This is a genomic window from Verminephrobacter aporrectodeae subsp. tuberculatae (assembly GCF_026127385.1).
Classification (GTDB): domain Bacteria; phylum Pseudomonadota; class Gammaproteobacteria; order Burkholderiales; family Burkholderiaceae_C; genus Acidovorax; species Acidovorax aporrectodeae.
This window is the reverse complement of sequence record NZ_QZCX01000002.1, coordinates 1263231-1375136: the sequence shown is the minus strand read 5'-3', so window position 1 is coordinate 1375136 and position 111906 is coordinate 1263231. Positions and strand designations below refer to the sequence as shown.

Below are 111906 nucleotides of genomic sequence, written 5' to 3'. Positions count from 1 at the left end.
TCTATGGAATACCGCCATGTCCGTAAAGTCCCAATCACCCGTCTACCTGATCGCGCTCGGCTCATTCGCACTGGGCATGGCGTCCTATGTCATGGCCGGCCTGATCCCCATGATCGAGCATGCCTTTGCGGTGCCCGTCGCCATTGCGGCGCAACTGGTTACCGCGTTCACGCTGGCCTACGGAGTAGGTTCGCCCGTCGTCGTCGCGCTGCTGCCCGCCCATCGACAGCGTGGGGGCCTGTTGTTGGCGCTCGGACTCTTTGTGCTGGCCAACGCGGCCAGTGCGGTAACGACGAACTTCACGCTGCTGTTGGCCTTTCGGGCCATTGCTGGCGTTGGTGCCGGCGTGTATCTGGCCACGGGCATCGCGGCATCGACGGCCCTTTCGCGGCCAGAGCAACGCGGCAAATCCATCGCCGTCATCATGGGGGGGATGGCCAGCGGCACGGTTCTGGGTGTCCCATTGAGCCTGCTGCTGGCCGAGCGCCTGGGCTGGGCATCGGCACTCTGGCTGGTCGCCGCCTTGGGACTGATCGCCTGGCTCGGACTCGCGTTGCGGCTGCCCGCGCTAGCCGCAGCGCCATCCGTTCCTCTGAAGCGCAAACTGGCCCTGCTGACGGACGGGCATGTGATGGTCATCTTGCTGGTTTCGTTGCTTGCAGCGATTGCCAGCCTGGGGATGTACACCTTCATCGCCCCCTTGCTGGCGGCACCCGAATATGGCGACATTCATTCCGTGACGCCCTATCTGTGGGCGTGGGGCGTCGGTGGCGTCCTTGGAAGCTTCCTGATCGGCCCCTTGGTGGACCGAATCAAAGGACCGACACTGACGCTAAGCATCATGGTCATCCTGGCCGCCGCGCTGCTCCTTCTGCCTGCGGCGGCATCCAGCGGGGCCTGGCTCGTGATGCTTCCCATCGCCATTTGGGGCGCTGTCGGCTGGGCGCTGCAAGTTCCCCAGAACAACGAGTTGATCAAAGCGCGAGAGTCGCAAGGCGATGGCAACTTGGCGATTGCGCTGAATGAGTCCGCGCTCTATCTGGGCAGTGCCATCGGTGCCGCCGTGGGAGGCTTCCTGCTGATTCTGCACTGGCCGGTCTGGATCTTGGCGAGCGGCGCAGGTGCCGTGGCCGTCCTGGGGGCCTCGATACAAATGCTGAACATGCGCCTGACTTTCTCCAAGAGCCGCTGCGAAGCAAGTTCTCGCTGACCTGATTCATGATCGCGCAGGCGTCGCAGCAAATTGAACGCATCCGACTGCTTGGCCCGTCCGCGTTTGCCCTGCTCCTTGACACGCTGCGGGTTGAGCGCTTGCCCCTCATCCAACAGGGCACGGTAGCGTCTTATCCAACGCAGCAGTTGGCCTGACTGCACCGCAGTGATTCCCTGTGTGCGAGCCCGTTCGCAGCCTCGATGCGCTGCCAGCAGCATGGCCAAAGCGACAACTATCTTGACACGTGCCGGACAGGTGCTTCGTCGAGCAATCGGTCAACGATGGCGATGATTTGCTCTGCAGCGTCGGCAATGTGCTGCTCCAACGCTTTCTGGGCCTTGTCTGCCTGGCGCTGACGACACAGCACAATCAAGGCCAGGTGCTCGCCGTGTGCTTGTTCTCGGATGGGCGCGTTGACCACCTGGAATCGAAAATAACGCTCCGATTTTTCATGCAAGGTGCGTATCACGTTCATTGCGGCAGGTCGGCGCGCAGCGCTGTATAGCAGTTCGTGCAGTTCCCAGTTGAGCGTTCCCCATTCCTGCGCACCAGCAGTGTCCATCTGCTCAACCAGCCGCTCGCCCCGGTCAAGTTCCGCCATGGAGATGCGCATTGCAGATTCATGGAACAGCCAAGGCTCCAGACGCAGACGCAGGTCAAAGAACTCCCTGACTTCGTCCTTCGACAGCATCGAGACATATGCGCCCTTGTGAGGATACAGGTCGACCAGTCCCTCCGAACTCAGCAAACGGATCGCCTCCCGCAATGGAATGCGACTGACACCAAGCTCTTCGGCCAGCGCCTCCTGCCGCAGGGGAGAACCTGGTGCGATTTGCCCTGAGAGGATTTTCGACCGAAGCTCGCCGACCACCAGTTCCACAGCCGTTTTTCGCACAACGCGGTCAATATGGATACGGGCCGATCCGTCTTGCTCAAATGCGGATGGGGACGACGTCGGTTTGAGAACCTTGGTTTCAGTAGATTGCATCGGCATGTTGGCTCGTCTGGGCGCGGGTTCGTTTCAAGGATATAGCACATTTCAGCCATGGAATTCGAGAGCATGGACCGGGGTGGGTATTTCGGTGAGCGTGACTGCCCGTTTCGGTGACGTGATCGAGGGGCGATTGATCATCGTTTGAAGGCGGTCCCAGCCTTGTCACAAGGGGGCTGGTACGGGTGTTGCGCATGTACCCCCACCGGGCCGGAACCGCCCGCAGATCGCTGTAGCTGCTGGCAACGTCGTCGCGTCCTTCGAGGGCGGAGCCGCCGCAGAGCCAGGCCAAGCGCGACCGCAGCGACTGCCCGCTGGTGCAGCCACCATCCGCTTGCGTTGGCTCATCACCAAGCAGGCAGCTACGAAATGGAGTGCCATACCCACCGGGAAATCTCTCCAAGTTGTTGATTTTATTGGGATTGAATGGGGGAAGTGACAAACTTGGGTCAGATTTTGTCGCGCGCTTCAGGCTCAGGGAACATAGTGAAAACCCCAATGTAAATGGCGATTTTCCCGTGCTTCAATCGATAATATATTGTATCCAATCTGCAATTGGATCCCCTCCGCACCCTGCGGCAACCCGCTCCTGAAAGGACTAGCGCTGATGACCCCCATCGACTGGAAAGGCGTCTTCCCCGCCGTGACGACCAAGCTCAACGCCGACTTCACACTGGACGTCGATGCCATCAAGGCGGGCCTCGAACGCCTGATCGACGCCGGCGTCGGCGGCGTTGTGATGATGGGCATGGTGGGCGAGAACGCCCAACTCTCCCCCGAAGAAAAGCGGACCGTTCTGCGCACAGCCAAGGAAGCAGTCAGAGGTCGCGTGCCCATCGTCTCCGGGTTGGCCGAAACCAGCACCGAAAAAGCCGTCGCTTTCGCCAAGGAAGCTGAAAAGATGGGCGTGGACGGCCTAATGGTTTTCCCCGGCCTGACCTATAAGTCGGACACCTACGAAACCGTCGAGTTCTACAAAACGGTGGCGCGCGCCAGTGGGCTGGCCATTCTTCTCTACAACAACCCGCGCGGCTATGGCGTCGATCTCACTCGCGACGTGATTGCGCAACTGCTGGAGGAAAAGACCATCGTCGCGATCAAGGAGGAGTCCTATGAAACCCATCGCATCACCGACCTGATCTCGCGCTTCGGGGATCGACTGGCTGTCGTCTGCGGCGTTGACAACCTCATCGTTGAAAGCGCGGCGCTGGGCGTCACTTGCTGGGTTTCGGGTATGGCCAATGCCACGCCAAAGGCAGCAGTCGAGTTGTTGAAACTCCTTGTCGCAGGCGACTTTGGCAAGGCCCGCCGACTCTACGCGGCCCTGGATCCGCTGTTCCTCCTGGACACCGTTGTCAAACTCGTACAGCACATCAAGTTGGCCGAGAACATCGCCAGCGGGACAGCAGAAACCGTGAAGCCACCCCGGCTGAACTTGGTGGGTGAGGAACGCGATCACACGATTGCCATCACCAAAAAGACCCTGGCTGACCTCAAGTCGCTGGAATATTGAACGCAACGGGATGAAAAATCATGAAACTGAAATCACTCCAAGTGCGGGCCGCAGCCATTGCTGTGACGATCGCCGCGGGCGCCATGTCGTCAGGCGCGGCCTTGGCGCAATCTTCGTCCACGCTGGACAAGATCCTGGCTACCAAGACGCTGCGCTGCGGCGTCCAACTCGACTTTCCACCAGCCGGTTTCAGAACTGCGCAAAACGAGCCGGAAGGCTACGACGTCGCCTATTGCAAGGACATGGCGAAGTCGCTGGGCGTCACGGCCCAGATCGTCGAAACGCCGTCCGCAGAACGGATCCCGGCGCTCGTGTCAAACCGCATTGACGTTTTAGTTGCTTCCACTTCGGTGACTCCACAGCGCGCCATGACGGTGGCGTTCTCGCAGCCGTATGTCAGTTTCATTAATGTCGTGCTGACGACCAAGGATTCGGGCGTCCAAAAATTCGATGATCTGAAGGGCCGCTCGGTTGGTGGCGTCACCGGAACCACCACGGAGCAGGAATTGCGGGCCCGCTTCGATCAGTGGAAGAACCCGAAAGGCAAGTTCACCGGCTACGGCAGCGAGTCGGAAACCTACCTCGCGTTGACACAGAGGAAGATCGACGGCGTGATCGTGAGCGCGGGCACTGCGGGCGCGCTGATCAAGAGCGGCCAATTTCCCAGTCTGGTGACGAAGGGGCCTGCGCCGTCGCCAGCCGACTTGGCGGGCATCGCCGTGCGCAAGTCAGATACAGATCTGATGCGCTGGGTGAACGTGTTTGTCTGGAACCAGGTCCGCACGGGTCGCTACAAGGAACTTTACGCGACTTACTTCGGCGACGGCAAGGCCCCTGCGCTGAACGTTGAAGGCGTTGACTACTGACACTTCCTCACCGCTTGATTAAAACGGATCACCCCATGTTTTATTACACGTTCTACTGGTCCGTTGTCTGGAACAAACTGCCTGTCTTGCTGGAAGGCGCGGTGCTGACCATTGAGGCTACTGCGCTGTCCATGCTCATCGGGACTTGCCTTGCATTGCCGCTCGCGCTGATGCGCCGGCGCAGCGCCGGCCCAGCGCACTACTTCGCTACCGCGTGGGTAGAAGTGTCGCGCAATACGCCTGCGCTGTTCCAGATTTATATGGCTTATTTCGGACTGGGTGCGATCGGAATTGACATTCCAAGCTTCGCCGCGTTGCTGGTGGCCATCAGCTTTAACAACGCGGGCTACCTGGCAGAAATCTTCCGCGGTGGACTCGCCTCTGTTGCGCCTACGCAAATGGCTGCGGCCCGCTCGCTGGGCCTGTCCACGCCACGAACCTATCTGCACGTGATCTTTCCGCAGGTTTTTGTGTTGGTTTTTTTCCCGTTCATCAATCAGCTGAACTGGGCGCTGCTCAATACGTCGCTCGGTTCGATCATCGGGGTCCGTGAACTGACCGGGGCGACGCAGGCAGCGCAATCAGAATCGTTCCGTACCTTTGAGTTCTTCATCGTCGCGGCCGCCATCTATTACATGATCTCAAAGCTGATCACTTTGGGTGCGCGTCTGTCGGCTTGGCGCCTTCTGAGTCAGGGGTAGAAGCATGCAATTTCAGCTTGCATATTCCGAACTCCAGTGGTCTGACCTGCAGTTTGTGCTGCAGGGACTCTGGCGGACGATCCTGCTGACCGTTCTCGCGGGAGTCTTCGGCACGCTACTGGGTGGTGTCATCGGCTGGGCGCGCGAAAGCAGTGCTGCCGCTCGTCATCTTCTGGCACCGTACGTGGACGTGACCCGGAGCATTCCGCTCATTATCCAGTTCATCCTGATCAACAGTGCATTCGCGGCCTTCGGTTCAGCGCTCGAACCGTTGGAAATTGGCGTGCTCACCTTGAGCCTTTACATGGCGGTGCTGACGTCTGAACTGGTCCGATCGGGACTGCGCTCGGTGCGACCAGAGTTGAAGAAGGCGTCGCGTTCACTGGGTATGTCGTACTGGCAGGAACTTCGCCTCGTATCGATGCCGCTCGCAGTGCGCACGGTGTTTCCTGGCTGGATCGGCACTTTGATCGGTCTGGCGAAGGACACCGCACTGGTCAGCGTCGTGGGGTACATCGAATTACTGCGTGCCGCTCAAATCCTGATCACACGCACCAACGAAGCGCTGCTGTTGCTTACCGGCGTTGGTGTCGCTTACTTCCTCATTTGCTACCCGATTTCCCACTACAGCCTGGCCGTGGAACGGAGGATGGAAGCATGAGTTGGCCAGTGCCTTTTGCTCTTTTCATCTGTTTTTCAGCTCGGAGTATTCGTCATGATTGAAATCAAGGCTGTCCGCAAGTCCTTCGGGGCGATCGAGGTGATCAGAGGAATCGACCTCACCATTGAGCGCGGTGAAGTGCTCTGTTTGATCGGTGCGAGCGGTTCGGGTAAATCAACCCTCTTGCAATGCATTAATAGTCTTGAGCCGATTCAAGGGGGGCAGATCGTTGTTGACGGCATAGACGTACATGGCAAATCCACTGATCTGAACAAGCTTCGCCAGAAGCTTGGCATCGTATTCCAGCAGTACAACGCCTTTCCGCATCTGACGGCACTGGAGAACGTTGCGCTGGCCCCGCGTGTCGTGAAGAAGATGCCTCGTGCCCAGGCACTGGAGTTGGCGCGTGAACATCTAGTACAGACGCCTAGGAGTTATGAAACATAATGGCGTCCCAATTTTTCATCCGCATCCTGCCGCGTGAACTTCCACTCAATGGTTCGCCGCTGAGCGTTTCTAGCCTGCTGCCACGCATCGACTTCGTCTCGCAGAAATTCTCGACTGCCCATCCGTCGGTCCAAGCACTGACGACTCAGGACGCTGATTTCAACCTCGGCCATGTTCAGCCAACTGGCGTGTTTGGGGGTGTAGTGAAAGTCCACTCGGCGCAAGAGCTTGTCTGCCGCTGTCTTGCCCAGCACGTCCTCGAAGGACTTTCTGAAGTGTGTGTTCAGATTGTCCAAAACCAGATGAACCCGGCGCGCATTGGCGTAGTTGTTCGTCAGCAACTCTTGGACGAACGCTACGAAATCCACCTTGCACCGGCGTTCAGTCACCGTGACTACGCGCCTGCCTGCCTTGGGTTCGACAGCCACAAACAGATTGCTCGTGCCCTTACGCACATATTCGTAGTCCACCTTGGCAGGACTGCCCCGATCCATCGGCAGCGGTGCACGGCTGTGCTCGACGAGTTGAAGACTCTTCTCGTCGATGCAGATCACTGGCTCAGTTGCCCGCAGCGGCTTGGCGTACAGCCTAAGCACGTTGTACATGCGCCGCCGGTACTCTTGCGTCAGCAGGCCGATGCACCACATCACCCTGCGCCAGGGTTTCAAGTAGTTTTTTTTAGTATGCGTCGCACGGTATCCCGACCCATGCAACTGAGGCCAGGCTCTTGGCGTATAGCGTGTTCGAGCTCCATCAGCGTCCAGCGGTTGCGCCCCGAAGGAGGTGCCGAACAAGCCAGCGCCACCACCCGCGCTTCGTCGTCCGTGTCGTACTTGCAAGGCCCACCTGAGCGCTTCAAATCGAACAGCGCCAACGTTAGTCCACCTTCCAGATACGCCAAGCGTGTGCGCCACACAGTGGTCCTCCCTATCCCCAGCACGGCCATGATCTGGGACTCCGGAACGTTCTGATCTAAGCACCACAGCACATGCGCACGGTTGACCTCTCGCGAATGATGCAGTCCCTTGCTGCGCATCTTGCCCACCGTTTTGCGGTCTTTGTTGGTCAAGTGCAGTTCGGTCTGGCGCATAGCAACACCCCTGGTCATCAATTGGTGATCGCATGATTTTACTCATGTTCCATGAATCCTAGGCGTCGGTACTAGCCTACGTAGGCCTCGGAGCGCGCGCGGACCTGCGCCCCGCCAAACTCTCCGGCGGACAGCAGCAGCGTCTGGCCATTGCCCGCGCGCTGGCGATGAAGCCGGACTACATGCTTTTTGACGAAGTGACCTCTGCGCTTGATCCCGAACTCGTCGGCGAAGTGCTCGACACGATGCGCAACTTGAAGGCAACAGGCATGACCATGATCGTGGTCACGCACGACATCGCGTTCGCCCGAGAAAGCGGCGATCGCGTGGCGTTCTTCGATCGGGGAACCCTGTGCGAGGTCGGCCCTGCCAAGCAGGTGATCAATGAGCCGCGCGAAGAGCGTACGCGCCAGTTCCTGCAGCGCGTCCTGAACTGAACCCCTTCCATGAAAGGCCGAGTATGAACCACACCTTCTTCTGTATTGATGGCCACACCTGTGGCAATCCGGTACGTCTCGTCTCTGGAGGTGCGCCCGCACTCGTCGGCAATACCATGATCGAGCGGCGCGCACACTTCGAGCGCAACTTTGACTGGATCCGCACGGCACTGATGTTCGAACCGCGTGGCCACGAAGGGATGTCCGGAACCATCCTGTACCCGCCAACACGGCCGGATTGCGACGTTGCCATTTTGTTCATCGAGGTGAGCGGCTGCTTGGCGATGTGCGGCCATGGAACGATCGGAACCGTCACGTTCATCATCGAGCATGGCCTGGTGCAGCCGCGTGAGCCGGGTGTTCTGCGGCTGGATACGCCCGCTGGCTTGGTGCTTGCGCACTACACCCTCAATGGTGAACACGTCGATTCAGTTCGCTTGACCATCGTGCCCTCCTTCCTGCATTCCTGCGATTTGTCGGTAGAGATGGACGGCTTGGGACCCGTCCGATTCGATGTCGCCTACGGTGGCAATTTCTACGCGATTATCGAGAGCCAGCCGGCGTATGCCGACCTGGAAGCACTCACGCCCTCGGACATTCAACGCCTGAGCCCGGCGCTGCGCCGGAGAGCAAACGAAAAATACCGCTTTGTTCACCCGGAGACGCCGGAGATTCAAGGCCTGTCCCATGTGATGTGGACGGGCAAGCCGCGCATGGCGGGCGCTTGCGCGCGCAATGCGGTGTTCTATGGCGACAAGGCAATCGACCGCTCTCCTTGTGGAACGGGAACGTCGGCGCGGATGGCTCAGTTGGTGGCCAAGGGTCAATTGGGTATTGGCGACAAATTCGTCCACGAAAGCATCATCGGCACCACCTTTAACGGCGTGGCCCTGGAGCGCGTGAAGGTGGGCGACTACGAGGGCATCCGTCCGAGTGTCGAAGGTTGGGCGCGGGTGACCGGGCTCAACACGATCTTCGTCAATGATCGGGACCCGCTCCACAACGGTTTCCTGCTCAAGTGAACGCTCGGCCGAGCACTGTCTGCCATCGCAGCGCCGTCGTGACAACACACAAGTACACAGAAAGGTCGGCGCGCAATGGCTGAGTTGATCATCGTGGGCGCCGGCGTTGTCGGCCTGAGTTGTGCTTGGTCAGCGCAACGCCGGGGTTTTCAGGTGACCTTGGTCGATCGTGATTTCGAGGGCGACCGGGCCTCCCATGGCAACGCTGGCGCGATCGCCGTGAGTGAATGCGCGCCTCTGAACCTGTCCGGTCTGGGCCTCAGGCCGTTGCGCTGGCTGCTTGACCCACTGGGGCCATTGGCGGTGCGTGCCAGCCACGCGCCGAAGTTGCTGCCCTGGTTCTTGGCGCTGCGCAAAGTGGCGGAGCCTGCGAACTATCTGCGCATCGCGAATGCGCTTGCAGCGCTGAACAAGCGGTCGCTGCGGGACTTCGAAGCTGTGCTGGCAGACACGGGCATGGGCGGGGATCTGCACAAGCGGGGCGCACTGACAGTCTACGAGACGAGCCAGGCCTTTAGCGGCGATGCCGAGGAATGGCGGCTCAAACGCGCGCTCGGCGTACGCTGGCGATCCGTTGACGCGGCCGAGTTGCAAGCGCTTGAGCCCAACTTGGCACCCGTGTTCCAGCACAGCGTGATGCTGGAGGATTGGGCCCACATCGACGATCCGCAGCGAATCGTCATGGGCCTTCGTGAACGGGTTCGGGCCTTGGGCGCCCAGTTCGTCACGGGCAGTGCAACGAGCCTGAATCTCGGCAACGCTTCCAAGCCGGCCGTCGATCTCGAAGGAGGCCAAAGCGTTGTGGGTGACAAGGTCGTGGTGGCAGGCGGCGCCTGGTCCGCCCGCCTTGCGAAGACCATCGGCGACCGAGCCCTCCTGGAAAGCGAGCGCGGCTACAACACCACCCTTCCAGCAAGCGCAAGCCTTCTGAATCGCGAAGTGATCTTTGCGGAGCACAAGTTCGTGGCAACGCCCCTGGCCATTGGGCTTCGCATCGGTGGAGCAGCAGAATTCGCCGGTCTCGAAGCGGCGCCCAACTACCGGCGCAGCGACGCGTTGCTGTGGCTTGCCCGCAAATACCTGCTTGGTCTGGGCGAGAGCAATCCCACGCAGTGGATGGGACACCGTCCCGCGACACCGGATTCGCTCCCTGTCATCGGCGCTTCGCCGAAAAACGCAAGCGTGCTCTACGCCTTCGGACATGGGCATCTCGGTCTCACGCAGTCGGCGACGACGGGCGAGTTGATTGGAAACATCCTCGCAAACGAGAAGACGCCGATCGACATGTCGCCGTACGCGATCGAGCGCTTCTGACAGGTAGCCCGCACAGCTTTCCCCGCCCTTTCTTCGGCGCTTGCAGCGTCGCGGCGAAGGCATGCGAGGCATCCGTCGGCGCTCGCCCCTGTTCCAATCGCATGCCCGCGCTCGGGTGGGCGTTTCCTCGTTCCTCCAGACGGCGTCCGGCGTCCGGCGTCCGGCGCACGCAGCGCACAAGAAAATCCAGTCCCATGGTGAATTCGCACAAATCGACGATCTACGACCTCGCTGCCTTGGCGAGAACCTCTGCATCCACAGTCAGTGCCAGCCTCAATGGCACTTGGCAGCAACGCCGCATCAGCGAAGAAACTGCCAAGCGCGTGCAGCAACTCGCACAGGACAAGGGCTACGCGTTGAACCGGCAGGCGAGTGGTCTGCGACGCAATCGTTCAGGGCTCATCGGCATGATGATTCCGACCCACGAAGACCGCTTCTTCGGCGTGTTGTCGCAGGCTTTCGAGCGCATGGCGCGCGAGCGTGGCCTGCATCCCATGGTGGTGAGCACATTGCGTGACCCCGCGATCGAAGTCCGGACCGTTCAGACCCTGATCTCCTACCAGGTCGAACACTTGATCGTCACCGGTGCCACCCATCCCGATGGCGTGAGCGCGCTGTGCATGCGGCACCGGGTGCGGCACGTGAACGTGGACTTGCCTGGCAAGAAGGCGCCATCGATCACCAGCGACAACCGCTGGGGCGCGGCCGAACTCACGCGGCTGCTCATCGCGCGCTCAGCAGAGCCCGCTGATCGCGCACGCAACAGGCTGTACTTCCTGGGCGGCATCCGCGGTGAATTCGCCACCGAGCAACGGGTCCTCGGATTCTCGGAGGTCGCGCGTCGCCGCTTGGGTCCCGTTCAGGAGCAGCAACTCATCCGCTGCGGCTACGACGTGAACCAGGCCGAGGTCGCCATGGCCCGCCTGTATCAGGATCTGGGCGGCCTGCCGCGCGGGCTGTTGCTGGCGTCCGGCGTCTGTCTCGAAGGAGCGCTGCGTTTCCTCAGGACGCTGCCAATGGACGAGGTCCTGGCCTGCACTTTCGGCAGCTACGACTGGGACCCATTCGCGGCGGGCCTGCGCTTTCCCGTGCACATGGTGCGCCAAAACGTCGAGGGACTGATGTCCGAGGCCTACAAAGTCATCGACGGAGAAGGCATCCAGGCGGGTCACGTCGTCCAGGTCAGGCCCGTGCTGATCGTGAGCCCATGAACCTTGTTTTCCCGCCCGGATTTGTTCGGCGGTGTTGCATTCATTTCCATGCCGCCGTGATTTGGCCGATGACTGTCTGAATGAAGCGACAAGCATCTTGACATGCGCCAGATTGGTTAGACTGCGGGGCAACAAGGCCCCACCATGAACGTCATAGACTCCATCGTCACCCAGTCGGCCCGCATTGCCGCAGTGCGCCGCGACATCCACGCCCATCCCGAACTGTGCTTCGAAGAAGTGCGCACCGCCGACGTGGTCGCGCAAAAGCTCAGCGAATGGGGTCTGCCGATCCACCGGGGGCTGGGCAAGACCGGGGTCGTCGCCACCGTCCTGGGGCGCGACGGCGGCGCCAGCGGCCGGGCCATCGGCCTGCGCGCCGACATGGACGCCCTGCCGATGCAGGAGTTCAACACCTTTGCCCACGCCAGCCAGCACCAAGGCAAGATGCACGCCTGCGGCCACGACGGCCACACGGCGATGCTGCTCGCCGCGGCGCAGCACTTTTCCCGGCAGCGCGATTTCGACGGCACCGTGTACCTGATCTTCCAGCCCGCAGAAGAGGGCGGCGGCGGCGCCCGCGTGATGATCGAAGACGGCCTGTTCGAGCGCTTTCCCATGCAGGCCGTCTTCGGCATGCACAACTGGCCGGGAATGCCCATGGGCAGCTTTGCCGTGAGCCCCGGCCCGGTGATGGCATCGACCAGCGAATTCAGGATCACCATCCACGGCAAGGGCGGCCACGCCGCGCTGCCGCATACGGGGATCGACCCGGTGCTGATCGCCTGCCAGATGGTGCAGGCCTTCCAGACCATCATCAGCCGCAACAAAAAGCCCGTGGACGCGGGCGTGATCTCGGTGACCATGATGCACGCGGGCGAGGCCAGCAACGTGATTCCCGACCGGTGCGAGTTGCGGGGCACGGCGCGCAGCTTCACGACCGGGGTGCTGGACCTGATCGAAAAGCGCATGCAGCAGGTGGCAGAGCACTGCTGCGCCGCGCACGACGCGCGGTGCACATTCGAGTTCGTGCGCAAATATCCGCCCACAGTGAACTCGGCTGCGGAGGCCCACTTCGCGCGCAAGGTCATGGCGGGAATCGTCGGCGAAGAGCGGGTACTGGTGCAGGAGCCGACCATGGGCGCCGAAGACTTCGCCTACATGCTGCTGGCCAAGCCGGGCGCCTACTGCTTCATTGGCAATGGCGACGGCGCGCACCGCGAGATGGGCCACGGCGGCGGCCCCTGCACGCTGCACAACCCGAGCTATGACTTCAACGACGCGCTGATCCCGCTGGGCGCGACCTACTGGGTCAAACTGGCCGAGGAGTGGCTGGCCCAGCCGGTGGCTTGATCCACGGGATCGCGGGCTACCGCTTCAGGAACTTGGGTACGTCAGCGTCTTCACGCCCTGGGCCGTTCCCAGCAGGCACACCGACGCCTTGTGCTGCGCAAACACGCCCGCGGTGACCACCCCCGGCCACTGGTTGATTTCCGACTCGAACGCCAGCGGATCCGTGATCCACAGGCCCCGGACGTCCAGAATATGCTGGCCGTTGTCGGTGAGTAGCGGCTGGCCCCCGACGAGGCGCAGACTCGCCTGCCCGCCCTTTGCCGCAAAACGGCGGGCAATGTGTTTTTCCGCCATGGGAATCACCTCGACGGGCAGCGGAAACCGCCCCAGCGCCGGCACCCGTTTCGATGCATCGGCAATGCAGACGAAGCGGCTGGCCAGCGCCGCCACGATCTTCTCGCGCGTCAATGCGGCGCCACCGCCCTTGAGCATATGGCCGTTGCCGTCGATTTCGTCGGCACCGTCGATGTACACCGGCAAGGATTCCACCTCGTTCGCATCGAACACCGCAATGCCCAGGGCCTGCAAACGCCGGGTGCTCGCCACCGAACTGGAAACGGCGCCCACGATCTGGTCCTTGATTTCCGCCAGAGCGTCGATGAACCTGTCAACGGTGGAGCCGGTGCCCACCCCCACGATCCCGCCGGGCAGCACGTATTCGAGTGCGGCGCGGCCGACCAGGGTTTTGAGTTCGTCTTGGGACAGGGCGGTCGTGGTCGTCATGGGAGAATTCAGGGCCAATGCGCGGATTATCCCTCCCCTCCATGTCCCTGATTCCCTACGCCCTCGCCCGCTCCTTTCTTTTCGGCATGGACGCCGAAGCCGCCCACGAACTGACCCTGGACCTGCTCGCGCGCGGGCAGGGCACGCCGCTGCAATGGGCCTGGTGCCATGAGACGGTGGACGACCCCGTGGAGTTGGCCGGACTGGTCTTTCCCAACCGCGTCGGCCTGGCTGCCGGCCTGGACAAGAACGCCCGCTGCATCGATGCGCTGGCGTCCATGGGCTTCGGCTTCGTGGAAGTGGGCACCGTCACCCCCAAGGCGCAGCCGGGCAACCCCAGGCCGCGCATGTTTCGCCTGCCCGAAGCCCGGGCACTCATCAACCGCCTGGGGTTCAACAACGAGGGCCTGGATTCCTTCGTGCACAACGTGCGGCAGGCCGGCTCTCGCACGCAGCGCCGCAGGCATCCTGCGCTGCTGGGTTTGAACATCGGCAAGAACGCCACGACCCCCATCGAGGACGCGACCGGCGACTACCTGAGCGGCCTGGAAGGCGTGTATCCGCACGCGGACTACGTGGCGCTGAACATCAGTTCGCCGAATACGCAGAACCTGCGCGCCCTGCAGGGCGACGCCGCCCTGGACGCCTTGCTCGGTGCCATCGCCGCGCGCCGCGCGGCCCTGGCCCACCAGCAGGGACGGCGCGTTCCGGTGTTCGTGAAGATCGCGCCGGATCTGGAGGAGGCGCAGGTGTCGGTCATCGCGGCCACGCTGCAACGGCACGGCATGGACGGCGTGATCGCCACCAACACCACCCTCAATCGCACGGCGGTGCAGGGCATGCGCCATGGCGAGGAAATCGGCGGGCTCAGCGGCGCGCCCCTGCTGCACGCCGGCAACCAGGTGGTGCGCCAACTGCGCGCGGCCCTGGGGCCGCGCTTTCCCATCATTGGCGTAGGCGGAATCATGAGCGCCGAAGACGCAGTAAGCAAGATCCGCGCAGGCGCCGACGCGGTGCAGATCTACACCGGCTTGGTCTACGCAGGTCCGGCTCTGGTCGCGCAGGCGGCCAGGGCGATTCAGGCCATGGCCTGACCGGACCGGTCAGCGCCCAAGGCGCAGCAACAGGGGCAGCACAACCCCGACCCAGCGCATCAGCTTGTGCGGCCCGGCGGCGATTGCCACACCCGCCAGCGCAGCCAGCGCCAACGGGTGCTCGCGTGCGAAACCCACGGCGCGCAACGCGAGGGATTCGTCCATACCGCCCGCTACGCGCTCGTGCCCGCCGGCCATGGCCAGCAACTGAACACGGGCCGCCCGGCGCGCACGCAGGCGCTCGCGCTGCTGTTCGATGCGCTCGAGCACGCGCTGCTGCTCGGCCGTGGGCCGAAGTTCCGTCGGGGTGCTGAGAGGGCTCGTCACAGGCGCTCCTTGATGTCGCGCCAGTCCTGCGCCAGTTCCCGGCATGTCAGGGCGAAGCCATGGCCCGCGCACCGTACCGCGCAAACCAGGCCCACCAGGGTGGCAGTCCATGCCACGGACCATACGCCCGCGACCAGCCAGGCCACGAGCCTGCGCTCGGGGGTATCCCAGAAATGCACCAACACGGCGAGCGACAGCATGGTCAGGGCCACCATCGTGAGCCCGGCGATCATGATGGTCAGCACGAGCACTTGCTGAAGGCGCCGTTTCCAGTCCCGCCACTCGAGGCGGGCCAGTTCCATCCGGTCCTCGGCGGCGATGACGCCTTCGATCGCATGCGTACGCCAGCGGGCAACGAATCCCTCCAGCCCGAGAAGCGCGAGCCAGTTCATGCGCGGCCCCGTTGGCGTACCGTCATGCTCAACGGCGTGCGAGCAGGAAACCGACCAGAGCGCCCATGGCCAGCGCCGCGCCGGCCACGCGCCAGGGCTCGTCGTGCGCATAGCGGTCGGCGGCCTGAGCGGCCTCCTTCGCCTGGCGGGCGGCGTCCTGGGCGGCGCGCACGGCCAACTCGCGCACGTTGTGCATGCCATCGTCCAGGCGCTGGCGCAGGAGCTTGATTTCAGGGATCGTATCCAGGTTCTTGCTGGCCAAAAGTCCCCGCAAATCGGAGACCAGCTTTTCCAGTTCGCTCTGGGTGGTGGGGGGGGTGGTGTCGGAAGCAGTCATGTCAGCCTTTCGGTGAAGCAACGAAGATGTTTGTGAATCCCTCGCCGGAGAATGCAGATCATCTTAGTCATCTGCCTGGAATTCCTCACAGGACGGGACCGCAAAGGGTTATCGATTGTAAGTGGTCTGTCGCAAATTAAACAAGTGGCGACCGGAAAATGGTGGGTGATACATGGATCGAACATGTGACCCCTGCCGTGTGAAGGCAGTGCTCTACCGCTGAGCTAATCACCCGTGCCACGCTGTGGCGGCTGCGGATTATGGCACAGACCCAAGGCTGCGCCAGATCGTCTTGCCGCCGCTGGCCTTGTCGATCTGTGCCAGCACCTCGGCGTGCGCCACCTGTTCCTGCGCGCTCGCGTGCACGACGGGCAGCACGAGCGCACGCAAATCGATGGCCGTGACTTTCAGGCCGTGAGCGCTTTCCTGCGCGTCGTCGGCGATGAGCAATGCGTCCTGGCCCCGGGTCAGATGGATGTATACGTCGGCGAGCAGTTCGGCGTCCAGCAAGGCGCCGTGCAATATACGGCCCGAATTGTTCACCCCCAGCCGCTCGCACAGCGCGTCGAGCGAGTTGCGCTTGCCCGGGTACATCTCCCTGGCCATGGCGAGCGTGTCGGTGACGCTCGCTATGTGGGTGCGGAACGCGGGACGGCCCGTGAGCGCGAGTTCCTTGTCGAGAAAACCCAGGTCGAAGGCCGCGTTGTGGATGATGACCTCGGCACCCCGCAGGTACTCGATGACCCGCTCCACCACCTCGGCGAATCGGGGCTTGTCTTTCAGGAACTCGTTGCTGATGCCGTGCACCTTGAGCGCGTCTTCATGGCTGTCGCGGTCCGGGTTGAAGAACAGGTGCAGGTTGTTTCCCGTGAGCCTGCGGTTGAGCAATTCCACGCAGCCCAGTTCGATGATGCGATCGCCATTGTCGGCCGACAGGCCCGTGGTTTCCGTATCCAGAACGATTTGCCGCGACATCAGTGCTGTTCCTTGGCGTGGTTGATGGTGTATCGGGGAATCTCCAGCAGCAAATCCTGCTGCGCCAGGATGGCCTGGCAGGACAGGCGCGACTGGGGCTCCAGCCCCCAGGCCCGGTCCAGCAGGTCTTCCTCCTCTTCCTCGACCGCGCCGAGCGAATCGAGCCCCTGGCGCACGATCACGTGGCATGTGGTGCAGGCGCAGCTCATGTCGCAGGCGTGCTCGATGGGGATGTGGTTTTCGAGCAGGGCCTCGCAGATCGACGTGCCGGCCGGCGCGCTGATTTCTGCGCCTGCGGGGCAGTACTCGGGGTGGGGAAGGATCTTGATGACGGGCATGGGGCTGCTTGCGGTTCTGCTGGGCCGGGGCTCTTCAAAGGGTTTGCACGTTTCTGCCGGCCAGCGCACGCTGGATGCCACGGTTCATGCGCAGGGCGGCAAACGCTTCCGTTCCCCTGGTCAGGGCGTCGGTGGCGGCCTCGATGGCGGCGGCGTCGTCGCAGTCGCGCTGGCCGTGCAGCGCGCGCATCAGGGCTTCGATGTCCGCGCGCTCGCGGGGCGTGAGCATATCGCCGTCCGCGTCCAGCGCGCCCTGTGTGGCGCCGAGCATGCGCTGCGCGTCGACCCGCGCCTCGACCACGGAGCGGGCCTGCCGGTCCTGCGCCGCAGCGGCGAAGCCGTCTTGCAGCATGCGCGCGATCTGCTCGTCCGAGAGGCCATACGAGGGCTTCACGTCGATGCGCGCCTGCACGCCACTGACCTGCTCCTGCGCGCTCACGCTCAGGAGGCCGTCGGCATCAACGCCAAAGGTCACGCGGATGCGCGCAGCGCCGGCGACCATCGGGGGGATTCCGCGCAGTTCGAACCGGGCCAGGCTGCGGCAGTCCTGCACCAGTTCGCGCTCTCCCTGCACGACGTGGATTGCGAGTGCGGTCTGGCCATCCTGGCTGGTGGTGAAGTCCTGCGCTTTTGCCGTGGGAATGCTCTCGTTGCGCTCGACGATGCGCTCGACGAGTCCCCCCATGGTTTCGATTCCCAGAGACAGGGGAATCACGTCCAGCAGCAGCAACTCGCCCGCAGGGGTGTTGCCCGCCAGATGCTGCGCCTGTACGGCCGCGCCCAGGGCCACCACCTGGTCCGGATCGAGGTTGGTCAGGGGGGTTTTGCCAAAGAATTCGGCCACCGCGCGCTGCACCTGCGGCATGCGCGTGGAGCCCCCCACCAGCACCACGCCCTGCACCTCGTCGCACGCGAGCTGCGCGTCGCGCAGCGCACGGCGCACGGCCGCCATGGAACGGGCGGTCAAGTCGGCCGTGAGCGCGTCAAAGTCCGACCTGCGCACGTCGAAATGCACGCCGCCGTCCGATGTATCGGCACTGAATGCCGCCCGATCGCTGGCCGTCAATGCCTCCTTGCAGGTCCGCGCCGCCATGCGCACGGCGAATTTGTCCGCCGGCGTCGTGGCCTGCTGCCTGACCTGCTGCAAGACCCAGTCCGCCAGCGCGGCGTCATAGTCGTCCCCGCCCAGGGCGGAATCGCCGCCGGTCGCGATGACCTCGAACACACCCTGCGCAAGGCGCAGGATGGAGATATCGAAAGTGCCGCCGCCCAGGTCGTAGACGGCGTAGACGCCCTCGCTCGCGTTGTCCAGCCCGTAGGCGATGGCCGCGGCCGTGGGCTCGTTGATCAGGCGCAGCAGGTGGATGCCCGCAAGTCTCGCGGCGTCCTTGGTGGCTTGGCGCTGCGCGTCGTCGAAGTACGCGGGAACGGTGATCACCGCGCCGTACAAGGGGGCGCCCAGGCTGTCTTCGGCGCGCTCACGCAGGGCCGTCAGAATCTCGGCGCTGACCTCGACGGGCGACTTGTTTCCAGCCACCGTGGCGAGGCTGAGCATGCCCTGCGCTGAGCCGCCGCGCGCAGAAACGAAGTCGTAGGGCAGTTTCTCCGCGCCCACGAGGTCTTTCAGACTGCGCCCCATCCAGCGCTTCACCGAAGCAATGGTGTTGCGCGCGTCGCGGGCCTGCGCGGCCAACGCCTCGTGGCCGATTTGGCATCCGCCTTCTTCCAGGTAGCGCACGACCGAGGGCAGCAGCACCCTGCCCTGCGCGTCAGGCAGGCATTCGGACACGCTATTGCGCACGGTGGCCACCAGGGAATGGGTGGTCCCCAGGTCGATGCCGACGGCGACGCGCCGCTGGTGCGGGTCAGGGGATTGCCCGGGTTCGGAAATTTGCAAAAGCACCATGAAATTCTGGATCTCGACAGGGTGGAATCCGCCAGTGCAACGGCCGGATTCGCGAAGGGAAAAACACTCAAGCGCTATTGTCCCAGTTGCTCCCGGCGACGCCCGATGTCGTCGGCAAAGCGCGCAATGAACATGAGGGCTCTGACTTGGCGGACCGCCGCCGCATGGTCCTGCTGCTGGTCCAGCAAACGCTCGCATTCGGCGAGCGCCGCACTGCGCGCCTGCTGCACCGCGGCGTCCAGCGCGTCCAGCGCCTGCACGGCCGATGCCTCTTCGAGGGCCTCGCGCCATTGCAACTGCTGCATGAGGAAGGCTGCGGGCATGGCGGTGTTGTCCTCCGAACGGACCGCAGCGCCATGCAGTTCGCACAGGTAGGCAGCGCGCAGCAGCGGGTCCTTCAGGCGCCGATAAGCCTCGTTGATGCGCACCGACCATTGCATGGCCACGCGCCGTGCCGCTGCGCCCTGCGCGGCGAATTGGTCCGGATGGGCCTGGCGCTGCAATTCCTTCCAGCGCGCGTCGATGGCGCTGCGCTCCTGCTGGAAACGATGCGGCAGGCCAAACAGTTCAAAGTCGTCAGATTGCAGATTCATGCGCAGCAGGAGCGATCGAACGGGTCAAGAGGGGGGTCAGGGGTCAAGAAAAAAACCGCCAGCACACAGCGCGGTGGCGGTTTGGATGGCAAACGAGCGGGGGAACGGAGCCTCAAACGCGGAAGCTTTCTCCACAACCACAGCGGTCACGCTCCTTGGGGTTGTTGAACTTGAAGCCCTCGTTCAGACCTTCGCGAACGAAATCCAGTTCGGTCCCGTCGATGTAAGCCAGGCTCTTGGGGTCGATGAGCACCTTGACGCCATGGTTTTCAAACACGACGTCCTCGGGTCTGCTGTCGTCCACGTACTCCAGCTTGTAGGCCAGCCCCGAGCAACCGGTGGTCTTGATCCCCAAGCGCACGCCGAGCCCCTTGCCACGGCGCGCCAGGTAGCGGCTCACATGCCGGGCGGCGGCCTCTGTCAACGTAATGGCCATGACACACTCAGGCGGCAGTTGCGCTGAGCGCGGCGTGCTTGGCTTGGTAGTCGAGCACGGCGGCCTTGATCGCGTCTTCGGCCAGGATGGAGCAGTGGATCTTGACGGGCGGCAGCGCCAACTCCTGCGCGATCTCACTGTTCTTGAGCGCCGTCGCCTGCGCCAGCGTCTTGCCCTTGACCCATTCGGTCACCAGCGACGACGAGGCAATGGCCGAACCGCAACCATAGGTCTTGAAACGTGCGTCTTCGATCACGCCGGTTTCCGGATTCACCTTGATCTGCAATTTCATCACGTCGCCGCAGGCGGGCGCGCCGACCATGCCGGTGCCCACCGAATCGTCGCCCTTGTCGAACGAACCCACGTTGCGCGGATTTTCGTAATGGTCAACCACTTTTTCCGAGTAAGCCATGATGTGTATCCTCCTTAATGTTTCAGAAATCTTCGGGAAAATTCAGTGCGTTCAATGTGCAGCCCACTGAATGCTGCTGATGTCGATGCCTTCTTGGTGCATCTCCCACAATGGACTGAGCTCGCGCAGACGGGCCACGTTCTCGCGGATGGCGAGGATGGCGCAATCGATCTCCTCTTGCGTGGTGAAACGACCGATGGTCATGCGCAGGCTGCTGTGCGCCAACTCGTCGCTGCGGCCCAGGGCGCGCAGCACGTAGCTGGGCTCCAGGCTGGCCGAGGTGCAGGCAGAACCCGAGGAAACGGCCAACCCCTTGATCCCCATGATGAGCGACTCGCCTTCGACGAAGTTGAAGCTCATGTTCAGGTTCTGCGGCACACGGTGCTCCAGGCTGCCGTTGATGTAGACCTGCTCGATGTCCTTGAGACCATCGAGCAGGCGCTGCTGCAGCACCCGGGCCTTGGCGTTGCTCTCGGCCATTTCTGCCTTGGCAATGCGAAATGCCTCGCCCATGCCCACGATCTGGTGCGTGGGCAGGGTGCCCGAACGCAGGCCGCGCTCGTGCCCGCCGCCGTGCATCTGGGCTTCCAGGCGCACCCGGGGCTTGCGGCGCACGTACAGGGCACCGATTCCCTTGGGGCCATAGGTCTTGTGCGCGGTCATGCTCATCAGGTCGATGGGCAGCCGGCTCATGTCGATCTCGACGCGGCCCGTGGCCTGCGCCGCGTCGACGTGCAGCAGGACGCCTTTTTCGCGGCACAGGGCGCCGATGGCCGCGATGTCCTGGATCACGCCGATCTCGTTGTTCACGAACAGGATGCTGACCAGCACGGTGTCGGGACGAATCGCGGCGCGCAGGACGTCCAAGTCGAGCAGACCGTCTTCCTGCACATTCAGATAGCTGGCCTCGAAACCCTGGCGCTCAAGCTCGCGCATGGTATCCAGCACGGCCTTGTGCTCCGTCTTGAGCGTGATCAGGTGCCGGCCCTTGCTCTTGTAGAACTGCGCCGCGCCCTTGAGCGCCAGATTGGTGGACTCCGTGGCGCCGCTGGTCCAGACGATTTCGCGCGGGTCCGCGCCGATCAGGTCTGCCACCTGCGCGCGGGCCTTTTCCACGGCCTCTTCGGCCTCCCAACCCCAGGCATGGCTGCGCGATGCCGGGTTGCCGAAATGCTCGCGCAACCAGGGGACCATGGCGTCCACCACGCGGGGGTCTACCGGGGTCGTGGCGCCGTAGTCGAGATAGATGGGAAAGTGCGGTGTCATATTCATGGCTGGCTCAGTAGAGGTTTCTGGCTGGCAAACAAACCGGCAAAAAACGAAAAAAGATGCGTGCGGACACGCTCAGGGCAATTCCGGGGATCAGGATTTCACTAAGGCATTGTTCAGTGTGAACACCGAATGGGTCGTGCTCGCACAGGCGGACTGGTGCACGGGGAATGTCGAGATCGAACGCCGAGTCACTCGTCGATCTTCAATCTGAAAGCCCTTGGCGAGTTGATCGTCGACCAGCTTCTTCAAGCTCACGGAATTGAGGAAGTCCACCATGCGCTGGTTGAGCGCCGACCACAGTTCGTGCGTCATGCAACGGCCGGCCTCGCCCAGACAGTTCTCCTTGCCAGCGCACTGCGTGGCGTCGAGGGGTTCGTCCACCGACACGACGATGTCCACCACCGTGATGTCGGCCGCATCGCGGGCCAGTTTGTAGCCGCCGCCGGGTCCCCGGACGGACTGCACGATTTCATTGCGGCGCAACCTGCCAAAGAGTTGCTCCAGGTACGACAGAGAAATTTCCTGCCGTTGGCTGATTGCAACCAGAGTGACAGGACCATTGTCCTGGCGCAGTGCCAAGTCGATCATCGCGGTGACCGCAAAACGGCCTTTGGTTGTAAGACGCATCGCAAGCTCCTTGTCAAGGCTTGTTCGTTGTGGAAACCGCCTTCGCTGGCCTGATGGTCAGTGAGGCACCACCTCCCTACCACCCCCCCGCGCCCTTGGCCGCACACCGTTGCCCGAACAGGGGCTTGCAACAAGGCTGCTCTTTATGGGGCTTTTGTTTTTGAATGTTTCGTGCGAGTCTAGCACAAATCCCTAGTAAATTAGTCGGGTTAAGGCGCGTACGCCCGTCGATTTGCTCAGTGAATCCATATGCCCGCCCCGTCACAGGGCGAGCGCATCGCCGCCATGCGCGCCAAACGCCTGGTCCTTGAGCCGCGTGAGCTGGTCGCGCATCTGGGCCGCCTGCTCGAACTCCAGATTGCGCGCGTGCTCGAGCATGCGTTTTTCGAGCCGCTTGATCTCGCGCGCCAAATCTTTTTCGGACATGTCCTGCAGCTGCGCGCGCTGCATGGCTTCCTGTTCCAGCCGCTGCGCGTCCTTGCCCGCTTTCTCGCTGTGGACGCCGTCGATCAGGTCTCTGACCCGCTTGACGATGCCGCGCGGCGTGATGGCGTGCTCCACGTTGTGCGCGATCTGCTTCGTCCGGCGGCGTTCCGTCTCGCCCATGGCTTTTTGCATGGAGTCGGTGATCCGGTCCGCGTACAGGATGGCGCGTCCATTGAGATTGCGCGCCGCGCGGCCTATGGTCTGGATCAGGCTGCGCTCGGCGCGCAGAAAGCCCTCCTTGTCGGCGTCCAGGATCGCCACCAGCGACACCTCGGGGATGTCCAGCCCCTCGCGCAGCAGATTGATCCCCACCAGCACGTCGAACGCGCCCAGGCGCAGGTCACGAATGATCTCCACGCGCTCGACCGTGTCCACGTCGCTGTGCAGGTAGCGCACCTTCACGCCGTTGTCCGTCAGGTAGTCGGTCAGCTGCTCGGCCATGCGCTTGGTCAGCGTGGTGATGAGCACGCGCTCGCGCTTTTCCACGCAGATGCGTATTTCCTGCAGCACGTCGTCGACCTGGTGCGTCGCGGGGCGCACCTCGACCTGCGGGTCCACCAGGCCGGTGGGCCGCACCAGCTGGTCCACGATCTGACCGGAGTGGGTCCTCTCGTAGCCGGCGGGCGTGGCCGAGACAAAGACCACCTGCCGCATGCGCCGCTCGAACTCCTCGAACTTCAGCGGCCGGTTGTCCAGCGCCGACGGCAGGCGAAAGCCATACTCGACGAGCGTGGTCTTGCGCGAGCGGTCGCCGCTGTACATGGCGTTGAGCTGGCCGATCATCTGGTGGCTCTCGTCGAGGAACATCAGTGCGTTCCCGGGCAGGTAATCGGTCAGCGTGCTCGGCGGGTCGCCCGGCGCCGCCCCCGAGAGGTGGCGCGTGTAGTTCTCGATTCCCTTGCAATGCCCCACTTCGACGAGCATCTCCAGATCGAAGCGCGTGCGCTGCTCGAGCCGTTGGGCCTCCACCAGCTTGCCGTCGGCGAGCAGTTGCGCCAGGCGCTCGGTGAGTTCCAGCTTGATGGTCTCGATCGCCGCCAGCACCTTGTCGCGCGGCGTCACGTAATGGCTTCCGGGGTACACGGTAAAGCGCGGGATTTTTTGCCTGATGTGCCCGGTGAGCGGGTCGAAGAGTTGCAGGCTTTCCACCGCGTCGTCGAACAGTTCGATGCGCAGGGCCAGCTCGGAGTGCTCGGCCGGGAACACGTCGATGGTCTCGCCGCGCACGCGGAACTTGCCGCGCGAAAAATCGGCATCGTTGCGCTGGTACTGCATGCGGATGAGTTGCGCAATCGCCTCGCGCTGGCCCAGTCCGTCGCCCACGCGCAGCGTCATCACCATGCGGTGGTAGCTCTGCGGCTCGCCGATGCCGTAGATCGCCGACACGGAGGCCACGATCAGCACGTCGCGCCGCTCCAGCAGGCTCTTGGTGCAACTCAGGCGCATCTGCTCGATGTGCTCGTTGATCGCGCTGTCTTTTTCTATGAACAGATCGCGCTGCGGCACATAGGCCTCGGGCTGGTAGTAGTCGTAGTAGCTCACGAAGTACTCGACCGCGTTCTTCGGGAAGAACTCGCGGAACTCGCTGTACAGCTGCGCGGCCAGCGTCTTGTTGGGCGCGAACACGATCGCCGGGCGCCCCATGCGGGCAATGACGTTCGCCATGGTGAAGGTCTTTCCCGATCCCGTCACGCCCAGCAGGGTCTGGAATGCCTCGCCGTCGATCAGCCCCTGGACCAGTTTGGCGATGGCCTCGGGCTGATCGCCCGCCGGGGGGTAGGGCTGGAACAATTCAAAAGGGGAATCGGGAAAACGAACGAATTCGCCGTCCTGCTTATCCGTCAGGGCCTGTGTGATATCCGGCATGGTTGCGCTCAGCGGTGGGGATGGGCGGGCCTCTCCAGCGCACTAGAATTGACCCAACCCGGCACGGTAACACCACTTTGCTTTGCCATCGACCAAGCTCTGGAGAATTCTCATGTCCTTGTTCACCGCCGTCGAAATGGCCCCGCGCGACCCCATCCTGGGCCTGAGCGAGCAGTTCAACGCCGACACCAGGGCCGACAAGGTGAACCTGGGCGTCGGCGTTTATTTCGACGCGCACGGCAAGCTGCCCCTGCTGGAATGCGTGCAGGCTGCCGAGAAAAACCTGATGCGCGCCCCCAGCGCGCGCGGCTACCTGCCCATCGACGGCATCGCGGCCTACGACCAGGCCGTCAGGGGCCTGGTGTTCGGCGCCGACAGCGAGCCCGTCCAATCCGGCCGCGTGGCCACCGTGCAGGCCATCGGCGGCACCGGTGGCCTGAAGATCGGCGCCGACTTCCTGAAAAAGCTCAGCCCCGACGCCCGGGTGCTGATCTCCGACCCGAGCTGGGAAAACCACCGCGCCCTGTTCACCCAGGCGGGCTTTGCCGTCGGCAGCTACACCTACTATGACGCCGCAAAGCGCGGCCTGAACATCGAAGCCTTGCTCGCGGACCTGAACGCTGCCGCCCCCGGCAGCATCGTCGTGCTGCACGCCTGCTGCCACAACCCCACCGGCTGCGACCTCGACTCCGCGCAGTGGGACCAAGTCATCGCCGTACTCCAGGCTCGGGGCCTCACGCTCTTCCTCGACATGGCCTACCAGGGCTTTGGCCAGGGAATCGCCGAAGACGGCGCGGTAATCGGCAAATGTGTCGCTGCCGGCCTGAACTTCCTCGTGTCCACCTCGTTTTCCAAGAACCTCAGCCTGTACGGCGAGCGCGTGGGCAGCCTGTCGGTGCTCTGCGCCGACAAGCAGGAAGCCAGCCGGGTGCTGAGCCAGCTCAAAATCGTCATCCGCGCCAACTACTCCACGCCCCCGACCCACGGTGGCGCCGTGGTCGCCGCCGTGCTGAACGACCCCGGACTGCGCGCCCTGTGGGAGAAAGAGCTGACGCACATGCGCACGCGCATCCAGGCCGTGCGCCAGCAGTTGGTCGATGGACTGAAGGCCGCCGGCGTGCCGCAGGACATGGGATTCATCGCCCGGCAAATCGGCATGTTCAGCTACTCGGGCCTGAGCCGCGAACAAATGCTGCGCCTGCGCAATGAATTCGGCGTATACGGCACCGACACCGGCCGCATGTGCGTGGCCGCGCTCAACGACAGGAACATGGGCTACGTCTGCCGGGCCATTGCGCAAGTGCTCTGACGGCAGCGCAAGAGCACCGCCCCATGCCCCCTGCCCTGCCCCAACCGCTGCGCAACACCCGCATCCTGAGCCTGGCGCTGAATCTGCCCGGCCCTGCGGCGCTGATGCGCTGCGCGCGCATGGGCGCCGAATGCAGCAAGCTCGAATCCCCACCCGCCCCCGGCCAATGCAGTGTCGACCCCATGGCCAGCCATGACCCCGCGGTCCATGCCACGCTGCACGCGGGGGTGCGGCTGCTGTACGCGGACCTGAAAACGCCCGCAGGCCAGGCCAGCCTGCACGCGGAACTGGCGCGCAGCGACGCGCTGCTCACCTCCTTTCGGCCGTCTGCGCTGGCCCGGCTGGGGCTGGACCAGGACACCCTGCAGGCGCGCTACCCCCGCCTGTCGCTGATACGCATCGTGGGCACCGCGGGCGAACGCGCCGAAGAGCCGGGCCACGATCTGACCTACCTGGCCAAGGCCGGCCTGGTCACGGGAGACGAAATGCCGCCCACGCTCTACGCCGACATGGGCGGCGCCCTGATGGCCAGCGAGGCCGTTCTGCAAGCCCTGCTGGAGCGCGCCCACACCGGCGCCGGCGCGTGCATCGAGGTCGCGCTGGCGGACGCCGCAGCCTGGCTGGCCCTGCCACGCGACTGGGGCCTGACCACGCCCGAGGGCCCCGTGGGCGGCGGGCACGCGGGCTACCGCGTCTACCCCTGCGCCGACGGACGGGTCGCCGTGGCCGCGCTGGAGCCGCACTTTGCCGCACGCCTGTGCGCCGCCGCCGGCCTGCCCGCCACCGGGGACGCGCTGCGGCTCCACGCCCCGGCCACGCACCAGGCGATCGCCGGGTTCCTGCGCACGCAGACCCGCGCGCAGCTCGACGCGCTCGCGCAGGCGCAAGACATTCCGCTGCATACCCTGGCCTGATGGCCGATGGCCTCTGCGCCTCAGCGCTTTTGCAGCATGCAGATGATGCTCGAGAAGTCCAGCGCGCCGTTGCCCGCAAGGCTGTGCGCGGCGTACAGGCTGCGCGCCAGTCCGCCCAGGGGGGTGGCAGCCTGCACCGCGGTCGCGCTCTCCTGCGCCAGGCCCAGGTCCTTGAGCATCAGGTCGGTGCCAAAGCCACCGGTGTAGCCCTTGGCGGCAGGAGCCGTCTGCATCACGCCAGGCATGGGGTTGTACTTCTCCAGCGCCCAGTTGCCGCCCGAGCTGCGGCGCATGATTTCGCTCAATACCTTGGGGTCCAGGCCGTTGGCCACGCCCAGGACGATGGCCTCGCTGGTGCCTGCCATCAGGATTCCCAGCAGCATGTTGTTGCAGATCTTCGCCGTCTGGCCCGCGCCCACGCCGCCTGCGTGGAAGATGTTCGTGCCCATCTTCTCCAGCACCGGGCGCGCGCGTTCCAGCGCTGCGGCGTCGCCCCCCACCATAAAGGTCAGCGAACCTGCCACGGCGCCGCCCGTTCCGCCCGAGACGGGGGCGTCGATGAACAGAACGCCCCGGGCATGCGCCACGTCAGCCACCTTGCGCGCGGCCGCTGCGGCGATGGTCGAGCAGTCAATCACCAGCGTGCCCGCGGCGAGCAGCGGCAACAGGCCCGCCCGCGTGCCATCCCCCAGAAAGAGCGCTTCGACATGCCGGCTCGCGGGCAGCATGCTGATCACGATCTGCGCGCCCTGTACCGACGCGACGGCATCGGCGGCGATCGGAACGCCCGCAGCGGCGAGCCTGTCGCACGCGGGGCGTGAGAGATCAAACGCCTGTACCGAGTAGCCTGCCTGGTGCAGGTTCAGAGCCATGGGGCTGCCCATGTTGCCCAGGCCGATGAATGCGATTTTCATGCGCTTGTCTCCCGTTTTTCGGTAAAAAATGCCGCTTGCGCCGGCCGTCCAAGGGGCAAGGTCCAACGCTAACGGATGGTATCCGGGGCGTCGCCGTCGAGCATGCGCCGCGCAATGATCACGCGCATGATTTCATTGCTGCCTTCGAGGATCTGGTGCACGCGCACGTCGCGCAGCAGGCGCTCCAGAGGGTACTCGCGGATATAGCCGTAGCCGCCGTGCAGTTGCAACGCCTCGTTGCACACGGCAAAACCCGCGTCGGTGGCGAAACGCTTGGCCATGGCGCAATAGGTGCTGGCGTCGCGCGCACCCGCGTCGAGCTTGCTCGCCGCCAGGCGCACCATCTGGCGCGCGGCGACCAGTTCGGTGGCCATGTCGGCGAGCCTGAACTGCAGCGCCTGAAAGTGCGCGATCGGCTGGCCGAACTGGCAGCGCTCGTGCATGTGCTGCCGGGCGGCTTCGAGCGCGCCCTGCGCCGCGCCGACCGAGCAGGCAGCAATATTGATGCGCCCGCCGTCCAGCCCCTGCATGGCGATCTTGAAGCCTTCGCCCACGCGGCCGAGCAGGTGGTCGGCGGGGATGCGCACGCCGTCGAAGCGGATGCTGCGCGTGGGCTGGCTGTTCCAACCCATCTTGTGCTCCTTTTTCCCATAGCTGATTCCCGCGGCGTCGGCCGGAACCACGAACGCGCTGATTCCGCCCGCGCCCGAGTCTGCGCCGCCGGTGCGCGCCATGAGCAGCAGCACGTCGGTGCTGCCCGCGCCCGAGATGAAGGCCTTGCTGCCATCGATGTGGTATTCGTCGCGCACCCGTTCGGCCCGGGTCTTGAGCGCCGCGGCGTCCGATCCCGCACCGGGTTCGGTCAGGCAGTACGAGGCCAGCTTTTCGCCCGCGCTCAGCAGCGGACCCCAATGCTCGCGCACGGCGGGCGTGGCCCAGGTGCCGAGCATCCAGGTTGCCATGTTGTGGATGCTGATGAAGGCGCTGGTCGACGGATCGACGGCCGCCAGTTCCTCGAACACCAGCGTGGCGTCGAGCCGGGGCAGCGCCAGACCGCCCGCAGCCTCGGGAGCGTACAGGCCGCAGAAACCGAGCTTTCCGGCCTGGGCAATCGCCTCCCTGGGGAAAATGGCCTCGGCGTCCCAGCGTGCGGCGTGGGGCGCGAATTCAGCCCGGGCAAAGGCGCGCGCGCTCCGGGCAAAGGCGCTTTGTTCTTCTGTGAGGTCAAAGTTCATGCGAGAGTCTCGGGGTATGGCGCGCGCACCATCACTTCATGCGGACAGACCGAAGCCGCCGATCCACCCGGCGGTGCACGATGTGTTGCTCGACGAGCAGGGCCCTGCTCGTCGAGCCCGGCTACACACGCCGGACTCACGGCGCAGCAGGCGGCCCGCCTGCGTGCGGTGGCCACGCCGGCGGCACGAAGTCTTCGAGCGCCAGGCCCTTTTGCGCAAGCAATTCCTCCAGCACGGGCTGCAGGCGACCCAGGCTTTCGTGCACCGCCTCGCGCACGGTATCCACCAGCACCTGCGTGCTGCGTTCGATCTCAATGTTCAACCGGTCGCCGGCGCGCTTGTGCTCGAACACCGTGGCGCGGCGCGTCTCGGGAATCAGCCACACCTCGAACCAGCCTTCGGCGCGGTTCACCTCGGACAGCGTGAGGCTCGCACCATGGACGGCGATGTAGCCCCGGGCAAAAAGGTATTTGCAAAACGCGGGCGGCACGGCCACGCGCCACACCAGATTGCCCTCGGCCGCGCGCACCCCGGCGAGCGTGGCCGCAAAGTCGATGTGCCCCGACAGCGGGTGCCCGCCGATCTCCGCGCCGTCCCTGGCAGCGCGCTCCACGTTCACGCGCTCGCCCGGCGCGTAATCGCCCAGCGTGGTCAGGTTCAGGCTCTGCTGCATCACGTCGAACGCGGCCGCGGTCGGCGAGGGCCGCCCGGTGACCGTGAGGCACACGCCATCGACCGACACGCTCGCGCCGATGCCCAGGTCCTCGCAGAAGCCCGCGGGGAATTCCAGGAGCAGGCTGCGCAGCCCCGCGCGCGCGTGGACCGCGGCGATGGCGGCGGTGGCCTGGACGATGCCTGTGAACATGGCGGCATTCTGCCATCCGCCGCTCACCCGGCCGGCCCCGCGACGGCTGCGTCTACACTGCCGTGGCTGCAAGCAGCGCCATCCGTGCACGCGAGCGACTGCGCAGTGCCCTTGCATGCGCTCCCCGCATGAACGCCACCCATGACCCCATGCTTCTCGAAACCATTTCTCATCCTTCGATCGACATCGACCTGCTCTATGCCAGCGCCGACAACCTGACCCGGCGGCCCATCTACCAGCGCACGGTCGCCTTGCTGCATCCGCATGCATTGCAGGCCCTGCTGCGCGCCGCTGCGCTCGCCGCAGCGCAGAACCTGCGGCTGCGCGTGTTTGACGCCTACCGCCCGGTGGCGGCCCAATGGCTGTTGTGGAAGGTGCTACCCGACCCGAACTTCGTTGCCGACCCACGCCAGGGCCCGATGCACAGCCGGGGCGTGGCGGTTGACCTGACGTTGGCCAACAGCGCGGGCGAGCCGCTGGACATGGGCACCGACTTTGACGACATGACGGCGCAGTCCGGCCACGGCCGCATCGACGTGCCGATCGTGGCCCAGCGCAACCGCGCGCTATTGCTCGGCCTGATGGTGGCCAGCGGCTTTGCGCACAACCCGAAGGAGTGGTGGCACTACAACCTGCCGCACTGGCGCGACTACCCGCCGCTCAGCGACGAGGTAGAGGGGCTGCGGCTCATGAACTTTCAAGCCGCCGGTGCCGATTCCTTGCTTCCTTCCAGAGAGCGGTGAGCACCCGCACGGGTGTCCTGACCCGCAAATGGCAGCACGAAAGGAAACGCAAGCAGTTCGCGTCATGTTCCGACAAGGTAAGATGCGCGCCCATTCATTCCACGAGATCACTCCCCCGGCCGCTGAGGCTGGCCGTACGCACCGGTACGGGATGGCCCCCCGTCATGACCAAGAAAATCACCACCCGGATCCAGATGGACGCACCTGTGAACGACGTATGGGCCGTACTCGCGGATTTTGCAAATTACCCTTCCTGGAATCCGTTTATCGTCGAGATTTCCGGGCAGTGCACGCTGGGTGCGTCCTTGCGCATTGCGGTGATCTTGCAGCCCCCCAAACGCCAAACCTTTGAAGCGACACTGCTCACCCTGGTCCCCGCGCAATCGCTGGCATGGCGTGGGTCCTGGAAAGGCAGCACATGGCTTTTCTGTGGCCTGCACCAGTTCGACCTTCGGTCCTTGCCGAATGCAAGAACCGAACTGACGCATAGCGAGGCTTTCTCCGGTCTCTTGTCTGCACCCATATTCCACAGCATTCGGCATGACACCGAGCGTGGCTTTGGTGCCATGAATGCAGCGCTCGAGCGGCGTCTCTGTGCATCCTCCACGTAAAGCAGCAGAGGGGATGCGCGCCATGCTTGTTGCCGGGCCTGGCGCACGCGCCCCATTGGCAAGGAAAGAATGACTCCCATGATTCGGATCACGCTCCCCGATGGCGCGCAGCGCGAATTTCCGGGCCCCGTGACGGTGACCGAGGTGGCGGCATCCATCGGCCCGGGGCTGGCCAAGGCCGCCCTGGCCGGCAAGATTGGCGACAGGCTGGTGGACACCAGCCACCAGATCACGGCGGACAGCCCGCTGTCCATCATCACGGCCCGGGACGCCGAAGGGCTGGAACTGATCCGCCACTCCACGGCCCATCTGCTGGCCTACGCCGTCAAGGAGTTGTTCCCCGAAGCGCAGGTGACCGTCGGTCCGGTGATCGAAAACGGCTTCTTCTACGACTTTGCGTACCAGCGCCCCTTCACGCCCGAAGACTTGGCGGCGATCGAGAAGCGCATGCAGGAACTGGCCGCAAGGGACGAGCCCGTCGTGCGCCGCGTGCTGCCGCGCGACGAGGCCGTGGCCTACTTCAAGGGCCTGGGCGAGCACTACAAGGCCGAGATCATTGCCGCAATCCCCGGCGGCGAAGAACTGAGCCTGTACCGCGAAGGCCATTTCGAAGACCTGTGCCGCGGCCCGCATGTGCCCAGCACGGGCCGGCTGAAATTCTTCAAGCTCATGAAGGTGGCGGGCGCCTACTGGCGCGGCGACCACCGCAACGAGATGCTGCAGCGCATCTATGGCACGGCCTGGGCGAGCCGGGAGGAACTGCAGGAATACCTCCGCGTGCTCGAAGAGGCCGAGAAGCGCGACCACCGCAGGCTGGGCCGCGAGCTGGGCCTGTTCCACCTGGACGAGCACTCGCCGGGCACCGTGTTCTGGCACCCCAAGGGCTGGGCCCTGTGGCAGGAGGTGGAGCAGTACATGCGCCGCGTGTACCGCGACAACGGCTACCAGGAGGTCAAGGGCCCGCAGATCCTGGACCAGAGCCTGTGGGAGAAAACAGGCCACTGGGACAAGTACCGCGACAACATGTTCACGACCGAATCGGAAAAGCGCGCCTATGCGCTCAAGCCGATGAACTGCCCCGGCCACATCCTGATTTACAAGCAGGGGATCAAGAGCTACCGCGATCTGCCGCTGCGCTACGGCGAGTTCGGCGCCTGCCACCGCAACGAGCCCACGGGTGGCCTGCACGGCATCATGCGCGTGCGCGGTTTCACGCAGGACGATGGCCATATCTTCTGCACGCAGGAGCAGGTGCTCCAGGAGTGCGCCAACTACACGGCCTTGGTGCAAAAGGTCTACAAGGACTTCGGTTTTACCGACATCATCTACAAGCTGGCGACGCGGCCCGATGCGCGCATCGGCACGGACGAATCCTGGGACCTGGCCGAGAAGGCGCTGATGGACGGCCTGCGCCATTCGGGCTGCGCGTTCGAGATCGCTGCAGGCGAGGGCGCGTTCTACGGCCCGAAGATCGAATACACGCTCAAGGACGCGCTGGGCCGCCAATGGCAGTGCGGGACGCTACAGATCGACCCGAACCTGCCCGAGCGCCTGGACGCGCAGTACGTGGCCGAGGACGGCAGCCGCAAGCGCCCGCTGATGCTGCACCGCGCCACCGTGGGCAGCATGGAACGCTTCATCGGCATGCTCATCGAGCACTACGCGGGCGCCCTCCCCGTCTGGCTTGCGCCGGTGCAGTTGGCGCTGCTCAACATCACCGACGCGCAGGCCGACTACTGTCGCGAAATTGCCGCAAAGCTGCAAAAAATGCTGCCGGGTCAAGACCTCAGGGTTGCGCTCGATCTACGAAACGAGAAGATCACCTATAAAATACGCGAGCACTCGTTGCAAAAGCTGCCGTACATCCTCGTCGCAGGCGACAAGGAAAAGGCCGCAGGCGCTGTCGCAGTGCGTGGCCGGGGCAACCGTGACCTCGGCGTGATGTCCGTTGAAGCTTTCGCCGAACTGATCGCCCAGGACATCGCCACCAAAGTCTGATTCTGGTATGCATGAATTCTTTGGCGCCAGCCATGCACGCGTTTGTAGCTACATAATTTGTAGCATTTGAATTAAAGGAAGATAGTCATCGCTACTGAATTTCGTGATCGTCGCCACCGCGAAGAGCGCAAGCACCGCCTGAACCGGGAAATCCTGGCTCCGGAGGTCCGCCTCTCCGGGCCGGAAAACGAGCCTCTGGGCGTCGTGAGTCTGACGGAAGCCCTGCGCATGGCGGGTGAGTTGGACGTGGATCTGGTGGAAATCGCTGCCACGGCGAAACCCCCGGTATGCCGCCTGATGGACTATGGCAAGTTCAAGTACCAGGAACAAAAGCGGGCGGCCGAGGCCAAGGCCAAGCAAACGGTCATCGAAATCAAGGAAGTCAAATTCCGCCCCGGTACCGATGATGGCGACTACAACATCAAGATGCGCAACATCCGCCGCTTCCTGGCCGATGGCGACAAGTGCAAGATCACGCTGCGCTTCCGGGGACGTGAAATCACGCACCAGGAACTGGGCTTGGCCCTGCTGAATCGTATCCGCGACGATCTGGCTGACAGCATCATCATCGAGCAGTTTCCCAAGTTGGAAGGCCGCCAGATGATCATGATGATTGCCCCGGGCAAGAAAAAGCCGGCGGCTGCCAAACCGGCTTCGGAAGCCGCTTCCGCAACGGGCGCTACGGCCTGACGGCCGAATCCGGGAGTATTCGGGAATCTGAGAGAATGCGCGCGCCACGCCCGCAAGGCGCTGGTGTTCGCAGGCGCTGCCACGGCGGCGCCGAACGAAGGGCGAAAGCCACTTCGACAAAAGTGGCTCGGGGCCAACAAGTTTGCAGATCGGTTTGCAAACGCCTCACGAGCACAATGAACAGGAGCAGTCACATGCCCAAAATGAAAACCAAGAGCAGCGCGAAGAAGCGCTTCCGTGTTCGTCCCGGTGGTACCGTCAAGCGCGCCCAAGCCTTCAAACGCCACATCCTGACCAAGAAGAGCACCAAGAACAAGCGCCACCTGCGGGGTTCGGTTGCCGTGCATGGGGCCGACATGGGCTCCATTGCACAGATGCTGCCGGGCGCCGGCCTTTGACAACCGACGAACAAGGAGTACTCACATGCCTCGCGTCAAACGTGGTGTAACGGCCCGTGCCCGTCACAAGAAAGTTCTCGCCCTTGCCAAGGGTTTCCGTGGTCGCCGCGGCAATGTCTTCCGGATCGCCAAACAGGCGGTCATGAAGGCCGGGCAGTACGCCTACCGCGACCGCCGCACCAAGAAGCGCGTATTCCGCCAACTGTGGATTGCCCGCATCAACGCCGCCGCCCGGGAACTGGGCCTGACCTACAGCCAGTTCGCTGACGGCCTGAAGAAGGCCTCGATCGAGATCGACCGCAAGATGCTCGCCGACCTCGCGGTGCACGACAGGGCGGCCTTTGGCAGCATCGTGGAGCAGGTCAAGGCCAGGCTGGCGGCTTGAGTGTTCACGACCGGTGACCTGGTGTCCTGCCGCGCGAAGATCGGCACATGACGCGGGGCAGAACACTGGTTCGCTTGCCGCGCAGACAAACAACGAGGGTCAGGGCTTGTGAAAAGGCGCTGGCCCTCGTGCATTTTCAAGAGTTGCCATGAATGAGTTGGATTCCCTGGTCGAGAGCGCGGTGCAACGCTTTGCCCAAAGTGCCACCCCGGCCGATCTGGAAAACGCCAAGGCGCAGTTTCTGGGCCGTTCGGGCCGCGTGACCGAGTTCATGAAGGGCCTGGCGCAGCTTGGCGTGGAGGAAAAGAAAGCCCGCGGCGCAGCCATCAATGCGGCCAAGCAGGCCATCGAGGAGGCCCTGAACGCACGCCGCCAGGCCCTGGCCGACGCCGAACTGCAGGCGCAGCTCGAGGCCGAAGCGCTGGACGTGAGCCTGCCGGGCCGCCAGCGCGGACCGGGGGGGCTGCACCCGGTGTCGCTGACGCTCGAGCGCATCCAGGGCATCTTCGGCTCCATGGGTTTCGACGTCGCCGAAGGTCCCGAGATCGAGACCGACTGGTTCAACTTCAGCGCGCTGAACACGCCCGAGGACCATCCCGCGCGCTCCATGCACGACACCTTCTACGTCGAGGGCGGCAGCGCCGGCGCGCCCAACCTGCTGCGCACGCACACCAGCCCCATGCAGATCCGCCACGCGCTGCAGCATGTGAAGAAGCACCGGGCGGCGCTCGATGCGGGCCAGTCCATCCCCGAGATCCGGGTGATCGCCCCGGGCCGCACCTACCGCGTTGACAGCGACGCCACGCACTCGCCCATGTTCCACCAATGCGAAGGCCTGTGGATTGGCGAGAACGTGAGCTTCAAGGACCTGAAGGTCGTCTTCACCGACTTCTGCCGCACGTTCTTCGAGCACGAAGACCTGGTGCTGCGCTTTCGCCCCAGTTTCTTCCCGTTCACCGAGCCCAGCGCCGAGATCGACATCCGCTTCCAGACCGGGCCGCTCGCGGGCCGCTGGCTGGAGGTGGCCGGATCGGGCCAGGTGCATCCCAACGTGGTGCGCAACATGGGACTCGACCCCGAGAAGCACATCGGCTTTGCCTTTGGCATGGGACCAGACCGCCTGAGCATGCTGCGCTATGGCGTCAACGACCTGCGCCTGTTCTTTGACGGCGACATCCGCTTCCTGTCGCAGTTCCAGTAAAGCCGATACCGCAGATTCCTTCCGCGGGGCGCGCTCCCGGTGGCCGCGCCCCGCTACCCACCAGAGTCCGAGCATGCAATTTCCTGAATCCTGGTTGCGCACGTTCTGCAACCCGCCCCTGACGACGGCCGAATTGGCCGAAACGCTGACCATGGCCGGCCTCGAGGTGGAGGAACTGCGCCCCGTGGCGCCGCCTTTCAGCAAGGTCGTGGTGGGCGAGATCCGGCAGGCCGTGCGCCACCCCGACGCCGACCGCCTGCGCCTGTGCCAGGTTGACGTGGGGCAGGCGGCCTTGCTCGACGTCGTGTGCGGCGCGCCGAACGCCCGCGCGGGAATCAAGGTGCCTTGCGCCCTGGTGGGCGCCGAACTGCCGCCCGGTGAGGGCGGCAAGCCCATTCTGATTCGGGTAAGCGAACTGCGCGGCGTGCAAAGCCAGGGCATGCTGTGCTCGGCCCGCGAACTCGGGCTGTCGCAAGAGCACGGCGGTTTGCTCGAACTCGACGCCGGCGCCCCTCCGGGCCAGGACATCCGCGTGCACCTGGACCTGGACGACACCCTGTTCACCCTGAAGCTCACGCCCAATCTCGCGCATTGCCTGAGCGTCCATGGCGTTGCGCGCGAACTTTCGGCATTCACCGGCGCGCCGTTGCAGCAGCCCCCGTTTCCCGCAGTCGCAGCCGGTCTCGGCGACACGCTGCGCGTGAAGGTCAGCGCCAGCGACCTGTGCGGGCGCTTTTCCGGCCGCATCGTGCGCAACGTGAACGCCCGCGCCCGCACACCGCAGTGGATGCTCGAGCGCCTGGCGCGCTGCGGTCAGCGCGGCGTGGCGCCGCTGGTGGACATCTCCAACTACGTGATGTTCGAACTCGGACGCCCCTCGCATATTTTTGACCTCGACAAGATCCACGGCGGCCTGGACGTGCGCTGGGGCCGGCCCGGCGAGCAACTCGAATTGCTCGATGGCCGCCGCGTCACGCTGGACGACAAGGTGGGGGTGATCGCCGACGCGCAGCAGGTCGAATCGCTGGCCGGAATCATGGGCGGCGCCGCCACGGCGGTGTCGGAGGATACGCGCAACATCTACATCGAGGCCGCGTTCTGGTGGCCCAAGGCGCTGGCCGGGCGCTCGCGCCGCTTCCACTTCGCGACCGAAGCCGGCCACCGCTTCGAACGCGGCGTCGATCCGAGCCTGACCGTGGAGCATATCGAGCGCATCACGCAGTTGGTCATCGACATCTGCGCAACGCCGCAGACCGTCTGCGGACCCGTTGACGACCAGATCCTGAACCTGCCCGTGCCACAGCCCGTAACGCTGCGCGTGGCGCGCGCCGCGAAGGTCATCGGCATGCCGCTCACGCAGTCGCAATGCGCCGACGCGCTGCAGCGCCTGGGCCTGCCCGTGGTGCCGGGCGAGGGCTGCCTCACGGTCACGCCGCCCGCGTACCGCTTTGACATCGCGATCGAGGAAGACCTGATCGAGGAAGTGGCACGCACGCTCGGCTACGACAAGCTGCCCGACACGCCCCCCCTGGCACCGATCACGCCCCGGCCTGCGACCGAGACCCGGCGCAGCCCATTTGCCGTGCGCCGCGCGCTGGCGGGCCTGGGCTATCAGGAAACGATCAACTTCAGCTTCGTGCAGGAACGCTGGGAGCATGAACTCGCCGCGAATACCCAGCCCATCAAACTGCTCAACCCCATCGCCAGCCAGATGGGCGTGATGCGCTCGACCCTGCTCGGTTCGCTGCTGCAGGTACTCCAGTTCAACCTGGACCGCCGCAGCGAGCGCGTGCGCGTGTTCGAACTGGGCCGCGTGTTCCTGCGCGACGCCAGCGTGCGCGCCAGCGACAGCACCGTGGAAGGCATTCACCAGCCCATGCGCGTCGCCGCCCTGGCCTACGGCCCGAACGATGCGCTGCAATGGGGGCGCAAGGAGCAGGCCGTCGATTTCTTCGACGGGAAGGGCGACGTCGAGGCGCTGTTGGCCCCGCTGCAAGCCGATTTTGAGCCGGCCAGCCACCCCGCCATGCACCCCGGCCGCTGCGCGCGCGTGCTGCTGCACGGGGACACCATCGGTTTTCTCGGTGAACTGCATCCCCGGTGGCGCCAGTCGTGGGAACTGCCGCAGGCTCCGGTGCTGTTCGAACTGGCGCTCGACGCCGTGCAGCAGCGCGTGCTGCCCCGGTTCCAGCCCGTGCCCAGGCAGCAGGCGGTGGAGCGCGATCTGGCCGTGGTGGTCGCCGAGCGCGTGACGCACGCCGAGATCATGGCCGCGGCGCAGCAGGCCGTACCCGGCACCATGCTGCGCGCGGCCGTGCTGTTTGATCTGTACCGCCCGAAGGCCCGGCGTGCGGGCGAAGAAACGCCCGCAAGTGGCTTGGCAGCAGGTGAGAAAAGCCTGGCCCTGCGCCTGACCCTGGGGCACGACGAGGCCACGCTGACCGAGGCGCAAATCGACGCCGCAGTGCAGGCGGTGGTGGCCCGGCTGGCCCAGTGCACGGGCGCCAGGCTGCGTGTCTGATGGTGTTTTCAAAAGGAGTGAAGCCATGCTCGAATTGGCAGTCGAAAGCCTGGAGACCCCGGCGCTGACCAAGGCGCAACTGGCCGGCCTGCTGTTCGAGCAGATCGGCCTGAACAAGCGCGAATCCAAGGACATGATCGACGCGTTCTTCGCGCTGATCACGCACAGCTTGGCGCAGGGCCAGGACGTCAAACTGACGGGCTTTGGCAATTTTCAGACCCGCGCCAAGCTCCCCCGTCCGGGGCGTAATCTGCACACCGGCGAGGCGATTTCGATCTGCGCACGCCGGGTGGTGACGTTTCATGCCAGCAGCAAACTCAAGGAACAGATCCAGATCGCGACCGCCACGTGAATGCATTGCGTAGCCCCGTGCGTCTGCGGTACGCTTGCCGGTTTTTTCTGCTTGACTTGCTGAATCCAGCACCCCATGGACACACCCTTTCCCTCGATCCCGGCCAAGCGCTACTTCACGATTGGTGAGGTGGCGCAGCTGTGCGGCGTCAAGCCCCATGTCCTGCGTTACTGGGAGCAGGAGTTCACCCAACTGCGCCCCATGAAGCGCCGTGGCAACCGACGCTACTACCAGCACCATGAAGTGCTCATGATTCGCCGCATCCGGAACCTGCTGTACGAGCAGGGCTTCACCATCAACGGGGCGCGCAATCGCCTGCAAGAGCAGGAGCCCGAAGGGTTCGATGCCGCGGCGCCCGATGCGCAAGCACCCGGAACGCCGGAGGAGAGTCTGTGCGCGCCAGGCACCGATGCCCAGGGTGGCCTGCTGGACGCGGATGCAGTGCGCAAGGAGTTATTTGAAATTCGTGCACTGCTGGATCCGGACGGGGGATTTTTCTGCCTATAATCCACCCTCTTTCGGCGTGTAGCGCAGCCTGGTAGCGCACTTGCATGGGGTGCAAGGGGTCGCGAGTTCGAATCCCGCCACGCCGACCATTGATCTTCGATTCCCGCCGCAGCGCTCCGGCTCATGCACGGTAGCGCCTCCGGCTCAATCTCGGGAATCCCGGGGTTGGAAGCCGATTTCCAGCGCAGGGGGAACCCGCCCATCCACATCACGCGGTAGCGTCTCGGTCTTGTCGAGCGCGCGCAGCACGGCCTCGTCCCAGGCCTTGTTCCCGCTGGACTGAATCAGGCGCTTGCCCACGATGCTGCCCTCGGGGGCGGCCCGCACCTCAACCACCGCGCGCGGGTTTCCCGAGAGCGCGTCGGGGTACACGATGTTCGACTTGACCTTGGCGGCCACCTTATCGCCATAGCTGCCCGAAGGCCCCGCGTTGCGCTGGGCACTGCCGGTGGTGCCCGCCGCCATGCCCTGAATGCGGCGCAGGTTGGCTTCGCGCAGTTCGGCCAGCTGTCTGGCCTCCGCCTCGGCCTTGCGCCGGTCTTCGGCGAGTTTCTTTTGCTTGTCCTGCTCGGCCTTTTTTTGCTCGGCAAGCTGCTGCTCGCGCTGCGCTTTTTGCTGACGCTCTTCCTGCTCCAGGCGGTTGCGCCGCTCTTCCTCCTTGCGTTTGCGCTCCTGTTCCAGGCGCTTTTTCTCGCGTTCGATGGCCATGTCGGCCACGCGGGTGTCGGGCTCTTCCTCGGCACGCGGCGGCGGAGGGGGGGGCGTAACCGGTTGCGGCTGCGGCGGTGGCGTGACCGGCTGCGGTGCAGGTGCGGCGCCGTGTTCGGGCACGACGGCCCACAGCTGCGCCTCCACCGCAGGCGTGTCAGCGCTGTTCTTCCAATGCACCCCCCAGGTCAGTGCGCCGATCAACACCGCGTGGACCAGCACCGCGAGCACGATGGCGCGCAGGCGCGCAGGCGCGCGGGGCGGGGCAAATTGGTCGTGGTCGTCGTGCGCGTGCATGGGCGTCTGATTCACGCGGGGCGGGTTCGGTTCAGACACCTTGTCTGACGGACAGACCGACGCGCTGCACGCCCGCCTGGTGCAGCGCGTCCAGGGCCTGGACCACCGTTTCGTAGGGCACGCCCTTGTCGGCGCTGATGAGCACCGCGCCGTCCTGCCCCCGGCTTTTTTGCCAGCGGAGCGCTGCGTCACCGATTTCACGCCGGCTCAGGCTGACGCTGGCCTCGGGCGTCTTGAACTGGAGCGAGCCGTCCTTCTGGACAATGACCTGCGCCATCACCCGGGGCAGGTCTTGGCTCTTCTTGCGCACGCGGGGCAGGTCGATCGTTCCCGGCGTGAGCATGGGCGCCGTCACCATGAAGATGATGAGCAGCACCAGCATCACGTCGATGAACGGCACCATGTTGATTTCGTTGATCGTGCGGCGACTGCGCGACGCCGTGGTGGACATGGTCCGCATACGGGTTCCTTCAGAGTCAGTGGTGTGCGGGCTGCGCGCCCAGATTGCGCTGCAAGATGTTGGAGAACTCCTCGATGAAGGTCTCCTGGTGCGTGGCCACGCGGTCGATGTCACGCGCAAAGCGGTTGTACGCAATCACGGCCGGGATCGCGGAAAACAGGCCGAGGGCCGTGGCCACCAGCGCCTCGGCAATCCCGGGGGCCACGGTGGCCAGCGTCACCTGCTCCATTCCGGCCAGGCCCGTGAAGGCGTGCATGATGCCCCAAACCGTGCCAAACAGACCCACATACGGAGACACCGAGCCCACGGAGGCGAGGAACGACAGGCTGGATTCGACCATGTCCATCTCGCGCTGGAAGCTCGCGCGCATGGCGCGGCGCGTGCCGTCAAGCAGGGTTCCCGAGTCCATGATGCGGCGCTCGCGCAGCTTCTGGTACTCGCGCATTCCGCTGGCAAAGATGCGTTCCATGGGGCCGATCCGTGCGGCGTTTCGGGCGGCGCCGGCGTACAGCTCATTGAGGCTGGTGCCGGACCAGAATTCGCGCTCGAAATCTTCGTTCAGCGCCTTCACGCGCTTCAAGGAAAACAGCTTGCGGAAAATCGCCGCCCAGCTGGCGACGGATACGCCCAGCAGCAGCAGCATGACGAGTTGCACCACCCAGCTGGCGTGCAGCACCAGAGAGACGATGGACATGTTTGGGGAGTTCATGGAAGAGTCGTTGCGGAAGGGTCTTGGAATTTTTGCGCAGCGCAGCATTGTCAACGATGCCCGGCCCCTGTTCTGCAGGGCGGCGATAACCGCAGGTAGCACCGTCCAGGCCGGCCGGTGGCTGCGCTGACCGCACATCGGCTACGACAGGCCGGCCGCTGCTTGAGTTCCCGCAAGCGCTGTCAGCCCGAGTCCGAAGAACACAGACGCAAAGAATTTGCGACCAATCGGCGGCCCCCATTATCGGATGCCGTCGCAGCATCCGGCATGCAGGTCCGCGTGGCGGTATGCCCGATGCCCGCATGGGTCATGGTCGCATAGGATGAGGTGCCCGAGTCCGGCCGACGTTGTTCGGTCAGAACCCGATCTGAGCCCATCCGGGCCCCTGCCCTCCCGCGCAGCACGCCAATCGACTACCGGGCTACCGCGCGCCATTCTTGTTGGAATGAATCCCGATGACCGAAGCCGCCGTCCTGCTCGATTGCTCCGAGGGCATTGCCCAAATCACCCTGAACTGCCCCCGGACGCGCAACGCCCTGAGCCAGCAGATGCGCGAGGAACTGGCCGCAGCGATTGCCCGGGTGCGCGACGCCGACACCGTGCACGCCGTGCTGCTCAGCGGCGCGGGGAGCGCTTTCTGCTCCGGCGGCGACATTACCCAGATGCTCGACGCCACGCAGGGCGGCATGGCCTGGCGCGAGCGCATCCGGCAACTGCACCGCTGGCTCCCCGAACTGATGAATATGGAAAAACCCGTCATTGCCGCCGTTGACGGTCCGGCCTTTGGCGCCGGGTTCAGCCTGGCGCTGGCCGCTGATTTCATTCTGGCCACGCCACGCGCGCGCTTTTGCGCCGTGTTCGGTCGCATCGGGCTCGTCCCCGACCTCGGCGCCATGCAGTTGCTGCCGCGCATCGTGGGCCTGCAGCGCGCGAAGGAACTGGTGTTCACCGCGCGCACCATGGCGGCCGAGGAAGCGCGTGCGCTGGGCATCGTGTACGACATCGTCCCCGAGGCGCAGTTGCAAACCCGGGCGCGCGCGCTCGCTGCGCGCTTTGCCGACGCCTCCACGGCGGCCCTGGGAATGGCCAAGTCAATCATGAACCAGGCTTTCCAGCTTGACGCCCACGCCATGGCCGAGATGGAGGCCTACGCCCAGACGGTGGCCCACAGCACCGACTACCACCAGCAGGCCGTGGCCCGGTTCCAGGCCCGCGAACCCCTGCGCTTTGACTGGGATCGCCAGGGCTGAATGCCGCGCCCAAGCACCCGTGCGGCGGCCACCCGGTCACCCCGTCAGCGGCACAGTCCAAGCGCTCAGTGTGCGCGACGCGCCTGCACGGCGTGCGCCAGATCCGCCAGGGCCCGCAGTGAATCGTCCCAACCCAGGCAGGCGTCGGTAATGCTCTTGCCGTATTCGAGCGTGACCGGCAGATCCTTGCCCGGCGTGAATTTCTGGGCCCCCGCGTTCAGGTGGCTTTCGATCATCAGGCCGAAAACGCTGCGCGATCCCCCTGCGAGTTGCGCCGCGACGTCGCGCGCCACGTCGAGCTGCTTTTCATGCTGCTTGCTGCTGTTCGCATGGCTGCAATCGACCATCAACGTAGCGGGCAGCTTGGCGGCCTGCAGGTCCTTGCAGGCGGCGGCGACGCTCGCGGCATCGTAGTTCGGGACTTTGCCGCCGCGCAGGATGACGTGGCAGTCCTTGTTGCCCTTGGTGTTGACGATGGCCACCTGGCCATTCTTGTGCACCGACAGGAAGTGGTGCCCCCGGCCCGCCGACTGTATGGCGTCGGTGGCAATGCGGATGTTGCCGTCGGTGCCGTTCTTGAAGCCGATGGGCGCGGACAGGCCCGAGGCCAGCTCGCGGTGCACCTGGCTTTCGGTGGTGCGCGCGCCGATCGCGCCCCAGCTGATCAAATCACCGAGGTATTGCGGCGAGATCACGTCCAGAAACTCGCTGCCGGCCGGAACGCCCAGGCGGTTGATCTCGATGAGCAGTTGGCGCGCAATGCGCAGGCCCTCGTCGATGCGGTAGCTCTCGTCCAGGTAGGGGTCGTTGATGAGCCCCTTCCAGCCCACCGTGGTGCGCGGCTTTTCAAAGTACACGCGCATCACGATTTCCAGGGTGTCGGCGTACTGCGCACGCGCTGCCGCGAGGCGGCGTGCGTATTCGAGCGCGGCCGCCGGATCGTGGATCGAGCAGGGACCGATGACGATCAACAGCCTGTCGTCCTTGCCCGCCATGATGTGGTGGATACTTTTGCGGGTCTGGGTGATCAGCGTCTCGACCGGCGTTGCGCGGATCGGGAAAAAGCGGATCAGATGCTCTGGAGGGGGCAGCACGGTGATGTCCTTGATGCGTTCGTCGTCGGTCTGGCTGGTTTTCTCGACGCTGCGGTACCAGGCATCGCTGGAGGGGGTGGCTTGGGCCGTCATGGGGCTTCCTCGTGGAGACGTGATGAATGAGAGCGGAAGGGCTGAAAAACGAAAAAACCGCCGGGCCCGGGAGCGTCGGCGGTTGGTAGGGGGAGCTCGTGTCTGCTTGCGCGCGCGCCTCTCATCCGCCGGGGGGCGAGATAAAGGACCAGAAGTAAGACCTGCCGTGCGCTTGCATGGCGGGCAATGTAGCACAGCTGCGCGCCGGGCGGCACGAACCAGTGGAAACAGTTGGTGCCAAGGCCATGCAACGCCCGTCAGTCGTCCATAGCCGCCTGAGCACGCCATGAAAGTTCGTTCCGTGCATGGTGGTGACGCTGGAAATGTTGCCCCATGACGAGCATCACGCCGGAGGAACCGCCCCTTCCGACTCACCACGTTGGACAAGGCTCGCAGCGGCTCAGGATCTGGCTCGGGCTATAATTCCCCGGTTTTGCATGGTGCAAAACGCACGCCGGCGGCCGTTCCAACTGCTGGCGCAAGTCAAAACCGTGGTCTGTCGTCAGCGGCGGGCCGCTCCATTCCAAGGAAAATCATGATCGCATCCTCCATCAAGGCCGAGGTCGTCAAGGCGAACGCCCGTTCGGCCAACGACACCGGCAGCCCGGAAGTGCAGGTGGCCCTGCTGACTGCCCGCATCAACGAGCTGACCCCGCATTTCAAGGCGAACGCCAAGGACCACCACGGTCGCCGCGGCCTGCTGCGCATGGTCAGCCGCCGGCGCAAGCTGCTCGACTACCTCAAGGCCCGGGACGCAGACCGTTACACCGCCCTGATCGCCAAGCTGGGGTTGCGCAAGTAATACTTCACTGCACAAAGACGCCTGGGGCCGCTCTCAGGCGTTTTTTGCTTCGGGGCTGCGAAACAGAGCGAAGCTGTGTCATTCCAATGGGCTTGGCGCCCCCGGTGGCAGTTCCACTGGAATGGCATCGTGTTCTGTGAATTGCCCTCGAAGACCATCCGGCAGCGTGCTGCCAGCCATTACAACAGGAGTTCGACATGGGTATTTTCAACAAAGTCAGCAAGACCTTCCAATGGGGCGACAAGACCGTCGTCATGGAGACCGGCGAAATCGCCCGCCAGGCCTCTGGCGCGGTGCTGGTGGCTATCGACGACACCGTGGTGCTGGCCACCGTGGTCGCGTCCAGGTCGGCCAAGCCCGGTCAGGACTTTTTCCCGCTGACCGTGGACTACATCGAGAAGACTTACGCAGCGGGCAAGATCCCCGGCAGCTTTTTCAAGCGCGAAGCCAAGCCCAGCGAACACGAGACGCTGACCAGCCGGCTCATCGACCGCCCGATCCGTCCGCTGTTCCCCGAGGGCTTCCTCAACGAAGTGCATGTGGTCATCCACACCCTGTCGCTGAACCCCGAGGTGGACGCCGACATCGCCGCGCTCATCGCCAGCAGCGCGGCCTTGGCCATTTCGGGCATTCCGTTCAACGGCCCCATCGGCGCCGCGCGCGTGGGTTATATCGACGGTGAGTACCGGCTCAACCCGGGCCCGACGGCGCGCAAGAACTCGCAGTTGGACTTGGTCGTCGCCGGCACCGAGGCCGCCGTGCTGATGGTCGAATCCGAGGCCCGGCAGTTGCCCGAAGAAATCATGCTCGGCGCCGTGGTGTTCGGCCATGCGCAGGGCAAGGTGGTGATCGACGCGATCCACGATTTGGTGCGCGAGGCCGGCAAGCCCGTGTGGCAGTGGGCGGCGCCCGCCCGCGACGAGGCCCTGATCGCCAAGGTCACGGCGCTGGCCAACGACCGGCTGCGCGCCGCGTACCAGCTGCGCAACAAGCAGGCGCGCACGCAGGCCTGCCGCGAAGCCTACGCCGCCGTTCTCGCGGACCTCGCGGCCGGGGGCCTGGGGTTCGACGCCACGAAGGTCGAGGGCATGCTGTTCGACATCGAGGCCGGAATCGTCCGCAGCCAGATCCTGGCGGGCGAGCCGCGCATCGACGGCCGCGACACGCGCACCGTGCGCGCCATCGAAATCCGCAGCGGCGTGCTGCCCCGCGCGCATGGCTCGGCGCTGTTCACGCGCGGCGAAACGCAGGCGCTGGTGGTGACCACGCTGGGCACCGAGCGCGACGCGCAGCGCATCGACGCGCTCGCGGGCGAGTACGAGGACCGCTTCATGCTGCACTACAACATGCCGCCTTTCGCCACCGGCGAGGTGGGCCGCATGGGTTCGACCAAGCGCCGCGAGATCGGCCACGGCCGTCTGGCCAAGCGCGCGCTGGCGGCCGTGCTGCCGAGCAAGGAAGAGTTCCCCTACACGCTGCGCGTGGTCTCGGAGATCACCGAGTCCAACGGCTCCTCGTCGATGGCCTCGGTCTGCGGCGGCTGCCTGTCGCTGATGGACGCAGGCGTGCCGCTGAAGGCGCATGTCGCGGGCATCGCCATGGGCCTGATCAAGGACGGCAACCGCTTTGCCGTCCTCACCGACATCCTCGGCGACGAGGACCATCTGGGCGACATGGACTTCAAGGTCGCCGGCACGACCGAGGGAATCACCGCCTTGCAGATGGACATCAAGATCCAGGGAATCACCCGGGAGATCATGCAGGTGGCTCTGGCGCAGGCCAAGGAGGCGCGCATGCATATCCTGGGCAAGATGCAGGAGGCCATGGGCGAGTCCAAGGCCGAGGTGTCGCACTTCGCGCCCAAGCTCTACACGATGAAGATCAACCCCGAGAAGATCCGCGACGTGATCGGCAAGGGCGGTGCGGTGATCCGCGCGCTGACCGAGGAAACCGGTTGCCAGATCGACATCGGCGAGGACGGAACGATCACCATCGCCGCGACGCAGGCCGCCCAGGCCGACGAGGCCAAGCGCCGCATCGAGCAGATCACGGCCGAGGTCGAGATCGGCAAGATCTACGAGGGCGCGGTGACGAAGATTCTGGACTTCGGCGCGCTGGTCAATCTGCTGCCCGGCAAGGACGGTCTGCTGCACATCAGCCAGATCGCGCACGAGCGCGTCGAGCGGGTCTCCGACTACCTGAGCGAGGGCCAGGTCGTGAAGGTCAAGGTCATGGAGACCGACGAAAAGGGCCGCATCAAGCTGTCGATGAAGGTGCTCGCCGAGCGCCCCGCCGGGGGCAGCGGCGACCGCCCTGCGTTTGCCGAGCGCGAGCCGCGCCACCAGGGGCGTGACGCGGGGCGCCAGCCGGTGGAGCAACAGCACCAACAGCAGTTGCCCTTGCAGCAGCCCGACGACGACGCGGCGTCCAGGCAGGTCCTGGACTGAGCTTTTCTGTCTTGGGCTGCGCCCGCCACCCAGGCGGGCAGCCCACACCATTTCTCAACCCCATGCATCGATGAACCGCAGCATGCGCGCTGTCGAGATCACCTCCTTTGGCAAGCCCGAGGTGCTGCTCCCGGGCGAACGCCCGGTGCCGCAGCCGGGCGCGGGCGAACTGCTGATCCGCGTTCGCGCCAGCGGCGTGAACCGCCCCGACGTGCTGCAGCGGCTCGGGCACTACGCCCCGCCACCGGGCGCGTCGGACATTCCGGGGCTGGAAGTCGCCGGCGTGGTCGAGTCGGGGGACTCTGCGGCCATGGCCGAGGCGGGAATCCAGGTCGGCGACCGCGTCTGCGCGCTGCTTGCCGGCGGCGGCTACGCCGAGTTCTGCGTCGCGCCGGTCGTGCAATGCCTGCCGGTTCCCGAGGGCCTGAGCGATGTGCAGGCGGCCGCGCTGCCCGAGACCTTTTTCACGGTGTGGAGCAATGTCTTTGACCGCGGCCGCTTGCAGGCGGGCGAGAGCCTGCTGGTGCAGGGCGGGACAAGCGGTATCGGCGTCGCGGCCATCCAGCTGGCGCGGGCCTTTGGCGCCACGGTCATCGCCACCGCGGGCAGCGACGAGAAATGCGCGGCCTGCCTGGCGCTGGGCGCGCAACAGGCGATCAACTACCGCACGCAGGACTTTGTCGCGGAGGTCCGGCGCATCACGCAGGGCAAGGGAGTGGACGTGGTGCTCGACATGGTCGCCGGCGACTACGTGGCGCGTGAAGTGGAATGCCTGGCCGAGGATGGCCGCATCGCCATCATCGCAGTGCAAGGCGGCGTGCGCAGCGGCTTCGACGCGGGGCTGGTGCTGCGGCGCCGGCTCACGATCACGGGGTCGACCCTGCGCCCCCGCCCCGTGGCGTTCAAGGGGGCGATTGCGCGCGCACTGCGCGAGCAGGTCTGGCCCCGGCTGGCCTCGGGCCAGGTGCGTCCCGTGATTCACAGCACGTTCTCTGCGGCGGATGCGGCGCAGGCGCATGCGCTGATGGAATCGAATCGGCATATCGGAAAAATTGTTTTGACCTGGTCACCATGAACGACAAGAAAAAACTCATCGCGGCCAACTGGAAGATGAACGGCGACCTGGCGGCGAACGAGGCCCTGTTGCACGCCATCCTCGCCGGAATCGGAGACGCGGCCTGCGACCTGGCGCTCGCGGTGCCCGCGCCCTATCTGGCGCAAGTGCAGGCGCTGACTGCGGGAACGGTGCTCGCGCTGGCGGCGCAGGACGTGTCGCAGCACGAAGCGGGCGCGTACACCGGCGAGGTCTCCGCGGCCATGCTCAGGGACTTTGGCGTGCGCTACACGCTGGTGGGGCATTCGGAACGCCGCCAGTACCACGGCGAAACCGACCAAGTGGTGGCGCAGAAGGCGCAGCGCGCGCTGGCTGCGGGCCTGACGCCCATCGTCTGCGTGGGCGAGACGCTGCAAGAGCGCGAGGCCGGCCAGACCGAGGCCGTGGTCAGGCGCCAGCTTGCGGCGGTGATCCAGCGCAACGGCCATTGCATCAGCGAAGTGGCGCTGGCGTACGAGCCGGTCTGGGCGATCGGCACGGGGCACACGGCGTCGCCCGCGCAGGCGCAGGCGGTGCACGCCGTTTTGCGCGCGCAACTGCGCGCCGCGAGCGCGCAGGCCGGGCGCATCCGCCTGCTCTACGGCGGCAGCCTGAACGCGGCGAACGCGGCGCCCTTGCTGGCGCAGCCCGACATCGACGGGGGGTTGGTCGGCGGTGCCTCGCTCAAGGCCCCCGATTTTTTGGCAATCATTGCCGCGGCCCATGGCGCCGCAGTCATCGCATCAGGAGTGGGCAAAGAATGAACGTGATCGTGAATGTGATTTTCGCCGTGCAGATGCTCGCGGCGCTGGTGATGATCGGTCTGATCCTGATCCAGCACGGCAAGGGCGCGGACATGGGCGCGGCGTTTGGCAGCGGCAGTTCGGGCAGCCTGTTTGGCGCGAGCGGCAGCGCCAACTTCCTGTCGCGTACCACGGCGGTGCTGGCTTCGGTGTTCCTCGCCTCCACGCTGGCCTTGGCGTACTTTGGCCACGCCCGCCTCGCAGGTTCGGGCAGCGTGCTGGAGGCCCCTGCCGCCGCCGCCGCGCAGCCCGCGGACGCCGCGTCGGCCGCCACCGCGCCACCAGCGACGCCGGCCTCGGGCGCCGCGCAGATTCCGACCAAATAATCTGGAGATCGCAGAGAGCCCACAGGGTTTTTCCGGAGTAGAATCGCCGATTGTCCGGACCAGCCAAAACCGCAGGGTTCCTCATGCCATCCGGACGCGAAAGACAGCCGTCGTGGTGAAATTGGTAGACACGCTACCTTGAGGGGGTAGTGGCGCAAGCTGTGCGAGTTCGAGTCTCGCCGACGGCACCAGAACAAAGCAAAGGCCTGCCCGCATGGCTTGGCAGGGCCACAGCGATGATCCAATCCGCAAGATGAACCTCGATCAGTACCTCCCCGTCCTTTTGTTCATCTTGGTCGGCAGCGCGGTTGGCGTCGTCCCCCTCGTCATCGGCCGCATACTGGGCCCGAATCGCCCGGATGCCGCGAAGAACTCCCCCTACGAATGCGGCTTTGAAGCCTTCGAAGACGCGCGCATGAAGTTCGACGTGCGCTACTACCTCGTGGCCATTTTGTTCATCCTGTTCGATCTCGAAATCGCGTTCCTCTTCCCCTGGGCGGTGACGCTGCGCGAGGTCGGCGGCACCGGCTTCGTGGCGGTGCTGATCTTCCTGGCCGTGCTGATCGTGGGCTTTGTCTACGAGTGGAAAAAGGGGGCGCTGGACTGGGAATGAGCGGGCCGCAGCAAACCAAGGAGGATGCAATGATTGAAGGCGTGATGAAGCAGGGCTTTGCCACCACGAGCTACGACGCCGTGGTGAACTGGGCCAAGACCGGTTCGCTGTGGCCGATGACCTTTGGCCTGGCCTGCTGCGCCGTCGAGATGATGCACTCGGCTGCGGCGCGCTACGACATCGGCCGCTTTGGCGCCGAGGTGTTTCGCGCGAGCCCGCGCCAGTCCGACCTGATGATCGTTGCCGGAACGCTGTGCAACAAGATGGCGCCCGCGCTGCGCAAGGTCTACGACCAGATGTCCGAGCCGCGCTGGGTTTTGTCCATGGGCTCCTGCGCCAACGGCGGCGGCTACTACCACTACAGCTATTCGGTGGTGCGCGGTTGCGACCGCATCGTTCCGGTCGATGTCTACGTGCCCGGCTGCCCGCCGACGGCGGAGGCGCTGCTCTACGGAATCATCCAGTTGCAGCAAAAAATTCGCCGCACGCACACCATTGCGCGCGCTTGAAGGATCGATGATGAGCGCTGTTGCCATTCGGCCAGAAAAACTCCAGGACACTGTCTGCGCGGCGCTCGGCGCCCGGGTGCGCCAGAGCACGCGGGTGCTGGGCGAGGTCAGCGTGCTGCTCGCCGCCGCCGACTACCTCGACGCGATGCGCGTGCTGCGCGACGCCGAGGCTTGCCGCTTCGAGCAACTGATCGACCTGTGCGGCGTGGACTACTCCACGTACGCCGACGCGGTGCACGAGGGGCCGCGCTACTGCGTGGTGGTGCATCTGCTGTCCGTCAGCCTGAACCAGCGCCTGCGCGTGAAGGTGTTCTGCCCGGACGACGATTTGCCGCTGCTGGCCTCCGTGTCCGGGCTGTGGAATTCGGCGAACTGGTACGAGCGCGAGGCCTTCGACCTGTTTGGCATCGTGTTCGACGGCCACGACGACCTGCGCCGCATCCTCACCGACTACGGCTTCGTCGGCCACCCGATGCGCAAGGACTTCCCGCTGTCCGGCCATGTGGAAATGCGCTACGACGCCGAACTGCGCCGCGTGGTCTACGAGCCCGTGAGCATCGAGCCGCGCGAGAACACGCCGCGCATCGTCCGCGAGGAATCGTATGCAGGCCTGCGCCGCGGCGCGCCCCTGTGATCCACCATGGCTGAAATCAAGAACTACTCCCTGAACTTTGGTCCACAGCACCCGGCGGCGCACGGTGTGCTGCGTCTGGTGCTGGAACTCGACGGCGAAGTGGTGCAGCGCGCCGACCCGCACATCGGTCTGCTCCACCGCGCCACCGAAAAGCTCGCCGAGCACAAGACCTATATCCAGTCCCTGCCCTACATGGACCGGCTCGACTACGTCTCGATGATGTGCAACGAGCACGCGTACTGCCTGGCGATCGAGAAACTGCTCGGCCTGGAAGTGCCGCTGCGCGCGCAGTACATCCGCGTGCTGTTCTCGGAGATCACCCGCTTGATGAACCACCTGATGTGGCTCGGCTCGCACGGCAACGACTGCGGCAGTTCGACGATCCTGATCTACACCTTCCGCGAGCGCGAAGACCTGTTCGACATATACGAGGCGGTGTCGGGTGCGCGCATGCACGCGGCGTATTTCCGTCCCGGCGGCGTGTACCGCGACCTGCCCGAGAGCATGCCGCAGTACCAGGCCGGCCAGATCCGCAACGCCCGGGCGATCGCGGCACTGAACCGCAACCGCCAGGGCTCGCTGCTGGACTTCATCGCCGACTTCAGCCAGCGCTTTCCGGGCTGCGTGGACGAGTACGAGACCTTGCTCACCGACAACCGCATCTGGAAGCAGCGCACGGTGGGCATCGGCGTGGTCTCGCCCGAGCGCGCGCTGAACCTTGGCATGACCGGCCCCATGCTGCGCGGATCGGGCGTCGCCTGGGACCTGCGCAAGACCCAGCCCTACGAGGTGTACGAGCACATGGACTTCGACGTTCCCGTGGGCCGCACGGGCGACTGCTACGACCGCTACCTGGTGCGGGTGCAGGAGATGCGCGAAGCCAACCGCATCATCGCGCAATGCGTGGACTGGCTGCGCGCGCACCCCGGCCCGGTGATCACCGACAACCACAAGGTGGCGGCGCCAGGGCGCGAATCGATGAAGGCCCGCATGGAGGAGCTGATCCACCATTTCAAGCTGTTCACCGAGGGCTTTCACGTTCCCGAGGGCGAGGCCTACGCCGCCGTGGAGCACCCCAAGGGCGAGTTCGGCATCTATCTGCTGAGCGATGGCGCGAACAAACCCTATCGCCTGAAGATCCGCGCGCCCGGTTTTGCGCATCTGGCCACGCTCGATGAATTGGCGCGGGGCCACATGCTCGCCGACGCCGTGGCCATCATTGGCACCATGGACATCGTGTTCGGAGAGATTGACCGATGATTGACGAAACGACGCGTGCGCGTTTTGCGCGGGAAGTGGCCAAGTACCCCGCAGACCAGAAGCAGTCTGCGGTCATGGCCTGCCTGGCCATCGTGCAGCAGGAGCAGGGCTTTGTCAGCGCCGAGAGCGAGGCGGCGGTCGCGCAGTACCTGGGGATGGCGCCGATTGCCGTGCACGAGGTCACGACCTTCTACAACATGTACAACCAGCAGCCGGCGGGCCGCTACAAGCTCAACGTCTGCACGAACCTGCCCTGCCAGCTGCGCGGGGGTCAGCAGGCGTTGCAGCATCTGGAGCAAAAGCTCGGCGTGTCTATGGGCGGGACCACGGCCGACGGCCTGTTCACGCTGCAGCAGTGCGAATGCCTGGGCGCCTGCGCCGACGCACCCGTGATGCTCGTCAACGACCGCACGATGTGCAGTTTCATGGACCCCGACAAGCTCGATCAGCTCGTCGATGGCCTGCGCCAGGCCGAGGGCACGGTGGCGCTTCGCACGGAGGACGGGCCATGAGCACAGCGCAACAAATTCTCTCCGAGTTCCGGGCGACGGGCGTGCAAACCTGCTTTCATGGCCGCCATATCGAACCGCAGATCTACGCCGGCCTGAACGGCAGCAACTGGAGCCTTGCGGGCTACGTGGCGCGCGGCGGCTACCAGGCGCTGCGCCGCATTCTCGGCAAGGACGGCAGCGCGGGACTGAGCCCGGAGCAGGTGATCACCATGGTCAAGGAGTCGGGCCTGCGCGGCCGCGGCGGTGCGGGCTTTCCCACCGGGCTCAAGTGGAGCTTCATGCCGCGCGCCTTTCCGGGCCAGAAATACCTGGTCTGCAATTCGGACGAGGGCGAGCCGGGAACCTGCAAGGACCGCGACATCCTGCAGTTCAACCCGCACGTCGTCATCGAGGGCATGGCCATCGCGGCCTACGCGATGGGCATCTCCGTGGGCTACAACTACATCCACGGCGAGATCTTCCAGACCTACGAACGCTTCGAGGCAGCGCTCGGCGAGGCGCGCGCCGCGGGCTATCTGGGCGGCGACGTCCTCGGCAGCGGCTTTGGCTTCGAGCTGCACGCAGCGCATGGTTTTGGCGCGTACATCTGCGGCGAGGAAACCGCCCTGCTCGAATCGCTCGAAGGCAAGAAGGGCCAGCCGCGCTTCAAGCCGCCGTTTCCCGCGAGCTGCGGCCTGTACGGCAAGCCCACGACGATCAACAACACCGAGACCTTCGCGGCCGTGCCGTGGATCATCCGCCATGGCGCGGCCGCGTACCTTGCGTGCGGCAAGCCGAACAACGGCGGAACGAAGATCTTCTCGGTCTCGGGCGACGTGGAGCAGCCCGGCAACTACGAAGTGCCCCTGGGCACACCGTTTCCCAGGCTGCTCGAACTCGCCGGGGGCGTGCGCGCGGGCCGCACGCTCAAGGCGGTGATTCCCGGCGGCTCTTCGGCGCCGGTGCTGCCGGCGGCGGTGATCATGGAATGCAGCATGGACTACGACAGCATCGCCAAGGCGGGATCGATGCTCGGCTCCGGCGCCGTGATCGTGATGGACGACTCGCGCTGCATGGTCGAGAGCCTGCTGCGCCTGTCGTACTTCTACGCGCACGAGTCCTGCGGGCAATGCACGCCCTGCCGCGAGGGCACGGGCTGGATGTGGCGCGTGCTCGAGCGCATCCGGAAGGGACAGGGCCGCGCGGACGACCTGGACCTGCTCAACTCGGTCGCGGACGATATCCAGGGGCGCACGATTTGCGCGCTCGGCGACGCCGCAGCGATGCCGGTGCGCGCCATGCTCCGGCATTTCCGCCCCGAGTTCGAGGCCCTGATCCAGAGCCGGACGGCCCAGCCCGTCCAGCCCGCCGGCTGATCGCGGGAAACACATATGCTTGAAATTGAACTCGACGGTCGCAAGGTGGAGGTCGCCGAAGGTTGCATGGTGATGCACGCGGCCGAGAAGGCGGGAACCTATATTCCGCACTTCTGCTACCACAAGAAACTCTCCATCGCCGCCAACTGCCGCATGTGCCTGGTTGACGTGGAGAAGGCGCCAAAACCCATGCCCGCGTGCGCCACGCCGGCCGCGCAAGGCATGGTGGTGCGCACGCACAGCGACAAGGCAATCCGCGCGCAGCGCTCGGTGATGGAGTTTTTGCTCATCAACCACCCGCTGGACTGCCCGATCTGCGACCAGGGCGGCGAATGCCAGTTGCAGGACCTGGCCGTAGGCTACGGCAGCAGTTCCTCGCGCTACACGGAGGAAAAGCGCGTGGTCCCGCACAAGGACGTGGGCCCGCTGATCTCCATGGAAGAGATGAACCGCTGCATCCACTGCACGCGCTGCGTGCGCTTTGGTCAGGAGGTGGCCGGCGTGATGGAACTGGGAATGATCCACCGCGGCGAGCATGCGGAAATCACCACGGTGACGGGCGGCACGGTGGACTCCGAACTGTCGGGCAACATGATCGACATCTGCCCGGTCGGCGCGCTGACCAGCAAGCCCTTTCGCTACAGCGCCCGGACCTGGGAGCTGTCGCGCCGGCGCTCGGTGAGCCCGCACGATTCCACGGGTGCGAACCTGATCGTGCAGGTCAAGAACCACCGGGTGATGCGCGTCCTGCCGTTCGAGAACGAGGCCGTCAACGAATGCTGGATCGCCGACCGCGACCGTTTCTCCTACGAGGCGCTGAACGCCGAGGACCGCCTGACCCGGCCCATGCTCAAGCAGGGCGGGGTCTGGAAGGAGGTCGATTGGCAGAGCGCGCTGGAGTACGTTGCGCAGGGCCTGCGCAGCATCCGCAGCGCGCATGGCGCGGGCAGCATTGGCGCGCTGCTCAGCCCGCACAGCACGCTCGAAGAGCTCTACTTGGCAGCGGCGCTGCTGCGTGGCCTGGGCAGCGACAACATCGACCACCGCCTGCGCAACGCCGAATTCGCCGCCCCCGAGGGCATTCGCTGGCTCGGGACCTCGATCGCTGCGCTCTCGACGCTGCAGCGCGTGCTCGTCGTGGGGTCGAACCTGCGCAAGGACCATCCGCTGTTTGCGCAGCGCATCCGCCAGGCCGCGCGCCATGGTTGCGAGGTCAGCGCGCTCGACTCGGTGGCGCGCGACTGGGCCCTGCCGGTCGCGCACAGGCTGGTGGTGCACGGCGCCGGCCAATGGGTGCGGGCGCTCGGTGGCATTGCCGCAGCGCTCGCGCGGGAGAAGGGCATCGCTGCGCCGCAGGGCGTGCTCTCGTCCGATGGGGCCGATGGGTCCGATGGGTCCGATACCGCCGCGGAAACCGCGATCGCCCGCTCCCTGCTCGGCGGTGAGCGCAAGGCCGTGCTGCTCGGCAATGCGGCCGCGCACCACGCCCAGGCCACGCAGTTGCTCGCGCTTGCCAACTGGATTGGCACGCACACGGGGGCCACGGTCGGCTACCTCACGCAAGCGGCGAACACCGTGGGCGCGCAGTTTGCGGGCGCCTGGCCCGTGAACGGCGGCCTGCACGCCGGTGAAATGCTCGGCGGCGCGCTGAAGGCCGCGCTGCTGCTCAACACCGAACCCGTGCACGACTCGGCCGCCGGCGTGCGGGCCGCGACAGCGCTGGCCGCGGCCGAAATGGTCGTGACCCTGAGCCCGTTCCGGGCGAATATGGAATTCAGCGACGTGCTGCTGCCGATCGCCGCATTCACGGAAACCTCGGGCAGCTTTGTCAACGCCGAAGGCCGTTTGCAGAGCTTTCACGCCGTGGTCCGCCCGCCGGGCGAAGCCCGTCCCGCGTGGAAGGTGCTGCGCGTGCTCGCGAATCTGCTGGAGGTTCCCGGCTTTGACTTCGAGAGCGCGCAGGAGGTGCTGGCGCGCGCAACGAATGCGCCCGCGGGCAGCGTCACGCAGTTGCCGGCCGACCAGTTGTCGAACGCCGTCTCGAACGCCGCGCAGTCCACCCCGCTGACCGGGGTGGCGAGCGAACCCGTGGTCGCCTCCATCTACCAACTCGACAGCCTGGTACGCCGCGCGGCGTCGCTGCAACGCACGGCCGACGCACGCCAGGCCGCCGAAGGAGTCGCCGCATGATCGACGCGCTCTACGAAACGGGACGCAACCTGCTGGCGGTGGGCTGGTGGAGCGGCATGGCCTGGCCGGTGCTCTGGATCCTGCTCAAGATCGTTTGCGTCCTGGTCCCGCTGATGGGCGCCGTCGCGTACCTGACGCTGTGGGAACGCAAGCTGCTGGGTTTCATGCAGGTGCGCCATGGTCCGAACCGCGTGGGCCCTTTCGGCCTGCTGCAACCCATTGCCGACGCCCTGAAACTGCTGACCAAGGAAATCATCCACCCCGCGGCCGCGAGCCGGGGCCTGTTCGTGCTCGGTCCGGTCATGGCGATCATGCCGGCGCTCGCCGCCTGGGTGGCGATTCCCTTTGGCCCCGACGTGGCGCTGGCGAACGTCAACGCCGGCCTGCTGCTGGTCATGGCGATCACGTCCATCGAGGTCTACGGCGTGATCATTGCCGGCTGGGCGTCGAACTCCAAGTACGCCTTTCTGGGCGCGCTGCGCGCGTCGGCGCAGATGGTGAGCTACGAGATCGCCATGGGCTTTTGCTTTCTGGTGGTCATCATGGTCTCGGGCAGCATGAACCTGACCGAGATCGTTCTCGGGCAGGGGCGCGGAATGGCCGCGGACAAGGGCCTGAACTTCCTGTCCTGGAACTGGCTGCCGCTGCTGCCGATTTTCCTGGTGCATCTGATCTCGGGCGTGGCGGAGACCAACCGCCACCCGTTTGACGTCGTCGAGGGCGAGGCGGAAATCGTCGCCGGGCACATGGTCGAGTACTCCGGAATGGGCTTTGCGGTCTTCTTCCTGGCCGAATACGCGAGCATGTGGCTGGTCTCCATCCTGGCGACGCTGCTGTTCCTGGGCGGCTGGTTGCCGCCCATCGACAGCGCGCTGTGCAATGCGGTCCCCGGCTGGATCTGGCTCGGGATCAAGACCTTCCTGGTGGTGTCCATGTTCATCTGGATCCGCGCCACCTTCCCGCGCTTTCGCTACGACCAGATCATGCGCCTGGGCTGGAAGGTCTTCATTCCGGTCACGCTGGTGTGGCTGCTCATCGTTGGCGGGTGGCTGCTCTCGCCCTGGAACATTTGGCAATAAGAGGACCCCGATGACTGCCATTGCTGCCGCACCTTTTTCGCTCAAGGATTTCTTCAAGAGCTTTCTGCTCGTCGAACTGTTCAAGGGAATGGCCCTGACCGGGCGCTACGCCTTTCGCCGCAAGGTGACGGTGCAGTTCCCGGAAGAAAAAACGCCCCTTTCGCCGCGCTTTCGCGGCCTGCACGCGCTGCGCCGCTACGACAACGGCGAGGAGCGCTGCATCGCCTGCAAACTGTGCGAGGCCGTCTGCCCTGCCGTGGCGATCAGCATCGAATCGACCGTGCGCGCCGACGGGTCGCGCCGCACCACGCGCTACGACATCGACCTGACCAAGTGCATCTTCTGCGGCTTCTGCGAGGAAAGCTGCCCCGTGGACTCGATCGTCGAGACGCACATCTTCGAATACCACGGCGAGAAACGCGGCGACCTGTACTTCACCAAGGACATGCTCTTGGCCGTTGGCGACCGCTACGAGGCCGAAATCGCCGCGGCCAGGGCGGCCGACGCCAAGTACCGCTAAACGCTGCGGGACCCGACTTTCCATAAAGACCCGATTCATGGACGCCAAGACCGGTTTCTTCTACCTCTTTTCGGCCGTGCTGCTGTTTGCCGCCCTGCGCGTGATCACCGCGCGCAACCCGGTGCACGCGGTGCTCTACCTGATGCTTGCGTTTTCGCAGGCCGCTGCGGTCTGGCTGCTGCTCCGGGCCGAGTTCCTCGCGATCACGCTGGTGCTGGTGTACCTGGGCGCGGTGCTGGTGCTGTTTTTGTTCGTGGTGATGATGCTCGACGTCCACATCGACCGCCTGCGCACGGGTTTCTGGAAGCACTTTCCGCTGGCCGCGACCGTGGGCGCGCTGATTGCGCTGGAGATGGCCGCCGTGCTGATGGGCGGCTTTCGCGGCATGGACGAGCCCAAGTCGGCCGTCGTCGATGCCGCGCACTCGAACACCCAGGCGCTGGGCAGGCTGCTCTATACCGAATACCTGCTCCCGGTGGAGATCGCGGCGGTGATCCTGCTCGTGGCCATGATCTCCGCCATCGCGCTGACCCTGCGCCAGCGCAAGGACAGCAAGGCCATCGACGCCTCGGCGCAAGTCCGCGTACGCGCCCGCGACCGTTTGCAGGTGCTCAAGTTTGCCGCCACGCGCAAGGCGGACGCCGACGTTCCGGCCAAGCCGCCAGCTGCCGAGGAGAAAACCGCATGACGCTGACCCTGGGCCATTTCCTCTCGCTGGGGGCGATGCTGTTCGCGCTGGCGGTGGTCGGGATCTTCCTGAACCGCAAGAACCTGATCGTGCTGCTGATGGCGATCGAGCTGATGCTGCTCGCGGTGAACACGAACTTCGTGGCCTTCTCCCACTACCTGGGCGACATGCACGGCCAGGTATTCGTGTTCTTCATCCTGACGGTGGCGGCCGCCGAGTCGGCCATCGGTCTGGCCATCCTGGTGCTGCTGTTTCGCAACCGCTCGAGCATCAGCGCGCAAGACCTCGACACCCTCAAGGGTTGACGGGTCGGCACCGCAGTATTCCCCCAAGGTTCTCAAGAATGAGTCAAACCCTCTCTGCTTCAACGCTCCTGGCCGCCGCATTGGCTCCGCTGGCGGGCGCCGTGCTGACCGGAATCTTCGGCACGGCCCTTGGCGGCAACCGGATCGGCCGCCGCCTGGGCCACAGCCTGGCGGTTTCCGGGGTGCTCGTGTCCTTCGTCCTGTCGGCCATGACGCTCAAGAGCGTGGCCCTGGACGGCGCGCGCTTCAACGAAACGCTCTACACCTGGATGCTCGCCGGCGGCCTGCGGATGGAGGTCGGCTTCCTGATTGACGGCCTGACCGCAATGATGATGGTGGTGGTCAGCTTCGTGTCGCTGATGGTGCACGTCTACACCATTGGCTACATGCGCGAGGACCCGGGCTACAACCGCTTCTTCGCCTACATCTCGCTGTTCACCTTCTCCATGCTCATGCTGGTCATGAGCAACAACCTGCTGCAACTGTTCTTTGGCTGGGAGGCCGTGGGCCTGGTGTCGTACCTGCTGATCGGCTTCTGGTTCCACAAGCCGTCGGCGGTGTTTGCCAACATGAAGGCCTTTCTGGTGAACCGCGTGGGCGACTTCGGCTTCATCCTGGGAATCGGTCTGATCGCGGCCTACACCGGAACGCTGAACTACGCCGAGGTATTTTCCCAGGCCGGGCGGCTCGGCGGCCTCACGCTCCCGGGAACCGACTGGATGCTGATCAGCGCGATCTGCATCTGCCTGTTCGTCGGCGCCATGGGCAAGAGCGCGCAGTTCCCGCTGCACGTGTGGCTGCCCGATTCCATGGAAGGCCCGACGCCCATCTCCGCGCTGATCCACGCCGCGACCATGGTCACGGCAGGGATCTTCATGGTGGCGCGCATGTCGCCGCTGTTCGAACTGTCCGACACGGCGCTGAACCTGATCCTGGTGGTGGGCGCGATCACTGCGCTGTTCATGGGCTTTCTGGGAATCGTCCAGAACGACATCAAGCGCGTCGTGGCCTACTCCACGCTGTCCCAACTGGGCTATATGACGGTGGCCCTGGGCGCTTCGGCGTATTCGGCCGCGGTGTTCCACCTGATGACGCACGCGTTTTTCAAGGCCCTGCTGTTCCTGGGCGCCGGCTCGGTCATCATGGGCCTGCACCACAACCAGGACATGCGCTGGATGGGCGCGCTGCGCCGGCACATGCCGATCACCTGGATCACCTCGCTGCTGGGCTCGCTGGCACTGATCGGAGCGCCCCTGTTCGCGGGCTTTTACTCCAAGGACAGCATCATCGACGCGGTCCACTTGAGCCGCCTGCCCGCCGCGGGGTTTGCGCATTTCGCCGTCCTGGCCGGCGTTTTCGTGACGGCCTTTTATGCGTTCCGCATGTACTTCCTGGTGTTCCACGGCCAGGAACGCTACGACCAGAACCCGGATGCACACCATGACCATGACCATGGCGGGCACGCCGACCCCCACCCGCATGCGCCGCACGAGTCGCCCTGGGTGGTGACGGTGCCCCTGGTGCTGCTGGCGATTCCCTCGGTGCTCGCGGGCCTGCTGTTCATCGAGCCCATGCTGTTCGGTGACTTCTTCGCAGGGGCCATCGTGGTGGACGCGGCCCGGCACCCGTCGATGGCGCAAATGACCGCGCACTTTCCCGGCGCCTGGGCCATGGCCCTGCACGGCTTGCAGGCGGCGCCGCTGTGGCTCGCGCTCGCGGGCGTCGCGCTCGCGTACTACATGTATCTGCGCAGGCCCGCGCTGCCCGCCGCGATCGCGGCGCGCCTGCGGCCGCTGCACGGCCTGCTGGAAAACAAGTACTACCTCGACTGGATCAACGAAAAGCTCCTGGCACGCGGCGCGCGGGCGCTGGGCACCGGTCTGTGGAAGGGCGGCGACCAGGCGCTCATCGACGGCGCGCTGGTGAATGGCTCCTGGAAGCTGGTGCGCTGGGTCGCGGGCGTCGTGCGCCGGATGCAGACGGGCTATCTCTACCACTACGCGCTGGTGATGGTCCTGGGTGTTTTTGCCCTCATGACGTACTTCGTCTGGCTCAACAAGTAGGAGAAGAACAAAAATGGGTTTGTTGAGTCTTGCCATCTGGATCCCGATTGCCTTCGGCGCGCTGCTGCTCGCCATCGGGCGCGACGAGCATGCGCCCATGGTGCGCTGGATGGCGCTGCTCGGGGCCGCGTTCGGTTTCCTGGTCACCCTGCCCCTGTACGGCGGCTTCGATCCGGGCAGCGCGGCCATGCAGTTCGTGGAAAAAGCGGCCTGGATCGAGCGCTTCAACGTCCACTACCACCTGGGCGTGGACGGCATCTCGTTGTGGTTCGTTCCGCTGACGGCCTTCATCACGCTGATCGTGGTGCTCGCGTCCTGGGAGGCGATCACCGAGCGCGTGAACCAGTACATGGGCGCGTTCCTGATCCTCTCGGGCCTGATGATCGGCGTATTCAGCGCGCTCGACGGAATTTTGTTCTACGTGTTCTTCGAGGCCACGCTGATCCCGATGTACCTGATCATCGGCATCTGGGGCGGCCCGAACAAGATCTACGCGGCGTTCAAGTTCTTCCTGTACACGCTGCTCGGTTCGCTGCTGATGCTGATCGCGCTGATCTACCTGTACAACCAGTCGGGCGGCAGCTTCGACATCGCCACCTGGCACCGGCTGCCGCTCGGCGGCCAGGCGCAGACCCTGCTGTTCTTCGCCTTCTTCGCCGCGTTTGCGGTCAAGGTACCGATGTGGCCGGTGCACACCTGGCTGCCGGACGTGCACGTGGAGGCGCCCACCGGCGGCTCCGCCGTTCTGGCGGCGATCATGCTCAAGCTGGGCGCGTACGGCTTCGTGCGCTTCTCGCTGCCGATTGCCCCCGACGCCGCGCGCGAATGGGCCTGGCTGATGATCACCCTGTCGCTCATCGCGGTGGTCTACGTGGGCCTGGTGGCCCTGGTCCAGACGGACATGAAAAAGCTCGTCGCCTACTCGTCGGTGGCGCACATGGGCTTCGTGACCCTGGGCTTTTTCCTGTTCAACGAACTCGGCGTCTCGGGCGCCCTGGTGCAGATGATCGCGCACGGCTTCGTCTCGGGCGCCATGTTCCTGTGCATCGGCGTCCTGTACGAGCGCGTGCATTCGCGCGAGATCGCCGCCTACGGCGGCGTGGTCGAGACCATGCCGCGGTTCACGGCGTTCGCGTTGCTGTTCGCCATGGCGAATTGCGGACTGCCCGCAACCGCGGGCTTCGTCGGCGAATGGATGGTCATCCTGGGCGCCGTGAAGGCCGACTTCTGGATCGGGCTCGTCGCCGCCACGGCGCTGGTCTTTGGCGCCGCGTACACGCTGTGGATGGTCAAGCGCGTGTACCTGGGCCCGGTGGTGAACGACAGCGTCCGCGGGCTGAGCGACATTGGCCGGCGTGAATTCCTCGTGCTCGCCCTGCTCGCCAGCGCCGTGCTGGCCATGGGCCTGTACCCCCGTCCCGTCACCGACGTGATGGACGCCTCGGTGGCGCAACTGCTGCGGCATGTCGCGCTGTCCAAGCTGAACTGAGCGGACGGAGGAATTCAAAATGATAGACAACATCAGCTGGCTCGTGATCTACCCCGAGATCGTGCTGTTGGCCATGGCCTGCATGATCGCGCTGGTCGATCTGAACGTCAGCAGCGCACGCCGCGGCGCAACCTATGCGCTGAGCATGCTCACGCTCGCCGTGGTGGCCGTGCTGCAAGCGCTGTACGCGAGCAGTGGAAACACCCTTTACGGCTTTGGCAACATGCTGGTCAGCGACGCCATGGGCAACTGGCTCAAGTGCTTTGCCTGCGTGGCCACGATGCTCACGCTGGTCTACGGCCGCCCCTACGCGGCGGACCGCGGCATGCTGCGCGGCGGCGAATTGTTCACGCTGTCGATGTTCTCCCTGCTGGGCATGTTCATCATGATCGGCGGCAACAACTTCCTGGTGCTCTACCTGGGCCTGGAACTGCTCACGCTGTCGAGCTACGCACTCGTGGCGCTGCGCCGCGACAACGCCACGGCGACCGAGGCCGCAATGAAGTACTTCGTTCTCGGCGCCATGGCCAGCGGGTTCCTGCTGTACGGCATGTCGATGCTCTACGGCGCGACGGGGTCGCTCGACATCGGGCAGGTGTTCAAGGCCATCAACGCCGGCCAGATCCGGCACCAGGTGCTGATCTTCGGCCTGGTGTTCGTCGTTGCGGGCCTGGCGTTCAAACTCGGCGCGGTGCCGTTTCACATGTGGATTCCCGACGTCTACCAGGGCGCCCCGACCGCCGTGACCCTGATGCTCGGCGGCGCGCCCAAGCTCGCGGCCTTTGCCATCACCCTGCGCCTGCTGGTCGATGGCCTGCTGCCGCTGGCGATCGACTGGCAGCAGATGCTCGCGCTGCTGGCCATCGGGTCGCTGCTCGTGGGCAATCTGGCGGCCATTGCGCAGACCAACCTCAAGCGCATGCTGGCGTATTCGACCATCGCGCAGATGGGCTTCGTTCTGCTCGGCCTGATGTCCGGCGTGGTGAACGGCCATGTTGACGCGGCAGCGGTGGAGAACGCCTACGGCGCGGCCATGTTCTACGTGCTCACCTATGTGCTGACCACGCTGGCGGCGTTCGGCGTGATCCTGCTGCTGGCGCGCGAGGGCTTCGAGAGCGAAGAAATCTCGGACCTGGCCGGCCTCAACCAGCGCAGCCCGCTGTACGCCGGCGTCATGGCCCTGTGCCTGTTCTCCATGGCCGGAATTCCCCCGCTGGTCGGCTTCTACGCCAAGCTGTCGGTGCTGCAAGCGCTGCTCGCGTCCGGCCAGGGCGGGTACATCGCGCTCGCGGTGTTTGCCGTGCTCATGTCGTTGATTGGCGCCTTCTACTACCTGCGCGTGGTCAAGCTCATGTATTTCGACGCCCCGCTGACGGCGGCGAATGTCTCGGCGCCCACCGACGTGCGCGTGGTGCTCGCGCTCAACGGCGCCCTGATCCTCGTTCTCGGCCTGCTGCCCGGCGGCCTGATGGCGCTGTGCGCGGACGCCGTGGTGCGCGCATTGTCGACTTGATTTTTGTGTCCGGATTCCGCCCTGGGCGGGTGACCCAGGACAATGTCAGAAACAGGGATATTGTTCTGATATCCAGCTCCGGACGTGGCCATGAAACTGCTCCCCGAATCCATCTTGCTGCACGCACAGTCCCTCGCCGAGGGAGGTGTGCTGTCGCCCAAGGAGTTCCTGCACCTCGCAAGCCGTGCCGCTGTCGATCAGGCGCTGTCCCGGCTCGCCAAGGAAGGCCGGCTGCTGCGTGTCGTGCGTGGCAGCTATGTCACACCAGTGTCGAGCCGGTTCGGGACGCGTGCGCCGGCGCCCGAAAAGGTGGTGCAAGCGCTGGCCGCCCAAACTGGCGAGGTCGTGACGCCCCACGGGGCCCACGCGGCAAACGCGCTGGGCCTGACTGCAGCAGTTGCCAATCCGGCAGGTCTACCTGACCTCGGGACGTACCCGCAAGCTCAAGCTCGGGCGCGCCGAGGTCATGCTCAAACACGCTCCGCGCTGGATGCTGGCGCCGGGATCCGGGCTGGCCGGTGCGGCCGTGCGCGCGCTGGCTTGGCTGGGGCCGACCCATGCGGGCAAAGCGCTGACCACCTTGCACAGCACACTGCCACCCTCCGATTGGCAGACGCTGACATTGGCGCGCGCCACCTTGCCATCCTGGATGGCAAGGGCCATTGGCGAAGAAGCAATCCGTGGATGAGTCCTGCTTTGCCCTCAATCGGGAGAACCAGGACGACGTGTTGGAACAGGCCCGGGAAAAGACGGGCCGTCCCACCCATCTGCTCGAAAAGGACGTCTGGGTGGTCTGGACGCTCGGCGTACTGGAAAGAAGCCCATGAGTAAATCCCTGAGACTGTCCGAACAATGGTTCCGGCGTGGCCTGTGGCTGGTGGCGCTGGTGTTTTCCAGTTTCCTCATCGGCCTGGGCAACACCCTCATGAGCGACCTGCCCAAGGTCGAAACCCCCTTGGAGGTGGATGACTTTCTGGACATGCAGGCAACGCAGCCCCTGCGCGACCAAATGCGGGATGCGCGCCGGGCCGAGCGCGATGCCGAGACCGCGCTGGAGCAGGCCAAGTTGCAACGCGACAAGGCGCACAACGAGAGCCGGGCCGAGCGCGAGACCTTCAACAACTGGTTGGCCGCACGCAGCGTGACCCAGAGCTCCGAGCAGAATCCGGAAGTCATCGCACGCACCCAGGCGCTGGACGCCCTCAAGCGCATCGAGCGCAAGGCCGAGCAAGCGGTCGAGCGCCAGGAGCAGGCCGCACTCGACGCGCGCCAGGGCGCTGCAGCGGCGCAGGAGCACCTGAGCCGGCTGGAGTCCGAAGCCCACGCAAAGTTGAACTCCGAGCGCCGCAAGCTGGAGTTGCGTGTGTTCCTGTACCGCCTGGCGCTTACCCTGCCGCTGCTGGCGCTGGCGGGCTGGCTGTACGTCAGAAAGCGCAAGGGCACCTACTGGCCATTCGTGTGGGGCTTCATCTTTTTTGCGCTGTTTGCTTTCTTCGTGGAGTTGGTGCCCTACCTGCCCAGCTACGGCGGCTATGTGCGCTATACGGTCGGCATCGTGGTGACGCTGCTGGTGGGGCGCTCCGCCATCCTGGCGCTCACCCGCTACCTGGAGCGCCAAAAGCAGGTCGAGTCCCTGCCCGACCAGGAGCGCCGCAAGGAACTCGGCTACGACGTGGCCCTGGCGCGCCTGGCGCAGAACGTTTGCCCGGGCTGCGAGCGCCCGGTGGACAGCCGGGACGAGAAAATCGACTTCTGCGCGCACTGCGGCATCTGCCTGTTTCAGCACTGCGACCATTGCCGCACCCGCAAGAGCGCCTTTGTCCGTTTCTGCCATGCCTGCGGCACGGGGACGGACACGCAGCCGGCGCACGGCATCGCAGCCTGAAAGCGGGGCCACGGCCGTCGCTCAGCTCCCCTTGTTCCTGCGCAACAGGAATTGCGCATAGCGCTCGGTGATGCGCTTGACCACGCTGTCTTGCGCAGCGGCCTGCCGGTCTACGCCAAACACTTTCATGGGGAAGTCGAGGCCCTTTTGCACGGCCCAAATCGCGTCGTGCTGGTCGGGCGGAAGAATCTGCGCCGGATCGCCCACGGCAACCCAGCCGATGGGAACCGTGGCGCCGCAGGGCACGCGGGTGGACAGGTGGACCACGGCGTCGATGCGCAGTTCCGCGCCCTGCCCGACGTGCGCGCCATTGAATATGGACACGCCCGTCGCAACGAACACCTCGTCCTCGATCTGGCAGCCCGACAGGTGGCAATGCGGTCCGACCAGCACGTTGTTGCCCAGTGTGCAATCGGCGAAGGACGTGCTGCGCAGCACGCTGTTTTCCATCACGATGCTGCTGTGCCCGACGCTTATGCATCCGCCCTCGGCGACCAGCACGGCGCCGTGGCAGATGACGGCCTGCGGCCCGACCGTCACCGCGCCGTCCAGGACGGCGGTCTCGGCCACGTGCGCGCTGGGGTGGATGTTTGCGCGCGCAGAGCGCCGGGTGCGGGAGTTCATGGGGCTGGCAAGTGGCGAGAAAACGGGAAGACCCGCCCTCCTCCTCCGGGGCAAGGGCAGGCTCTGCTGCGGCAGGTTTCAGAGCCGCTGCTTGTCATGTGCCTGGAGCGCCATGAGCACGTCGTGGCACGCGCCCAGGTTGTGGTAGTCCACCTTGCCGGCGTTGCTTTTTTCGCGCGTGTGGTTCCGGTTCGCGCCGTCGAGGATGCGGAACCAGGCGCCATGCTTGTGGTCCACGAAATGCGTCCAGCAGTAGTCCCAGATGCGCTCGTACCAGTGCGCATAGCGTTTCTCTGCGGTGTGCAGCGCGAGCAAGGCGGCGGCGGCCAGGCTCTCGGCCTGCACCCAGTGGTATTTGCTGTCGTCGCAGATGCTGCCGTCGGGCGCCATGCCGTAGAAGATGCCGCCGTGCGCCTGGTCCCAGCCCTTTTCGATGGCCGTGTCGAACAGCCGCCGGGCGCAGGGCAGATGCCAGGGCGCAGGGTGCAGCGTGTCGAGTTGCAGCAGCAGCTTGGCCCACTCGGTCTGGTGGCCCAATTGGTAGCCCCAGGGGCGAAAGATGTTGCTGCGGTCGTGGCGGTTGTAGTCCCAGTCCGGCGACCAGTCGGCATGGAAATGTTCCCACACCCAGCCGCCGCAGAGCATCGCCTGGCGCTGGCAGATTCCCTGCGCGAGTTGCTCGGCGCGTTCGATGTAGCGGTGCTCGCCCGTGAAGCGGAAGGCCGCGATCATGGCCTCGCAGGCGTGCATGTTGGCGTTCTGGCCGCGGTAGCCGGTGAGGGTCCAGCCGCTGTCGGCCTCGTCGGCGTACAGGCCCGCGTCCGCTTGCCAGAAGTGCTGTTCGGCCATCTCGAAGGACTCGGCGAGCCAGCCGCGCGCATCGGCAACGCCGGCCTGCAGCGCGTGCGCGCAGGCGAGCATCACAAAGGCCATGCCGTAGCAGTGGCGCGTTGCGTCGAGCGGCGTCGCGGCGCCCGCGTGCCAGTCGATGAGCCAGGCGTAGCCCCCGCTGGCACGGTCGAGAAACGCCGTGCGCACGAACCACAGCGCGCGCAGAACGCCTCTGCGGTAGCGCTCTTCCCCCGTGATGCGGTAGAGCATGGCGTGCGTCACGACGAAGCGCGTGGCGCTCACGAGGTGGCGCGTGCGCTGCTCGTATACCGTGCCATCGTCGAGAAAGAAGTGGTACATGCCGCCGTCGGGGTCGGTGGCCACGGGGTCGTAGAAGGCCATGATTTCGCGGCTGTGCGCGCGCAGAAATTCGCTGGACCGGAAGTCCGGCCGGGCTGCGGTCATTCGTCTCTCCTCGGTAAATTAAACGTCATGCGCCTGCGCGCAGCCGGCGCAGCAGCCCCGCCGTGGAGCCGTCCAGACCGGCCGCGTCGCCGCTGGCCAGCCGCTGCCGAAGGTCCTTGGCCAGCGTCTTGCCCAGTTCCACGCCCCACTGGTCAAAGCTGTTGATGCCCCACAGGCTGCCGCTCACGAACACGCGGTGCTCTTGCAGCGCAATCAACGCGCCCAGGGACGCGGGGCTGAGCGACTCCAGCAGGATGAAGGTGCTGGGCCGGTTTCCCGGAAAGTGCCGATGCCCGTCCGCGCTGGCCTGGCCGAGCATCAGCGCCTGGGCCTGCGCCAGCGCGTTCGCGAGCAGTTTCTCGTGGTGACCGGGCAGGGGGTGCGCGGCCTGGCGCACGGCGACGATCTCCAGCGGCAGCACGTCCCGGCCCTGGTGCAGCATCTGGAAGAACGCATGCTGGCCGTTGGTTCCGGGCTCGCCCCAGAGCACGGGCGCTGTCGCGTGGGCCAGCGGCGCGCCGTCCTGCGCAACGCGCTTGCCGTTGCTCTCCATCTCCAACTGCTGCAGGTAGGCCGGGTAGCGGCGCAGCGCCGCGTGGTAGGGCGCGATGCAGCGGCTCGCAAAGCCATGGAAATTGCGGTACCAGACATCGAGCAGGCCCAGACGCACGGGCAGGTTTTGCGCCAGCGGTGCGCTGCGGAAATGCCCGTCCATGGCGTGCGCGCCCGCGAGCAGATCGCGAAAGCCCTGCGCCCCGATGGCAATGGCCAGCGGCAGGCCAATCGCCGACCACAGCGAGTAGCGCCCGCCCACCCAGTCCCAGAAGCCGAAGCAGGTGGTGATTCCGAGCGCGCCCGCGGCCTCGGTGTGCGTGGTGAGCGCGGCAAAATGCCGCGCCACATCGCGCCCGCCCGCCGCAGCAAACCAGGCCAGCGCTGAGCGCGCATTCGTCATGGTCTCGTCGGTGGTGAAGGTCTTGGAGGCCACGAGGAACAGGCTGCTTTCGGGGCGCAAGCCCTGGAGCACGCTGTGCAGTTCATGCCCGTCAACGTTTGAGACAAAGTGAAAGCGTTTGCCGGGAATGCGGAATTCCTCGAGCGCGAGCACCGCCATGTGCGGGCCCAGGTCCGAGCCCCCGATGCCGATGTTCACCACGTCGGTGATCGCGTCGTCGCCGCGCACGCGCTCGGCATAGGCCAGCATGGCGTCGAGCGTGGCGTGTACGTCGGCCAGGCGCTGCGCCGTCTCGGGCCGATCGCCGGGCCAGGCCAGGCCCGCGGGGCGGCGCAGCAGCGTGTGCAGCGCGGCCCGGTTCTCGGTGCTGTTCACGGCCTGCCCGGCGAGCAGCGCAGCGCGGTGCTGCTCCAGACCGCAGCTGCGCGCCAGGTCGAGCAGCAGGGCTTCGGTGTCGCGCTCCCAGAGGTTCTTGGACAGGTCGGCAAACAGGTGCGGCGCGCACTGGCTGAAATGCTCGAAGCGCTGCGCATCCTGCGCGAAGGCCTGGCGCAGGTCGAGGCGCTGGCCCCGGGCCGAGAAATGGGCCGCCAGCAGGGGCCAGGGCGCAGTCTGGTCGCAACGGATGGGCGTGGGCATGGGCGTGGACATCGATCGGTTGGAATGCATGGGGTCGGGTCGGGGACAGCGCGATGGTAGCAATGGTAGCCAGTAACTTGATTACATGGCAGCCCCGCCGCCCGGTTTTTCACGCATGCGATGAAAGGCGTTCACGCAAGGACAGAGCGCATGAGCGCCATGTAACATGATTACAATCCGGAGCCTGCAAAATCACGCCCCTGAACCAGTTTTCATGGAGACACCATGGGTTTCGACCTCGTCCTGTTTGGCGGCACCGGCGACCTCGCCTGGCGCAAGCTCATGCCCGCATTGTTTCAGGCGTTCCGGCACGGCACGCTGCCGCCGGGCGGGCGCATCATTGCCGTGGCGCGCGATACGCTGAGCGACGAACGCTACCGCAGCCTGATCCAGTCGCGCTTTGACGGCGTGGAACTCGCCAAGCGCCCCACGCCCGACGAATTTGCCCGCTTCGCGGCCCTGCTGCATTACCTGCGCATGGACCTGTCGCAGGCGCAGGACTACGAGCGCCTGGCGCAGATGCTGAACGCGCGCGCCGCCGATTCGGTGGTGATGTACCTGGCCATCGCGCCGAGCCTGTTTACCACCGTGTGCGAGCAGATCGCGGCCGTGGGCCTGAACGGCCCCGCAACCCGCGTGGTGCTGGAAAAGCCCCTGGGCCACGACCTGCAATCGAACCAGGCGATCAACGACACCCTGCGCCGCGTGTTCGGCGAAGAGCAGGTTTTCCGCATCGACCACTACCTGGGCAAGCCCTCGGTGCAGAACCTGTTCGCCCTGCGTTTCGGGAATGCGCTGTTCGAGCCCCTGTGGCGGCGCGAAACCATCGCCAACATCCAGATCAGCATCGCCGAGGACCTGGGCGTGGAGACGCGCGGCGCGTTCTACGACCAGACCGGCGCGCTGCGCGACATGGTGCAAAACCATGCGCTGCAGCTGCTGTGCGCGATCGGCATGGAGCCGCCGATCAACTCCGGCGCGCACGCCATCCGCGACGAGAAGCTCAAGGTGCTGCAATCGCTCAAGCCCTGGACCGCGGAGAGCATCGGCCAGCAGGTGATCCGTGGGCAATACGCCGCGGGCACCGTGCAGGGCCAGGCGGTTGCGGGCTATTGGCAGGAAAAGGGCGTGGCGCCCGACAGCCGCACCGAAACCTTTGTCGCGCTGCGCACCGAGATCCTGAACTGGCGCTGGGCCGGCGTGCCGTTCTACATCCGCACCGGCAAGCGCCTGGCGGGGCGCGACGCGCACATCGTCGTCAACTTCCGCCCCGTTCCGCACCCGATCTTCAAAACACCCGCAGGAGCGGCGAACCGGCTGGTCATCAACCTGCAGCCCCGCGACGGGCTGGAACTGCACCTGCTGGCGCAGGGTGCGGCGCAGCACCAGGGCGAGCTCGCGCTGTCGCAGGCGCACCTGAACCTGGACTTCGAGCAGCGCTTTGGCACCGAGCGCGTGGGTGCCTACGAGCGCCTGCTGCTCGACGTGATCGCCGCCCGCCTGAACCTGTTCGTGCGCAGCGACGAGCAGGCGCAGGCCTGGCACTGGGTCGAGCCCATCTTGCAGCACTGGAAGAACGACCCGGTGAGGCCACGGCCGTATGCGGCGGGCAGTTGGGGGCCGAGCGCGGCGAGCGCGATGATTGCGCGCGATGGCCATTGCTGGAGCGAAGAGGTCTGACAGACGGCACGCGCAGCTCGCCAAGCGCGCGCACGGGGATCAGCGCCCCTGCGCACCCGCAATGTCCAGCGCGCGCGCCGCGCCGTACAACGCGGGGGTCGCGCCGGGGTCGATGACCCAGCACGGAATCGCCGCCAAGTAGAGCTGGAAGCGCCCCTTGGCCTCGAAGCGGGCGCGAAACGGCGAGCGATCGAACCAGGTGCCCAGGCGCGGCACGATTCCACCGCCGATGTAGACGCCGCCGAGCGCGCCCAGCGTGAGCGCCAGATTGCCCGCGACGTTGCCCAGAAAGCCGCAGAACAGTTCCAGCGCCTGCAAGGCCAGCGGATCCCCGTCCTGCAAGGCCAGATCGCTGACCTGCGCGGCGGAATCGACCCCGGCTGCGCCCGACTGACCCAGTTGGCGCAGCGCGTGGTACAGGTCCACCAGCCCCGCGCCGCACACGGCGCGCTCGGCCGACACATGGCCGTAGCGCGCCTGCAGGATGCGCAGCACCTCGAACTCCAGCGGCGTCTGCGCGGCCACGCTCACATGCCCGCCTTCGCCCGACAGGGGGACGCCGCTGTGCGCGCCCGGCGGGAACACCAGCCCCGAGACCCCGAGCCCCGTTCCCGGCCCGAGCAGCGCGACCGCGCTGCCCGCGACCGCCACGCCGCCGCCCACCTGGCGCAGCAGGTCGGGGGTGAGCAGGGGCAGCGCCAGCGCCAGCGCCGTGAAGTCGTTGACGACGATCAGCCGCCGCAGCCCGAGCGCCTCGCGCAGGGCGCTCTGCGAGAAGCTCCAGCTGTGGTTGGTCATGCGCACCAGGTCGCCCGTCACCGGGTTGGCCATGCCAAGGGCCGCCTCGTGCGGGGCGGCGATTGCGGCCCCGGCCAGATACGCGGCGATCGCAGCGTGCACCGTGGGGTAGCCTGCGCAGGGCAGAACGCGGGTGTCGTGCAGCGGGCCATCCGGCCGCTCCTGCCAGGCCAGGCGCATATTGGTGCCGCCGATGTCGGCCAGCAAACGCGGTGACTTCATGAATCGTTTCGGGAATGTTTCTGCGGCGCGAAAAAAAAGGGGGCCTGCAGCCCCCAAAGAGTAACCCACACCAATCACTGACCAATCAGCACGGACTCATGGAGTGTCCGGAGTTGGAAATGGGCATCACCACCAAACTTCGTACTGCAAGCCCATGAGCGTGCGCGAGGTCTTGCCATTGGCACCAAAGCTGGCCGCATTCGCCATCGCAGCGGGGCGATTCCAGTTGGCCTTGGTGACGTACAACCGCAGTTCGGGGCGCGACCAGAAATCTTCCGACAACGCCACGGCGCCGGCCAGCGTGAACTTGTTCAGGCGCTGGTTCGGCATCCCCGCGCTCTTGCGCGTGGTGGTCGAGACCTCGGTCAGGCCCTTGAAATTCTTTGTGAAGGCATACGATGCGCGTCCGCCCAAGGAGAAATCCTTGGTCGTCACCGCTCCGACGGCGTCGGCCCTGCCGGTCTGGTAGCCGATCAGCGCCTGGCCGCCGAAGGGGCCGCTTTGCCAGCCGATCGCGTCGGCAATGCGCAGCGCCTTCTTGCCGACGCTCTTGCCGTCGATGGACTCGAACTCGCCGTCGATGCGCGCATGGCCGCGCGAGGTTTGCAGGAACATCGAGTTGCTCATGCCCTTGAGCCCGAGGTCGGACTGGTTGTGCAGCAGCGAAACACCTGATCCCGAACCCCCACCGACCTGGCCTTTGCCGCCGACGGCCGTCAGCAGCACCCGCAGCTTGCCGCCCGGGTTGACCTTGATCTCGGAGAAATCGGCGTTGAAGCGGTTCGCCTTCACGCCGCTGGGCAGGCGCTTGTCAAACTGGTCGCCGGTGAACACGCCGAGGCCGAGCTTGGCGCCTCCCAGGGGAATATCGGTCACGCCGGCACCCTGGTAGTCGCCGTAGTTCACCAGGACGTTGTCGACGATGTGCACGTCCTCGATGCGCAGGCGGCGCTGGCCAGCCCAGAACTTGGCGTCGGGCAGGAAGGACAGGCCGCTCATCTCCACGTACGCCATCTCGGTGGCGACGTCGCCGCTGCCCCACTTGCTGGGCATGTAGTTCACGCTCCACTTGACGCCACCGCTCTCGAAGCTGCGCGCAATGCCGACTTCGATGCCGTAATCCCCTTCGTTGCCCAGACGGTATTTCTGCAGGTCTCCGCCCAGGGAGAGTCCCCCTTTAACGTCGTCGGAGTAGCCGAACACCGGCCCCCCGCGTGAGTAACCCGTGATTTCAAATCCCGCGACATCCAGTGCCATTGCGCCGTTGGTGGCGCATGCAGCGGCCAAGGCCACGGCAGTAAGGCGTTTTTTCATCATTGAAGAGCTCCATTTGGTTTTCGCGGCGGCCGCGATTTTTTTTATGGCGTCAGCAACGCCACTCCCTGTCATCAGTCCGAAATGGGCTGACCACATTCCTGAGAGCGCCCGCGGGCGCAATCGCCATGCCCTGGACCGCACCGGGCACCAAACTGCTGCCCTTGGCGGCTTCGGCAAAATCCTTGGACGGAGCACCGGGCACGGGCGTGAAACCGCTCCGTGCGCACCGGAGCGGGACCCTTGTACCTGGCCTCGCACCCCGGGGTCCTCCCGCGCAGAACCTCGACCTCCCCCGCGCTGGCAGACAGCGCCGCGAATGCAGCTACCCCTGTCGTCTTTTCCATTCCCTCACCTCCCCGATATGACTTCTGATTCTTTGTCGCGCCGTGAAAACCATTGCCGATCGGCGAAGTCGGTAATCTAATTACATCGATTCATCACCCCATCAGGGCTTTCCCTGTGTGTTGCATTGGGGCCACGTGCGGAACTGGTTCGCAGAGCGATTCAGACGGCGCGAATCAGCTGCTCGAGCCGCGCGGCGTCTGCCGCGAAAGCGCGAATGCCTTCGGCGAGCTTTTCCGTCGCCATCGCGTCCTCGTTGAGCGCATAACGAAAACCGGCCTCGTCGTAGTGCACGGCAGGCAGGTCCATTCCCCTGGCCGCCTGGGCGTCGAGCGCGGGCTGTAGCGGCGCATCGCTGGCGGCCAGTTGCGCCAGCAGCTCGGGCGCAATGGTCAGCAGGTCGCAGCCCGCGAGCGCCCTGATCTGGCCCAGGTTGCGGAAGCTCGCGCCCATCACCTCGGTGGCAATACCAAAGCGCTTGTAATGGTTGTATATCTGCGTCACCGACTGCACGCCCGGATCATTCGCGCCGGCGTTGGCGGCCTCGTCCCAGCCGGCGCCGGCCTGCTTTCTGTGCCAGTCGCAGATGCGCCCGACAAAGGGCGAGATCAGCTGCACCCTGGCCTGGCCGCAGACCACGGCCTGGGCAAACGCAAACAGCAGCGTGAGGTTGGTATGGATTCCGCGCCGCTCAAGTGTTTGCGCCGCCTGTATGCCCTCCCACGTGGCGGCGATCTTGATGAGCACGCGGTCGATGTGCACGCCCTCGGCCTGGTACAGCTCGACGATGCGCTCGGCGCGCGTGACGGTGGCCTGGGTGTCGAAGCTCAGGCGCGCGTCCACCTCGGTCGAAACACGGCCCTCGATGAGCGCCAGGATGTCGCAGCCGAAGCGCACCAGCAGGCGGTCGGCGATTTCGTCGAGCGCGCGCCCCTTCCAGCGCGCCACGGTGTCATGCAGCAGCGGCGCGTACTCGGGCCCTTGCACGGCCCTGAGGATCAATGACGGATTGGTGGTGGTGTCGCGGGGTCGAAATTGCGCCAATTGCCTGAAGTCGCCGGTATCGGCAACCACGGTGGTGAACTGTTTGAGGGCATCGAGTTGGTTCATGGCGTCATTATTCCACCCGCCCCCGCAGCGCCCTGTGGCCGCGCATGGCAGCCAATGCGCGCGGAGCCATGGAAACTCAGTTCCAATACGTTCACGCACCGCCCCGCAGGGTGCCCATGGCCGCCCTGCCCCTTTGTCGAAGAACTGACATGCTCCATCGCATCACCGCCTCCCTGCCGTCACTGCCGCCCGCCGAGCAGCGCGTGGCCAGGCTGGTGCTGAGCGACGCACGCGCCTTCTCCCGGTTGCCCGTGCGCGAGCTGGCCCGGCGCGCGCAGGTGAGCAAGCCCACGGTGGTGCGCTTTTGCCGCAGCATGGGCTACGACGGGCTGGCCGATTTCAAGCTCAAGCTCGTCGGCAGCGTGAGCGAGGGCGTGCCCTTCGTCCACCGCAGCGTGGACGCCGACGACAAGACCGGCGACGTGCTCGTGAAAGTGGTGGACAACGCCGCTGCGGCCTTCCTGCAGTACCGCAACGCCGCCAGCACCGCGGCCATCAAACGGGCGGCCGATGCCATTGCGGCCAGTTGGAAGACGGGCCGGCGCATCGAGTTCTACGGCGTGGGCAACTCCGGCATCGTGGCGCAGGACGCGCAGCACAAGTTCTTCCGCCTGGGGGTGACCTCCATCGCCGCCAGCGACGGCCACATGCAGGTCATGAGCGCCACGCTGCTGGGCGCGCAAGACTGCGCGGTGATCATCTCCAACTCGGGCCGCACGCGCGACCTGATGGACGCCGCCGACATCGCTCGCAAGAACGGCGCCACCACCATCGCCATCACGGCCAGCGGCTCTGCGCTGGCCCGCAGCTGCCAGATTCATCTGGCGGCGGACCACCCGGAGAGCTACGACCAGTACAGCCCGATGGTGTCGCGCCTGCTGCACCTGCTGATCATCGACGTGCTCGCGACCTGCGTGGCGCTGCGCATCGGCAGCCGCTTGCAGCCGACCCTGCAGCAGATGAAAGAGAACCTGCGCGCCAAGCGCTACACCTGATGCTCGGGGCGCGGTTCAGGCCGTGACCAATACCCCGGCCACCAGCCGCGCGACCCGGTCGCAGCGCGCCGCCAGCGACGCGTCATGCGTGACCAGAACGAACGCCGTCCCCTGCCCGCGCGCCAGTTGCAGCAGCAGATCGAATACGCCATCGGCCGTGCTGCGGTCCAGATTCCCGGTCGGCTCATCGGCCAGCACGCACGCGGGCCGCGCCACCAGCGCGCGCGCAATCGCCACCCGCTGGCGCTCGCCGCCCGAGAGTTCTGCCGGGCGGTGCTGCAGGCGCTCGCCCAGGCCGACCGACGCGAGCACGCGCTGCGCCCGGGAATGGCATTGCGCCAGCGGCTCGCGGCGGATGCGCAGCGGCATGGCGACGTTGTCCAGCGCGCTGAACTCGGGCAGCAGGTGGTGGAACTGGTAGATGAACCCCAGGTGCTGATTGCGCAGTTCGCCCTGGCGCTGCGCGGGCAGGGTCGAGATCGCCTCCCCCTGGAGGTGGACGCTGCCCGAGCTCGGCGCGTCCAGGCCGCCAAGCAGGTGCAGCAGGGTACTCTTGCCCGACCCGGAAGCGCCCACGATGGCCAGCGTTTCGCCCACATGGATGCGCAGGTCAACGCCGCGCAGAACGCTCACGTCGAGGCCGCCTTGCGTAAAGCGCTTGCTCAGGCCCCGGGCTTCGAGAACCGGCGTGGCGTCAGGCAGGGCGTGCTGCTCCCCCCCGGAGGGCGACGCAATGCCTGCATCGGCGAGTGCGGGGCGGTCGTTCCGGTCATTCATAGCGCAGCGCCTCGGCAGGGTTCACCCGGCTCGCGTGCCAGCTCGGGTAGAGCGTGGCCACGAAGGCCAGCACCAGCGAGATGGCGGCAATGGGAACGATGTCGCTGCTGCGCGGCTCGCTGGGCATCTGGCTGATGAGGTAGATGTCCTTGGGCAGAAAGCTCGCACCGAGCGCGTGCTCGATCGCCGGAACGATGACGTCGATGTTGCACGCGACCCCCAGGCCCAGCAGCAGGCCCGCGAGCGTGCCGATCGCGCCCACGAGCGCGCCCTGCACCACGAAGATGCCCATGATGCTCTTCGGACTCGCGCCCAGCGTGCGCAGGATGGCGATGTCGGCGCGCTTGTCGGTGACGCTCATGACCAGCGTCGAGACGAGGTTGAACGCGGCCACGGCGACGATGAGCGTGAGGATGATGAACATCATGCGTTTCTCGAGTTGCACGGCGGCAAACCAGGTGCGGTTCTGTTGCGTCCAGTCGCGGATCAGCAAGCGCCCGCTCAGGCTGTGCGTCAGTTCCAGCGCCACCGCGCGCGCGCGGTGCAGGTCTCGCAGCTTGAGGCGCACGCCCGTGGGGCCTTCGAGGCGGAAGATGCGCTGCGCGTCCTCATGGTGCAGCAGCACCAGCGCCGAGTCGTATTCGTAGTGGCCCGAGTCGAACATTCCCGCCACCTTCATCTGCTTGAGGCGCGGTACCACGCCGGCCGGCGTGACCTGGCCGGACGGTGCGATCAGGGTCACCGCGTCGCCCACGCGCACGCCCAGCGCGCGCGCCAGCTCGCGGCCGAGCACTACGCGGAACGCGCCGGGCACCAACTGCTGCAGCAGCCCTTCGTTGACTGCTGCCAGGTCGGTCACCGCGCCTTCCAGCGCGGGGTCGATGCCGCGCACCAGCACCCCCTTCATGTCCTCGCCCCGCGCGAGCAGCGCCTGCGCGGCGACGAACGGCGCGGCGCCGATGACCTCGGGGTTCTGCCGGGCCTGCGCCAGCGTGCGATCCGGATCAGACAGCGCCGCGCCCTGGGGCGCAAATATCTCGACGTGCGAGACGACGCTGAGCATGCGGTCGCGCACGTCCCTTTGAAAGCCGTTCATCACGGACAACACGATGATCAGCGCCGCCACGCCGAGCGCAATGCCCAGCATGGACACGCCCGAAATGAACGAGATGAAGCCATTGCGCCGCGTGGCACGGCCCGCGCGCGTGTAGCGCCAGCCCAGCGCCAGTTCGTAGGGAATTTGCATGGTGGTGAAAAGCCTGCGCGGTGCGCGATTGCCCGCCGCAGTCCGGGGCAGATTGTGGCATCCCGCAAAATACCCGGATGCCGGCCCCTGCCCATCTGATCATTGCCTACGCCGCAGGCGCATCCGAGGCCTGCCACAAGACCCTGCAAGGCCTGGCCCTGCCGCATCTGCAACGGCTGCTCGCCCGGCTCACCATGCAACCCGCGGTCAGCGGTGCGCAAACCAGCTACTCCACCCCGCACGAACGCGCGCTGGCGCAGGCCCTGGGACTGCCCTGCGCCGACGGACGCATCCCCTGGGCCGCCTGGCACCGGCATTCCCTGGGCCTGCCCGCCGACGCCCAGGCCTGGGCCTTCGTCACGCCCTGCCAGTGGCAGGTCGGTGCCGACCATGTGAGCCTGTGCGACCCCGAGGCGCTGGGCCTGGACGAGGCCGCGTCGCGCGCGCTGCTGGCCATCGTCGCGCCCTGGTTTGCGCAGGACGGAATCCACCTGCACTACGACCAGCCCACGCGCTGGCTCGCGCGCAGCGAGTGGTTCGCCACGCTCGCCACCGCGTCCCTGGAGCGGGCGCTGCTGCGCGACCTGCGCCCCTGGCTGCCCGACGCGCGCGCGGCCCGCCCCCTGCACCGCCTGCACAGCGAAATGCAGATGCTGCTGCACACCCACGCCTTCAACGGCGCGCGCGCCGAACGCGCGCAGCCGCCAGTGAACGCCTTCTGGGTGCACGGCGCAGGCCCCCTGCCCCGGCCTGCCCCCGACCCGGGCGCCCCGCTGCCCACGCTGTCGCACGCCCTGCGCGACGCGGCCCTGCGCGCAGACTGGAGCGCCTGGGGCAGCGCCTGGACCACGCTCGACGCAGGCCCCGTGGCCGAACTGCTGCGCCAGGCCGCAAGCGGCCAGAGCGTGCGCCTGACACTCTGCGGCGAATGCCATGCCATCGGCTGGCACAGCGCCCCGCGCGGACTGGTGCAGCGGATCCGGAGCTATTTCAAACCCCTGCGCATGACCGACCTGCAAGCGATGCTATGAAAATAATAACGCGCGAGATTCCCCCCCGCGCCGCCTGGGCGCTGGAGCAGGCCGGGGTCCACCCGCTGTTGGCACGCCTGTACGCCGCACGCGGCGTTTGCGCCCGGGACGAGCTCGACGACGGCCTGGCCCGCCTGCTGCCGCCGGACGGCCTGAAGGGCATGGCCCAGGCCGCGCAGTTGCTGGCCGACGCGCTGGCGCAGAACCGGCGCCTGCTCATCGTTGCTGACTACGACTGCGACGGCGCCACCGCCTGCGCCGTGGGCGTGCGCGGCCTGCGCATGCTCGGCGCCAGGCACGTGGACTACCTGGTTCCCGACCGCGTGATCGACGGCTACGGCCTGACGCCGGGAATCGCGCGCCGCGTCAGGGAGCGCGGCGCCGACCTGCTGATCACCGTGGACAACGGCATCGCCAGCGTGGACGGCGTGGCCGAGGCCAAGGCGCTGGGCCTTGGCGTGCTCGTCACCGACCACCACCTGCCCGGCGCCGAACTGCCGCAGGCCGACGCCATCGTCAACCCCAACCAGCCCGGCTGCACGTTCGGGAGCAAGGCGCTGGCCGGCGTGGGCGTGATGTTCTACGTGCTGCTGGCGCTGCGCTCGGAACTGCGCGCGCGCGGCGTGTTCCAGTCCCCGGGCGCCACGCCTGCTGCAGCAGGCGCCGGCAAGCCCGCACAGCCCCGGCTCGACGCCCTGCTCGCGCTGGTGGCCCTGGGCACCGTGGCCGACGTGGTCCGGCTCGACGCAAACAACCGGCGCCTGGTGGCGCAGGGACTCAGGCGCGTGCGCGCCGGCGCCATGCCCGCCGGCATGGCCGCGCTGTTCCACGCCGCCGGGCGCAAGGTGGCTGCGGCCAGCACGCTCGACCTGGGCTTCGCCCTGGGCCCGCGCATCAACGCCGCCGGACGGCTGGCCGACATGACGCTGGGAATCGAATGCCTGCTCACCGACGATCCCGGCCGCGCGGCCGAACTCGCGGGCCTGCTCGACGGAATCAACCGCGAACGCCGCGCCATCGAAGGCAGCATGCGCGAGCAGGCCCTGCGCATGGCGGAAGGCCTGGTCCACGAAAGCGCGCAGCCGCCCGCCGCGATCAGCGTCTTCGACCCCGGCTTTCACGAGGGCGTGGTGGGCATCGTCGCCGCGCGCATCAAGGACCGGCTGCACCGCCCGACCTTCGTGTTTGCGCCCAGCGGCGCGCCGGGCCGGGAGCATGAATTCAAGGGCTCGGGCCGATCGATCGTGGGGTTTCATCTACGCGATGCGCTCGACCTGGTGGCCAAGCGCCACCCGGGCGTGCTGCTGAAATTCGGCGGCCATGCCATGGCCGCCGGCTGCACGCTGGCCGGGCCGACCTTCGAGCTGTTCGGCCAGGCGCTGGCCCAGGTGGCGCAGGAGTGGCTCGACATCGGCACCCTCACGCGGCGCATCGAAACCGACGGCCCGCTGGCGCCCGAATACTGCCGCGCCGACCTGGTCGATACCCTGCAACGCGAGGTCTGGGGCCAGGGCTTTGCTCCGCCCACCTTCAGCGAAGAGGTCGAGGTGCTGAGCCAGCGGTTGGTCGGCGAAAAGCACCTCTCGCTCAAACTCAGGCACCAGGGCCGCCCGGTGAACGGCATCTGGTTTGGCCGCACCGAGCCCCTGCCCGCGCGCGTGCTATTGGCCTTCCGCCTCGACGTCAACGAGTGGAAGGGCGAGCGCAGGGTGCAGTTTCTGGTCGAGGGAGCGCAGTTTTAGTGCGCGGCCCTGCTGCGCAAATGGACGGCCTTGTTGCGTGCATCGTAACTGCTAACCTTGTGCTGTCCCCTCGCTGAGCATGCGCTGCTACAGCCAGACGCGCCCCGGCACCGACCACGTGGATCATCTCCGTCAACGCGGCCGCTCATACGGCGATCGCCCACTGGGTGGGCCACACCCCGGATTTCATCGCGTTTGAAGTCTGCCGCCTTGTGCCAGACGCAAGCCGCCTGTGGCTGGCACCGGCCCTTCGTCGTTTCGTGTGGAACACAACAACCTCATGTGCCCCCAACGGGCGCAAACGGGCTGACAGGCAGATGCTTGAGTTTGGACATGCGCAGGTAGGCGATGGTGATGAAGTTGTCGCTCGTTCGGAACCCACGGGCTGCGCGCTTGGCCTGCTGCAAGAGTCCGTTCATGGCCTCCACGTAGGCGTTGCTGCGATGCCCCAACATGCCGCGCACCACCGCAGCAAAGCGTTCCTTGAGGCTTCTGGCCAGCTTCTTGAACGGCTCCAGCCGGCATCTGAACGCCCAGCTCAACCAAGCCTGCAGTTCGACACTCGCCTGCTGTTCGCTGTTGTGCTCCTTGGCCCTCGCATACACCGCGCGCAACGCCATCTTCAACCGCCACGCCCGCGCGCTCTTGAGCATGGAGCGCTGCAACCAATGCATTGCGTCGGTTTGCTTGGCGCTCCAGCTTTCGGGGTTGCGCCGCATCCCCCACATCAGTTGCTTGAGCGTCTTGTGCTCATCGTTGTCAACTGCCGACTCCAAGGCTTCTCGCACCGCCGGGGCGTCCTGTGCCATCTCCGTGCGCCGCACCTGGTCCATCGCATCCATGGCCATCGCCACAACATGGAACCGGTCGTAGCTGATCTGCGCCTGCGGCAACGCCAACCCCACTCCCTTGGCGTAGGCCGCGCTCATGTCCATGCACACATGCTTGACCTGCTCGCTGTCGCCACCATGGGCCTTCAGATCCACCCCTTTCAAGGTGTTGGTGAGCAAGTTCCCATGAGCACCCGAGCGGTAGAGACATGAGATCGAGCAATGGAGGCATCAACGTAGCCTTTGGGCTTGTTGGTCTTGGGACCGCGCTTGGCGGTGCTGACGGTGCGTGGATTGAGATGGCTGGCCAGTTCCAGCAAACGTTCAGCGATGCGCTGGGGTTCAGCGCATGACCATGTTGTCCAGTGCACAGCTGGTAGCGCGATCAACATGCCTTCGTAGCTGCTGCGCAGATTGACCGCCAGGTGGTACGTCGATACGTCCAAGGCGGGCTTGCTGTCATCGCGATGCGCCTGCTCCACGCTGCGTTTGAGTACCGACAGAACGTTGTAGGCCAGCACCGCCACCGCAAAACCCAGCAGCGCTGCGCGCGGATGACCCAGGCTGCGCAGTTCGCTGTGCAACACCGACTCCAGCCGCTGGAACATCTCCTCGATCCGCCAGCGCTTGCGATACAACTGCGCAATCTGCTGCGCGCTCACCGTGGATGGCAAGTTGCTCCACAGCGCGATGGTTGTGTCGCCCGCTTCAGTGGGTGTGTCCAAGCGCAGTTCGATGCGCCGCCACGGCGCTTGGTCTTGCCTGATCTCAATGGCCTGCTCATGGACTTCGCCCGTCTCGATGCGTGCGCACAACTGCATCGCCCCTACTTTGAGCAGTTTGGGATGCTTTGCATGTTCACGCACGATAAAACCGGCCTTGGCGTCGTGCCAACCTTGCACGATGGTGTGCGTGCAAAAGTTGCGATCGGCTATCCACAACTCGCCTTCCTGAGCGCTGGCCAGCAATGGGGCCGTCGCCGAACGCTCTTGCGTGTACGCGTCTTCGCACGCAATGATGTCGCGCACCAAGCCACTGTCGGGGTCATACACCACCAAGCTGTATCCCGGCAGGGCTGCGCCTCGTTGCTCGCGCAATGGCGCCAAGCGCTTCTCGCTGGCCGGCAGGTGATTACCATCGAGCACACGCAAACGCCAGCCTGGCAAGCTGGGCTCCATTCCCATGGCTTGCACCACCGGCTGCAAACGTTCGCCACTGCCGTGCACCAGGGCACGCACAATGGCCGGCTCGGTGCGCTTGACCTTGTCATACAACGCGGCCAGCGACACCGGCAGATTGCCCGCTTGTTTGGCCGCCGCATGCAGCGATGGGCGCAAACCCAGCGAAACCAGCGTCACCATTTCCACCACCGTGGAAAACAACAACTCTCTGGGGTACTGGCGCTGCCGGCTTGCCTCGAACACTTCGTCGACCCAATCCGGATCGATCGCCCGCTCCAGCGCCACACGGGCCATCACGCTGATCGGTGCTTGCTTCTCGAATCGCTTCAGTACCTCTTCCAGCATCGCTTGCCTCATGTGTGTCCAGGGGATATGAGCTTAGCGGAATCGGTTTCCAAGACCTTGAAAGGGGTGGCCTTCAGATCGTCAACAAAATCGAGCACCGTCTTGTGATCGCGTCCCTCGGTGGCGAACAGCAGTCGTTTGGCATCGAGGTCATGCACGACGGTGATGTAGTTCTGTCCCCGGCGCATACTGGTCTCGTCGATGCCCACAGTGCGTACATCCGTAAAACGTTCTTGGGCGCGGGCTTGCTCGACATAAAACTCGATGCGCCGCCACAGTTGCTTGTCAGAACAGCGCAGCAATGCCGCCGCCTGGCTCACCGGCAAGTCACGACACAGGGCCAAGGCGAATGCTTCAAAGGCCGCCGTGAAGCCCGAGCCTGGACGGGCCCAGGGCACCAGCATCTGCGTGGTCTTGCCACAGTCGCTGCACGCGATGCGCGGCACCTCGCAATGCAGCCAGGTCTCGAACTGGAAGAAGTCCAGATGACGCCAAGAGCGGAGCAGCCGGTCATGAATGGGCTGTGCTCCAGCACCACAGGCCGGGCACGCCAAGCCAGCGCCTTGGCAGCCAATCTCGAAGTCGATCCGGCGGTCGGTGGTGTTGAGCTTGACGTTCTCGACAACCCACGGCGCTTGCAGGCCCAGCGCATTGGTGAACAGCGCTTCCAGTTCAACACCCATCAGACACTCCCATGTTCAACATCAACTTGGTGGACCTGTGGACAGGCCCAAGACGACCTGTCCTCCAGCATCCACTACCAGCGGCTATTGTGCATGTTGGTTTCCACACGAAACGACGAGGAGCCCGAGGTTGGGCTCGCTGAAATCGAACTCACCGCCGAAGGTGCTTGCGACGCGATGTTCGAAGGCTTCTCGTCGCTGAGGCGAGTCTTTCAATGGCATAGCGCCGAGGTGTCGCGCGTGCCAGCCGGTAGCGTGGTGCTCGCGGAGAACGATGCGTGCGCCGTGCAGGCTATGCGCTGGGGAGTTTGCGCGTACGGATTTCAGTTCCATGCGGAGATCAGCGAGACGACAGTGACGGACTGGGAGAGCATCCCACAATACATGGAGAGCCTTTGCGAAGCACTTGGTGCGGAGCGAGCCCACCTACTTGCCGCGGAGGTTCGACCGCTTCTTCCGAACTTCCGCTCGGACGCGTATCTGCTGAGTGAAAATTTGCGTGAGATCGTTCTCCGGAATCGACCGCATAGCGACGACGACCGGCCCGCCTAAGTTGCAACTCGTGCGTCTGGTGGTTGGGTTGTCCGCCCGTGTCTTCGCGACGAGCCGACCAGGAGACACGATTTCTCCCGCGCTCGGTCCTTCAGGTCTCCACCTTCACCTGAGTCACAAGAACTGCGCACCCGCTTGCGCCTGAGCGGATCTGGAACGGCGAAATGTGAGTGTTCAACCAGATGCCTTCACCTGGCAACAGATCTACCTCGCAGCCGTCACCCTGAAGTCGGACAACGTCGCTGCCCTCTAAGACCACGACAATTGTCTCGACGCTTTGGCCGAGTTCGAGCAGTTCGCCGCTAGCGCCGATGTACAGAGTGGAATGGCAGCTAGCGAGACCGCGTTTCCACATCACGTTCCAGGCGTCGACCGGCCCGTGTGCCAATGTTGCGCGGACGGGGACATCTCCCGCAAAGCACAGCGAATCGCCTGGTTTGTGTAGGCCCGTGGTAGCCTTGGGCGTCTCCAACGTCAAGCCGGTACCCTCCAGCAGGGTGAGCTGTCGATCGGTTCGATTGAAGACCGAGAAAGGTCCCGATTGCTCGATCTTTGCGACACTGACGCGCCAAATCCAATCATCGTGCGTCGGCCCCGAGGCCTTCGCTACTGTTCGCGTGGTCCCACCACCGTTTGCCCAAGTCTCGGGCGGCATGTCGGCGACGACGAAGCGTGTTATCCCGGCAGGCAACGCAAGAATGTTCATGTGTCTTCGCAGCATTCAGCTGCGACCCTTAACGCCTCAAGAGACGACGCCTGGTCCGCATCTCCCAGTCAGCGGACCGGCAGTGTGGAAGCCCTCGACTGAACGGGGAGAGAGGCAAGTTTGTCGGGAAGCCGAGAGCCTCCCAGCGTCAGGATTCGGTCGATCTCCGGGAGACCTTGTAACCATGTCCGGAGAAGGCGTACCCAATAACGTGTGCGATCTCAACGTCAATGCTCTGGGTGATTCCGCTCAACCGAGCGCCTTCACCAACTCCGGCACGGCCGAGAACAGATCCGCCTCCAGGCCATAGTCGGCCACGCTGAAGATCGGGGCCTCCGGGTCCTTGTTGATCGCCACGATCACCTTAGAGTCCTTCATGCCCGCCAGATGCTGGATCGCCCCGCTGATGCCCGCCGCGATGTACAGCTGCGGCGCTACGATCTTGCCCGTCTGCCCGACCTGCCAGTCGTTGGGCGCATAACCCGCATCCACCGCCGCGCGGCTCGCACCCAGCGCCGCGCCGAGCTTGTCGGCCAGCGGCGTCAGCACCTCGTTGAACTTGTCGCTGCTGCCCAGCGCCCGGCCACCCGAGACGATGATCTTCGCCGCCGTGAGTTCGGGCCTGTCGTTCTTGGCGATCTCGCTGCCGACGAAGCTCGACTTGCCCGAATCGGCCACTGCAGCAACGGTCTCGACCGCGGCCGAACCGCCGGTAGCCGCCGCCGGGTCGAAGCCGGTCGTGCGCACCGTGATGACCTTGATCGCATCCAGGCTCTGTACGGTTGCAATCGCGTTGCCGGCGTAGATCGGGCGTTCGAAGGTGTCTGCGGCGTCGACCTTGGTGATGTCGGAGATCTGTCCCACGTCCAGCTTGGACGCCACGCGGGGTGCGACGTTCTTGCCCGCAGCCGTGGCCGGGAACAGGATGTGGCTGTAGTCCTTGGCGATGGCCAGCACCTGCGCGGCGATGTTCTCGGCCAGCCCGTGCTCGAAGTAGGCGGCATCGGCGTGCAGAACCTTGGCAACACCGACGATCTGCGCGGCCGCGGCCGCCGCAGCACCGGCGTTGCTGCCGGCGATCAGCACATGCACGTCACTGCCACATTTGGCGGCAGCGGTCACCGTGTTGAGGGTCGCGCCCTTGACGGAGGCGTTGTCGTGTTCGGCAATAACCAGCGTCGCCATCTCAGATCACCTTCGCGTCGTTCTTCAGTTTGGAGACCAGCGTGGCCACGTCGGGCACCTTGATGCCGGCGCTGCGTTTCGGCGGCTCGCTGACCTTCAAGGTCTTCAGGTGCGCCTTGATGTCGACGCCGAGGTCGGAGGGCTTGAGCACCTCCATCGTCTTCTTCTTCGCCTTCATGATGTTGGGCAGCGTCACGTAACGCGGCTCGTTCAGGCGCAGGTCGGTGGTGATGATCGCCGGCAGCGTGAGCTTCAGCGTTTCGGCGCCGCCGTCGACTTCGCGGGTCACGCTGACCGAATCGGCGCTCAGCTCGACCTTGCTGGCGAAGGTGGCCTGCGGCAGATCGCACAGCGCGGCGAGCATCTGGCCGGTCTGATTGCAATCGTCGTCGATGGCCTGCTTGCCCAGGATCACAAGGCCGGGCTGTTCCTTGTCGACGAGGGCCTTCAGGAGCTTGGCGACGGCCAGAGGCTGGATCTCGTCGGTGGTCTCGACCAGGATGGCGCGGTCGGCGCCGATCGCCATGGCGGTGCGCAGGGTCTCCTGGCACTGGGTCACGCCGCAGCTCACGGCGATGACTTCGCTCACCAGGCCCTTTTCCTTGAGCCGCACCGCTTCTTCGACCGCGATCTCGTCGAACGGGTTCATGCTCATCTTGACGTTGGCAATGTCCACCCCGCTGCCATCGCTCTTCACGCGGACCTTCACGTTGTAGTCGACGACGCGTTTAACCGGAACGAGAACCTTCATGGATTTCCTTCAACAAACGGGAATGATCAGGAGACAGCGCCCGAGCCGTACTTGCCGGTGAGCAGATGGCCGGCGCGAAAGCGTTCGAGGGCATAAGGCGCGAGTTCGATGTCGGTGGTTATCCCGAGCGCCTCTTGCGCAAGGATCTTGCCCACGGCCGGCGAGAGCTTGAAGCCATGGCCGGAAAAGCCGTAGCCGACCACCAGGCCGGAAATGTCCGGCAATCGACCGAGGACAGGGTTCCAGTCCGGAGTCACGTCGTAGACCCCGGTCCACGAAGAGGCCACACCGGCCGTCTCGAAACTGGGAAAACGATTCGCCACCTGTTCACCGACCTCGATCATGTAATCCATGCTGATGTCGCCCTGCTCGTTGTCAGCGGAAGGCAGTTTCTCTCCAACGATGCCTTCGCTAACCAGCATCTGCTTGCCACCGTAGCTGCGGCAATAAAGCATCCCGGGTGATCCAAGATCCTTGTAGACCGGCATCTGAAACGTATAGGCTTCCGGGCCCTCAAGCGCAAACACGCTATGCCGCTCGGCGGAGACGTGGCTTGCGATCCCCGTCCAACGCTCGATATCGCGGGCCCAAATGTTCTGCGTGCTGATCACCGTGTCAGACAGAAAGCGCCCCTTACTGGTCTCGACGCCGACGACCCTACCGGCTTCCACCAGCAATTGCTGCGCTTCTACGTCTTCACGGATCGTCACCCCCAGGCGGCGCGCCGCACGGGCGAACGCGGTGGCCACCAGGTACGCGTCTGCGAAGCCCGCCTCGGGTTCGTAGCCGATCAGCGCGGCGTCGTCGAATCGGGCGATGGGCAGGAGGCTGCGTGCCTCATCGCGGCCGAGTAGTCTGACCTCGATTCCCATGGCCGCCTGATTCGCCAGGGCCGAGCGCAACGGCTCAAGCTTGTCGCCATTGGGGGCGGCGATCAGGTATCCGCACTTCACCAGACCGGCCGACGCTTCGTCGTCGCCGAGATAGCCTGCGAAGTTCTTGAACACCTGCCACGATGCCTTGGCCAGTTCTACGTTCTGAACCACGGAGTAGTGCGTCCGCAGAATCCCACTTGACTGCGACGTAGTACCCGCACCCACTTGGTTTCGATCCAGCACGAGCACCCGCCTGCAGCCTTGCCGGGCCAGGTGATAGGCCACCGAACTGCCGATGACCCCCGCGCCGATGACGATCGCGTCGTAGTTTTCCATGGCCGTCCCCTGTGTGAGTCAACAAGCGAAGAAGCTTAGGAGTGTCGAAGTGCAGGCCTGATAGATGAAGCAATACTTATTCAATAGATGAGAATGTGTACATTATCGAGATCTGCAGTCTTGTCATCTTTGTCGACGAGGAGTCCGTCATGAAAGCACCCAGCGTCGCCCTATCAGAGGCGGTGTCTCCCGAGCGAGCGCAGCGCCGTTTGCGCAGCCTCCCCGATCTGCATGCGATCGAGGCTTTCGTCGCCGTCTGCGACGCCGGCTCGATGGCTCATGCCGCGCACCGGCTCGATGTGAGTCAGAGTGCGGTGAGTCAGCTGATCAGAAGCCTGGAGCGGGATTACGGCGTGCTGCTGTTTGACCGCGACGTGCGGCCTGCGCGCCCCACCCATGCGGGTCGGATGCTGGAGCGGATGGGCTCAGACCTGATCGATCAGGCGCGCTCGGTCGGCCAGACGCTGCGTCAGCGCGTGCGCCAGGAGCACGCGGAGATCCGGCTTGGCTGCGTCGATTCATTTGCCGCGACCCTTGGACCCGCGATAGTGCGTGGATTGTCCGGCGCTGCGCGTCACTTGCAGATGGCGTCCGGCCTGACGCCTGCGCTCAGTGCTCAGTTGCAGGCCCGCGAGCTCGACATTGTCATCTGCACGGACAGCCCGATCGAAGATCCCCGAATCACGCAGCGACCGCTCTTCTCCGAGGCTTGGGTCGCGGTTTTCCCCAAGGGTGCCGCGCTGCGCCCGCTGCGCACGGTGGCCGACTTGAAAGTGCGCTGCGGCGCCTTGCCAATGGCCCGCTACAGCCCGCGCTCGGTGATCGGCCAACAGATCGAGCGCTTTCTGCGTCACGCTGGAGTGGATGCCGAGCGTCGCTTCGATTTCGACACCACCGAACCGCTGCTCAGCCTCGTGGCGGCGGGCCTGGGCTGGGCGATCAGCACTCCGCTGTGCCTATGGCAATCGCGGGGATGGCTCAAGGACGTGCAGTTGCTCGCAATGCCGCCATCGCACCTGGGGCGACGCGACTTCTTCGTCTACTGTCGAGAGGCGGAGTGGGCCAGCATGGCCGACGAAGTGGTCCGGCTCACGCGCTCGGTGCTGCAGAGCGACATCATCCCTGCGATGAAGGACAGCATGCCGATGTTGGCGAATGACGCCGTCGCAATGGCGCCTCAATCGACCCCCCGCGGCGGTTCACTCCCCACGCCTCGATCCTCAGCGCCACCACGCCGCCCGTCGAAGCGCTCCATCCAACCCTGAAGTTGCGTCGCGCGGTCAATCCGCGGTGCGCGGATAGATGATGATCGAAAGGAAGCGGATCGGAAAATTCGCCAGCCGCTCCGGCCCGTGCACAACCTCGCCCTGGAAGGTCAACGAGTCCCCGGGCTCCAGCAGGTACGTTTGCTGGCCGCAGCGGTACTCGAGCTCGCCTTCCAACATGTACAGGAATTCCGTGCCCGGGTGCTGGAACGTCGGATAGCGCTCGGAGTCGTCGTCCATCGAAATCAGGAATGGCTCAAACACCTTCACGGGGCCCTGGTTGTAGGCCAGAAGATGGTAGGTGTGGCCGCTCTTCGTGCCGCGCCGCACGACCTCCATGCCCATCCCCTTCTTGACGTGTTGCGCCTCGGTGGCGGACGCATCGTACTTGCTGAACAGCATCGACATTGAAACCCCGAGCGCCCGCGCGATTCTTGCCAGGGTATCCGTTCCCGCTGCGGCGTGACCGTTCTCGATTTTTGACAGCATGCCGCGGCTGACGTCGGCCTTTTCGGCCACCTGCGCGATCGTCAACCCATCTCTCAAGCGCAGCTTGCGGATTGCACTGCCGATCGAATCTTCAAGCGAAGGCGCATTGCCCTCGCGCACCTTGTCGTCCATAGAAGCCTTGAATTCCTTGCGTCCGATGATCGAGTGTAAGCACTTCGACCAGCACCGGCTGCCGGGCGTCAGACGTCGCCGATGCGTTCGTCAGTGTTTCCCCGGTAGAATTTTTGTTGACGTATATGAAACTCTTGGCCTACACTGAGTTATCGAGTGATCTGACCGCGCATGGTTCCGATGCACCTCTCACAGCCTAGTGACCCCGCGCCCCGATCGATCAAGGAAAGGCCCGAAATGAATCCTGGTGAAGTCCAGCAGTTCTTCAGCGACAACTCGGTCAAGTACGTGCTGGCGCAGTTCGTGGACATCCACGGTTGTGCCAAGACCAAGTCGGTGCCGGTGGAGCACTACGATCACATCCTCAAGGATGGTGCGGGCTTTGCGGGGTTCGCGATCTGGGGCATGGGCATCACACCAAACGGCCCCGACTACATGGCGGTCGGTGATCCCTCCACCTTGACTCCCGTGCCGTGGCAACCGGGCTACGCCCGCATAGTCTGCGATGGCCACCTGAACGGCAAGCCACATGCGTACGACACACGCGTCTTGCTCAAGAAGCAGCTTGAGCGGATCGCGGCACGTGGTTGGACCTTCTTCACCGGGCTCGAGCCCGAGTTTTCGGTCCTGAAGAAATCGATCGGCGGTCAGATCGAACCCTGCGATCCCACCGACACGTTGAACAAGCCCTGCTACGACTACAAGGGGCTGTCGCGGACGCGCGTTTTCCTGGAGCGACTCACCGAGGCACTGCGCGCAGCCGGCGTCGATGTTTTCCAGATCGACCACGAAGACGCGAACGGCCAGTTTGAAATCAACTACACCTTCACCGACTGCCTGAGTTCCTGCGACCACTATGTCTTGTTCAAGATGGCCGCTTCGGAACTGGCCTCTGATCTGGGGCTGATCTGCTCGTTCATGCCCAAGCCCTTCGCAAATCGCCCGGGCAACGGCATGCACATGCACATGAGCCTCGGCGAGGGCAAGACGAACCTGTTCGAAGACAAGAGCGACCCACGCGGGCTGCAGCTCTCCAAGCTTGGCTATCAGTTCACCGCGGGTTTGCTGAAGCACGCGCCGGCGCTGACAGCACTCTGCTGCCCGTCGGTCAACTCCTATAAGCGACTGGTCGTCGGTCGTTCCCTGACGGGCGCGAGTTGGGCTCCGGCCTACATCAGCTATGGCCTCAACAACCGCTCCTCGATGCTGCGAGGCCCCGGCGGGCGCATCGAGCTGCGGCTGCCCGACGCGGGCTGCAACCCGTACCTCGCGACCGCCGCGGTGATCGTGGCCGGCCTCGACGGCGTCGAACAGGATCTCGACCCCGGCGCGCCCAACAACGACAACCTCTACGACTACAGCGCGGCGCAGTTACGCGAAGCTGGCATCGGCCTGTTGCCGCAAAACCTGCACGAGGCGTTGGTCGCGCTCGAGAACGACCCGCTGATGATGAACGCGCTTGGCCCCGTTGCCGACGAGTTCCTGCGTCTGAAGCACATGGAATGGATCGAGTACATGCGGCACGTCTCGGACTGGGAAATCAAGAGCTACCTCGAATTTTTTTGATCACGACTTGGAGCACGCGATGTGTGGAATCGTTGGATTGCTGGTGAAGAAGCCTGCGCTGCAGGCACAGCTGGGGGCATTGATGGTGCCGATGCTGATCGGGATGACCGATCGCGGCCCCGAATCGGCCGGGCTCGCGGTGTTCGGCACGCCGGTCGATGCGTCGGAACGCAAGATCAGTGTCTACGCCGGCTTCACCGAAGAAGGCTCGGCGTACAACTGGGCAACGTTCGCGAACGCGCTCGGTCGGGACCTCGGCATCGAGGCGGTAGCCTCGGCGAACGGCAACCACGCGGTGCTGACCGTAGGCGGTGACCCCGCAGCCGTGCGTAATTGGATCAAACAGCACCATCCGAAGCTGCGCGTGCTCTCGACCGGGCGCGCAATCGACCTCTATAAGGACGTCGGCTCGCCCCGCCAAGTCTCCGATCGCTACGGCTTCGCGTCGATGACCGGCACGCACCTCGTCGGGCACACGCGCATGGCCACCGAATCGGCCGTGACGCCCGACCGTGCACACCCGTTCACTGCCGGCGAAGATTTCTGCCTCGTGCACAACGGTTCCCTGTCGAATGCGCACGCCATCCGCCGCACGCTCGAACCGCTGGGCATCCACTTCGACACCGACAACGACACCGAAGCCGCCTGCCGCCTCATCGAATGGCGGCTGCGCGAAGGCGACGATCTGGAGGCGGCACTCCAGCACGCGTTCAAGACACTTGACGGCTTCTACACGCTGCTGATGGGCACTTCCGACAAGCTTGCTCTTGTGCGCGACCCGTTCGCGTGCAAACCAGCCATCGTCGCCGAGACCGACGACTACGTCGCGATCGCCTCGGAGTTTCGTTCGCTTGCCCACTTGCCGGGCATCAAGAACGCCAACATTTTTGAACCCGGACCGGAAGAGATGTACGTATGGAAAGCTTGAACTTCGACCTAGCGCAGACCCCGCTGCGCGAGGTGAACCAGTTTTTGCATGGCGACGCCCTCCGCGACGGCAGCATGCAGATCTCGATCAGCAACCCCGATGGCGCGCATGCGATCGCTGCGGGCCTGAACGCCGCAGTGGAGGTTGAGATCGACGGCCATGCTGGCTACTACGCCGCCGGCATGAACCAGAAGGCCAGCGTCACCATCACCGGCAGCGCGGCCACAGGCGTCGCCGAAAACATGATGAGCGGCAAGGTTCACGTCAAGGGTTTTGCGTCGAACGCCGCAGGTGCAACTGCGCAAGGTGGTCTGCTGGTCATAGACGGCGACGCCGGGCTGCGTTGCGCGATCTCGCTGAAGGGCGCGGATGTCGTGGTCGGCGGCTCTGTGGGCAGCTTCTCGGCGTTCATGGCCCAGGCCGGCAACCTGGTTGTGCTGGGTGACGCGGGCGAGGCACTCGGCGACTCGATCTACGAGGCGCGCATCTTCGTGCGTGGCAAGGTCAAGAGCTTGGGAGCCGACTGCGAAGAGAAGCCGATGGGCGAGGACGATCGCAAGATCCTTGCGTCTCTACTCGAGCGTGCCAACAAGAGTGAGGCAAAGCCCGATGAATTCAAACTCTACGGCTCGGCCCGCACGCTCTACCACTTCCATGTCGACAACGCAGGGGCTTACTGAGATGAGCGACCACCATTCGGCGCCGCCGCGCACTCCGCCACGTTTCTCGGCGACCTTCGACCCGCACACGCTCGCGGAGATCCGCCGCGCCGCGGCGACCGGCATCTACGACATCCGCGGCGCCGGCACAAAACGCAAGCTGCCGCACTTCGACGATCTGCTGTTTCTCGGCGCGTCTATCAGCCGCTACCCGCTCGAGGGCTATCGCGAACGTTGCGGTACCGATGTTGTGCTCGGCACCCGATTCGCGAAGAAGCCGATCCACCTGAAGACGCCAGTGACGATTGCTGGCATGAGCTTCGGCGCCCTGTCGGGTCGCGCGAAAGAAGCGCTCGGCCGGGGCGCTAGTACGGTCGGCACCAGCACGACCACTGGTGACGGCGGCATGACGCCCGAGGAACGCGGCCATTCGTCCATCCTCGTATATCAATACTTGCCATCGCGTTACGGCATGAATCCCGACGACCTGCGCAAGGCGGACGCTATTGAGGTGGTCATCGGCCAAGGCGCAAAACCCGGTGGCGGTGGCATGCTGCTCGGCCAGAAAATCAGTGCCCGCGTCGCGAAGATGCGTTGCCTGCCCGAGGGCATTGACCAGCGCTCGGCCTGCCGTCACCCCGACTGGACCGGCCCCGACGATCTCGAGATCAAGCTGCACGAATTGCGCGAGATCACCGACTGGGAGAAGCCGATTTACGTGAAGGTCGGGGCGACGCGACCGTACTACGACGTGGCCCTTGCGGTGAAGGCAGGCGCGGATGTTGTCGTTCTCGACGGCATGCAAGGCGGCACAGCGGCGACGCAGGAAGTTTTCATCGAGCATGTCGGCATCCCGATCCTCGCGGCAATCCGGCCGGCGGTGCAGGCGCTGCAGGATCTGAACATGCATCGCAAGGTACAGCTGATCGTCTCAGGGGGCATCCGCAACGGCGCCGACGTGGCCAAGGCTCTGGCGCTTGGCGCCGACGCGGTCGCGATCGGAACAGCGGCGTTGGTCGCGCTCGGCGACAACGACCCGGCGCACGAAGCCGACTACAACGCGCTCGGCACCACGGCCGGTGCCTACGACGACTGGCACGAAGGCCGCGACCCGGCGGGCATCACCACTCAGGACCCGAGACTCGCCGAGCGACTCGACCCAGTGCTGGCCGGCCGGCGGCTAGCGAACTACTTGTCAGTCATCACGATGGAAGCGCAAGTGATCGCGCGCGCCTGCGGCAAATCGCACCTCTTGAACCTCGAGCCCGAGGACCTGGTGGCGCTGACCATGGAAGCCGCCGCGATGGCGCGGGTGCCGCTGGCCGGCACCGAATGGATTCCCGGGCAACAACTCGCCGTCTAACCGCGGAAACGTCTCGAGTGAAGAGTCGATCACGGTAGGACGAAAGTCCATCGGGTCGAGGAGTGAGTGCGCGTCTCAACTGCTTGAACTGAAGGAGAGTGGCTATGGCCAATGAACTGAATCGCAATCGCCGTCGTATTCTGGGCGCCGCAGCGGCGGGTCTTGCGGCGGCTGAATTTTCACCGGGTCTCATCGGATCGGCCTTCGCGCAATCCGGCAAGCCCATTTTGCTGGGCGTGCCGACATGCCAGACCGCTGCGGCGGGCGTGGCCGACGACAACGACCATTGGCAGGGCACCACGCTCGCGATGGAAGAAATCAACGCGGCCGGCGGCATCCTCGGTCGACCGCTGAAGCTCTTCAAGACCGACGTCGACAAGCTCTCGCCCGAGAGTTGCAAGCAGGCGATCGCCGCGTGTATCGACGCGAAGGTGCACGCCATCTCCAACGCCTTTATGTTCGCGCCGATCCCGGCGATCGACGAGTCCGCCAAGTACAAGGCCCCGTACCTGCAGGGCAACACGCAGCGCGCCGCGACCGAAGTGTTCAAAGCCAACCCGGCGAAGTACAGCCACGTCTTCCAGACCGACCCCTCGGAAGTGCACTACGGCTACACCTATCCGCTGTGGTTGGAAGCGATGGAAAAGTCCGGCGCCTGGAAGCCGAAGAATCGAAAGGTGCACATCGTTCAGGAGCAGGTTGGCTATTGCCAGACGATATCGAAAGCCTGTCAGGAGGCGTTGAAGAAGAGCAGCTTCCAACTCGCCGCTGTGACGGACATCCAGTTCCCGGTGCAGGACTGGGCCCCGGTGATCCGCAAACTGAAGGAAGTGGACGCCGGCGCGATCATGATCGACCACTGGGTGGCCGCCGAGTACGCAGCGTTCTGCAAGCAGTTTCGCGCCAACCCCGTCAAGGACTCGCTGGTCTATCTGCAGTACGGTCCTTCGCAACCCGAGTTCTTGACGCTCGCCGGCGAAGCGGCAAATGGCTTCTGCTGGAGCACCGTGCTCGGCGTCTATGGCGACAAGAAGGGCAACGACTTCCGCGCTAAGTACAAGAAGCGCTTCCCCGGAATCATGGGTCTCGTTTATACCGGCAACGGCTACGACATCGTCTACTACCTGAAGGCTGCGTGGGAAGCGACCAAGAACCCCGAGGACTTCAAGGCAGTCTGCGAGTGGATACGTGCCAACCCTTACCGCGGCGTCTGCGGACAGATGGACATGCGCAACTCGTACCAAGAGGCGGCGCACTTCCCCGACAACGGCTACGACGTTTCGGCCAAGACACTGGAAGCGGGCATGAGCCAGCTCTACGTGCAGGTGCAGAACAAGGAACACAAGATCGTGTTCCCGTATGACATCAAAGAGTCTGCGCTGCAGAAGGCACCCTGGTGGAGTTGAGATCGTGATCTCCACCAACACTTCGTCCGCGGCCCTGTTTGGCTGCCGTGACATCGCGCTCGACCTGGGCGGCCGACAGATCCTTCACAGCATCAGCCTGCAGGTCAGTCGCGGCGAGGTGCTGGGCATCATCGGCCCTAACGGCGCTGGCAAGACCAGCCTGTTCGAGGTGCTCTCAGGGCGAATTCGGCCCAAGCGCGGCCAGGTCGTGTTCGAGGGCCGAGATGTGACGGCGCTGCCGCTGCACGAACGCGCGCGTCTGGGCATCGGCCGTACTTTCCAGACGCCGGTCGTGCCCGACGAATTGACGGTCGGCGAGACCTTCAAGGCCGCGCGTCAAGCCTACAAGCCCTACCTCACGCGCTTCGACGCCGAGTACGGTGCCGAGGTGGTCGGCTTCAAGGTCGCGCCCGACGTGCCGACGCTGAAGCTCGATGCGCTGGATCGACGCAAGCTGCTGCTTGCGTGCTTGCTGATGCGGCGCCCAAAGATCCTGCTGATGGACGAGCCGGCGGCCGGCCTGATCAACTCCGAGGTCGACGAGATTGACCAGCACATCCGGCTCCTGTCCAGGGACATGAACATCTCGGTCATCATCGTCGAACACCGTATCGAACTGCTCGAGACCATCGCCGACCGGGTGATGGTGATGGACGCCGGCGAGACCATCTCCGAAGGTTCGCTCGCCCACGTGTTGTCGGACCCGAAGGTTCACGCCGCCTATTTCGAGAACGTGGTCGAAGGAGCGTTGACATGAGCGAATCGACCGCAAGCGCGCCACCGCGCACCGAAGTCCTCAACGTCAAAGGACTGTCCGCCGGCTACGGCCCGATGCGCGTGCTCCATGACCTGGATTTCAGCGTCAACGCGGGCGAAAGAGTCGGTCTCGTGGGTCTTAACGGTCACGGCAAGTCCACGCTGTTCTATGCCATTGCCGGCTTGACTGGCTGGCAGCGTGGCTCGATCCGCCTGAACGGCTATGAAGTCGGCCGCACGCGCAGCCAGGGTCCGGGTCGCTACACGCACCTGATCGTTCATCGCGGACTCGCGCTGATCCCGCAAGGCGACGAAATCTTCCACGGGCTGACCGTCGAAGAGCACCTCGATTCCGGAGCGTTCACGCCACGCGCGTGGCGCGAGCGGGCGCAGCGCAAGGAGCGCGTGCTCGCGATTTTCCCACCCCTCGTGAAGCTGATGCGCACCGCGGTCGGTCGGCTCTCCGGTGGCGAGCGGCGCATGGTCTCGATTGGCCGCGGTCTGATGGCTGAGGCTTCGCTGTTCCTGGTCGACGAGCCGTCCCTCGGCCTCGCACCGAAGATCGGAAAGGGCGTGATGGATGCATTGATGTCAGTCGACCTGGGCACGTCGGCGATGGTGATCGCCGAGCAGAACGTGGCACTGCTCGAAGGCCGCGTTGATCGGATCATCGGCATGCACGTCGGCAAACTCAAAGGTGAAGCCTCGGCACACCTCGGCTTTCAGACTACGCGGGAGAAATGAGCATGGAACTCGCGGATCTGGGATTCGTCCTCATCAACACCGTCGTGCTGGCGTGCATCTACGGCACGCTCGCGATCGGGATCTCGATCACGTGGTCGAGCGTCGGTCTGATCAATCTGGCCTACGGCTTCATCTACGCGGTGGCAGGCTATGGTGCATGGATGACGGCGCAATACGTCACCGACAACGGCGCCGTGGTGCTGGCTGCCGGCGTGCTAACCGGCGCGCTGGCCGGTGTATTCGTCTGCGCGCTGGCCTTCATTCCGATCCACGACAAACCCAATTTCCCGGTGCGCGGCATGATCGCCACGTTGGCTATCAGCCTGATCGGCATGCAGACGCTGCTTTGGGTGTTCGGACCCTTGTCGAAAAACCTGCCGGAGATTTTCGGCAGCGGCAGCGTGATGCTTGGCGACACCGCACTGACAGCCGACAAGATTGGCAATGTGCTGGTCTCGATCGGCTTCGTCGCTGTGGTCGTCTTGTGGATGCGGTCGAGCCGGCGCGGCCTCGAAATCCGCGCAATGATGATGAACCCACATGCAGCCGCTATCGTCGGCATCGGTGTACGTCGCACCGGTTTTTACGTGATGGCGATCACCGGCGCGATGGCGGGGCTGGCCGCTGTGCTGCTCTCGCAGACTTACTACATCTCGCCGTTTGGTGGCCTGACCCCGATGATCAAGGGCGTCAGCATCGCGCTCTGCGGCGGCCTCGGCAGCGTGCAAGGCGCGATCGTCGCGGCCGCGATCCTCGGGCTCAATGAAGCGGTCACCGGCGTCGTGCTGGGTGGCCAGTACGTGTTGATCACGCAGTTTTTGCTGATCATCGTGATCCTGCTGATCCGCCCGCGCGGCATCGCCGGCATCGTAGACCGGGCGCGGGAGGCCTGAACATGAGCAACATCTGGCGCAATCCATTATTCGGCTGGGGAGTCGATCGGGCCGAGGCGGAGACCCCGGCGCATCCTTATCGCCCGCCGCAGGAACCCTGGAACGCGACCCGTGAATCGAAGGCGCCGATGCTGCCGGTAGGCCGCCTGCGCTACTACTACAAATGGGGCGGGCACGGCGACTCGCTGTGGAACAAGATTCGCTACTGGCCAACGCGTCGCCGGATTCTGCACATCCGCGGCGAGTACAACCCGAAGACCTTGCGCCGCGAGAAGACCATCGTCGACAAGCGGCCGATCTGGTGGATGATGGGGCTGGCTGCACTCTTCCTGATGCCGCTGTATCTGCCGTCGGATTTTCGCGGCACGTTGCTCGCGGCGGGCGCGATCTTTGCGATCTACGCCGCCATCAACCTGTGCTGGATGCTGATCATCGGCACAGCCGGCATCTACTCGTTGGCGAGCTACGCGGTGGTCGGATCGGCCGCATTCGGCACGGCGTGGTTGTCAATCTATCTACATATTCCGTGGTATTTGCTGCCCTTCTTAGGCGGAGGGATCGGACTCGTCTTCGGCATGATCATCGCGATCCCAGCGACGCGGCTGGACGGCTTCTACTACGCCCTGCTGACGATCGGCCTGAATGAACTGTGTCGCGTCTACACACTGCAGTCGAAGGCGTTTGGTTCGGCCAGCGGCGGTCTCTACGGAGCGGACACCTACATCCCAGAATCATGGACTGCCGACAACCAGTCGCTACTCGCGTTCTATGCAGCGCTGGTGCTGATGTTGCTCGCATTGGCATTGTTCCGTGCAGTCAACGGCACGCGGCTCGGCCGCATCCTGCGAATGGCGCCGGAAAAGCGCGAGGCGTTTGCCGAAGCCACCGGCGTGAACTTCCGGCGCGCACGCATCATGGTGTTCGTGATCTCGTCGATCGCGCTCGGCTTCATCGGTGGCTTTTATACGGCGCACTACCGCGGGGTGGCGTTCTCGATCTTCAGTTTCGACACCGTGTTGCTCGGTCTGGGCATGCTCGTGATTGGCGGCATCGGGCGCGCCGAAGGCGCCGTCGTCGGTGCGCTGATCGTCGTATTTCTCGACAAGGCCTTGATGCCGCTCGGCCCGATCCGGCTGATTCTGATCGGCTTGATCATGCTCGGCGTGGTGTTGTTCCTGCGTCAGGGCCTGTTCGGCATCAAGCAGCAGTTCCGCGCCTGGCGGGACAAGAAGAAGAGCGAAAGGCGCTCGATCCGTTCCGAAAAAGGAGGCGAAATGCTACCCGAAGAAGCCACTGAAACCCTCGACAAGGACATGCTCTATTGGCGCCGCTACGACAAGATGCAGCGCGACTACCTGAAGAAGTTGGTCTCGGCTGAGTTGATCGAAGAGCATCGCCGCTGCCCGCTTGGCCAGCACAGCGAGCCACTCGAACGGCTCTTGCTGTACTTCCGCCGCGCACCGCTGAACGACAAGTACGCGATCGTCGCAGTCGAGCCGTTCAAGGCGTATCGCATCGTCGCGTTGTCCGGGCACCGCGGTGTCGCGCCGCGCATCGTCGAAGACAAGATCCACGCTACGCAAGAAGAGGCTTACCACGGTGTATTTCTGCGCCGTGTGCAAGACCTGATGGAGTCCTGAGGAACCCCGGAGCCCCTATGGCAAACGTCAAACTATTCGGCTACGCCGATCAGATCTCGGTACGACCGGGAGACACGATCGACTTTCACGTCACGGCCGACGGAACGCGCGAGGTTCAGGCGCAGCTGGTGCGGCTGATTCACGGCGACCAGCACCCGAGTGGGCCCGGGTATCTCGATGAGGAGATCGGCTGCGAAGGCAACGGCGCGTGGGCAGTGAAGAAGCAGTACACACAGGTGGGTTCGTTCCTGCGAGTTGCCGATCCGCAGCACAAGCTCGCGCTCGACGGAAGCATCACACTGTGCGCGTTCATCTTCCCAGGCCTGCCGCTGGCGGGCGTGCGGCAGGCCATGATGGGCCGCTGGGACAATGTCAAAAACGAAGGCTATGCGCTCGGATTGAATCCGGCCGGTCACCTCGAATTTTGGGTCGGCGGCAATGGCGAAGTCGACTACGTGCAGACTGAAGTCCCGATGATGGCGCGGCAGTGGTATTTCGTCGCGGCCACCTTCGACGCGTCGAGCGGCCGTGCCACCGTGCACCATGAGAGCGTGGCCAATCGCTACAACAGCCTGCTCGGAGCGGTCTGTCCGATCGACTACCGCTCGCACGTCGGTGAGATCTTCCGGTTCCGGCAGCGCAATCTGCCGGAGACCCCCTTCCTGATCGCCGGCTCGCAAGACTGGCACGAGTCGCGCGGTCGCTTCGTCTCGCAGATGTACTCCGGCAAGGTCGATCGCCCGATGGTGTGGGATCGCGCGCTGACTCGCGACGAACTGGCTTACCTGATGAAGGGTGGCGAGCCGGACCGCAAGGACCTGGTCGCCTACTGGGACACCTCGATCGGCTACACCGATCAGGGTATCGGTGACACCGTGCACGATGCCGGCCCGCACGGCTTGCATGCCGAGGGTTACAACCGACCCGTCCGCGCACAGACCGGCTGGAACTGGAGCGGTCACAACGATTGCTTCCGCTTGAACCCGAAAGAATACGGCGGCGTCGAATTCCACGCCGACGCGATGATCGACTGCAACTGGGAGCGCACGAAGCAGGTCACATTGCCGGCGGAGATGAAGAGCGGCGTCTACGCGATGCGCTTGCGCGCCGGCCCAGGCATCGGTTTGGCCGAGGAGCACATCGTCTTCTTCGTGCGTCCGAAGGTCGCAAGGGCGCCCCTCGCGCTGCTGATTCCGACCGCCAGCTACATGGCCTACGGGAATGAGCACCTGAGCTTCGACGCACAGATCATCCAGCCAATGACGGGGCAACCACCGATCGTCACCGAGATCGACATCGAGATGTACAAGAAGGACGAGTTTGGCCTCTCGACCTACGATCACTGGTCAGACGGCAATGGCGTCTGCTACAGCTCCTACCGCCGCCCGATCGTCAACATGCGGCCCAAGCACCGCATTTCCAGCATGGGCGTGACTTGGCAGTTTCCGGCCGATCTCTCGATCGTCGCGTGGCTGGAGCACAAGGGCTACGACTACGAGGTGCTGACCGACGAAGATCTGCACCGCGAAGGTGTTGCCGCATTGAAGACATATTCGTGCGTCATCAGCGGCACCCACCCGGAGTACTACTCCGAGCGCATGTTGGACGCCACCGAAGACTTCATTGCCACTGGCGGCCGCTATGTCTACATGGGCGGTAACGGCTACTACTGGAACGTCGCATTTCGTGATGACGCGCCGTCAGTCATGGAGGTGCGCAAGTGCGACTCGGGGATGCGCGCCTGGAACGCGCGTCCCGGCGAGCACTACCTTGCGACTACCGGTCAGAAGAGCGGCCTGTGGAAAAACTTGGGGCGGCCACCGCAAAAGACGTTCGGCGTCGGCTTCATCGCGGAGGGCTTCGAGACGAGCCGTCCGTATCGACGCATGCCCGACAGCTACCACCGCACTGTCGACTGGATCATGAAAGGTGTGGAAGGCGAGATGATCGGAGACAGCGGCCTCGCTTACGGCGGCGCGGCAGGCCTGGAGCTCGATCGCTACGACCTCACCCTCGGGACACCACCGCACACTCGCATCATCGCGTCTTCAGGTGGCCACAGTGACAACTACCTGCTGTCGATCGAGGAAATTCTCTATCCCTATCCGGGTCTGAGCGGTTCGCAGGACTATCGTATTCGCGCCGACATGACCTATTTCGGATCGCCCAACAACGGGGCGGTGTTCTGCGGCGGTTCCATCGCGTTCGGCCAAGCTCTTCCCGTGAACGGCTTCAACAACAACGTCTCGACCGTCCTGGGTAATGTCGTCGACGCCTTCATCAAGCCGGGACGCTTACCCGGTGGGCTCTGGGTGAATGACGAGAAGCAGTGGAAATAGACGGGCGCAGGGAGGGCGACCAACAATTTCTGCTCGAGGGTGAAGGCGTCTGGTGGGTAGACGAGCAGATCAGCATGGCATTCGCGTCGACAGTTGCGGCCGCACTGTTGGCATGCGTGCCGTGCTGGCCTACCGAGCAAAGTCTGGAGATTGCCCGATGAACTTCGACACCACCGAGCCCGCGTTCCGCTTGCGCCAAGGCACCCGCCCGTTGCTGATCTCGATGCCGCATGTCGGTACACACGTGCCACCCGGGCTCGCGGCACGCTTCACGGCCGAAGCGCGCCGGGTACCCGACACCGACTGGCATCTCGAACGGCTCTATGACTTTGCTGTCACCGAACTCGGCGCTTCCGTGCTCGTCGCCACGCGCTCGCGCTACGTGATCGACCTGAACAGACCGCCTGACAACCAGAACCTCTACCCCGGCCAGGACACGACCGGACTCTGCCCCATCGACACGTTCGACCAGTCACCCGTCTATGAAGCGGCAGATCTACCGGGCGAGGGAGAAATTGCGGCGCGGCGTGAAGCCGTATGGCAGCCTTACCACCGGGCGCTGCGAAACGAGCTCGATCGTCTCCGAGCAACGCATGGCGCCGTCGCCTTGTGGGACGCACATTCGATCCGCTCGGTGCTCCCACGCTTCTTCGACGGCAAACTGCCCGATCTGAATCTGGGTACGGCCGATGGCACGAGTTGCGAGCAGCCATTGGCTGATGCGCTCCTGAGCATCGCCAGCGCTGCGGCCGGATACACGGCAGTGCTGAATGGTCGCTTCAAGGGCGGTTACATCACACGCCAGTATGGCGATCCGGTGGGAGGCATCCACGCGGTGCAGTTGGAGATGACGCAATGCAGCTACATGCAGGAGAGCTGGCCATTCGCCTATTTGCCTGCAACCGCCGGTCGCGTTGTGCCGCATCTCCGGCGCATGATCGAAACCGTGCTGACCCATATCGAAGCGAGCATAGCCGCCAGCGCTCCGAACCTTGTCGCTGAGGCCAATCGCACGGCAATTCCTCCATCGCCCCACGGCGATGCGTCGTCGTAGCGGGTTGGGGGCGATGTCCCCCAGATAGTTGCAACCTGTGACGGCGGGGCGTGAGATTATGCGGCCTCCCTTGGCTCGGCAAGGTCAGAGTCGGAGTTGCGGCGGCCCAATGCAGTCTCCAGTATCCAGAGGTCCCTGACCCCCTGGATCTTGCGAAACGACTTCTGTGCCTCGATGAACCCTGCAGCCGTCCAGCGCAGCGCCATGTCGGCATCGCGATAGCGCGTGACGCGCCGGCTCGTGCGCCGCACGATGCCGTTGGGATTCTCGATAATGTTGGTCGTGCACAGGCACCGCGTGAGCGAAGGCGGCAGGCCCAGGGCATTGACGGTGAAGGTTTCCTCCAAGCCCTCCAGCAACAACGCAGCCGCGCCGGCATGCTCGCGCTGCAGCCACTGCGCCTGCTTTTGCAGCTTGGCCATGCCCTCTTTGGCGCCCAGCTTGTAGGCGGCCGTCATCACCGCCTTGGTCTGCGCGGCCTCGGTCTTGGGCAACCGCTCCAGGACATTGCGCAGCTTGTGCGTGCGGCAACGCTGAACACGTGCTTGCTTGCCGAACATTTCGTCGATGGCGCTACGCAGCGCCTTGGAGCCGTCGATCACGAACAGGTACGACAGCGTGGCGTCGAGTCCGCGCTCGATCAGTCGGCGCAGCAGGTCCTTGACCACCTGCGCGTTCTCGCTGGCCCCCAGGCTCAGGCCCAGCAGATGCTTGTCGCCGGCATCGTCCACGCCCAGCGCGGCGATGATATGGTGGCCGTTCACGATGATGCCATCGATGTAGATCACCAGCACCTTCAGATCGATCAGGCTGCGCTCGTTGAACTGGGCCAGTTGCGCGGCGCTGGCCTCCACGAAGTGCCCAGAGACGGCGCTCTTGGATACCCCCACCGTGCCCGCTGCCTCGGGCAGCACCTGCGCGTAGCGACGCGTGGAGACGCCTGCAATGAGAATATCGCGCACGCGCGTCGCAGCATCCGCATGGTTGCGCAGCCGCTCATAGGCCGGCACTCGCACCTCGCGCCCGTTCTTGTCGCGCAGCCGTGGACGCTGCACGCGCAACTGCCGCTCGGCCAAGCCAATCACGCCGCGCTGGGCGCCGTGCCACAGCACCGGCCCCGCCTCGCGACCACGTTGCTTGGCACCAGCGAGGTCCTGCGCTGAAAGCACCAGCAGTTGCTCGACCAGACCAACGGCCGCTTCATGCATCAGCTCCTCGATGCTCGCTCGCGCTCCTTCGATCAACTCCAGCATCGGCAACAGCGCTTGGCCGCTGTCGGCCAGCACCCGCTTGACCTGTGCCCTGTCGTTGCGATGCACGACCTTCAGATTGCTCTTTGACTTACGATCCTTCATGGCGGTTTCCTTCGGTTCTTCAGTTGACGTTGGCAAATCCGATTCTGTCGAATTCGCCGGAAACCGCCGCCTCAAGTTCCAACTACGACTGGGACATCGCCCTGCCAGCGCCCAGTCGTCGAGCAGCAGTACGTCGGTGCGCGCCAGCGTCGCCAGCCAGCGCGTGAAGCCGCCGTTGCCGTGCAGGATGCGCAGTTCCTCGGCCAGTCGCGGCACGCGCAGATACAGCGCCGATTGCCCGCGCCTGCACGCGTACTGCGCCAGCGCACAGGCCAGCCACGACTTGCCCGAGCCGGTGGGGCCGGTGATGAGCAGCGCGCTGCCTTCCTCGACCCAGCGCGACAGCGCCAGACTCATCAGCGCTGGCCGCTCAAAGCCGCGCCCGGCACGGCCGTCCACGTCTTCGATGCAGGCCTGCGGGTACTTCAGCCGTGCCCGTTTGAGCAGGGCCGCATGGCGCTTGTCGGTGCGATGGTGCACCTCCCGATCGACCATCAGCGCCAGCCGCTCCTCAAAGCTCAGCGTGGTGCTCGCGCTGCTGCTCAGTTGCTCTTCGATGGCGCTGACCATGCCTACGAGTTTGAGCTCGCGCAGCTGCGCCAGGGTGTTGTTCATCATCATGTTCGGGTTCTCTGGTTCGGGGAATTCGGTGCCGTCGGCAGTCCGCGTGACGACACGCATCATTGGTAGTTGGCCGCGCCGCGCAGGTTCTCGTGCGCGGGTGCCACCCACTCGGGCGCGCTGTGATTGCGCGCGATCAGGTCGCGTCCGTTGAACAGAATCTCGCGCACATGGCGGTAGTGCCCGGCGTGCAACTCCAGAGCCAGCGTGCAGGCCGCTTCCAGGCGTTGCGGGCCGTAATGCTTGGCCAAGCTCAGAAGGCCCAGGCAGCTGCGATAACCGTGCTCGGGATGACGGAATCTGTGCAGCAACTGCACGACGAATTGGCCCGTGTTCGCACCGATGCCCTGACCCCAGTGGATCAGCCGCTCGGGCGTCCACTGCTTGTGCGCCCGGTGGGCTGCGGGCATGTGCTCATCGCGCGTGGTCAAGCCGCCGCGCTGGTTGCTGCGCACGTGGCTGGCCACACGTTGACCGCGGTGCAGCACCTCCACCAGCGCGTCGGTGATGCGCACCTGCAGTTCCAAACCCACCAGCGCATGCGGCACGCTGTAGCGATGGCGCTCGACCTCGACGTGGTAGTCGATGTGGGCCTTGACGGTCCTGAAGATGGCCCACTGCCAGGGTTGCGCCGGCAGGCTCGTCAGCGCCGGACTGTCGAGCGCGGCGAACAGGCTGGCGCGACTGCCATCGAGCTTTTGGAAGGGCCGCTCGTTGAGTGAAGGCAGCAGTGCCGAGAGCGCTGCGTCTGCAGCGTGTACGTCGGCCAGCACCTGGTGGCGCAGCCGGGCCACAATCCAGCGGGTGACGACTTGCACGGCCGATTCGGCGCTGGCTTTGTCCTGGGGCGAGTACGGGCGTGCCGGCAGGATCGAGACGCCGTAGTGGCGGGCGAAGTCGCGCACGGTCTCGTTGATTTGGGGCTCGTAGCGGCAGGCATTGGAGACGAGTGCACGCGGGTTGTCGGGCACAATTAATTGCGGCACGCCACCGTAGAAAGCCAGCGCACGGGCCATGGCAGCGAGCCACGAGCGCATGCTCTGATCGGTGGTAGCGCAGGCAAAGGTGTAGCTCGATGCTCCCATCGCAGCCACGAACACCTGCGCGCGTGAGCCGTCGGCCAACGCCAGCGTGGAGCCGGCGTAATCGATGAACAGTTTCTCGCCAGCGCGTCGGTGCTGGCGCATCGAGCGTTTGAGCCGTTTGGTGAAGGTCTTGTAGTGCTCGCAGAACTGGGTGTAGGCCCAGGTGCGTCGGCCCTCGTGGGCAGCGCGGTACTCCTGCCACAAGAGCATCAGCGTGACGCCCTTGCGGCGCAGTTCGATGTGGACATGGGCGAAGTCGGGTTGGATCACCGCCGTCTCGGCCGAACTGCGCCCGAGCAGCCGGCGTTCGAGTCCGGCCTCGTCGAGTTCGGCCACTGCGGCCCAATCGAGCCGGGCAGCGCCGGCCATGCCGAGGTACTTGGCCACGACCCCCTTGGAGATACCGAGGCTGCGCGCGATGGCTTCATGCGACAGCTTGGCGCTGTACTTGAGTCTGAGGATGTCTTTGATCATGCGTATGTTGATTCGTTGCTGTGGCATATGCGCTGCGGCCAAAAGACCGCGACGCTATGCCCAAACCCGTGGTTCATACGCAACACCAGCACCAGCGCCCTTGACAGGCTGACGAGCACCTTCAAACGGTGATCAGTCGTCCCTCGGTCACGTCACCGAAATGGGCGGTCACGGTTCCGAAATCGGCGGTCACGATGCCGAAATGGATGGTCACGCTCGCCGAAATACCCAATTGGTGCGCCAGTGGCGCGCAACCTCTCCGCCAAGGGCTTCAAGGTCAAGGTGTGGAACCGGACCCCTGCCAAGGCACAGGCGCTTGCCGAACAGAATCTGCAGGTATGCACGAGCGTGGCCGAAGCGGTCAGCCAAGCCAGCCACATCGTGACCGTGCTGAAAGATGGAGATGGCGTCGCCTCTGTCATGGCCGCAGGCAGCGGTCACTTTGCGCCGGACGCCATTTGGCTGCAATTGAGCACCGTCGGGATGGTCGCGGCTGAGCAGTTGGCTGGCCTTGCTGCCCGGCAGCAGCTGGTGTACTACGATGCGCCGGTGCAAGGTACTCGCCAACCGGCTGAACTGGCCCAGTTGGTGATTCTGGCCTCTGGTCCGCTCGCGCAGCGCGCGGCGGTGCAGCCGTTGTTCGACGCCATCGGCAAGCGCACGCTGTGGGTATCCGAGCATGCCGGGCAGAGCAGCCGCCTGAAACTGGCGCTGAACCATTGGGCCTTCGCACTGACCCATGGCCTGGCCGAAAGCTTGGCGCTGGCCAAGGGGCTGGGTGTGGATCCGGCGCAGGTCATGGACGTGGTCAGCGGCGGGCCGATGGACTGCGCGTACTTTCAGCTCAAGGGGGCGGCCATGCTGTCCAACAACTACATGCCCAGTTTCAGCGTGGACAACGCCGTGAAGGACAGCCGGCTCATTGCTGAAGCCGCGCGCCAAACTGGAATCAAGGCCGACGTCGCCATCGCCGGCCTGCAGCGCTTCGAACGCGCCCTGGCCCAGGGACACGGTGACAAAGACATGGCCGCCAGCCATCTGGCGTAAAACCCGGCGGCACGTGTTAACCCTTGCTTGGTCTCTTGCCCTGGGCGCGAATGCATGGATTGCATTTCTTGCTCAGGCAGCACCGCCAGCCCGTTGCGCTTCTTCGATGGCAAACCGCTGGCCGCGCTCCTCGGCGAGCCATTGCAGGACCGGGTAGGCGCCGGGCAGCACGGGGGTTACCGTCGGGGGCATCTGCTGCCAGGCCATGGACTGGCCTTCGCGCATTTCAAACTCTCCGGTCCATTGCCGGACCTTGCACCAGTGCAGGCGCACCAGCGCGTGCGGGTAGTCATGCTGCGTAATTTTCCAGACGCTGGCGGGGCCGATGGTCACGCCCAGTTCTTCGATCAGTTCCCGGCGCAGCGCCTGCTCGACCGTCTCTCCGGCCTCGATCTTGCCGCCCGGAAACTCCCAGTAACCCGCGCAGGGCTTGCCCGGCGGGCGGGTGGACAGGAGCACCGCGCCGTCGGCGCGCAGCAGGATTCCCACCGCCACCTCGGTGCGCCCGCGTCCGGCGCCGGGCGCGGGCGCCGGGGTGGCCTCAGTCACCGTGGCGCCCCGCGTAGTCGCGCGCAAACTGGTAGGCCACGCGGCCGCTGCGCGATCCGCGCTCGAGCGCCCACAGCAGCGCCTGCGCACGGGCCGCGGGAATCGCCGCAGCGTCCACGCCCAGCGCCGCGAGCCACTGGGCGACGATGGCCAGGTACTCCTCCTGGCCAAAGGGGTAGAAGCTCAGCCACAGGCCAAAGCGGTCCGAGAGCGAGACCTTCTCTTCCACCGCCTCGCCGGGGTGCACTTCGCCGTTGTCGGCGCGGGTATGCGCCAGGTTTTCCGCCATGTACTCGGGCAGCAGGTGGCGCCGGTTGCTGGTGGCGTAGATCAGCACGTTCGGCGTGGCTGCGGCCACCGATCCATCGAGGATGGATTTCAAGGCCTTGTAACCCGGCTCGCCGTCTTCAAAACTCAGGTCGTCGCAAAAGACGATGAATTTCTCCGGCCGCTCGGACACCACGTCAACAATGTCGGGCAGGTCCGTGAGGTCGGTCTTGTCGACCTCGATCAGGCGCAGGCCCTGCTGTGCGTAGGCGTTCAGGCAGGCCTTGATGAGCGAGGACTTGCCCGTTCCGCGCGCGCCGGTGAGCAGCACGTTGTTCGCCAGTCTGCCGGCGACGAACTGCCGGGTGTTGCGCTCGATCTTCTCCTTTTGCTCGTCGATCTCCCGCAGGTCGGCCAGGCGCATCGCCGCCAGGTGGCGCACCGGCTCCAGCGTGCCATGCCCGCTGCTGCGCTTGCGGTAGCGCCAGGCAATCGCGGCCGACCAGTCCGGCGCGCCCAGGCTTCGGGGCAGGATGGACTCGATGCGCGCGAAGAGTTGCTCGGCGCGCTCGATCAGATGCTCAAATTTTTCATTCATGTGCGCTGCATGGGAGGAGGGTCATGACCGGTAGTCGGCGTTGATGCGGACGTATTCATGGCCGAGGTCGCAGGTCCAGACCGTGTCCGCCGCGCTCCCGCGGCCGAGCAGCACGCGCACCGTGATCTCGCTTTGCTGCATCACGCGCTGGCCGTCTTCCTCACGGTAGGCGGGGTTGCGCCCACCGTGCGCGGCCACGTGCACCTCGTCCAGGTACAGGTCGATTCCTCCCGGGTCGAGGTCGGCGATTCCCGCGTAGCCCACGGCCGCGAGGATGCGGCCCAGGTTCGGGTCGCTCGCGTAGAACGCCGTTTTGACCAGCGGCGAGTGGGCAATCGCGTAGGCCACCTGGCGGCATTCGGCGCCGCTCCGGCCGCCTTCGACGCGCACGGTGATGAACTTGGTCGCGCCCTCGCCGTCGCGCACGATGGCCTGCGCCAGCTTCTGCGCCACGCCGAGCATGGCCGCGGCCAGGGCCTGGCCCTCGGCGCTGGCCAAGTCGGTGATCGGAGCGTGCGCGGCCTGGTTGCTGGCGAGCAGCATGAAGGAGTCGTTGGTCGAGGTGTCGCCGTCGATGCTGATGCGGTTGAACGAGTCCTCGGCCAGCGCGTGCACCAGTTGCTGCAACGCTGCGGGGTGCACGCGGGCGTCGGTGGCGATGAAGCCGAGCATGGTCGCCATGTTCGGGCGGATCATCCCCGCGCCCTTGCTGATTCCCGTGATGGTGACCGTGGCGCCGCCGATTGGCAGCTGCGCCGAGCAGGCCTTGGGCAGGGTGTCGGTGGTCATGATGGCCTCGGCGGCACGCGCCCAGTGCTCCGGCCGCGCGTCGGCCAGGGCCGCAGGCAGGGCCGCCTCGATGCGCTCATGCGGCAGGGGCTCCATGATCACGCCGGTGGAGAACGGCAGGATCTGCTCGGGCGCGAGTTCGAGCCTGCGCGCCAGCGCGGTGCAGCTGGCGCGCGCGCGCACCAGGCCGTCGGCGCCGGTGCCCGCGTTCGCGTTTCCGGTGTTCACCAGCAGGGCGCGTATGGCTTGGCCGCTGGCCAGGTGCTCGCGGCAGATCTGCACCGGCGCGGCGCAGAAGCGGTTCTGGGTAAAGACCCCCGCCACGCTCGCGCCCTCGTCGAGCAGGAACACGCTCAAGTCCTTGCGCCCGACCTTGCGGATACCGGCTTGGGCAACGCCGATGCGCACGCCGGCAATCGGTTGCAGGTCGGCGGCGACGGGGGCCAGGAGATTCACGGGCATGGGGGACTTTCTGAAAAACGGCGGCCGATGAACGGGAAAACCGGGGCGCGCCGGCTCAGGCCAGCTTGCCGTGGCAGTGCTTGTATTTCTTGCCACTGCCGCAGGGGCAGGGGGCGTTGCGGCCCACGCGCATGCTCTCCTCGGGCAGCGCCATCATCTGCGCCTGCGCCGTGGTCTCGGCCTCGCCGGTCTCCGTGGGCGCGGTGTAGGTCACGTTGGTGATGCCTTCGGCGCGGCGGTCCTGCGCGGCCTGATCGAGCTGCGCCTGCGATTGGACCTGCACCTTCATGAGGGTCCTGGTGACGTCGTTCTTGACCTCGTCGATGAGCTGGCGGAACAGCTCGAAGGACTCGCGCTTGTACTCCTGCTTGGGCTGCTTTTGCGCGTAGCCGCGCAGGTGGATTCCCTGGCGCAGGTAGTCCAGCGCGCTCAGGTGGTCGCGCCAGTTCGAGTCCACACTTTGCAGCAGCACCATGCGCTCGAACTGCGTGAAGTTCTCGCGGCCCACCTGTTCGACCTTGGCGTCAAAGGCGGTGCGGGCCGCCTGCAGCACCCTGTCGAGAATCTTCTCATCGTTCATGGCACTGTCGGCTTGCAGTTCCTGCTGCAGGGCGATCGGCAGCTGCCATTCGTCGGCGAGCAGCTTTTCCAGGGCCGGCAGGTCCCACTGCTCTTCCAGCGATTCGGCGGGAACGTACTGGCGCACCAAGTCGGTCAGGCAGTCCTCGCGCATGGCCGCGATGACGTCCGACAGGTCGCTCACGTCCAGGATGTCGTTGCGCTGCTGGTAGATCACCCGGCGCTGGTCGTTGGCCACGTCGTCGTACTCGAGCAATTGCTTGCGGATGTCGAAGTTGCGCGCCTCGACCTTGCGCTGCGCCGATTCGATGCTGCGCGTCACGATTCCGGCTTCGATGGCCTCGCCGTCGGGCATCTTCAGGCGGTCCATGATCGCCTTCACGCGTTCGCCCGCGAAGATGCGCATCAGCGCGTCGTCCAGGCTCAGGTAGAAGCGCGACGATCCGGGGTCACCCTGGCGGCCCGAGCGGCCGCGCAGCTGGTTGTCGATGCGGCGCGATTCGTGGCGCTCGGTGGCGATGATGCGCAGGCCGCCCAGGGCCTTGACCTTCTCGTGGTCGAGCTCCCACTGCGCGCGCAATGCGGCGATCCGGGTTGCGCGATCGGCCGACGACAGGGTCTCGTCGGCCTCGATCGCGGCCACGTCCTTTTCGACGTTGCCGCCGAGAACGATGTCCGTCCCCCGGCC

Annotated in this window: 106 protein-coding genes, 3 tRNA genes and 5 pseudogenes (2 of these 114 running past the window's edge); 67 read left to right on the top strand and 47 right to left on the bottom strand. The window is 65.1% G+C overall.

All coding sequences use genetic code 11. The annotated features are described in order from the left end of the window. Positions 1–1210, top strand: the 3' portion of a protein-coding gene (locus tag D5041_RS14385) for an MFS transporter (protein ID WP_201766103.1). 23 nt of this gene lie to the left of the window's left edge; 1210 of the gene's 1233 nt are visible here — the last part of the coding sequence; its start codon lies off the left edge, out of view; its stop codon occupies positions 1208–1210. A 235-nt stretch (positions 1211–1445) separates the two neighbouring features. On the opposite strand, the gene D5041_RS14380 is transcribed toward D5041_RS14385, so the two are convergent. Continuing rightward, entirely contained in the window at positions 1446–2207 is a 762-nt protein-coding gene (locus D5041_RS14380) for a GntR family transcriptional regulator (protein ID WP_265284991.1), read from the bottom strand. Between the two features lie 604 nt (positions 2208–2811). Between D5041_RS14380 and D5041_RS14375 the strand changes: the two genes are divergently transcribed. From D5041_RS14375 to D5041_RS14355, 5 genes are read left to right on the top strand one after another with little or no spacing between them, the layout of a single operon-like run. Further along, positions 2812–3717 carry a dihydrodipicolinate synthase family protein gene (locus D5041_RS14375; protein WP_265284990.1) on the top strand — a complete coding sequence of 302 codons (906 nt, stop codon included), beginning with the start codon at positions 2812–2814 and terminating at the stop codon, positions 3715–3717. Between the two features lie 20 nt (positions 3718–3737). Further along, positions 3738–4583 (top strand): ABC transporter substrate-binding protein, encoded by an 846-nt coding sequence (locus D5041_RS14370; protein WP_010102753.1) that lies wholly within the window; start codon positions 3738–3740, stop codon positions 4581–4583. A 35-nt stretch (positions 4584–4618) separates the two neighbouring features. After that, positions 4619–5284 (top strand): amino acid ABC transporter permease, encoded by a 666-nt coding sequence (locus tag D5041_RS14365; RefSeq protein ID WP_265281043.1) that lies wholly within the window; start codon positions 4619–4621, stop codon positions 5282–5284. Positions 5285–5288: 4 nt separating this feature from the next. Beyond that, positions 5289–5945, top strand: a complete 657-nt coding sequence (locus D5041_RS14360) for an amino acid ABC transporter permease (RefSeq protein ID WP_010102749.1) — start codon at positions 5289–5291, stop codon at positions 5943–5945. Positions 5946–5999: 54 nt separating this feature from the next. After that, positions 6000–6392 (top strand): ATP-binding cassette domain-containing protein, encoded by a 393-nt coding sequence (locus D5041_RS14355; RefSeq protein WP_265284989.1) that lies wholly within the window; start codon positions 6000–6002, stop codon positions 6390–6392. Here D5041_RS14355 and D5041_RS14350 read toward each other — a convergent pair. Continuing rightward, positions 6380–7060 (bottom strand): IS630 family transposase, encoded by a 681-nt coding sequence (locus tag D5041_RS14350; protein ID WP_265284006.1) that lies wholly within the window; start codon positions 7058–7060, stop codon positions 6380–6382. The two genes, D5041_RS14355 and D5041_RS14350, sit on opposite strands and share 13 nt — an antisense overlap. Further along, positions 7057–7482: a helix-turn-helix domain-containing protein gene (locus D5041_RS14345; RefSeq protein WP_265256950.1), complete on the bottom strand. Its 426-nt coding sequence runs from the start codon at positions 7480–7482 to the stop codon at positions 7057–7059. Before D5041_RS14345 ends, D5041_RS14350 begins: the two co-directional genes overlap by 4 nt. Before the next feature lie 65 nt (positions 7483–7547). On the opposite strand from D5041_RS14345, the pseudogene D5041_RS14340 reads away from it, so the two are divergent. From D5041_RS14340 to D5041_RS14320, 5 genes and pseudogenes are all read left to right on the top strand, one after another. Further along, positions 7548–7919, top strand: a pseudogene (locus tag D5041_RS14340) (ATP-binding cassette domain-containing protein); the annotation flags it as partial. A 23-nt stretch (positions 7920–7942) separates the two neighbouring features. Beyond that, positions 7943–8941 carry a 4-hydroxyproline epimerase gene (locus D5041_RS14335; RefSeq protein WP_029554174.1) on the top strand — a complete coding sequence of 333 codons (999 nt, stop codon included), beginning with the start codon at positions 7943–7945 and terminating at the stop codon, positions 8939–8941. Between the two features lie 75 nt (positions 8942–9016). Next, a complete protein-coding gene (locus D5041_RS14330; RefSeq protein WP_265284988.1) occupies positions 9017–10255 on the top strand; it encodes an NAD(P)/FAD-dependent oxidoreductase in 1239 nt (412 codons plus the stop codon). A 194-nt stretch (positions 10256–10449) separates the two neighbouring features. Further along, on the top strand, positions 10450–11466 hold the full coding sequence (locus D5041_RS14325; protein WP_265284987.1) for a LacI family DNA-binding transcriptional regulator: 1017 nt from the start codon (positions 10450–10452) through the stop codon (positions 11464–11466). Positions 11467–11610: 144 nt separating this feature from the next. Beyond that, complete coding sequence (locus tag D5041_RS14320) at positions 11611–12816, top strand: M20 aminoacylase family protein (RefSeq protein WP_010102739.1); 1206 nt, start codon at positions 11611–11613, stop codon at positions 12814–12816. 24 nt (positions 12817–12840) lie between these two features. On the opposite strand, the gene rpiA is transcribed toward D5041_RS14320, so the two are convergent. Next, positions 12841–13539 (bottom strand): ribose-5-phosphate isomerase RpiA, encoded by a 699-nt coding sequence (rpiA, locus tag D5041_RS14315; RefSeq protein WP_265284986.1) that lies wholly within the window; start codon positions 13537–13539, stop codon positions 12841–12843. Positions 13540–13580: 41 nt separating this feature from the next. Between rpiA and D5041_RS14310 the strand changes: the two genes are divergently transcribed. Continuing rightward, positions 13581–14633 (top strand): quinone-dependent dihydroorotate dehydrogenase, encoded by a 1053-nt coding sequence (locus D5041_RS14310; RefSeq protein WP_265284985.1) that lies wholly within the window; start codon positions 13581–13583, stop codon positions 14631–14633. Between the two features lie 9 nt (positions 14634–14642). Here D5041_RS14310 and D5041_RS14305 read toward each other — a convergent pair whose 3' ends face one another. The 13 genes from D5041_RS14305 to uvrB form a co-directional block, all read right to left on the bottom strand. Further along, positions 14643–14960: a hypothetical protein gene (locus tag D5041_RS14305; protein WP_010102723.1), complete on the bottom strand. Its 318-nt coding sequence runs from the start codon at positions 14958–14960 to the stop codon at positions 14643–14645. Then, positions 14957–15352: a phage holin family protein gene (locus D5041_RS14300; protein WP_010102722.1), complete on the bottom strand. Its 396-nt coding sequence runs from the start codon at positions 15350–15352 to the stop codon at positions 14957–14959. The genes D5041_RS14305 and D5041_RS14300 overlap by 4 nt, the downstream gene beginning before the upstream one ends. A 28-nt stretch (positions 15353–15380) precedes the next feature. Then, a complete protein-coding gene (locus D5041_RS14295) occupies positions 15381–15689 on the bottom strand; it encodes a DUF883 family protein (RefSeq protein ID WP_010102721.1) in 309 nt (102 codons plus the stop codon). Positions 15690–15848: 159 nt separating this feature from the next. After that, positions 15849–15923, bottom strand: a tRNA-Val gene (locus D5041_RS14290). A 24-nt stretch (positions 15924–15947) separates the two neighbouring features. Further along, on the bottom strand, positions 15948–16664 hold the full coding sequence (dnaQ, locus tag D5041_RS14285) for a DNA polymerase III subunit epsilon (RefSeq protein ID WP_265284984.1): 717 nt from the start codon (positions 16662–16664) through the stop codon (positions 15948–15950). Continuing rightward, positions 16664–17002, bottom strand: a complete 339-nt coding sequence (gene fdx / locus D5041_RS14280; RefSeq protein ID WP_010102719.1) for an ISC system 2Fe-2S type ferredoxin — start codon at positions 17000–17002, stop codon at positions 16664–16666. Before fdx ends, dnaQ begins: the two co-directional genes overlap by 1 nt. 34 nt (positions 17003–17036) lie before the next feature. After that, on the bottom strand, positions 17037–18908 hold the full coding sequence (gene hscA, locus D5041_RS14275; protein WP_265284983.1) for a Fe-S protein assembly chaperone HscA: 1872 nt from the start codon (positions 18906–18908) through the stop codon (positions 17037–17039). A gap of 74 nt (positions 18909–18982) precedes the next feature. Further along, entirely contained in the window at positions 18983–19501 is a 519-nt protein-coding gene (gene hscB, locus D5041_RS14270; RefSeq protein ID WP_010102717.1) for a Fe-S protein assembly co-chaperone HscB, read from the bottom strand. Positions 19502–19613: 112 nt separating this feature from the next. Further along, positions 19614–19937, bottom strand: coding sequence for an iron-sulfur cluster assembly protein IscA (gene iscA / locus D5041_RS14265; RefSeq protein WP_010102716.1), 324 nt, complete (start codon positions 19935–19937; stop codon positions 19614–19616). Positions 19938–19944: 7 nt separating this feature from the next. Beyond that, a complete protein-coding gene (iscU, locus tag D5041_RS14260; protein ID WP_010102715.1) occupies positions 19945–20349 on the bottom strand; it encodes a Fe-S cluster assembly scaffold IscU in 405 nt (134 codons plus the stop codon). A gap of 51 nt (positions 20350–20400) precedes the next feature. Next, positions 20401–21621 (bottom strand): IscS subfamily cysteine desulfurase, encoded by a 1221-nt coding sequence (locus tag D5041_RS14255; protein ID WP_029554173.1) that lies wholly within the window; start codon positions 21619–21621, stop codon positions 20401–20403. Positions 21622–21711: 90 nt separating this feature from the next. Further along, entirely contained in the window at positions 21712–22248 is a 537-nt protein-coding gene (locus D5041_RS14250) for a Fe-S cluster assembly transcription factor (protein ID WP_010102711.1), read from the bottom strand. A gap of 261 nt (positions 22249–22509) precedes the next feature. Beyond that, complete coding sequence (gene uvrB / locus D5041_RS14245; RefSeq protein ID WP_265284982.1) at positions 22510–24600, bottom strand: excinuclease ABC subunit UvrB; 2091 nt, start codon at positions 24598–24600, stop codon at positions 22510–22512. Between the two features lie 112 nt (positions 24601–24712). Here uvrB and D5041_RS14240 point away from each other — a divergent pair, with 112 nt between their 5' ends. Then, positions 24713–25909, top strand: coding sequence for an amino acid aminotransferase (locus tag D5041_RS14240; RefSeq protein WP_265284981.1), 1197 nt, complete (start codon positions 24713–24715; stop codon positions 25907–25909). A 23-nt stretch (positions 25910–25932) separates the two neighbouring features. Next, positions 25933–26823: a CoA transferase gene (locus tag D5041_RS14235; RefSeq protein WP_265281056.1), complete on the top strand. Its 891-nt coding sequence runs from the start codon at positions 25933–25935 to the stop codon at positions 26821–26823. A gap of 20 nt (positions 26824–26843) precedes the next feature. Here D5041_RS14235 and mmsB read toward each other — a convergent pair whose 3' ends face one another. The 3 genes from mmsB to D5041_RS14220 form a co-directional block, all read right to left on the bottom strand. Continuing rightward, positions 26844–27737, bottom strand: a complete 894-nt coding sequence (mmsB, locus tag D5041_RS14230) for a 3-hydroxyisobutyrate dehydrogenase (RefSeq protein ID WP_265284980.1) — start codon at positions 27735–27737, stop codon at positions 26844–26846. Between the two features lie 68 nt (positions 27738–27805). Beyond that, on the bottom strand, positions 27806–28972 hold the full coding sequence (locus tag D5041_RS14225) for an acyl-CoA dehydrogenase family protein (protein ID WP_010102699.1): 1167 nt from the start codon (positions 28970–28972) through the stop codon (positions 27806–27808). Between the two features lie 136 nt (positions 28973–29108). Then, the gene (locus tag D5041_RS14220) at positions 29109–29837 is read right to left on the bottom strand and encodes a riboflavin synthase subunit alpha (RefSeq protein ID WP_265284979.1); all 729 of its coding nucleotides are present in this window, start codon (positions 29835–29837) and stop codon (positions 29109–29111) included. Positions 29838–29986: 149 nt separating this feature from the next. On the opposite strand from D5041_RS14220, the gene ddpX reads away from it, so the two are divergent. From ddpX to D5041_RS14165, 11 genes are all read left to right on the top strand, one after another. Continuing rightward, positions 29987–30580 carry a D-alanyl-D-alanine dipeptidase gene (gene ddpX / locus D5041_RS14215; RefSeq protein ID WP_138927814.1) on the top strand — a complete coding sequence of 198 codons (594 nt, stop codon included), beginning with the start codon at positions 29987–29989 and terminating at the stop codon, positions 30578–30580. 164 nt (positions 30581–30744) lie between these two features. Then, positions 30745–31191, top strand: coding sequence for an SRPBCC domain-containing protein (locus D5041_RS14210; protein ID WP_265284978.1), 447 nt, complete (start codon positions 30745–30747; stop codon positions 31189–31191). Between the two features lie 78 nt (positions 31192–31269). Continuing rightward, on the top strand, positions 31270–33189 hold the full coding sequence (gene thrS / locus D5041_RS14205; RefSeq protein ID WP_010102691.1) for a threonine--tRNA ligase: 1920 nt from the start codon (positions 31270–31272) through the stop codon (positions 33187–33189). A gap of 87 nt (positions 33190–33276) precedes the next feature. Continuing rightward, positions 33277–33879 (top strand): translation initiation factor IF-3, encoded by a 603-nt coding sequence (gene infC, locus D5041_RS14200; RefSeq protein WP_169315374.1) that lies wholly within the window; start codon positions 33277–33279, stop codon positions 33877–33879. Positions 33880–34073: 194 nt separating this feature from the next. Continuing rightward, entirely contained in the window at positions 34074–34277 is a 204-nt protein-coding gene (gene rpmI, locus D5041_RS14195; protein ID WP_010102687.1) for a 50S ribosomal protein L35, read from the top strand. Between the two features lie 25 nt (positions 34278–34302). Then, positions 34303–34662, top strand: a complete 360-nt coding sequence (gene rplT / locus D5041_RS14190) for a 50S ribosomal protein L20 (protein WP_010102685.1) — start codon at positions 34303–34305, stop codon at positions 34660–34662. Between the two features lie 148 nt (positions 34663–34810). Further along, positions 34811–35863 carry a phenylalanine--tRNA ligase subunit alpha gene (gene pheS / locus D5041_RS14185; protein WP_265284977.1) on the top strand — a complete coding sequence of 351 codons (1053 nt, stop codon included), beginning with the start codon at positions 34811–34813 and terminating at the stop codon, positions 35861–35863. Between the two features lie 73 nt (positions 35864–35936). Continuing rightward, the gene (gene pheT, locus D5041_RS14180; protein WP_265284976.1) at positions 35937–38384 is read left to right on the top strand and encodes a phenylalanine--tRNA ligase subunit beta; all 2448 of its coding nucleotides are present in this window, start codon (positions 35937–35939) and stop codon (positions 38382–38384) included. A 25-nt stretch (positions 38385–38409) separates the two neighbouring features. Then, positions 38410–38736 carry an integration host factor subunit alpha gene (locus D5041_RS14175; RefSeq protein WP_010102677.1) on the top strand — a complete coding sequence of 109 codons (327 nt, stop codon included), beginning with the start codon at positions 38410–38412 and terminating at the stop codon, positions 38734–38736. Between the two features lie 75 nt (positions 38737–38811). Beyond that, a complete protein-coding gene (locus tag D5041_RS14170; RefSeq protein ID WP_265256973.1) occupies positions 38812–39243 on the top strand; it encodes a MerR family transcriptional regulator in 432 nt (143 codons plus the stop codon). A 12-nt stretch (positions 39244–39255) separates the two neighbouring features. Beyond that, a tRNA-Pro gene (locus D5041_RS14165) sits at positions 39256–39332 on the top strand. Between the two features lie 55 nt (positions 39333–39387). Here the strand turns inward: D5041_RS14165 and tolA are convergent. From tolA to tolQ, 3 genes are read right to left on the bottom strand one after another with little or no spacing between them, the layout of a single operon-like run. Further along, positions 39388–40248, bottom strand: coding sequence for a cell envelope integrity protein TolA (tolA, locus tag D5041_RS14160; RefSeq protein ID WP_265285103.1), 861 nt, complete (start codon positions 40246–40248; stop codon positions 39388–39390). Positions 40249–40279: 31 nt separating this feature from the next. Beyond that, positions 40280–40708: a biopolymer transporter ExbD gene (locus D5041_RS14155; protein WP_010102674.1), complete on the bottom strand. Its 429-nt coding sequence runs from the start codon at positions 40706–40708 to the stop codon at positions 40280–40282. Positions 40709–40724: 16 nt separating this feature from the next. Then, entirely contained in the window at positions 40725–41417 is a 693-nt protein-coding gene (tolQ, locus tag D5041_RS14150) for a protein TolQ (RefSeq protein ID WP_029554171.1), read from the bottom strand. Between the two features lie 455 nt (positions 41418–41872). Between tolQ and D5041_RS14145 the strand changes: the two genes are divergently transcribed. Next, positions 41873–42667, top strand: a complete 795-nt coding sequence (locus D5041_RS14145) for an enoyl-CoA hydratase/isomerase family protein (protein WP_010102670.1) — start codon at positions 41873–41875, stop codon at positions 42665–42667. 65 nt (positions 42668–42732) lie between these two features. Here D5041_RS14145 and D5041_RS14140 read toward each other — a convergent pair whose 3' ends face one another. After that, a complete protein-coding gene (locus tag D5041_RS14140; protein ID WP_265284975.1) occupies positions 42733–43854 on the bottom strand; it encodes a 3-deoxy-7-phosphoheptulonate synthase in 1122 nt (373 codons plus the stop codon). Positions 43855–44389: 535 nt separating this feature from the next. On the opposite strand from D5041_RS14140, the gene rpsO reads away from it, so the two are divergent. From rpsO to D5041_RS14025, 23 genes and pseudogenes are all read left to right on the top strand, one after another. Beyond that, positions 44390–44656: a 30S ribosomal protein S15 gene (gene rpsO / locus D5041_RS14135; RefSeq protein ID WP_010102664.1), complete on the top strand. Its 267-nt coding sequence runs from the start codon at positions 44390–44392 to the stop codon at positions 44654–44656. A 197-nt stretch (positions 44657–44853) separates the two neighbouring features. Beyond that, positions 44854–47103 (top strand): polyribonucleotide nucleotidyltransferase, encoded by a 2250-nt coding sequence (gene pnp, locus D5041_RS14130; RefSeq protein ID WP_265281070.1) that lies wholly within the window; start codon positions 44854–44856, stop codon positions 47101–47103. Between the two features lie 82 nt (positions 47104–47185). Next, positions 47186–48178: an NAD(P)H-quinone oxidoreductase gene (locus D5041_RS14125; RefSeq protein WP_265285102.1), complete on the top strand. Its 993-nt coding sequence runs from the start codon at positions 47186–47188 to the stop codon at positions 48176–48178. Then, positions 48175–48960 carry a triose-phosphate isomerase gene (tpiA, locus tag D5041_RS14120; protein ID WP_265256979.1) on the top strand — a complete coding sequence of 262 codons (786 nt, stop codon included), beginning with the start codon at positions 48175–48177 and terminating at the stop codon, positions 48958–48960. The genes D5041_RS14125 and tpiA overlap by 4 nt, the downstream gene beginning before the upstream one ends. Then, positions 48957–49325, top strand: coding sequence for a preprotein translocase subunit SecG (gene secG / locus D5041_RS14115; RefSeq protein WP_265256980.1), 369 nt, complete (start codon positions 48957–48959; stop codon positions 49323–49325). The genes tpiA and secG overlap by 4 nt, the downstream gene beginning before the upstream one ends. A 106-nt stretch (positions 49326–49431) precedes the next feature. Then, positions 49432–49516, top strand: a tRNA-Leu gene (locus D5041_RS14110). Positions 49517–49578: 62 nt separating this feature from the next. After that, on the top strand, positions 49579–49938 hold the full coding sequence (locus D5041_RS14105) for an NADH-quinone oxidoreductase subunit A (protein WP_029554169.1): 360 nt from the start codon (positions 49579–49581) through the stop codon (positions 49936–49938). A gap of 29 nt (positions 49939–49967) precedes the next feature. After that, positions 49968–50447 carry a NuoB/complex I 20 kDa subunit family protein gene (locus tag D5041_RS14100; RefSeq protein WP_010102653.1) on the top strand — a complete coding sequence of 160 codons (480 nt, stop codon included), beginning with the start codon at positions 49968–49970 and terminating at the stop codon, positions 50445–50447. 10 nt (positions 50448–50457) lie between these two features. Beyond that, positions 50458–51081 (top strand): NADH-quinone oxidoreductase subunit C, encoded by a 624-nt coding sequence (locus tag D5041_RS14095; protein WP_029554168.1) that lies wholly within the window; start codon positions 50458–50460, stop codon positions 51079–51081. Positions 51082–51087: 6 nt separating this feature from the next. Further along, positions 51088–52341, top strand: a complete 1254-nt coding sequence (locus D5041_RS14090) for an NADH-quinone oxidoreductase subunit D (protein WP_010102649.1) — start codon at positions 51088–51090, stop codon at positions 52339–52341. Then, positions 52338–52853 carry an NADH-quinone oxidoreductase subunit NuoE gene (gene nuoE / locus D5041_RS14085; RefSeq protein ID WP_265284974.1) on the top strand — a complete coding sequence of 172 codons (516 nt, stop codon included), beginning with the start codon at positions 52338–52340 and terminating at the stop codon, positions 52851–52853. Before D5041_RS14090 ends, nuoE begins: the two co-directional genes overlap by 4 nt. Continuing rightward, entirely contained in the window at positions 52850–54208 is a 1359-nt protein-coding gene (nuoF, locus tag D5041_RS14080; protein ID WP_265284973.1) for an NADH-quinone oxidoreductase subunit NuoF, read from the top strand. The genes nuoE and nuoF overlap by 4 nt, the downstream gene beginning before the upstream one ends. A gap of 15 nt (positions 54209–54223) precedes the next feature. Next, positions 54224–56398 carry an NADH-quinone oxidoreductase subunit NuoG gene (nuoG, locus tag D5041_RS14075; RefSeq protein ID WP_265284972.1) on the top strand — a complete coding sequence of 725 codons (2175 nt, stop codon included), beginning with the start codon at positions 54224–54226 and terminating at the stop codon, positions 56396–56398. Beyond that, positions 56395–57477, top strand: a complete 1083-nt coding sequence (gene nuoH, locus D5041_RS14070) for an NADH-quinone oxidoreductase subunit NuoH (protein WP_265284971.1) — start codon at positions 56395–56397, stop codon at positions 57475–57477. The genes nuoG and nuoH overlap by 4 nt, the downstream gene beginning before the upstream one ends. Before the next feature lie 10 nt (positions 57478–57487). Beyond that, positions 57488–57997 (top strand): NADH-quinone oxidoreductase subunit NuoI, encoded by a 510-nt coding sequence (nuoI, locus tag D5041_RS14065; protein ID WP_010102639.1) that lies wholly within the window; start codon positions 57488–57490, stop codon positions 57995–57997. A gap of 37 nt (positions 57998–58034) precedes the next feature. Continuing rightward, positions 58035–58685 (top strand): NADH-quinone oxidoreductase subunit J, encoded by a 651-nt coding sequence (locus tag D5041_RS14060; RefSeq protein WP_010102638.1) that lies wholly within the window; start codon positions 58035–58037, stop codon positions 58683–58685. Beyond that, positions 58682–58990, top strand: coding sequence for an NADH-quinone oxidoreductase subunit NuoK (nuoK, locus tag D5041_RS14055; protein WP_010102637.1), 309 nt, complete (start codon positions 58682–58684; stop codon positions 58988–58990). The genes D5041_RS14060 and nuoK overlap by 4 nt, the downstream gene beginning before the upstream one ends. Before the next feature lie 38 nt (positions 58991–59028). Further along, complete coding sequence (gene nuoL, locus D5041_RS14050; RefSeq protein ID WP_265284970.1) at positions 59029–61053, top strand: NADH-quinone oxidoreductase subunit L; 2025 nt, start codon at positions 59029–59031, stop codon at positions 61051–61053. A gap of 13 nt (positions 61054–61066) precedes the next feature. Continuing rightward, the gene (locus D5041_RS14045) at positions 61067–62542 is read left to right on the top strand and encodes an NADH-quinone oxidoreductase subunit M (RefSeq protein WP_265284969.1); all 1476 of its coding nucleotides are present in this window, start codon (positions 61067–61069) and stop codon (positions 62540–62542) included. Positions 62543–62561: 19 nt separating this feature from the next. Then, positions 62562–64055: an NADH-quinone oxidoreductase subunit NuoN gene (nuoN, locus tag D5041_RS14040; protein ID WP_265284968.1), complete on the top strand. Its 1494-nt coding sequence runs from the start codon at positions 62562–62564 to the stop codon at positions 64053–64055. Between the two features lie 90 nt (positions 64056–64145). Next, positions 64146–64743: pseudogene (locus D5041_RS14035) on the top strand (DUF6088 family protein). Continuing rightward, a complete protein-coding gene (locus tag D5041_RS14030; RefSeq protein WP_265284967.1) occupies positions 64736–64882 on the top strand; it encodes a hypothetical protein in 147 nt (48 codons plus the stop codon). The pseudogene D5041_RS14035 and the gene D5041_RS14030 overlap by 8 nt, the downstream one beginning before the upstream one ends. Beyond that, positions 64879–65940 (top strand): serine endopeptidase, encoded by a 1062-nt coding sequence (locus D5041_RS14025; protein ID WP_265284966.1) that lies wholly within the window; start codon positions 64879–64881, stop codon positions 65938–65940. The genes D5041_RS14030 and D5041_RS14025 overlap by 4 nt, the downstream gene beginning before the upstream one ends. Before the next feature lie 21 nt (positions 65941–65961). On the opposite strand, the gene D5041_RS14020 is transcribed toward D5041_RS14025, so the two are convergent. The 3 genes from D5041_RS14020 to pgi form a co-directional block, all read right to left on the bottom strand. Further along, the gene (locus D5041_RS14020; protein WP_265284965.1) at positions 65962–66564 is read right to left on the bottom strand and encodes a gamma carbonic anhydrase family protein; all 603 of its coding nucleotides are present in this window, start codon (positions 66562–66564) and stop codon (positions 65962–65964) included. Positions 66565–66642: 78 nt separating this feature from the next. Then, entirely contained in the window at positions 66643–67860 is a 1218-nt protein-coding gene (locus D5041_RS14015; RefSeq protein ID WP_265281075.1) for an AGE family epimerase/isomerase, read from the bottom strand. 25 nt (positions 67861–67885) lie between these two features. Next, on the bottom strand, positions 67886–69466 hold the full coding sequence (pgi, locus tag D5041_RS14010; RefSeq protein WP_265285101.1) for a glucose-6-phosphate isomerase: 1581 nt from the start codon (positions 69464–69466) through the stop codon (positions 67886–67888). A gap of 213 nt (positions 69467–69679) precedes the next feature. Here pgi and zwf point away from each other — a divergent pair, with 213 nt between their 5' ends. Continuing rightward, on the top strand, positions 69680–71134 hold the full coding sequence (zwf, locus tag D5041_RS14005) for a glucose-6-phosphate dehydrogenase (RefSeq protein ID WP_010102625.1): 1455 nt from the start codon (positions 69680–69682) through the stop codon (positions 71132–71134). A 39-nt stretch (positions 71135–71173) separates the two neighbouring features. On the opposite strand, the gene glk is transcribed toward zwf, so the two are convergent. The 3 genes from glk to tal all read right to left on the bottom strand — a co-directional run bounded on the left by glk (position 71174) and on the right by tal (position 74923). Continuing rightward, positions 71174–72154: a glucokinase gene (gene glk / locus D5041_RS14000; protein ID WP_265284964.1), complete on the bottom strand. Its 981-nt coding sequence runs from the start codon at positions 72152–72154 to the stop codon at positions 71174–71176. Positions 72155–72280: 126 nt separating this feature from the next. Continuing rightward, on the bottom strand, positions 72281–73468 hold the full coding sequence (locus tag D5041_RS13995) for a carbohydrate porin (protein ID WP_498063233.1): 1188 nt from the start codon (positions 73466–73468) through the stop codon (positions 72281–72283). A gap of 507 nt (positions 73469–73975) precedes the next feature. Then, positions 73976–74923: a transaldolase gene (gene tal, locus D5041_RS13990; RefSeq protein WP_010102622.1), complete on the bottom strand. Its 948-nt coding sequence runs from the start codon at positions 74921–74923 to the stop codon at positions 73976–73978. A gap of 149 nt (positions 74924–75072) precedes the next feature. Between tal and D5041_RS13985 the strand changes: the two genes are divergently transcribed. Continuing rightward, the gene (locus tag D5041_RS13985) at positions 75073–75918 is read left to right on the top strand and encodes a MurR/RpiR family transcriptional regulator (protein WP_265281079.1); all 846 of its coding nucleotides are present in this window, start codon (positions 75073–75075) and stop codon (positions 75916–75918) included. Between the two features lie 15 nt (positions 75919–75933). Here the strand turns inward: D5041_RS13985 and D5041_RS13980 are convergent, their stop codons facing one another. Both D5041_RS13980 and D5041_RS13975 read right to left on the bottom strand, forming a co-directional pair. Continuing rightward, a complete protein-coding gene (locus D5041_RS13980) occupies positions 75934–76695 on the bottom strand; it encodes an ABC transporter ATP-binding protein (protein WP_265284963.1) in 762 nt (253 codons plus the stop codon). Beyond that, the gene (locus D5041_RS13975) at positions 76688–77941 is read right to left on the bottom strand and encodes a lipoprotein-releasing ABC transporter permease subunit (protein ID WP_010102618.1); all 1254 of its coding nucleotides are present in this window, start codon (positions 77939–77941) and stop codon (positions 76688–76690) included. The genes D5041_RS13980 and D5041_RS13975 overlap by 8 nt, the downstream gene beginning before the upstream one ends. Positions 77942–78018: 77 nt before the next feature. Between D5041_RS13975 and D5041_RS13970 the strand changes: the two genes are divergently transcribed. Beyond that, positions 78019–78972, top strand: a complete 954-nt coding sequence (locus tag D5041_RS13970; protein WP_265284962.1) for a phosphoglycerate mutase — start codon at positions 78019–78021, stop codon at positions 78970–78972. Next, entirely contained in the window at positions 78969–80714 is a 1746-nt protein-coding gene (recJ, locus tag D5041_RS13965; protein WP_265284961.1) for a single-stranded-DNA-specific exonuclease RecJ, read from the top strand. Before D5041_RS13970 ends, recJ begins: the two co-directional genes overlap by 4 nt. A 278-nt stretch (positions 80715–80992) precedes the next feature. On the opposite strand, the pseudogene D5041_RS13960 reads toward recJ, so the two are convergent. The 3 genes and pseudogenes from D5041_RS13960 to D5041_RS13950 form a co-directional block, all read right to left on the bottom strand. After that, positions 80993–81697: pseudogene (locus D5041_RS13960) on the bottom strand (ISL3 family transposase); the annotation flags it as partial. An 8-nt stretch (positions 81698–81705) separates the two neighbouring features. Beyond that, positions 81706–83019, bottom strand: a complete 1314-nt coding sequence (locus tag D5041_RS13955; RefSeq protein WP_265285100.1) for an IS4 family transposase — start codon at positions 83017–83019, stop codon at positions 81706–81708. Positions 83020–83138: 119 nt separating this feature from the next. Then, a pseudogene (locus D5041_RS13950) lies at positions 83139–83753 on the bottom strand (helix-turn-helix domain-containing protein); the annotation flags it as partial. Positions 83754–83846: 93 nt separating this feature from the next. Between D5041_RS13950 and D5041_RS13945 the strand changes: the two are divergent. Further along, complete coding sequence (locus D5041_RS13945; protein WP_265284960.1) at positions 83847–84305, top strand: glutamine amidotransferase-related protein; 459 nt, start codon at positions 83847–83849, stop codon at positions 84303–84305. A 91-nt stretch (positions 84306–84396) separates the two neighbouring features. Here D5041_RS13945 and D5041_RS13940 read toward each other — a convergent pair whose 3' ends face one another. From D5041_RS13940 to D5041_RS13925, 4 genes are all read right to left on the bottom strand, one after another. After that, positions 84397–85011 carry a HutD/Ves family protein gene (locus D5041_RS13940; protein WP_265284959.1) on the bottom strand — a complete coding sequence of 205 codons (615 nt, stop codon included), beginning with the start codon at positions 85009–85011 and terminating at the stop codon, positions 84397–84399. Positions 85012–85260: 249 nt separating this feature from the next. Further along, complete coding sequence (locus D5041_RS13935) at positions 85261–86196, bottom strand: electron transfer flavoprotein subunit alpha/FixB family protein (RefSeq protein WP_265257007.1); 936 nt, start codon at positions 86194–86196, stop codon at positions 85261–85263. A gap of 1 nt (position 86197) precedes the next feature. Then, the gene (locus tag D5041_RS13930; protein ID WP_265257008.1) at positions 86198–86947 is read right to left on the bottom strand and encodes an electron transfer flavoprotein subunit beta/FixA family protein; all 750 of its coding nucleotides are present in this window, start codon (positions 86945–86947) and stop codon (positions 86198–86200) included. Between the two features lie 26 nt (positions 86948–86973). Then, positions 86974–88158, bottom strand: coding sequence for an NAD(P)/FAD-dependent oxidoreductase (locus D5041_RS13925; RefSeq protein WP_265257009.1), 1185 nt, complete (start codon positions 88156–88158; stop codon positions 86974–86976). 95 nt (positions 88159–88253) lie between these two features. Between D5041_RS13925 and D5041_RS13920 the strand changes: the two genes are divergently transcribed. Next, entirely contained in the window at positions 88254–89423 is a 1170-nt protein-coding gene (locus tag D5041_RS13920; protein ID WP_265257010.1) for a LysR family transcriptional regulator, read from the top strand. 15 nt (positions 89424–89438) lie between these two features. On the opposite strand, the gene relB is transcribed toward D5041_RS13920, so the two are convergent. Further along, positions 89439–90044 carry a type II toxin-antitoxin system RelB family anti-toxin gene (relB, locus tag D5041_RS13915; RefSeq protein ID WP_265257011.1) on the bottom strand — a complete coding sequence of 202 codons (606 nt, stop codon included), beginning with the start codon at positions 90042–90044 and terminating at the stop codon, positions 89439–89441. A 237-nt stretch (positions 90045–90281) separates the two neighbouring features. Between relB and glnT the strand changes: the two genes are divergently transcribed. The 11 genes from glnT (at position 90282) to hutG (ending at position 103392) form a co-directional block, all read left to right on the top strand. Continuing rightward, positions 90282–91610 carry a type III glutamate--ammonia ligase gene (gene glnT / locus D5041_RS13910; RefSeq protein WP_265257012.1) on the top strand — a complete coding sequence of 443 codons (1329 nt, stop codon included), beginning with the start codon at positions 90282–90284 and terminating at the stop codon, positions 91608–91610. Positions 91611–91629: 19 nt separating this feature from the next. Continuing rightward, positions 91630–92538, top strand: a complete 909-nt coding sequence (locus D5041_RS13905; RefSeq protein ID WP_265285099.1) for a class II glutamine amidotransferase — start codon at positions 91630–91632, stop codon at positions 92536–92538. Next, positions 92526–93218 carry a GltB/FmdC/FwdC-like GXGXG domain-containing protein gene (locus tag D5041_RS13900; protein WP_265257013.1) on the top strand — a complete coding sequence of 231 codons (693 nt, stop codon included), beginning with the start codon at positions 92526–92528 and terminating at the stop codon, positions 93216–93218. The genes D5041_RS13905 and D5041_RS13900 overlap by 13 nt, the downstream gene beginning before the upstream one ends. A gap of 1 nt (position 93219) precedes the next feature. Continuing rightward, on the top strand, positions 93220–94560 hold the full coding sequence (locus tag D5041_RS13895) for an FMN-binding glutamate synthase family protein (protein ID WP_265257014.1): 1341 nt from the start codon (positions 93220–93222) through the stop codon (positions 94558–94560). 104 nt (positions 94561–94664) lie between these two features. Next, on the top strand, positions 94665–95966 hold the full coding sequence (locus D5041_RS13890) for an ABC transporter substrate-binding protein (protein WP_265257015.1): 1302 nt from the start codon (positions 94665–94667) through the stop codon (positions 95964–95966). A gap of 4 nt (positions 95967–95970) precedes the next feature. Continuing rightward, positions 95971–96723: an ABC transporter ATP-binding protein gene (locus D5041_RS13885; protein WP_265257016.1), complete on the top strand. Its 753-nt coding sequence runs from the start codon at positions 95971–95973 to the stop codon at positions 96721–96723. Next, positions 96720–97466: an ABC transporter ATP-binding protein gene (locus tag D5041_RS13880; RefSeq protein ID WP_265257017.1), complete on the top strand. Its 747-nt coding sequence runs from the start codon at positions 96720–96722 to the stop codon at positions 97464–97466. Before D5041_RS13885 ends, D5041_RS13880 begins: the two co-directional genes overlap by 4 nt. A gap of 2 nt (positions 97467–97468) precedes the next feature. Continuing rightward, the gene (locus D5041_RS13875; protein WP_265257018.1) at positions 97469–98359 is read left to right on the top strand and encodes a branched-chain amino acid ABC transporter permease; all 891 of its coding nucleotides are present in this window, start codon (positions 97469–97471) and stop codon (positions 98357–98359) included. A gap of 2 nt (positions 98360–98361) precedes the next feature. Next, positions 98362–99999 carry a branched-chain amino acid ABC transporter permease gene (locus tag D5041_RS13870; protein WP_265284958.1) on the top strand — a complete coding sequence of 546 codons (1638 nt, stop codon included), beginning with the start codon at positions 98362–98364 and terminating at the stop codon, positions 99997–99999. A 17-nt stretch (positions 100000–100016) separates the two neighbouring features. Further along, positions 100017–102338: a N,N-dimethylformamidase beta subunit family domain-containing protein gene (locus tag D5041_RS13865; RefSeq protein WP_265257020.1), complete on the top strand. Its 2322-nt coding sequence runs from the start codon at positions 100017–100019 to the stop codon at positions 102336–102338. A gap of 157 nt (positions 102339–102495) precedes the next feature. Beyond that, complete coding sequence (hutG, locus tag D5041_RS13860; RefSeq protein WP_265257021.1) at positions 102496–103392, top strand: N-formylglutamate deformylase; 897 nt, start codon at positions 102496–102498, stop codon at positions 103390–103392. A 56-nt stretch (positions 103393–103448) separates the two neighbouring features. On the opposite strand, the gene D5041_RS13855 is transcribed toward hutG, so the two are convergent. From D5041_RS13855 to istA, 3 genes and pseudogenes are all read right to left on the bottom strand, one after another. After that, positions 103449–104747 (bottom strand): IS256 family transposase, encoded by a 1299-nt coding sequence (locus tag D5041_RS13855; protein ID WP_265284376.1) that lies wholly within the window; start codon positions 104745–104747, stop codon positions 103449–103451. Between the two features lie 102 nt (positions 104748–104849). Further along, positions 104850–105368 (bottom strand): annotated as a pseudogene (locus D5041_RS13850) (ATP-binding protein); the annotation flags it as partial. Positions 105369–105427: 59 nt separating this feature from the next. Continuing rightward, positions 105428–106954, bottom strand: coding sequence for an IS21 family transposase (istA, locus tag D5041_RS13845; RefSeq protein WP_265284957.1), 1527 nt, complete (start codon positions 106952–106954; stop codon positions 105428–105430). A 216-nt stretch (positions 106955–107170) separates the two neighbouring features. Here istA and D5041_RS13840 point away from each other — a divergent pair, with 216 nt between their 5' ends. Next, the gene (locus tag D5041_RS13840) at positions 107171–107974 is read left to right on the top strand and encodes an NAD(P)-dependent oxidoreductase (protein ID WP_265284956.1); all 804 of its coding nucleotides are present in this window, start codon (positions 107171–107173) and stop codon (positions 107972–107974) included. A 72-nt stretch (positions 107975–108046) separates the two neighbouring features. On the opposite strand, the gene D5041_RS13835 is transcribed toward D5041_RS13840, so the two are convergent. The 4 genes in view from D5041_RS13835 to secA are tightly spaced (at most 55 nt apart) and all read right to left on the bottom strand, a layout consistent with a single transcriptional unit that may run on beyond the window. After that, entirely contained in the window at positions 108047–108523 is a 477-nt protein-coding gene (locus D5041_RS13835; protein ID WP_265284955.1) for an NUDIX domain-containing protein, read from the bottom strand. Next, positions 108516–109388: an ATP-binding protein gene (locus D5041_RS13830; RefSeq protein WP_265284954.1), complete on the bottom strand. Its 873-nt coding sequence runs from the start codon at positions 109386–109388 to the stop codon at positions 108516–108518. Before D5041_RS13830 ends, D5041_RS13835 begins: the two co-directional genes overlap by 8 nt. A gap of 21 nt (positions 109389–109409) precedes the next feature. Continuing rightward, on the bottom strand, positions 109410–110639 hold the full coding sequence (gene argJ, locus D5041_RS13825; RefSeq protein WP_265257025.1) for a bifunctional glutamate N-acetyltransferase/amino-acid acetyltransferase ArgJ: 1230 nt from the start codon (positions 110637–110639) through the stop codon (positions 109410–109412). A gap of 55 nt (positions 110640–110694) precedes the next feature. Continuing rightward, positions 110695–111906 carry the 3' end of a preprotein translocase subunit SecA gene (gene secA / locus D5041_RS13820; RefSeq protein WP_265284953.1) on the bottom strand. 1533 nt of this gene lie beyond the right edge of the window, so only the last 1212 of its 2745 coding nucleotides appear in the window; its start codon lies beyond the right edge, outside the window; its stop codon occupies positions 110695–110697.

Excerpts from the sequence above, each read along its gene's own strand:
- D5041_RS14380 (WP_265284991.1), bottom strand. The coding sequence starts at position 2,207 with ATGCCGATGCAATCTACTGAAACCAAGGTTCTCAAACCGACGTCGTCC.
- D5041_RS14375 (WP_265284990.1), top strand. The coding sequence starts at position 2,812 with ATGACCCCCATCGACTGGAAAGGCGTCTTCCCCGCCGTGACGACCAAG.
- D5041_RS14370 (WP_010102753.1), top strand. The coding sequence starts at position 3,738 with ATGAAACTGAAATCACTCCAAGTGCGGGCCGCAGCCATTGCTGTGACG.
- D5041_RS14365 (WP_265281043.1), top strand. The coding sequence starts at position 4,619 with ATGTTTTATTACACGTTCTACTGGTCCGTTGTCTGGAACAAACTGCCT.
- D5041_RS14360 (WP_010102749.1), top strand. The coding sequence starts at position 5,289 with ATGCAATTTCAGCTTGCATATTCCGAACTCCAGTGGTCTGACCTGCAG.
- D5041_RS14355 (WP_265284989.1), top strand. The coding sequence starts at position 6,000 with ATGATTGAAATCAAGGCTGTCCGCAAGTCCTTCGGGGCGATCGAGGTG.
- D5041_RS14345 (WP_265256950.1), bottom strand. The coding sequence starts at position 7,482 with ATGCGCCAGACCGAACTGCACTTGACCAACAAAGACCGCAAAACGGTG.
- D5041_RS14335 (WP_029554174.1), top strand. The coding sequence starts at position 7,943 with ATGAACCACACCTTCTTCTGTATTGATGGCCACACCTGTGGCAATCCG.
- D5041_RS14330 (WP_265284988.1), top strand. The coding sequence starts at position 9,017 with ATGGCTGAGTTGATCATCGTGGGCGCCGGCGTTGTCGGCCTGAGTTGT.
- D5041_RS14325 (WP_265284987.1), top strand. The coding sequence starts at position 10,450 with ATGGTGAATTCGCACAAATCGACGATCTACGACCTCGCTGCCTTGGCG.
- D5041_RS14320 (WP_010102739.1), top strand. The coding sequence starts at position 11,611 with ATGAACGTCATAGACTCCATCGTCACCCAGTCGGCCCGCATTGCCGCA.
- rpiA (WP_265284986.1), bottom strand. The coding sequence starts at position 13,539 with ATGACGACCACGACCGCCCTGTCCCAAGACGAACTCAAAACCCTGGTC.
- D5041_RS14310 (WP_265284985.1), top strand. The coding sequence starts at position 13,581 with ATGTCCCTGATTCCCTACGCCCTCGCCCGCTCCTTTCTTTTCGGCATG.
- D5041_RS14300 (WP_010102722.1), bottom strand. The coding sequence starts at position 15,352 with ATGAACTGGCTCGCGCTTCTCGGGCTGGAGGGATTCGTTGCCCGCTGG.
- D5041_RS14295 (WP_010102721.1), bottom strand. The coding sequence starts at position 15,689 with ATGACTGCTTCCGACACCACCCCCCCCACCACCCAGAGCGAACTGGAA.
- dnaQ (WP_265284984.1), bottom strand. The coding sequence starts at position 16,664 with ATGTCGCGGCAAATCGTTCTGGATACGGAAACCACGGGCCTGTCGGCC.
- fdx (WP_010102719.1), bottom strand. The coding sequence starts at position 17,002 with ATGCCCGTCATCAAGATCCTTCCCCACCCCGAGTACTGCCCCGCAGGC.
- hscA (WP_265284983.1), bottom strand. The coding sequence starts at position 18,908 with ATGGTGCTTTTGCAAATTTCCGAACCCGGGCAATCCCCTGACCCGCAC.
- hscB (WP_010102717.1), bottom strand. The coding sequence starts at position 19,501 with ATGAATCTGCAATCTGACGACTTTGAACTGTTTGGCCTGCCGCATCGT.
- iscA (WP_010102716.1), bottom strand. The coding sequence starts at position 19,937 with ATGGCCATTACGTTGACAGAGGCCGCCGCCCGGCATGTGAGCCGCTAC.
- iscU (WP_010102715.1), bottom strand. The coding sequence starts at position 20,349 with ATGGCTTACTCGGAAAAAGTGGTTGACCATTACGAAAATCCGCGCAAC.
- D5041_RS14255 (WP_029554173.1), bottom strand. The coding sequence starts at position 21,621 with ATGAATATGACACCGCACTTTCCCATCTATCTCGACTACGGCGCCACG.
- D5041_RS14250 (WP_010102711.1), bottom strand. The coding sequence starts at position 22,248 with ATGCGTCTTACAACCAAAGGCCGTTTTGCGGTCACCGCGATGATCGAC.
- uvrB (WP_265284982.1), bottom strand. The coding sequence starts at position 24,600 with ATGCCGGATATCACACAGGCCCTGACGGATAAGCAGGACGGCGAATTC.
- D5041_RS14240 (WP_265284981.1), top strand. The coding sequence starts at position 24,713 with ATGTCCTTGTTCACCGCCGTCGAAATGGCCCCGCGCGACCCCATCCTG.
- D5041_RS14235 (WP_265281056.1), top strand. The coding sequence starts at position 25,933 with ATGCCCCCTGCCCTGCCCCAACCGCTGCGCAACACCCGCATCCTGAGC.
- mmsB (WP_265284980.1), bottom strand. The coding sequence starts at position 27,737 with ATGAAAATCGCATTCATCGGCCTGGGCAACATGGGCAGCCCCATGGCT.
- D5041_RS14225 (WP_010102699.1), bottom strand. The coding sequence starts at position 28,972 with ATGAACTTTGACCTCACAGAAGAACAAAGCGCCTTTGCCCGGAGCGCG.
- D5041_RS14220 (WP_265284979.1), bottom strand. The coding sequence starts at position 29,837 with ATGTTCACAGGCATCGTCCAGGCCACCGCCGCCATCGCCGCGGTCCAC.
- ddpX (WP_138927814.1), top strand. The coding sequence starts at position 29,987 with ATGCTTCTCGAAACCATTTCTCATCCTTCGATCGACATCGACCTGCTC.
- D5041_RS14210 (WP_265284978.1), top strand. The coding sequence starts at position 30,745 with ATGACCAAGAAAATCACCACCCGGATCCAGATGGACGCACCTGTGAAC.
- thrS (WP_010102691.1), top strand. The coding sequence starts at position 31,270 with ATGATTCGGATCACGCTCCCCGATGGCGCGCAGCGCGAATTTCCGGGC.
- rpmI (WP_010102687.1), top strand. The coding sequence starts at position 34,074 with ATGCCCAAAATGAAAACCAAGAGCAGCGCGAAGAAGCGCTTCCGTGTT.
- rplT (WP_010102685.1), top strand. The coding sequence starts at position 34,303 with ATGCCTCGCGTCAAACGTGGTGTAACGGCCCGTGCCCGTCACAAGAAA.
- pheS (WP_265284977.1), top strand. The coding sequence starts at position 34,811 with ATGAATGAGTTGGATTCCCTGGTCGAGAGCGCGGTGCAACGCTTTGCC.
- pheT (WP_265284976.1), top strand. The coding sequence starts at position 35,937 with ATGCAATTTCCTGAATCCTGGTTGCGCACGTTCTGCAACCCGCCCCTG.
- D5041_RS14175 (WP_010102677.1), top strand. The coding sequence starts at position 38,410 with ATGCTCGAATTGGCAGTCGAAAGCCTGGAGACCCCGGCGCTGACCAAG.
- D5041_RS14170 (WP_265256973.1), top strand. The coding sequence starts at position 38,812 with ATGGACACACCCTTTCCCTCGATCCCGGCCAAGCGCTACTTCACGATT.
- tolA (WP_265285103.1), bottom strand. The coding sequence starts at position 40,248 with ATGCACGCGCACGACGACCACGACCAATTTGCCCCGCCCCGCGCGCCT.
- D5041_RS14155 (WP_010102674.1), bottom strand. The coding sequence starts at position 40,708 with ATGCGGACCATGTCCACCACGGCGTCGCGCAGTCGCCGCACGATCAAC.
- tolQ (WP_029554171.1), bottom strand. The coding sequence starts at position 41,417 with ATGAACTCCCCAAACATGTCCATCGTCTCTCTGGTGCTGCACGCCAGC.
- D5041_RS14145 (WP_010102670.1), top strand. The coding sequence starts at position 41,873 with ATGACCGAAGCCGCCGTCCTGCTCGATTGCTCCGAGGGCATTGCCCAA.
- D5041_RS14140 (WP_265284975.1), bottom strand. The coding sequence starts at position 43,854 with ATGACGGCCCAAGCCACCCCCTCCAGCGATGCCTGGTACCGCAGCGTC.
- rpsO (WP_010102664.1), top strand. The coding sequence starts at position 44,390 with ATGATCGCATCCTCCATCAAGGCCGAGGTCGTCAAGGCGAACGCCCGT.
- pnp (WP_265281070.1), top strand. The coding sequence starts at position 44,854 with ATGGGTATTTTCAACAAAGTCAGCAAGACCTTCCAATGGGGCGACAAG.
- D5041_RS14125 (WP_265285102.1), top strand. The coding sequence starts at position 47,186 with ATGCGCGCTGTCGAGATCACCTCCTTTGGCAAGCCCGAGGTGCTGCTC.
- tpiA (WP_265256979.1), top strand. The coding sequence starts at position 48,175 with ATGAACGACAAGAAAAAACTCATCGCGGCCAACTGGAAGATGAACGGC.
- secG (WP_265256980.1), top strand. The coding sequence starts at position 48,957 with ATGAACGTGATCGTGAATGTGATTTTCGCCGTGCAGATGCTCGCGGCG.
- D5041_RS14105 (WP_029554169.1), top strand. The coding sequence starts at position 49,579 with ATGAACCTCGATCAGTACCTCCCCGTCCTTTTGTTCATCTTGGTCGGC.
- D5041_RS14100 (WP_010102653.1), top strand. The coding sequence starts at position 49,968 with ATGATTGAAGGCGTGATGAAGCAGGGCTTTGCCACCACGAGCTACGAC.
- D5041_RS14095 (WP_029554168.1), top strand. The coding sequence starts at position 50,458 with ATGAGCGCTGTTGCCATTCGGCCAGAAAAACTCCAGGACACTGTCTGC.
- D5041_RS14090 (WP_010102649.1), top strand. The coding sequence starts at position 51,088 with ATGGCTGAAATCAAGAACTACTCCCTGAACTTTGGTCCACAGCACCCG.
- nuoE (WP_265284974.1), top strand. The coding sequence starts at position 52,338 with ATGATTGACGAAACGACGCGTGCGCGTTTTGCGCGGGAAGTGGCCAAG.
- nuoF (WP_265284973.1), top strand. The coding sequence starts at position 52,850 with ATGAGCACAGCGCAACAAATTCTCTCCGAGTTCCGGGCGACGGGCGTG.
- nuoG (WP_265284972.1), top strand. The coding sequence starts at position 54,224 with ATGCTTGAAATTGAACTCGACGGTCGCAAGGTGGAGGTCGCCGAAGGT.
- nuoH (WP_265284971.1), top strand. The coding sequence starts at position 56,395 with ATGATCGACGCGCTCTACGAAACGGGACGCAACCTGCTGGCGGTGGGC.
- nuoI (WP_010102639.1), top strand. The coding sequence starts at position 57,488 with ATGACTGCCATTGCTGCCGCACCTTTTTCGCTCAAGGATTTCTTCAAG.
- D5041_RS14060 (WP_010102638.1), top strand. The coding sequence starts at position 58,035 with ATGGACGCCAAGACCGGTTTCTTCTACCTCTTTTCGGCCGTGCTGCTG.
- nuoK (WP_010102637.1), top strand. The coding sequence starts at position 58,682 with ATGACGCTGACCCTGGGCCATTTCCTCTCGCTGGGGGCGATGCTGTTC.
- nuoL (WP_265284970.1), top strand. The coding sequence starts at position 59,029 with ATGAGTCAAACCCTCTCTGCTTCAACGCTCCTGGCCGCCGCATTGGCT.
- D5041_RS14045 (WP_265284969.1), top strand. The coding sequence starts at position 61,067 with ATGGGTTTGTTGAGTCTTGCCATCTGGATCCCGATTGCCTTCGGCGCG.
- nuoN (WP_265284968.1), top strand. The coding sequence starts at position 62,562 with ATGATAGACAACATCAGCTGGCTCGTGATCTACCCCGAGATCGTGCTG.
- D5041_RS14025 (WP_265284966.1), top strand. The coding sequence starts at position 64,879 with ATGAGTAAATCCCTGAGACTGTCCGAACAATGGTTCCGGCGTGGCCTG.
- D5041_RS14020 (WP_265284965.1), bottom strand. The coding sequence starts at position 66,564 with ATGAACTCCCGCACCCGGCGCTCTGCGCGCGCAAACATCCACCCCAGC.
- D5041_RS14015 (WP_265281075.1), bottom strand. The coding sequence starts at position 67,860 with ATGACCGCAGCCCGGCCGGACTTCCGGTCCAGCGAATTTCTGCGCGCG.
- pgi (WP_265285101.1), bottom strand. The coding sequence starts at position 69,466 with ATGTCCACGCCCATGCCCACGCCCATCCGTTGCGACCAGACTGCGCCC.
- zwf (WP_010102625.1), top strand. The coding sequence starts at position 69,680 with ATGGGTTTCGACCTCGTCCTGTTTGGCGGCACCGGCGACCTCGCCTGG.
- glk (WP_265284964.1), bottom strand. The coding sequence starts at position 72,154 with ATGAAGTCACCGCGTTTGCTGGCCGACATCGGCGGCACCAATATGCGC.
- D5041_RS13995 (WP_498063233.1), bottom strand. The coding sequence starts at position 73,468 with ATGAAAAAACGCCTTACTGCCGTGGCCTTGGCCGCTGCATGCGCCACC.
- tal (WP_010102622.1), bottom strand. The coding sequence starts at position 74,923 with ATGAACCAACTCGATGCCCTCAAACAGTTCACCACCGTGGTTGCCGAT.
- D5041_RS13985 (WP_265281079.1), top strand. The coding sequence starts at position 75,073 with ATGCTCCATCGCATCACCGCCTCCCTGCCGTCACTGCCGCCCGCCGAG.
- D5041_RS13980 (WP_265284963.1), bottom strand. The coding sequence starts at position 76,695 with ATGAATGACCGGAACGACCGCCCCGCACTCGCCGATGCAGGCATTGCG.
- D5041_RS13975 (WP_010102618.1), bottom strand. The coding sequence starts at position 77,941 with ATGCAAATTCCCTACGAACTGGCGCTGGGCTGGCGCTACACGCGCGCG.
- D5041_RS13970 (WP_265284962.1), top strand. The coding sequence starts at position 78,019 with ATGCCGGCCCCTGCCCATCTGATCATTGCCTACGCCGCAGGCGCATCC.
- recJ (WP_265284961.1), top strand. The coding sequence starts at position 78,969 with ATGAAAATAATAACGCGCGAGATTCCCCCCCGCGCCGCCTGGGCGCTG.
- D5041_RS13955 (WP_265285100.1), bottom strand. The coding sequence starts at position 83,019 with ATGGCCCGTGTGGCGCTGGAGCGGGCGATCGATCCGGATTGGGTCGAC.
- D5041_RS13945 (WP_265284960.1), top strand. The coding sequence starts at position 83,847 with ATGTTGGTTTCCACACGAAACGACGAGGAGCCCGAGGTTGGGCTCGCT.
- D5041_RS13940 (WP_265284959.1), bottom strand. The coding sequence starts at position 85,011 with ATGAACATTCTTGCGTTGCCTGCCGGGATAACACGCTTCGTCGTCGCC.
- D5041_RS13935 (WP_265257007.1), bottom strand. The coding sequence starts at position 86,196 with ATGGCGACGCTGGTTATTGCCGAACACGACAACGCCTCCGTCAAGGGC.
- D5041_RS13930 (WP_265257008.1), bottom strand. The coding sequence starts at position 86,947 with ATGAAGGTTCTCGTTCCGGTTAAACGCGTCGTCGACTACAACGTGAAG.
- D5041_RS13925 (WP_265257009.1), bottom strand. The coding sequence starts at position 88,158 with ATGGAAAACTACGACGCGATCGTCATCGGCGCGGGGGTCATCGGCAGT.
- relB (WP_265257011.1), bottom strand. The coding sequence starts at position 90,044 with ATGGACGACAAGGTGCGCGAGGGCAATGCGCCTTCGCTTGAAGATTCG.
- glnT (WP_265257012.1), top strand. The coding sequence starts at position 90,282 with ATGAATCCTGGTGAAGTCCAGCAGTTCTTCAGCGACAACTCGGTCAAG.
- D5041_RS13905 (WP_265285099.1), top strand. The coding sequence starts at position 91,630 with ATGTGTGGAATCGTTGGATTGCTGGTGAAGAAGCCTGCGCTGCAGGCA.
- D5041_RS13900 (WP_265257013.1), top strand. The coding sequence starts at position 92,526 with ATGGAAAGCTTGAACTTCGACCTAGCGCAGACCCCGCTGCGCGAGGTG.
- D5041_RS13895 (WP_265257014.1), top strand. The coding sequence starts at position 93,220 with ATGAGCGACCACCATTCGGCGCCGCCGCGCACTCCGCCACGTTTCTCG.
- D5041_RS13890 (WP_265257015.1), top strand. The coding sequence starts at position 94,665 with ATGGCCAATGAACTGAATCGCAATCGCCGTCGTATTCTGGGCGCCGCA.
- D5041_RS13880 (WP_265257017.1), top strand. The coding sequence starts at position 96,720 with ATGAGCGAATCGACCGCAAGCGCGCCACCGCGCACCGAAGTCCTCAAC.
- D5041_RS13875 (WP_265257018.1), top strand. The coding sequence starts at position 97,469 with ATGGAACTCGCGGATCTGGGATTCGTCCTCATCAACACCGTCGTGCTG.
- D5041_RS13870 (WP_265284958.1), top strand. The coding sequence starts at position 98,362 with ATGAGCAACATCTGGCGCAATCCATTATTCGGCTGGGGAGTCGATCGG.
- D5041_RS13865 (WP_265257020.1), top strand. The coding sequence starts at position 100,017 with ATGGCAAACGTCAAACTATTCGGCTACGCCGATCAGATCTCGGTACGA.
- hutG (WP_265257021.1), top strand. The coding sequence starts at position 102,496 with ATGAACTTCGACACCACCGAGCCCGCGTTCCGCTTGCGCCAAGGCACC.
- D5041_RS13855 (WP_265284376.1), bottom strand. The coding sequence starts at position 104,747 with ATGAAGGATCGTAAGTCAAAGAGCAATCTGAAGGTCGTGCATCGCAAC.
- istA (WP_265284957.1), bottom strand. The coding sequence starts at position 106,954 with ATGCCACAGCAACGAATCAACATACGCATGATCAAAGACATCCTCAGA.
- D5041_RS13830 (WP_265284954.1), bottom strand. The coding sequence starts at position 109,388 with ATGAATGAAAAATTTGAGCATCTGATCGAGCGCGCCGAGCAACTCTTC.
- argJ (WP_265257025.1), bottom strand. The coding sequence starts at position 110,639 with ATGCCCGTGAATCTCCTGGCCCCCGTCGCCGCCGACCTGCAACCGATT.